104 protein-coding genes (2 of these 104 only partly in view) are annotated in these 113,329 nt (G+C 63.3%); 65 read left to right on the top strand and 39 right to left on the bottom strand.

The genetic code is table 11. The features are described 5' to 3' along the window. From B0919_RS13145 to B0919_RS13125, 5 genes are all read right to left on the bottom strand, one after another. Positions 1 to 944, bottom strand: partial view of a hypothetical protein gene (locus B0919_RS13145; protein ID WP_254846572.1) — the 5' portion only. 208 nt of this gene lie to the left of the window's left edge; only the first 944 of its 1,152 coding nucleotides appear in the window; it begins with the start codon at positions 942 to 944; the stop codon falls past the left edge of the window. Positions 945 to 1,110: 166 nt separating this feature from the next. Next, positions 1,111 to 2,391: an aspartyl protease family protein gene (locus B0919_RS13140; protein WP_078012719.1), complete on the bottom strand. Its 1,281-nt coding sequence runs from the start codon at positions 2,389 to 2,391 to the stop codon at positions 1,111 to 1,113. Positions 2,392 to 2,460: 69 nt separating this feature from the next. Next, positions 2,461 to 3,531 carry an o-succinylbenzoate synthase gene (locus B0919_RS13135; RefSeq protein ID WP_078012718.1) on the bottom strand — a complete coding sequence of 357 codons (1,071 nt, stop codon included), beginning with the start codon at positions 3,529 to 3,531 and terminating at the stop codon, positions 2,461 to 2,463. 93 nt (positions 3,532 to 3,624) lie between these two features. Beyond that, a complete protein-coding gene (locus B0919_RS13130; protein ID WP_078012717.1) occupies positions 3,625 to 3,885 on the bottom strand; it encodes a hypothetical protein in 261 nt (86 codons plus the stop codon). 138 nt (positions 3,886 to 4,023) lie between these two features. Then, positions 4,024 to 4,401: a hypothetical protein gene (locus B0919_RS13125; RefSeq protein ID WP_078012716.1), complete on the bottom strand. Its 378-nt coding sequence runs from the start codon at positions 4,399 to 4,401 to the stop codon at positions 4,024 to 4,026. A 267-nt stretch (positions 4,402 to 4,668) separates the two neighbouring features. Between B0919_RS13125 and egtB the strand changes: the two genes are divergently transcribed. The 5 genes from egtB to B0919_RS13100 all read left to right on the top strand — a co-directional run bounded on the left by egtB (position 4,669) and on the right by B0919_RS13100 (position 9,812). Beyond that, positions 4,669 to 5,997 carry an ergothioneine biosynthesis protein EgtB gene (gene egtB / locus B0919_RS13120; protein ID WP_078012715.1) on the top strand — a complete coding sequence of 443 codons (1,329 nt, stop codon included), beginning with the start codon at positions 4,669 to 4,671 and terminating at the stop codon, positions 5,995 to 5,997. An 87-nt stretch (positions 5,998 to 6,084) separates the two neighbouring features. Next, positions 6,085 to 7,086 carry an L-histidine N(alpha)-methyltransferase gene (gene egtD / locus B0919_RS13115; protein ID WP_078012714.1) on the top strand — a complete coding sequence of 334 codons (1,002 nt, stop codon included), beginning with the start codon at positions 6,085 to 6,087 and terminating at the stop codon, positions 7,084 to 7,086. A 208-nt stretch (positions 7,087 to 7,294) separates the two neighbouring features. Beyond that, positions 7,295 to 8,674, top strand: coding sequence for an MATE family efflux transporter (locus B0919_RS13110; RefSeq protein WP_078012713.1), 1,380 nt, complete (start codon positions 7,295 to 7,297; stop codon positions 8,672 to 8,674). A gap of 72 nt (positions 8,675 to 8,746) precedes the next feature. After that, positions 8,747 to 9,352: a DUF922 domain-containing protein gene (locus tag B0919_RS13105; protein WP_176133033.1), complete on the top strand. Its 606-nt coding sequence runs from the start codon at positions 8,747 to 8,749 to the stop codon at positions 9,350 to 9,352. Between the two features lie 106 nt (positions 9,353 to 9,458). Beyond that, the gene (locus tag B0919_RS13100; protein WP_078012711.1) at positions 9,459 to 9,812 is read left to right on the top strand and encodes a tRNA-binding protein; all 354 of its coding nucleotides are present in this window, start codon (positions 9,459 to 9,461) and stop codon (positions 9,810 to 9,812) included. Between the two features lie 9 nt (positions 9,813 to 9,821). On the opposite strand, the gene B0919_RS13095 is transcribed toward B0919_RS13100, so the two are convergent. After that, positions 9,822 to 10,181 carry a DUF4296 domain-containing protein gene (locus B0919_RS13095; protein ID WP_078012710.1) on the bottom strand — a complete coding sequence of 120 codons (360 nt, stop codon included), beginning with the start codon at positions 10,179 to 10,181 and terminating at the stop codon, positions 9,822 to 9,824. 50 nt (positions 10,182 to 10,231) lie between these two features. Between B0919_RS13095 and B0919_RS13090 the strand changes: the two genes are divergently transcribed. The 5 genes from B0919_RS13090 (at position 10,232) to B0919_RS13070 (ending at position 14,544) form a co-directional block, all read left to right on the top strand. Further along, positions 10,232 to 11,152 (top strand): DUF58 domain-containing protein, encoded by a 921-nt coding sequence (locus B0919_RS13090; protein ID WP_078012709.1) that lies wholly within the window; start codon positions 10,232 to 10,234, stop codon positions 11,150 to 11,152. Continuing rightward, positions 11,149 to 12,111, top strand: coding sequence for a hypothetical protein (locus tag B0919_RS13085; RefSeq protein ID WP_078012708.1), 963 nt, complete (start codon positions 11,149 to 11,151; stop codon positions 12,109 to 12,111). Before B0919_RS13090 ends, B0919_RS13085 begins: the two co-directional genes overlap by 4 nt. Before the next feature lie 54 nt (positions 12,112 to 12,165). Beyond that, entirely contained in the window at positions 12,166 to 13,215 is a 1,050-nt protein-coding gene (locus B0919_RS13080; protein ID WP_078012707.1) for a VWA domain-containing protein, read from the top strand. Between the two features lie 167 nt (positions 13,216 to 13,382). Then, positions 13,383 to 14,078, top strand: a complete 696-nt coding sequence (locus B0919_RS13075) for a YggS family pyridoxal phosphate-dependent enzyme (RefSeq protein WP_078012706.1) — start codon at positions 13,383 to 13,385, stop codon at positions 14,076 to 14,078. Between the two features lie 85 nt (positions 14,079 to 14,163). Continuing rightward, positions 14,164 to 14,544: a DUF423 domain-containing protein gene (locus tag B0919_RS13070; RefSeq protein WP_078012705.1), complete on the top strand. Its 381-nt coding sequence runs from the start codon at positions 14,164 to 14,166 to the stop codon at positions 14,542 to 14,544. A 77-nt stretch (positions 14,545 to 14,621) separates the two neighbouring features. Here B0919_RS13070 and B0919_RS13065 read toward each other — a convergent pair whose 3' ends face one another. The 4 genes from B0919_RS13065 to B0919_RS13050 all read right to left on the bottom strand — a co-directional run bounded on the left by B0919_RS13065 (position 14,622) and on the right by B0919_RS13050 (position 17,616). Continuing rightward, complete coding sequence (locus B0919_RS13065; protein ID WP_078012704.1) at positions 14,622 to 15,137, bottom strand: DUF1573 domain-containing protein; 516 nt, start codon at positions 15,135 to 15,137, stop codon at positions 14,622 to 14,624. A gap of 101 nt (positions 15,138 to 15,238) precedes the next feature. Further along, a complete protein-coding gene (locus B0919_RS13060) occupies positions 15,239 to 15,427 on the bottom strand; it encodes a hypothetical protein (RefSeq protein ID WP_139362100.1) in 189 nt (62 codons plus the stop codon). A gap of 244 nt (positions 15,428 to 15,671) precedes the next feature. Next, the gene (locus B0919_RS13055; protein ID WP_078012702.1) at positions 15,672 to 17,117 is read right to left on the bottom strand and encodes an ATP-dependent RecD-like DNA helicase; all 1,446 of its coding nucleotides are present in this window, start codon (positions 17,115 to 17,117) and stop codon (positions 15,672 to 15,674) included. A gap of 34 nt (positions 17,118 to 17,151) precedes the next feature. Then, on the bottom strand, positions 17,152 to 17,616 hold the full coding sequence (locus tag B0919_RS13050) for a hypothetical protein (RefSeq protein ID WP_078012701.1): 465 nt from the start codon (positions 17,614 to 17,616) through the stop codon (positions 17,152 to 17,154). Between the two features lie 231 nt (positions 17,617 to 17,847). On the opposite strand from B0919_RS13050, the gene galB reads away from it, so the two are divergent. Next, the gene (galB, locus tag B0919_RS13045) at positions 17,848 to 20,325 is read left to right on the top strand and encodes a beta-galactosidase GalB (protein ID WP_078012700.1); all 2,478 of its coding nucleotides are present in this window, start codon (positions 17,848 to 17,850) and stop codon (positions 20,323 to 20,325) included. Positions 20,326 to 20,407: 82 nt separating this feature from the next. Here the strand turns inward: galB and B0919_RS13040 are convergent, their stop codons facing one another. After that, on the bottom strand, positions 20,408 to 20,881 hold the full coding sequence (locus B0919_RS13040; RefSeq protein WP_078012699.1) for a PaaI family thioesterase: 474 nt from the start codon (positions 20,879 to 20,881) through the stop codon (positions 20,408 to 20,410). Positions 20,882 to 20,967: 86 nt separating this feature from the next. On the opposite strand from B0919_RS13040, the gene B0919_RS13035 reads away from it, so the two are divergent. The 4 genes from B0919_RS13035 to coaD all read left to right on the top strand — a co-directional run bounded on the left by B0919_RS13035 (position 20,968) and on the right by coaD (position 23,644). Next, positions 20,968 to 21,585 (top strand): DUF4126 domain-containing protein, encoded by a 618-nt coding sequence (locus B0919_RS13035; protein ID WP_078012698.1) that lies wholly within the window; start codon positions 20,968 to 20,970, stop codon positions 21,583 to 21,585. Positions 21,586 to 21,640: 55 nt separating this feature from the next. After that, positions 21,641 to 22,129 (top strand): NUDIX domain-containing protein, encoded by a 489-nt coding sequence (locus B0919_RS13030; protein WP_176133032.1) that lies wholly within the window; start codon positions 21,641 to 21,643, stop codon positions 22,127 to 22,129. 63 nt (positions 22,130 to 22,192) lie between these two features. Next, entirely contained in the window at positions 22,193 to 23,086 is an 894-nt protein-coding gene (locus B0919_RS13025) for a DUF3822 family protein (protein WP_176133031.1), read from the top strand. Positions 23,087 to 23,176: 90 nt separating this feature from the next. Then, positions 23,177 to 23,644 carry a pantetheine-phosphate adenylyltransferase gene (gene coaD, locus B0919_RS13020; RefSeq protein ID WP_078012695.1) on the top strand — a complete coding sequence of 156 codons (468 nt, stop codon included), beginning with the start codon at positions 23,177 to 23,179 and terminating at the stop codon, positions 23,642 to 23,644. A gap of 80 nt (positions 23,645 to 23,724) precedes the next feature. Here coaD and B0919_RS13015 read toward each other — a convergent pair whose 3' ends face one another. Both B0919_RS13015 and B0919_RS13010 read right to left on the bottom strand, forming a co-directional pair. After that, entirely contained in the window at positions 23,725 to 24,195 is a 471-nt protein-coding gene (locus B0919_RS13015; RefSeq protein WP_078012694.1) for a hypothetical protein, read from the bottom strand. Positions 24,196 to 24,248: 53 nt separating this feature from the next. Beyond that, entirely contained in the window at positions 24,249 to 24,944 is a 696-nt protein-coding gene (locus B0919_RS13010) for an NUDIX hydrolase (protein ID WP_078012693.1), read from the bottom strand. A gap of 247 nt (positions 24,945 to 25,191) precedes the next feature. Here B0919_RS13010 and B0919_RS13005 point away from each other — a divergent pair, with 247 nt between their 5' ends. Next, positions 25,192 to 25,686, top strand: coding sequence for a metallophosphoesterase family protein (locus B0919_RS13005; protein ID WP_078012692.1), 495 nt, complete (start codon positions 25,192 to 25,194; stop codon positions 25,684 to 25,686). A 263-nt stretch (positions 25,687 to 25,949) separates the two neighbouring features. Here the strand turns inward: B0919_RS13005 and B0919_RS25260 are convergent, their stop codons facing one another. Beyond that, positions 25,950 to 26,108: a hypothetical protein gene (locus B0919_RS25260; protein ID WP_176133030.1), complete on the bottom strand. Its 159-nt coding sequence runs from the start codon at positions 26,106 to 26,108 to the stop codon at positions 25,950 to 25,952. Between the two features lie 192 nt (positions 26,109 to 26,300). Between B0919_RS25260 and B0919_RS13000 the strand changes: the two genes are divergently transcribed. From B0919_RS13000 to B0919_RS12980, 5 genes are all read left to right on the top strand, one after another. Beyond that, a complete protein-coding gene (locus B0919_RS13000; RefSeq protein ID WP_078012691.1) occupies positions 26,301 to 27,320 on the top strand; it encodes a threonine aldolase family protein in 1,020 nt (339 codons plus the stop codon). Between the two features lie 231 nt (positions 27,321 to 27,551). Further along, positions 27,552 to 28,013 (top strand): GNAT family N-acetyltransferase, encoded by a 462-nt coding sequence (locus B0919_RS12995; protein ID WP_176133029.1) that lies wholly within the window; start codon positions 27,552 to 27,554, stop codon positions 28,011 to 28,013. 51 nt (positions 28,014 to 28,064) lie between these two features. Further along, positions 28,065 to 29,333 carry a serine hydrolase domain-containing protein gene (locus B0919_RS12990; protein WP_078012689.1) on the top strand — a complete coding sequence of 423 codons (1,269 nt, stop codon included), beginning with the start codon at positions 28,065 to 28,067 and terminating at the stop codon, positions 29,331 to 29,333. Between the two features lie 37 nt (positions 29,334 to 29,370). Beyond that, positions 29,371 to 30,033 carry a leucine-rich repeat domain-containing protein gene (locus B0919_RS12985; RefSeq protein ID WP_078012688.1) on the top strand — a complete coding sequence of 221 codons (663 nt, stop codon included), beginning with the start codon at positions 29,371 to 29,373 and terminating at the stop codon, positions 30,031 to 30,033. 9 nt (positions 30,034 to 30,042) lie between these two features. Continuing rightward, complete coding sequence (locus B0919_RS12980) at positions 30,043 to 30,687, top strand: DNA-3-methyladenine glycosylase family protein (RefSeq protein ID WP_078012687.1); 645 nt, start codon at positions 30,043 to 30,045, stop codon at positions 30,685 to 30,687. Positions 30,688 to 30,935: 248 nt separating this feature from the next. On the opposite strand, the gene B0919_RS12970 is transcribed toward B0919_RS12980, so the two are convergent. Next, positions 30,936 to 31,133 carry a hypothetical protein gene (locus tag B0919_RS12970; RefSeq protein ID WP_078012685.1) on the bottom strand — a complete coding sequence of 66 codons (198 nt, stop codon included), beginning with the start codon at positions 31,131 to 31,133 and terminating at the stop codon, positions 30,936 to 30,938. Positions 31,134 to 31,155: 22 nt separating this feature from the next. After that, positions 31,156 to 32,079: a DUF58 domain-containing protein gene (locus B0919_RS12965; RefSeq protein ID WP_078012684.1), complete on the bottom strand. Its 924-nt coding sequence runs from the start codon at positions 32,077 to 32,079 to the stop codon at positions 31,156 to 31,158. Between the two features lie 257 nt (positions 32,080 to 32,336). Between B0919_RS12965 and B0919_RS12960 the strand changes: the two genes are divergently transcribed. The 4 genes from B0919_RS12960 to B0919_RS12945 all read left to right on the top strand — a co-directional run bounded on the left by B0919_RS12960 (position 32,337) and on the right by B0919_RS12945 (position 35,949). After that, on the top strand, positions 32,337 to 32,684 hold the full coding sequence (locus B0919_RS12960; protein WP_078012683.1) for a DUF3276 family protein: 348 nt from the start codon (positions 32,337 to 32,339) through the stop codon (positions 32,682 to 32,684). A gap of 85 nt (positions 32,685 to 32,769) precedes the next feature. After that, complete coding sequence (locus B0919_RS12955; RefSeq protein WP_078012682.1) at positions 32,770 to 33,327, top strand: YdcF family protein; 558 nt, start codon at positions 32,770 to 32,772, stop codon at positions 33,325 to 33,327. Between the two features lie 159 nt (positions 33,328 to 33,486). Then, positions 33,487 to 34,587: a redox-regulated ATPase YchF gene (ychF, locus tag B0919_RS12950; protein ID WP_078012681.1), complete on the top strand. Its 1,101-nt coding sequence runs from the start codon at positions 33,487 to 33,489 to the stop codon at positions 34,585 to 34,587. Between the two features lie 228 nt (positions 34,588 to 34,815). Next, positions 34,816 to 35,949, top strand: coding sequence for a hypothetical protein (locus tag B0919_RS12945; protein ID WP_078012680.1), 1,134 nt, complete (start codon positions 34,816 to 34,818; stop codon positions 35,947 to 35,949). A 90-nt stretch (positions 35,950 to 36,039) separates the two neighbouring features. Here the strand turns inward: B0919_RS12945 and B0919_RS12940 are convergent, their stop codons facing one another. Beyond that, positions 36,040 to 37,473, bottom strand: coding sequence for a M48 family metalloprotease (locus tag B0919_RS12940; protein ID WP_078012679.1), 1,434 nt, complete (start codon positions 37,471 to 37,473; stop codon positions 36,040 to 36,042). Positions 37,474 to 37,678: 205 nt separating this feature from the next. On the opposite strand from B0919_RS12940, the gene B0919_RS12935 reads away from it, so the two are divergent. Next, on the top strand, positions 37,679 to 38,527 hold the full coding sequence (locus B0919_RS12935) for a hypothetical protein (RefSeq protein WP_078012678.1): 849 nt from the start codon (positions 37,679 to 37,681) through the stop codon (positions 38,525 to 38,527). A 122-nt stretch (positions 38,528 to 38,649) separates the two neighbouring features. On the opposite strand, the gene B0919_RS12930 is transcribed toward B0919_RS12935, so the two are convergent. The 3 genes from B0919_RS12930 to B0919_RS12920 all read right to left on the bottom strand — a co-directional run bounded on the left by B0919_RS12930 (position 38,650) and on the right by B0919_RS12920 (position 43,831). Beyond that, a complete protein-coding gene (locus B0919_RS12930) occupies positions 38,650 to 40,023 on the bottom strand; it encodes a DUF5103 domain-containing protein (protein ID WP_078012677.1) in 1,374 nt (457 codons plus the stop codon). Between the two features lie 90 nt (positions 40,024 to 40,113). Then, positions 40,114 to 41,538 (bottom strand): MBL fold metallo-hydrolase, encoded by a 1,425-nt coding sequence (locus tag B0919_RS12925; protein WP_078012676.1) that lies wholly within the window; start codon positions 41,536 to 41,538, stop codon positions 40,114 to 40,116. Between the two features lie 112 nt (positions 41,539 to 41,650). Further along, on the bottom strand, positions 41,651 to 43,831 hold the full coding sequence (locus B0919_RS12920) for a hypothetical protein (protein ID WP_078012675.1): 2,181 nt from the start codon (positions 43,829 to 43,831) through the stop codon (positions 41,651 to 41,653). A 799-nt stretch (positions 43,832 to 44,630) separates the two neighbouring features. Here B0919_RS12920 and B0919_RS12915 point away from each other — a divergent pair. Beyond that, positions 44,631 to 45,722: a M12 family metallopeptidase gene (locus tag B0919_RS12915; RefSeq protein WP_078012674.1), complete on the top strand. Its 1,092-nt coding sequence runs from the start codon at positions 44,631 to 44,633 to the stop codon at positions 45,720 to 45,722. A gap of 248 nt (positions 45,723 to 45,970) precedes the next feature. Here the strand turns inward: B0919_RS12915 and B0919_RS12910 are convergent, their stop codons facing one another. Beyond that, positions 45,971 to 47,908, bottom strand: a complete 1,938-nt coding sequence (locus B0919_RS12910) for an ABC-F family ATP-binding cassette domain-containing protein (RefSeq protein WP_078012673.1) — start codon at positions 47,906 to 47,908, stop codon at positions 45,971 to 45,973. A 99-nt stretch (positions 47,909 to 48,007) separates the two neighbouring features. Here B0919_RS12910 and B0919_RS12905 point away from each other — a divergent pair, with 99 nt between their 5' ends. Both B0919_RS12905 and B0919_RS24760 read left to right on the top strand, forming a co-directional pair. Beyond that, entirely contained in the window at positions 48,008 to 48,274 is a 267-nt protein-coding gene (locus B0919_RS12905) for a hypothetical protein (protein ID WP_078012672.1), read from the top strand. Between the two features lie 29 nt (positions 48,275 to 48,303). Next, positions 48,304 to 48,987: a hypothetical protein gene (locus tag B0919_RS24760; RefSeq protein WP_139362098.1), complete on the top strand. Its 684-nt coding sequence runs from the start codon at positions 48,304 to 48,306 to the stop codon at positions 48,985 to 48,987. 232 nt (positions 48,988 to 49,219) lie between these two features. Here the strand turns inward: B0919_RS24760 and B0919_RS12895 are convergent, their stop codons facing one another. Next, the gene (locus tag B0919_RS12895; protein ID WP_139362097.1) at positions 49,220 to 49,447 is read right to left on the bottom strand and encodes a hypothetical protein; all 228 of its coding nucleotides are present in this window, start codon (positions 49,445 to 49,447) and stop codon (positions 49,220 to 49,222) included. A 257-nt stretch (positions 49,448 to 49,704) separates the two neighbouring features. Between B0919_RS12895 and B0919_RS12890 the strand changes: the two genes are divergently transcribed. The 8 genes from B0919_RS12890 (at position 49,705) to B0919_RS12855 (ending at position 67,011) form a co-directional block, all read left to right on the top strand. Further along, positions 49,705 to 50,283 carry an RNA polymerase sigma factor gene (locus B0919_RS12890; protein WP_078012669.1) on the top strand — a complete coding sequence of 193 codons (579 nt, stop codon included), beginning with the start codon at positions 49,705 to 49,707 and terminating at the stop codon, positions 50,281 to 50,283. 478 nt (positions 50,284 to 50,761) lie between these two features. Beyond that, positions 50,762 to 51,796, top strand: coding sequence for a FecR family protein (locus tag B0919_RS12885; RefSeq protein ID WP_078012668.1), 1,035 nt, complete (start codon positions 50,762 to 50,764; stop codon positions 51,794 to 51,796). A 124-nt stretch (positions 51,797 to 51,920) separates the two neighbouring features. Then, positions 51,921 to 55,367, top strand: a complete 3,447-nt coding sequence (locus tag B0919_RS12880; RefSeq protein ID WP_078012667.1) for a TonB-dependent receptor — start codon at positions 51,921 to 51,923, stop codon at positions 55,365 to 55,367. Positions 55,368 to 55,463: 96 nt separating this feature from the next. Next, positions 55,464 to 56,984 (top strand): RagB/SusD family nutrient uptake outer membrane protein, encoded by a 1,521-nt coding sequence (locus tag B0919_RS12875; RefSeq protein ID WP_078012666.1) that lies wholly within the window; start codon positions 55,464 to 55,466, stop codon positions 56,982 to 56,984. 179 nt (positions 56,985 to 57,163) lie between these two features. After that, complete coding sequence (locus tag B0919_RS12870; RefSeq protein ID WP_078012665.1) at positions 57,164 to 59,032, top strand: glycoside hydrolase family 2 protein; 1,869 nt, start codon at positions 57,164 to 57,166, stop codon at positions 59,030 to 59,032. Between the two features lie 131 nt (positions 59,033 to 59,163). Continuing rightward, positions 59,164 to 60,618 (top strand): agarase, encoded by a 1,455-nt coding sequence (locus B0919_RS12865; protein WP_139362096.1) that lies wholly within the window; start codon positions 59,164 to 59,166, stop codon positions 60,616 to 60,618. A gap of 157 nt (positions 60,619 to 60,775) precedes the next feature. Further along, positions 60,776 to 61,816 carry an endo-1,4-beta-xylanase gene (locus tag B0919_RS12860; protein WP_078012664.1) on the top strand — a complete coding sequence of 347 codons (1,041 nt, stop codon included), beginning with the start codon at positions 60,776 to 60,778 and terminating at the stop codon, positions 61,814 to 61,816. Positions 61,817 to 62,130: 314 nt separating this feature from the next. After that, positions 62,131 to 67,011 (top strand): carbohydrate-binding protein, encoded by a 4,881-nt coding sequence (locus tag B0919_RS12855; protein ID WP_078012663.1) that lies wholly within the window; start codon positions 62,131 to 62,133, stop codon positions 67,009 to 67,011. 154 nt (positions 67,012 to 67,165) lie between these two features. Here B0919_RS12855 and B0919_RS12850 read toward each other — a convergent pair whose 3' ends face one another. Continuing rightward, positions 67,166 to 68,188, bottom strand: coding sequence for an LLM class flavin-dependent oxidoreductase (locus tag B0919_RS12850; protein WP_078012662.1), 1,023 nt, complete (start codon positions 68,186 to 68,188; stop codon positions 67,166 to 67,168). A gap of 228 nt (positions 68,189 to 68,416) precedes the next feature. Between B0919_RS12850 and B0919_RS12845 the strand changes: the two genes are divergently transcribed. Further along, positions 68,417 to 69,046, top strand: a complete 630-nt coding sequence (locus B0919_RS12845; RefSeq protein WP_078012661.1) for a hypothetical protein — start codon at positions 68,417 to 68,419, stop codon at positions 69,044 to 69,046. A 49-nt stretch (positions 69,047 to 69,095) separates the two neighbouring features. Here the strand turns inward: B0919_RS12845 and B0919_RS12840 are convergent, their stop codons facing one another. Then, positions 69,096 to 70,121 carry an aldo/keto reductase gene (locus B0919_RS12840; RefSeq protein ID WP_078012660.1) on the bottom strand — a complete coding sequence of 342 codons (1,026 nt, stop codon included), beginning with the start codon at positions 70,119 to 70,121 and terminating at the stop codon, positions 69,096 to 69,098. Positions 70,122 to 70,372: 251 nt separating this feature from the next. Between B0919_RS12840 and B0919_RS12835 the strand changes: the two genes are divergently transcribed. Together B0919_RS12835 and B0919_RS12830 are read left to right on the top strand one after the other, a co-directional pair. After that, entirely contained in the window at positions 70,373 to 71,569 is a 1,197-nt protein-coding gene (locus tag B0919_RS12835; protein WP_078012659.1) for a serine hydrolase domain-containing protein, read from the top strand. 179 nt (positions 71,570 to 71,748) lie between these two features. Next, positions 71,749 to 72,867, top strand: a complete 1,119-nt coding sequence (locus tag B0919_RS12830) for an ATP-binding protein (protein WP_078012658.1) — start codon at positions 71,749 to 71,751, stop codon at positions 72,865 to 72,867. Between the two features lie 347 nt (positions 72,868 to 73,214). On the opposite strand, the gene B0919_RS12825 is transcribed toward B0919_RS12830, so the two are convergent. Further along, positions 73,215 to 75,410 carry a hypothetical protein gene (locus B0919_RS12825; protein WP_078012657.1) on the bottom strand — a complete coding sequence of 732 codons (2,196 nt, stop codon included), beginning with the start codon at positions 75,408 to 75,410 and terminating at the stop codon, positions 73,215 to 73,217. A 118-nt stretch (positions 75,411 to 75,528) separates the two neighbouring features. On the opposite strand from B0919_RS12825, the gene B0919_RS12820 reads away from it, so the two are divergent. The 3 genes from B0919_RS12820 to B0919_RS12810 all read left to right on the top strand — a co-directional run bounded on the left by B0919_RS12820 (position 75,529) and on the right by B0919_RS12810 (position 77,794). Next, positions 75,529 to 76,095, top strand: coding sequence for a DUF1572 family protein (locus tag B0919_RS12820; RefSeq protein ID WP_078012656.1), 567 nt, complete (start codon positions 75,529 to 75,531; stop codon positions 76,093 to 76,095). Between the two features lie 135 nt (positions 76,096 to 76,230). Beyond that, positions 76,231 to 76,776 carry a 2'-5' RNA ligase family protein gene (locus tag B0919_RS12815; protein WP_078012655.1) on the top strand — a complete coding sequence of 182 codons (546 nt, stop codon included), beginning with the start codon at positions 76,231 to 76,233 and terminating at the stop codon, positions 76,774 to 76,776. Between the two features lie 244 nt (positions 76,777 to 77,020). Then, complete coding sequence (locus B0919_RS12810) at positions 77,021 to 77,794, top strand: hypothetical protein (RefSeq protein WP_078012654.1); 774 nt, start codon at positions 77,021 to 77,023, stop codon at positions 77,792 to 77,794. A 14-nt stretch (positions 77,795 to 77,808) separates the two neighbouring features. On the opposite strand, the gene B0919_RS26065 is transcribed toward B0919_RS12810, so the two are convergent. Continuing rightward, positions 77,809 to 77,958: a transposase DNA-binding-containing protein gene (locus B0919_RS26065; RefSeq protein WP_078012653.1), complete on the bottom strand. Its 150-nt coding sequence runs from the start codon at positions 77,956 to 77,958 to the stop codon at positions 77,809 to 77,811. Positions 77,959 to 78,130: 172 nt separating this feature from the next. On the opposite strand from B0919_RS26065, the gene B0919_RS12800 reads away from it, so the two are divergent. Continuing rightward, complete coding sequence (locus B0919_RS12800) at positions 78,131 to 78,592, top strand: hypothetical protein (RefSeq protein WP_078012789.1); 462 nt, start codon at positions 78,131 to 78,133, stop codon at positions 78,590 to 78,592. A 179-nt stretch (positions 78,593 to 78,771) separates the two neighbouring features. Next, entirely contained in the window at positions 78,772 to 79,674 is a 903-nt protein-coding gene (locus B0919_RS12795) for a DUF3667 domain-containing protein (RefSeq protein ID WP_176133027.1), read from the top strand. 81 nt (positions 79,675 to 79,755) lie between these two features. On the opposite strand, the gene B0919_RS12790 is transcribed toward B0919_RS12795, so the two are convergent. Both B0919_RS12790 and B0919_RS12785 read right to left on the bottom strand, forming a co-directional pair. Next, positions 79,756 to 80,520: an SDR family NAD(P)-dependent oxidoreductase gene (locus B0919_RS12790; RefSeq protein ID WP_078012651.1), complete on the bottom strand. Its 765-nt coding sequence runs from the start codon at positions 80,518 to 80,520 to the stop codon at positions 79,756 to 79,758. Positions 80,521 to 80,595: 75 nt separating this feature from the next. Continuing rightward, on the bottom strand, positions 80,596 to 81,009 hold the full coding sequence (locus B0919_RS12785) for a helix-turn-helix domain-containing protein (RefSeq protein ID WP_078012650.1): 414 nt from the start codon (positions 81,007 to 81,009) through the stop codon (positions 80,596 to 80,598). Positions 81,010 to 81,227: 218 nt separating this feature from the next. Here B0919_RS12785 and B0919_RS12780 point away from each other — a divergent pair, with 218 nt between their 5' ends. The 3 genes from B0919_RS12780 (at position 81,228) to B0919_RS12770 (ending at position 83,949) form a co-directional block, all read left to right on the top strand. Continuing rightward, positions 81,228 to 82,130: a helix-turn-helix domain-containing protein gene (locus tag B0919_RS12780; RefSeq protein WP_078012649.1), complete on the top strand. Its 903-nt coding sequence runs from the start codon at positions 81,228 to 81,230 to the stop codon at positions 82,128 to 82,130. Positions 82,131 to 82,213: 83 nt separating this feature from the next. Beyond that, positions 82,214 to 83,053, top strand: coding sequence for an oxidoreductase (locus B0919_RS12775; RefSeq protein ID WP_078012648.1), 840 nt, complete (start codon positions 82,214 to 82,216; stop codon positions 83,051 to 83,053). A gap of 44 nt (positions 83,054 to 83,097) precedes the next feature. Then, complete coding sequence (locus B0919_RS12770) at positions 83,098 to 83,949, top strand: SDR family NAD(P)-dependent oxidoreductase (RefSeq protein WP_078012647.1); 852 nt, start codon at positions 83,098 to 83,100, stop codon at positions 83,947 to 83,949. A gap of 101 nt (positions 83,950 to 84,050) precedes the next feature. Here the strand turns inward: B0919_RS12770 and B0919_RS12765 are convergent, their stop codons facing one another. The 8 genes from B0919_RS12765 to B0919_RS12730 form a co-directional block, all read right to left on the bottom strand. After that, the gene (locus B0919_RS12765) at positions 84,051 to 85,022 is read right to left on the bottom strand and encodes a deoxyhypusine synthase family protein (RefSeq protein ID WP_078012646.1); all 972 of its coding nucleotides are present in this window, start codon (positions 85,020 to 85,022) and stop codon (positions 84,051 to 84,053) included. Between the two features lie 142 nt (positions 85,023 to 85,164). Next, positions 85,165 to 85,659, bottom strand: a complete 495-nt coding sequence (locus B0919_RS12760; RefSeq protein WP_078012645.1) for a hypothetical protein — start codon at positions 85,657 to 85,659, stop codon at positions 85,165 to 85,167. A gap of 21 nt (positions 85,660 to 85,680) precedes the next feature. Then, positions 85,681 to 86,661, bottom strand: a complete 981-nt coding sequence (locus B0919_RS12755; protein WP_139362095.1) for an alpha/beta hydrolase — start codon at positions 86,659 to 86,661, stop codon at positions 85,681 to 85,683. Continuing rightward, positions 86,658 to 87,215, bottom strand: a complete 558-nt coding sequence (locus B0919_RS12750; protein WP_078012643.1) for an STM3941 family protein — start codon at positions 87,213 to 87,215, stop codon at positions 86,658 to 86,660. Before B0919_RS12750 ends, B0919_RS12755 begins: the two co-directional genes overlap by 4 nt. Before the next feature lie 29 nt (positions 87,216 to 87,244). Next, positions 87,245 to 87,781, bottom strand: a complete 537-nt coding sequence (gene hslV / locus B0919_RS12745) for an ATP-dependent protease subunit HslV (protein WP_078012642.1) — start codon at positions 87,779 to 87,781, stop codon at positions 87,245 to 87,247. 184 nt (positions 87,782 to 87,965) lie between these two features. Next, complete coding sequence (locus B0919_RS12740) at positions 87,966 to 90,293, bottom strand: S9 family peptidase (protein WP_078012641.1); 2,328 nt, start codon at positions 90,291 to 90,293, stop codon at positions 87,966 to 87,968. Between the two features lie 204 nt (positions 90,294 to 90,497). Beyond that, on the bottom strand, positions 90,498 to 92,222 hold the full coding sequence (locus tag B0919_RS12735) for a pyruvate dehydrogenase complex dihydrolipoamide acetyltransferase (RefSeq protein ID WP_078012640.1): 1,725 nt from the start codon (positions 92,220 to 92,222) through the stop codon (positions 90,498 to 90,500). A gap of 233 nt (positions 92,223 to 92,455) precedes the next feature. Beyond that, positions 92,456 to 93,070: a histidine phosphatase family protein gene (locus tag B0919_RS12730; protein ID WP_078012639.1), complete on the bottom strand. Its 615-nt coding sequence runs from the start codon at positions 93,068 to 93,070 to the stop codon at positions 92,456 to 92,458. A 97-nt stretch (positions 93,071 to 93,167) separates the two neighbouring features. On the opposite strand from B0919_RS12730, the gene B0919_RS12725 reads away from it, so the two are divergent. The 8 genes from B0919_RS12725 to B0919_RS24755 all read left to right on the top strand — a co-directional run bounded on the left by B0919_RS12725 (position 93,168) and on the right by B0919_RS24755 (position 100,763). Then, positions 93,168 to 93,617 carry a hotdog fold thioesterase gene (locus tag B0919_RS12725; protein WP_078012638.1) on the top strand — a complete coding sequence of 150 codons (450 nt, stop codon included), beginning with the start codon at positions 93,168 to 93,170 and terminating at the stop codon, positions 93,615 to 93,617. Beyond that, the gene (locus B0919_RS12720; RefSeq protein WP_078012637.1) at positions 93,614 to 94,822 is read left to right on the top strand and encodes a chorismate-binding protein; all 1,209 of its coding nucleotides are present in this window, start codon (positions 93,614 to 93,616) and stop codon (positions 94,820 to 94,822) included. The genes B0919_RS12725 and B0919_RS12720 overlap by 4 nt, the downstream gene beginning before the upstream one ends. 104 nt (positions 94,823 to 94,926) lie before the next feature. Further along, the gene (gene menD, locus B0919_RS12715; RefSeq protein WP_078012788.1) at positions 94,927 to 96,804 is read left to right on the top strand and encodes a 2-succinyl-5-enolpyruvyl-6-hydroxy-3-cyclohexene-1-carboxylic-acid synthase; all 1,878 of its coding nucleotides are present in this window, start codon (positions 94,927 to 94,929) and stop codon (positions 96,802 to 96,804) included. 139 nt (positions 96,805 to 96,943) lie between these two features. Beyond that, positions 96,944 to 97,768, top strand: a complete 825-nt coding sequence (menB, locus tag B0919_RS12710; RefSeq protein WP_078012636.1) for a 1,4-dihydroxy-2-naphthoyl-CoA synthase — start codon at positions 96,944 to 96,946, stop codon at positions 97,766 to 97,768. A gap of 249 nt (positions 97,769 to 98,017) precedes the next feature. Continuing rightward, complete coding sequence (locus tag B0919_RS12705) at positions 98,018 to 98,584, top strand: DUF4256 domain-containing protein (RefSeq protein ID WP_078012635.1); 567 nt, start codon at positions 98,018 to 98,020, stop codon at positions 98,582 to 98,584. A gap of 166 nt (positions 98,585 to 98,750) precedes the next feature. Then, positions 98,751 to 100,157: an RtcB family protein gene (locus tag B0919_RS12700; protein ID WP_078012634.1), complete on the top strand. Its 1,407-nt coding sequence runs from the start codon at positions 98,751 to 98,753 to the stop codon at positions 100,155 to 100,157. A gap of 3 nt (positions 100,158 to 100,160) precedes the next feature. Beyond that, positions 100,161 to 100,508: a hypothetical protein gene (locus B0919_RS12695; RefSeq protein ID WP_078012633.1), complete on the top strand. Its 348-nt coding sequence runs from the start codon at positions 100,161 to 100,163 to the stop codon at positions 100,506 to 100,508. A gap of 18 nt (positions 100,509 to 100,526) precedes the next feature. Then, the gene (locus B0919_RS24755; RefSeq protein WP_139362094.1) at positions 100,527 to 100,763 is read left to right on the top strand and encodes a hypothetical protein; all 237 of its coding nucleotides are present in this window, start codon (positions 100,527 to 100,529) and stop codon (positions 100,761 to 100,763) included. A gap of 65 nt (positions 100,764 to 100,828) precedes the next feature. Here B0919_RS24755 and B0919_RS12690 read toward each other — a convergent pair whose 3' ends face one another. Then, on the bottom strand, positions 100,829 to 101,404 hold the full coding sequence (locus B0919_RS12690; protein WP_078012632.1) for a hypothetical protein: 576 nt from the start codon (positions 101,402 to 101,404) through the stop codon (positions 100,829 to 100,831). Positions 101,405 to 101,863: 459 nt separating this feature from the next. Between B0919_RS12690 and B0919_RS12685 the strand changes: the two genes are divergently transcribed. Together B0919_RS12685 and B0919_RS12680 are read left to right on the top strand one after the other, a co-directional pair. Continuing rightward, positions 101,864 to 104,122 (top strand): N-acetylmuramoyl-L-alanine amidase, encoded by a 2,259-nt coding sequence (locus tag B0919_RS12685; protein WP_078012631.1) that lies wholly within the window; start codon positions 101,864 to 101,866, stop codon positions 104,120 to 104,122. Between the two features lie 208 nt (positions 104,123 to 104,330). Then, positions 104,331 to 104,783 (top strand): hypothetical protein, encoded by a 453-nt coding sequence (locus B0919_RS12680; RefSeq protein WP_139362093.1) that lies wholly within the window; start codon positions 104,331 to 104,333, stop codon positions 104,781 to 104,783. On the opposite strand, the gene B0919_RS12675 is transcribed toward B0919_RS12680, so the two are convergent. Then, a complete protein-coding gene (locus tag B0919_RS12675; protein WP_078012629.1) occupies positions 104,773 to 104,991 on the bottom strand; it encodes a hypothetical protein in 219 nt (72 codons plus the stop codon). The genes B0919_RS12680 and B0919_RS12675 overlap by 11 nt on opposite strands. Before the next feature lie 204 nt (positions 104,992 to 105,195). Here B0919_RS12675 and B0919_RS12670 point away from each other — a divergent pair, with 204 nt between their 5' ends. From B0919_RS12670 to B0919_RS12655, 4 genes are all read left to right on the top strand, one after another. Continuing rightward, positions 105,196 to 106,341 (top strand): AMP-binding protein, encoded by a 1,146-nt coding sequence (locus B0919_RS12670; RefSeq protein ID WP_078012628.1) that lies wholly within the window; start codon positions 105,196 to 105,198, stop codon positions 106,339 to 106,341. A 371-nt stretch (positions 106,342 to 106,712) separates the two neighbouring features. Continuing rightward, the gene (locus tag B0919_RS12665; RefSeq protein WP_078012627.1) at positions 106,713 to 108,260 is read left to right on the top strand and encodes a S1C family serine protease; all 1,548 of its coding nucleotides are present in this window, start codon (positions 106,713 to 106,715) and stop codon (positions 108,258 to 108,260) included. 264 nt (positions 108,261 to 108,524) lie between these two features. Continuing rightward, positions 108,525 to 108,935 carry a hypothetical protein gene (locus B0919_RS12660; RefSeq protein ID WP_078012626.1) on the top strand — a complete coding sequence of 137 codons (411 nt, stop codon included), beginning with the start codon at positions 108,525 to 108,527 and terminating at the stop codon, positions 108,933 to 108,935. 231 nt (positions 108,936 to 109,166) lie between these two features. Beyond that, entirely contained in the window at positions 109,167 to 110,771 is a 1,605-nt protein-coding gene (locus B0919_RS12655; protein ID WP_078012625.1) for a S1C family serine protease, read from the top strand. Positions 110,772 to 110,902: 131 nt separating this feature from the next. Here the strand turns inward: B0919_RS12655 and B0919_RS12650 are convergent, their stop codons facing one another. After that, positions 110,903 to 111,601 (bottom strand): hypothetical protein, encoded by a 699-nt coding sequence (locus B0919_RS12650; protein WP_078012624.1) that lies wholly within the window; start codon positions 111,599 to 111,601, stop codon positions 110,903 to 110,905. 169 nt (positions 111,602 to 111,770) lie between these two features. Here B0919_RS12650 and B0919_RS12645 point away from each other — a divergent pair, with 169 nt between their 5' ends. The 3 genes from B0919_RS12645 to B0919_RS12635 all read left to right on the top strand — a co-directional run. Further along, complete coding sequence (locus tag B0919_RS12645) at positions 111,771 to 112,226, top strand: ABA4-like family protein (protein WP_078012623.1); 456 nt, start codon at positions 111,771 to 111,773, stop codon at positions 112,224 to 112,226. 45 nt (positions 112,227 to 112,271) lie between these two features. Beyond that, the gene (locus tag B0919_RS12640) at positions 112,272 to 113,120 is read left to right on the top strand and encodes a hypothetical protein (protein WP_078012622.1); all 849 of its coding nucleotides are present in this window, start codon (positions 112,272 to 112,274) and stop codon (positions 113,118 to 113,120) included. Between the two features lie 190 nt (positions 113,121 to 113,310). Continuing rightward, positions 113,311 to 113,329, top strand: the 5' end (the start) of a protein-coding gene (locus B0919_RS12635) for a sensor histidine kinase (RefSeq protein WP_078012621.1). Its footprint extends 1,016 nt past the window's final position; the window shows 19 of its 1,035 coding nt (coding positions 1–19); it begins with the start codon at positions 113,311 to 113,313; the stop codon falls past the right edge of the window.

Genomic DNA, 113,329 nt, shown 5'->3' with positions numbered 1-113,329 from the left:
GGCCAGAACGGGGGTAAAAAGAAGGGGAAGAAGTGCCAGTTTTCCTTCATGCGCTGCCACAGCTCGCCCCAGCGGTAGGGCTTCTGGCCGTGCTTGGCTACAGCGTCGTTCAGCTCCTGCTGCATCTGTCCCTGCACGCGCTCGGTCAGGGCCACGAAGTCTTCGCGCGTCAGCTCCTCAAAGGGGCGGTCCGTCCAGTCGGCGGGGCGCAGGCGGCTGCCGAGTACGAAGGTGAGCTTGGCCGGAAACGCCATGTAGAACACCCAGGGCTGCAGGATGATACCGATCAGCAGCCAGGTGACGGGCAGAAACGGAATGCCGATTTTGCGCACCCATTTGTTGATCCACTCGAAGCTATAGGCGCCTGGGTTAAGGTACTCGCCGTTGACGGTGGAGAAGAGCACCAGGTCGGTTTTGTGCTGAATGCTGAGCCGGACGATGCTGCTGGCCAGGCGCTGCAGCTGGTACTTACGGTTGAACCCCTTCCCGATGCCCGGCACCCCCTCGGGGTAGAGCATCAGGTTGTAGTCGTTGTAGTACATCATCGTCTCGAAGTTCAGCGTGGTGGCGTCCACGCAGCCGGCGCGCTTCCAGAAGTTGGGTAGCAGGAAGGGGTTCATCAGCACCGACTGCGAGAGCAGCGGCGCCGAGAGCGGCCGCAGCATGTCGTTGGGCCGGGGCACGGTACGGTACAGGTGCGCCAGGGCCACGATGGCGTCCCAGGGGAAAGCCATGCCCGAGTGGTTCGAGCAAAAAATCAGCGGCCGGTCGGGGTTGTTGCGCTGCGGGTAGTTCTCCAGAAAGCCCACCAGCTCAGAGCGAAACCACACCCGATCGAGCAACTGCAGCACGTTCTCGTCGATGGCCCGCACGAACTCTTCGTCGTAGTAATCCGAGTAGATGTGCTGGTTGGCAACGATGGCCGCCGGGGGCGACTGAGGCAATGAAGCGGCAGAGACGGGAGCCGGGGGCATGAGCGGGAAAACGGCGGGTAGGCGGAGGAGTTTCCCAAGATAGCGGTTTTGCGCGGCTGCGCGCCCGTACTCAACGCTCACACCCAGCCGCCGCAACGCCCTCGTTAGGCATACTCCGCCGGCTTGGCGGGCCCGGCTAGATCTGCCGCTTCAGCTTGACGTAGGCCACGAACAGGTCGCCGTCGGGGCGGCGCACGAAGAGCATCAGCTGGCGGCCGTCGGCGGAGTGCAGCAGGCGGCTGATCTGCGTCAGGGTCATGGAGGACGCTGGGGCTAGGTTGATGGAAATGATTTCGTCCTGCGGGCGCAGCTGGGCCTGGTCGGCGGGCGAGCCGGGCTCCACGCGCTGAATGACGTAGCGGTGGTAATCAGGCCCGTTGGCCAGCAGCTCGATGCCGCACATGTCGTGCTCAAACGGGTCGCGAAACAACGCGTTGGGGCGCAGCCACAGCCGGTTGTGCGGGTAATCGATGACCACGTCGAAGCGCTTCAGCAGCTCAAAGCCCAGGTTGCCGTTGCGGGGCACTTCTACCCGCGCCCGCACCGACTCCTCATCGGGAAAGGATGTGACGAGTGATTGTAGCCGGTACTGTCCCAGCCGCAGCCCGCGCACGCGGCCCAGGTAGCCGTGCACGTCGCCGCTCAGGCCCCGGCCCAGGGGCGTGCGCAGGCGCTGCGGCGGCAGCGTCAGGCGCCGGTCCGAGCCGGTTTCGATGGACAGCGCGTGGCCCGCGCCGGTATCCAGAATCAGCTTAAGCGGCAGCTGCACCGAATCGTTGAGGGCTACTTTGGTGTTGATGTAGGATTTGTCGCCTTCTATCTCCAGCGGCAGCTTGGCCCAGCGCCGGCCGCGCGGTGCCTGAAAACGCTCCGGGGAGTGTAGCGTCAGCATTTGCCGCTCGGCGTTGATGCCCACTACGAAGCTGCGAAAAACATCGGCCCCCAGGATGCCGTGGATGGGCCGCCCGACGTAGCTCGACAGGTCGAAGATGTCGTCGGAGAGCAATAGCAGCGACACGCACGCGGCCGAGGCCTGCGTACCGAGCTGCACGCGGATGCTGTCGGTCTGAAATGCGACGAGCGGGGCTTCCTCCCCCACCCCGGCCACGAGAAACTTCTGACCCAGCCGCAGGTTCAGCGAATCGCGCAGGCGCGGGTCGGTGATGAGCGAGGTGCCCACCCCGGTATCGAGCATGAAGTGGTAAGGACCGCGCCCGTTGAGGTATACCGGCACCACGATGAGGTTGCGCTGCAGCTCAAACGAGAGCTGGGCGTACCGGGCTTTGGCGCGGCGCAGGGTAAAAAGGCCGGTTTGGGCCTGAGCGCTCAGGCCGGGCAGCACCAGCAGCAGGCACACCCACCCCGCCCACCGCAGGCGGCTACGCAGGTACTGACTAAACTGAGCAGGCGCGGCCATGGCGGCGGGAAGGCGTAAAGAGTAGAAGCGGAATAAGATACAAAATCTTTCCGCCCTATGCCAACGCTTTTACCCCGGCATTTCCCAATGCCCTTGCGAGTTATAGTGCAATTTTCCGCCGCGCACCTCCAGTGGGGCCGTTAAGTTGTTGTGGTACAGCTGCCCGGTGCCGAGCCCCTGCGCCATGTCGCCCGTTGCAAACTCGGCCGTGTACTGGCTGATGGCGTTCAGCCCCACGTTGGACTCCAGCGCGGAGGTCATCCACCAGCCGATGCCGCGGGCGGTAGCCTGCTCGATCCAGCGGCCGGCCGCGGCTAGCCCACCCACCAGCGTGGGCTTCAGCACGATGTAGGCCGGCTGCACGGTATCCAGCAAGTCGGCCTGCCGGGCGGCATCGGTCACGCCGATCAGCTCCTCGTCCAAGGCAATGGGCACAGGCGAAGTGCGGCACAGCTCGGCCAGCAAGGGCCATTGCCCGGCCCGCACGGGCTGCTCGATGGAATGCAGCTCGAATTCGGCCAGCTGCGCGAGCTTCGCCCGGGCATCGGCAGGTGCAAAAGCGCCGTTGGCATCCACGCGCAGCACCAGCTCAGCGGGCGACGCCACTTCGCGGATGCTGCGCAGCAAGCTCAATTCGGTGTCGAAATCGATGCCGCCGATTTTCATTTTCAGGCAGCTAAAGCCTTCGATGAGCTTCTTGCGGATTTGGGTACGCATGAAGTCCACGTCGCCCATCCATACTAGCCCGTTGATAGGCAGGCCGGCCTCGCCACGGCTGAAGAAGTTATCGAAGAGCACGCGCCGGCCGCCCAGCTGCCAATCCAGCATAGCAGTTTCGAGCCCAAAGCGCAGGCTGGGCCACTCGGGCTCCAGCAGTTCGGCCGCGGAAGCGGGCGGGACGGCGTACTGCCGGGCATTAAACGCGGTGCAAAGCTGCTGCAGACGCGCTTCTACGTCGGGCCGGTCGTCGGGGCTGAGGCCCGCCAGCGGAGCGGCCTCGCCGAGGCCAACTAGCTCGGGCCGCTCGGAATCAGCCAGGTGCAGGTACCAGGCGACGTGCTCGGTGAGGGCGCCGCGCGAGGTGCGGGCCGGAAAGTTGAAGCGCAGCGCGCGGCGGGTGTAGTGCAGGCGCAGGGGCATGGGCAGAAAAGCAACAGTGGACTCAAAAGTAAGCGCCCCGCCCGGGCGGCCAAAGCCAACCGGCGCGGGGCGCGCTGGATCAAACGCGGAAAGCTAATCGACCACCGGACCGGTGGTAGCTTCGGGGTTGCGGCCTAGGGGAGAGTCGCCGGCCTGTTCGGCCTGGCCGCCGAAGGCCTCGGGCGTTACGTCGAGCGGCTCGCCGCGGCGCTGCTTGTCACGCTCGTGGGCTTCCACTAGGGCGTCGTCAAGCTGATTGCTCATGCCGCTGCTGCTCTGGCTGCCGGGTTCGTTGCTTTTATTGAGTTCGGCGTCGGGCCGGGGTTGGTCGGCGGTGTTCTGGGGCTCGGTCATGGCTGTGGGAATAATAGGGTGAGACGGGTGGCTTCTGGCACCTGATACGCCAAAGCTGAACCGCGGGGTTGTGCCACCGCCCCGGCCCACTACGCGAGCAGGCCGGGGCGGCGCATCAATGGGGCCTGACGGCCGGCATTAGTTGTTGCGGCGGCTGCCGGTGCTGGCGTCGCGGTCCTGCTCGGTGCCCATGCCCGTACCGTTGTCCACGCGGCTCTGGCCGTGCTTATCGGTGCGGGCAGTGCCGTGGTTCGAGCCGCCTTGGTTTTCGCCCGGGCGGTTCTGGCCCATGCCGCTGCTCATGGTGGTGTTTACCTGGTCTTCGAGGTCGTCGGCGCGGTCGGCCCCGGCGTGCATCTGGCTGGGGATGCCCGGCAGGCCGCTCTGCACCGAGCGGTCTTCGTCGATGGAGCCCATATGCTGCGCCTGCTCCGACGATTGGTTGCTTTGCTGGTTTCCTTGGTTCTGGGCGGCGTTCGGGTCGTTCTGGCTACGTTGGCCTTGCTGATTTGCCATGATTGAAAACAGTTTTTAGGTGGTTGGGAATGAGGCGCCTCCGGATGCTGAAACGCCGTATCCGGGCGTGGAGGGGTCGGCCGGATCGGTAAACTACCTGTACGCCCCCCGACCCGACGGGTTCAGGCCCGGCGGCATTTTTTCACCCCCTCGGCCTGCGGCGCCACATATGAATTAACAAATATTTATTGCGTCTTTTACCCGTTTCTCCAGCCAAACAAGCCCTTCCGCGGTTTATTGTCGTAGCTACCGCAGTTGCCCATTCCTATGTCACTTTCCCTTGCTTCCGCCCCGGCTGCGCCGGCCCTGGTCTCCGCTTCCTTTGCCGAACGCTTTGCGGCCGTGCGCGCCCAGACCGAGGCGCTGTGCCGCCCGCTGCTGCCCGAAGACACCGTGGTGCAGCCCGTCATCGACGTGAGCCCGCCTAAGTGGCACTTGGCCCACACCACGTGGTTTTTCGAGACGTTTCTGCTCAAGGAGCACTTGCCCGGCTACGAAGTGTTTCACCCGCAGTACGCTTACCTCTTCAACTCTTATTATAATTCGCTTGGCTCGCGCGTGAACCGCGCCGACCGCGGCACCCTCTCACGCCCGCCCCTGGCCGATGTGTACGCCTACCGCGCCCACGTCGATAGGCACATGCAGCAGCTGCTCGCTTCCTACACCGATGACGCCGCGCCCTTTGCCGAAGTCATGGAGCTGGGCCTGCAGCACGAGCAGCAGCACCAGGAGCTGCTCGTCACCGATATCAAGTACATCCTGAGTACCAACCCGCTGGCCCCCAGCTACTGGCCCGCCGAACAGCCCGCGCCGGCTGCATCGGCCGCGCTGCCGCCAGCCAGCTGGCTGGCCGTGCCCGGGGGCCTGGGCCGCATCGGCTACCAGCCCGAAGCCGGTGACGCCGCGGGCTTCTGCTTCGACAACGAGCAAGGCGTGCACACGGTGTACGTAGAGCCCTTCGAGGTGCAAAACCGCCTGGTAACCAACGCCGAGTACCTGGCCTTCGTGGAAGCGGGCGGCTACCAGGATTTCCGCTACTGGCTGGGCGAGGGCTGGGACCTAGTGCAGGCGGAAGGCTGGCAGGCCCCGCTGTACTGGGTGCGCCCCGAGGCCGCGGACGGCCCGTGGCAGCGCTTCACCCACCACGGCCTACAGCCGCTCGACCCGGCGGCGCCCGTCACGCACATCAGCTTCTACGAGGCCGATGCCTACGCCCACTGGGCCGGTGCGCGCCTGCTCACGGAGGCAGAATGGGAGCTGGCCGCCCGGCATTTTGCGCCCGACGCAGCCGCAGGTAACTTCCTGGAAAGCCAGCGCTACGACCCCGCGCCCCTGCCCGCCGATGCGGCCCCGGACCAGTGCCACCAGCTGCTCGGCGACTGTTGGGAATGGACCTATTCGGCCTACCACCCCTACCCCGGCTACCAGAAAGCACCCGGCGCGCTGGGCGAGTACAACGGCAAGTTTATGATCAACCAGCTGGTGCTGCGCGGGGGCTCCTGCGCCACGCCTGCCAGCCATATCCGCCTGAGCTACCGCAACTTCTTCCACGCCGACAAGCGCTGGCAGTTCACCGGCATCCGCCTGGCCCGCTGACATTCCGGGCCTTCATCTGTTACACCTGAGCGGCTGCCCCTCCCTACTACGGCCACGTCATTCTCGCTTTTTGCCGCATCCTTCCTTATGCCTGCGCCCCAACCAACCCTCTTAGCTACCGCCCCCGACGCCTCGCCGGCCTCCTCCCCGCTCGCCCAGCACGTGCTGCAGGGCCTGAGCCGCCAGCCGCGAGCCTTGTCGTCGATGTACTTCTACGACGAGGTCGGCAGCCAACTGTTCCAGCAAATCATGGCGCTGCCGGAGTACTACCCCACGCGCACCGAGTTCGGCCTGCTCACCCAGCACCGCCAGGCCATCAGCCAGGCCCTCACGCCCGCCGACGGCCAGCCCTTCCACCTGCTGGAGCTGGGCGCCGGCGACGGGCTCAAAACCAAGATTCTGCTGCGCGAGCTGCTCGACCGGAACACGCGCTTCACGTACGCTCCGGTCGATATTTCGCCCTCGGCGGTGGAAGGCCTGGCCACTAGCCTGCGCACCGAGCTGCCGACGCTGCAGGTGCAGCCCCTGGTGGCCGAGTATACCACTGCCCTGGCCGAGCTGCACGGGCAGCCCGGCCGTAAGGCGGTGCTGTTCCTGGGCTCCACCATCGGCAACTTCCCCCCGGCCGAGCGGCAGCAGTTCCTCGGAGCGCTGGCCGCCCAGCTCGGCCCCGACGACCGGCTGCTCATCGGCTTCGACCTGCGCAAAGGCCCGCGCCAGATCCGGGCCGCTTACGACGACGCGCAGGGCGTTACGGCCGCCTTCAACCTGAACCTGCTCACCCGCATCAACCGCGAGCTGGGCGCCGACTTCGACCTGGCCGCCTGGGAGCATTTCGCCGATTACGACCCACAAACGGGGGCCATGCGCTCCTTCCTGGTCAGCAACCGGGCCCAGACGGTGCACATTGCCGCCCTGGAACGCACGTTCGCCTTCGAAGCCTGGGAAGCCATTCACACCGAGAATTCCTTCAAGTTTACCCCGCCGCAGATTGAAGCCTTGGCCGCGGCGGCCGGCCTGCGCGTGCAGCAGGTATTCAGCGACGAGCAGCAGTGGTTTGCCGATGTGCTGCTGGCGCCGCTGAGCTAAAGTCCGCGGCCTTCTTTGCTTCTGAACTCATGGGGTCGGCTGATATAGCTGGCCCCATTTTTTTCGCACTGAGAAATGTCCGTGCGCCCCGGCGCTAAAACCAGCTGATTCACTTCGGTTCTACTACGTCGGCACCGCCGCAGAGAGACTCAACCACGGGCTGCCGGCGCCGGAAGCCGTACCTTTGCGGCCCTTTTCCACCTTGCTTATGGCCCTGGCTGATCTACGCTCCCATTTTCGTCCGACCGCGCTGCTGGCCTACCCCGTGGTGCTGAGTCAACTCGGCCACGTGCTGGTCAACGTGGTCGACAGCGTGGCGGTGGGTCACACGGGCACGGTGCCGCTGGCAGCCGTATCGTTGGGCGTGAGCGTGGTAACGGTGCTCATGGTGCTGGGCCTGGGCATTTCCATGGGCATTACGCCCCTGGTAGCGGCCGCCGACGGCCAACGCGACGTGCCCCAGATCAGCCGCCTGCTCACCGGCGGGGTAGTGCTCTGCACGGTAACGGGCGTGGTGCTGGCCGGCCTCGGCTGGGCCCTCACGCCCCTGCTGCCCTACCTGCACCAGCCCCCAGCCGTGGTGGCGCTGGCCGCGCCCTGGATTCGCGTCATGCTGCTGTCCTTGATTCCGCTGATGGTGTTTCAGGGCTTCCGTCAGTTTGCCGAAGGCCTCGGGCTGACGCGCCAGGCCATGCAGCTCTCCATTCTGGCCAACGTGGTCAACGGGGTGCTGTGCTACGCGCTGGTGTTTGGCAAGCTCGGAGCGCCGGCCATGGGCATGATGGGCGCGGCCGTGGCTACGGTGCTGGCCCGCACCCTCATGGCGGGCCTGATGGCCGCTTACGTGCTGCGGGCCCGCCGCCTGCAGCCCTACCGCGACGTTATTCAGAGCTGGGCGCTGGACCGGGACACCCAGGGCCGCCTGCTGGGCCTGGGCCTGCCCATCGGCGCGCAAATGGTGTTCGAAGTGGGCGCCTTCAGTGTGTCGGCCATCATGGCGGGCTGGCTAGGGGCCACCATTCAGGCCGCGCACCAGATTGCCATCAACGTGGCTTCGGTAACGTACATGGCGGCCAGCGGTATTGCCACCGCCGCCACCATCCGGGTGGGCAACCTACGCGGGCTGGGCCAGGCGCTGGAAGCGCGCCGGGCCGGTTTTGCCGCTTACCTGCTCACGCTGGCATTTATGGGCAGCATGGGGCTGCTGCTGGTGGCACTGCGCCACTTCATCCCCACACTCTACAACTCCGACCCGGCCGTGGTAAATCAGGCGGCTTCCCTGCTGCTGATTGCCGCTCTGTTTCAGATTTCCGACGGCATACAGGTGGTTGGCCTCGGCGCCCTGCGGGGGCTCGAAGACGTGAAGATTCCTTCCGTAGTGGCCTTACTGTCCTACTGGGTGGTAGCGCTGCCGCTGAGCTATTTGCTGGGCTTTGTGCTCCACTGGGGCGCGCCGGGCGTATGGACGGGCCTGCTGGCGGGCTTGTCGCTGGTAGCGGGGGTGCTGCTGTGGCGGTTTCAGCGCGAAACGCAGGACGCCGGAATAGCCGGCCCGGCAGTGAACGAATCCGCGACACTGCGGCGTTGAAGCAGCAGACTACGTAGCTTTGCTTCACCAGGTTGCGCCGATATGCTCAATTTCTTCTTGCTTCCGCTGCTCATGCGCGTCATGCTCCCGTTTGCGGCCCCGGCTGCGTCGGCAGCTCCATCCGTAGCCCCTCAGGGTCCCGCGCCTAAGCAGGCGCCGGCGCAGGCCAAGCCCGAAATGCTGGCCTGGTCAGCGTCGCGGCCGCTTACCTGGGCCGACTTCAAAGGGCGCCCCAACACCGCTGACCCGTTGCACGCCCTGACCACGGCCAACATCGGTGCCCAGATCGGCTGCCAGGACTACGTATTCTCGGCCAACGTGCAGGCTACGTTCACGCCTGCGGAGTCGTGGGTGAAGGCGCCGCACACCGAATCGGTAGCGCTGCTGCACCACGAGCAAGTGCACTTCGACCTGACGGAGGTGCACGCCCGGCAGTTGCGCCAGAAGCTGGCGACGCTCAAGTTCGACTGCGAGCATCTACAGCCGGCTTTCAACAACGTGATGAAAGTGGCCATTGCCAACTGGCAGCGCGAGCAGCAGCGCTACGACGTGGACACCAACCACGGCCTGAACGTGGTGAAGCAGAAAGCCTGGGACGAGCAGGTGCTGCGCCGCCTCAATGACTTGCAGGCCTTTACCGCCCCGGCCGCTACCGGCACGGCATCGGCTGGCCGCTAGACCGCAACAGCCGCCGGCCCCTGCACGCAGTCTTATGTAGCTGCGTGCAGGGGCCGGCGGCTTTATTTTTGGCCGCAAAAAGCCCCTGCCGGCTTACCTTGCGGCTATGTCTACTCCTGATTCTGATTTTATTTCCTGGGCCGATTTTGAGCGCGTCGACCTGCGCGTGGGCACCATCTTGGAGGTTCACCCCTTCCCCGAAGCGCGCAAACCCGCTTTTCGCCTGCTCATTGACCTGGGCCCGGAAATCGGCCTGAAGAAATCCAGCGCCCAGATTACGGCCCTCTACACGCCCGAAACGCTGGTGGGCCGGCAGGTGCTGTGCGTGGTCAACTTTCCGCCCAAGCAGGTCGGAAAATTCCGCTCCGAAGTACTCGTAACCGGCGCCGCCGATACCGAAGGCCGCATTGTGCTGGCCTCGTTTGCGGGGCCGCTGCCCAACGGCAGCCGGCTGATTTAGGCGCCAGCCTTACTGCTTGGGCAGCTTCAGTTCCCGCACGCCCAGGCTGTCGACGACGGCGCCGTAGATTTCCTCCAGGTCCTTGCCGTGCACGCCGTAGTACTGCAGGCTTTGCTTGAACGTGGCCTCGTCGGTGCTGTGGCGCCAGAATATTTCACGTGCCTGCTGCCGGTACAGCACGTGCGCCGAATCGGGCGGCAGGCGGGAGGCTTCCACGCGGGCTTCCGTCAGGTGCATATCCACCAGCAGTTCCACCATCTGCCCCCGGGGCAGCAGTTTGGCGGGCGGCGTGGGGTCTTCGGGCCGGTCGCACTGGCTAAACAGCAGCGTGGCAAGGCTTAGAACGAGTACTAACCAGGAATTCTTCACGCCACAAAAATAGCACTTGGGCACCGTACCGTTATTTTAGCCGCCCGGCCATGACTCCATCCGCCCCCGATACGTCTTTGCAGGCCATTCTGCGCCGCCTGCGCCAGCTCGAAATCCGCATCCGCAAGGTGGTGGATGCCCAGTTGCAGGGCGACTTCCACTCCGTGTTCAAGGGCACCGGGCTGGAATTCGACGATGTGCGTCAGTACCAGTACGGCGACGAGGTGCGGGCCATCGACTGGGCCGTGTCGGCCAAGGGCCACGGCACCTTCGTGAAGACCTACAAGGAGGAACGGGAGCAGTCGGTGCTGCTGCTGCTCGACGTGAGCCGCTCGCAGCAGGTGGGCGCCGAAGGCCGGCGCAAGCTGGACGTGGCCCGCGAAATCTGCGGCATTCTAGCGCTGTCGGCGGCCCGGCAGGACGCGCAGCTGGGCGTGCTGGCCTTTTCCGACCAGAAGGAGCTGTACCGGCCGCCGGGCAAGGGCCTGCGCCACACGTATGCGCTTATCAAGTCGTTGTTTGACCTGCAGCCCGAGCACGCGGGCACCGACGTGGCCGCCGGCATCCGGCAGGCCCTGAGCCTGCTCAAGCGCCGCAGCCTGGTGCTGCTGCTCTCCGACTTCATCGACGCGGACTACGAGCGGGAGCTGACCATGCTGGCCCGCAAGCACGACCTCATCGTGGTGCAGCTGCTCGATCCGCGCGAACAGGAATTTCCGCCGCTGGGCATCGTGCCGCTGCGCGACCAGGAAACCGGGCGCACGGTGTGGGTCAATACGTCGTCGAAAGCCTGGCGGGCGCGCTACCGGGCCACCACCGAGCAGAACCGGGAGCAAATCGGGCAGATCTGCCGGCGGCACCGCACCTCGTTTTTGAGCATCACCACCAACGTAGATTACGTGCCCCAGCTCGTGAACCTGTTCCGCCTGCGCAACCAGCGCGGAGCCCAACCACCGGGCAGCGCCTCGTGAGGCGGCGTGGCTACATAGCGGCCGGCCTGCTGCTCGGCCTGCTCCTGCCCGCGGCTGCGCAAGCCGGCCGCTCGCAGGGCACCACCACGGCCGCCCCCGACTCGGTGCCGGTGGCCCGCTTTGTACGCTCCACCACGCAGGTGGGTGCCCTCATCGACTACGAGTTGACGTTTCGCCATTCACCGTCGCTGAACGTCATTTTCCCCGATTCTACGGCCGAGTTCAAGCCCTTTGAGTACGTGCGGCGCCGCTACTGGCCCACCCAGACGCGCCAGGGGCTCAGCCTCGATCGTTGCCGCTACACGCTGCGCACGTTTTCGCTGGACTCGGTGCAGACGCTGCGCCTGCCCGTGACGCTGCTGCGCGGCCGCGACACCGTGCTGCTCTATGCCCAACCCACTGGCGTGCGGCTGGTGCGCACCGCCCCGGTGCTGCCGCCTACGGATGAGCTGCCCCCGCTGCGCCAGAATACCGCGCTGCTGCCCATGCCCGAGCGGTTCAACTACCCCTACCTCGCGGCGGCGCTGGCCGCCGTGCTGGTGACGGCGGGCGTGGTGTGGTGGACGTTTGGGCGCAACCTGCGCCGCCGCTACCGGCTCTACCGCATGGCCCGCAACCACGTGTACTTTCTGGCCCAGTACACGCGCCACCTGGAGCGGTTCCAGCTCAGCCGCTCCCTGGCCAACATGGAGCGCGCCATTACGCTCTGGAAGAACTACCTGGCGCGCCTGGAGGGCAACTCGCTGAATACCCTGACGACCCGCGAAATCGTGGCGCTCTACCAGGGCGACGCCGACGTAGCCACTGCCCTGCGCCTCTCCGACCGCATCATTTACGGCAACCAGCAGCCCGACGAAGCCGCGGAGCAAACCGACCACGCCCTCGACTCGTTGCGCCACTTCGCCGACCGCCGCTTCGCCCTGGTACGGGCCGCCCGGCAGCGCCGCCCGATGGCTTAATTGCCCTGCGCGGGGCTGTTTCCGGCGCGGTTTCGTGCGTACCTTTCGGCTCGCATGGATCAATTCTGGCAGCACTTTCTGGCGCCGTTGTTCGATGGGCTGCGCTACAGCACGCTCACCAGCTACACCTGGGCGCACCCGCGCGCACTGCTGCTGCTGCCGGCCGTGGTGCTACTGTTCCTGCTGCGCGAAGGGCTGGCCCAGCACCGCCGCCAGCAGCTGGGCGTGGCTTTCGTGCGGGGACAGGCGCGCGGCCATTGGAGCGCCCTGCTGCGCTTCATCCCCGATATCGTACTCGGGCTGAGCCTGATGGCCGGCGTGCTGGCCCTGGCCCGCCCCCAGCGCCCCGACGAGCGGGTGGAGCAATCCGGCCGCGGCATTGATATTGTGCTGGTGGTGGACGTGTCGGCTTCCATGGAACTGCAGGACCTGCGCCCCAACCGCCTCGAAGCCGCCAAGCGCGTGGCGCAGGCCTTCGTGCAGGGCCGCCGCGGTGACCGAATCGGCCTGGTTGCCTTTGCCGGCGACGCGTACTCCGTGCTGCCGCTCACCACCGATTACGAGCTGCTGCAGGAAGAGCTGCAGGGCCTGCGCCTGGGCCTGATTCCGACCGACGGCACGGCCATCGGGACGGCGCTGGGCGTGGCCACCAACCGCCTGCGCGCCGCGCCGGGCCACGCCCGCGTCTGCATTTTGCTGTCGGATGGCGAAAACACCGCCGGTGCCCTCGATCCGCTCACGGCCGCCCAGCTGGCCCACACCTTTGGGCTGCGCATTTACACCATCGGGCTGGGCAAGGACGGGCGCGTGCCCTACGGCAAAGACGAGTTGGGCCGCCCGCGCTACGTGGAGACGCGCCTCGACGAGACGACCATGCGCCAGATTGCCAGCGTGGGCGAAGGCCAGTTCTTCCGTGCTACCGACAACACGGCCCTACAGCGCATCTTCACCCGTATCAATGGCCTGGAGCAATCCGAAATCAAGCTCACCCGCTACCGCAACACCCACGACTATTACCGGTATTACCTGTACTGGTGCCTCGGGCTGTGGCTGCTGTGGCTGGCGCTGAAAAACACTTTCCTCACCAACGCCATGGAAGACTAAATCACGGATTGGGGCTGGTTTGACGGATTAACCGGATTTCGTGAATAGCTGTTAGTCGTTCCGGAAGCCGTAAGTCTGCAGCTGCGCAGCCCCGTTCTGTTAAAGAAAGTACTTCCAGGAGCGGCCATTGCGGCTTTCTCTTTCCGCCTCAATCGTCTACAACATCCGTGAAATCCGAACAATCCGTAGAATCCGTGATTCGCCATTTTCAGCAGGAGCTGAGCGGCACCGGCGCTCGGCTGGTGGCCGTGTCCAAAACCCATCCCGTCGAGCTGATCCGCCAGGCTTACGACGCGGGCCAGCGCCTGTTCGGCGAAAACCGCGTGCAGGAGCTCACGGCTAAGCAACCCGAGCTGCCCGCCGACATCGAGTGGCACCTCATCGGCCACCTGCAGACCAACAAGGTCAAGTACATTGCGCCCTTCGTGCACACCATTCAGAGCATCGACAGCCTGAAGCTGCTGCAGGAAATCGAGCGGCAGGCGGCCAAGGCCGGACGCGTGATTCAGGGCCTGCTGCAGTTTCACATTGCGGCCGAAGAAACCAAGTTTGGCCTCTCCTGGGCCGAGGCCGAGGAGCTGCTGCAAAGCGAAACCGTGCGCGCGCTTCAGCACGTGCGCCTGGCCGGCGTCATGGGCATTGCCACCAACACCGAGGACGAAGCTCAGCTGCGGCGCGAATTCGGCACCCTGCGCGGTTATTTCCAGCAGATCAAGGCGGCGTACTTCCCCACTGACGATGTCTTCCGCGAAATATCCATGGGCATGAGCGGTGACTACCGCCTGGCCATCGAGGAAGGCAGCACGCTCATCCGGGTGGGCAGCGCCATCTTCGGCAACCGGACTTATCCGGCGGCCCAGTAGCCCCAGCTTTTCTAATCCGCAGCGGCTTGTGCTACTAGGCCGCTGAGCTGCTTCACTCGTTCACCATCTACCTCATCCACCGCACATGACTCCTCGCCTCATCCTGCTGCTGGCCGCCGTGCTCGGCGCCCTCGGCGTGGCCCTCGGGGCCTTTGGCGCCCATGCCTTCAAGGCGCACCTCGAGGCCACCCAGCGCCTCGACACCTTCGAAACGGCCGTGCGCTACCAGTTTTACCACACGCTGGCCCTGCTGGCCGTGGGCATCTTGCGCCTGGTGCGCCCCGAGCTGACGAACCTGGGCACCGTGGCTTGGCTGTTCGTGGGCGGCATCGTCATCTTCAGCGGCTCGCTGTACCTGCTGTGCCTGACGGGCATTACCAAACTCGGCGCCATCACGCCCATCGGCGGGGTACTGCTTATTGCCGGCTGGGTGCTGCTGGCCGTAGCTGCGCTGAAGCTGGCGTAAAGCCCAATCCGCACTTAACGCAACGGCCCGGCTAGCAGTGCTAGCCGGGCCGTTGTGCTTCAAGGGTCGCCGTCGAATTACGACTTCTTGCCTTTGGCCTTCAGTTTGGTGTCGCCATCTTTGGCTTTCACCTTGGCATCAGCCTCTTTAGTGGCTTCGGCGGTGGGAGCAGCGGCCGGGTCCAGCACTTCGCCGATCAGCGACACCATGGCGTTGCCCGCGGCGGCGTTCGACTCGATGGTCAGCACCTTGTTCTGCATGCCGATTTTGCCGGCCGAGTTGAACTTAGCCGTGATGGTGCCCGATTTGCCGGGGGCAATGGGGTCCTTGGTCCAGTCCGGCGTGGTGCAGCCGCAGCTCGTACCGATGTTGGAGATGACCAGCGGCGCGGTGCCGGTGTTCTTGAACTTGAACACGTGCTCCACTACGTCGCCCTGCTTGATTTTGCCGAAGTCATACTTCATTTCGGCGAAGGTGATGGCCGGGCCGTTCACCTTTTCTTTGGCGTTGGCGGGCTGTACAGCCGCGGTTTGGGCCTGGGCAGCAAAGCCGGCCAGCGTGAGCGACAGCGCCAGTACGAGTGCTTTTTTCATGGTGCGGGTAAACTGTGAAGAGGAGGTGGTGAACAAATTTAGGGGTTTCGCGCGGCCAGCCAAGAATCAGGCCAAGTACGTGAAGGCGAGGTGAAGTGCGCCTACCAGATGCGCACCAACCGGCCGGGCCGGTGCTTGCGGGCGTAGCGCTGCGGATCGGGGCAGTTTTCGTAAGCCTGCCGGTCTTGCCGCGACATCGGCGGCGGGGCTGGTGCGGCCGTAGCGGCACCCGGCGCATTGCGCCACGCCGAGGGCTGAGCGGTGCGCGAGGGGGCGGCAGGTACGCCCATGCGGTGCGGACGGCTGGGCAAAGTAGGCGCCGTCTGGGCTTGTACCGCTAGGCTCAGCAGTATCATCAGTACCGCGCTTGCTAGAAAACGCACAGGCATTAGTAGCTGGTTATCAATCTGACCGTCAAACAATAGCTGCGGGCCAAATCATTCCGCGGCCAGGGATAAACGTAAGGATTTCGCGGCAAAAGGGCACACTACCGGAGCGGTAGCTGATGCCCGGCAGTCGGCCGAGCCGGGCTAGCTAGCCCGGCTCGCCGTCGACCAGCTTGGCGTTGAAATTCAGCAGGAACAGCTTGTCGGAAGCCCGCGTGACGGCCGTGTACAGCCAGCGGGTAAACTCGGCGTTGATCATGTCCTCCTTCAGAAAGCCGTGGTCGACGAACACCGCCGGCCACTGGCCGCCCTGGGCCTTGTGGCAGGTCAGGGCGTAGGCGAACTTCACCTGCAAGGCGTTCAGGTACGGGTCGGCGCGTAGGGCGGCGGCCTGCTCCTTCTTGGTAGTGAGGTGGGCGTAATCGGCCTTCACGGCCTCGTAAAGGGCCTTGTTGCGGTCGGCGGGGAAGGCCGGGCTTTCGGTGTGCAGGGTATCGAGCAGCAGGCGGGCCTCCAGCTCGGGCTCGTCGGGGTAATCCACGAGGCGCAGGCGGGCATCGGCGAAGCGGCAGCCGAACTCCTCGATGCGGCGCACGATTTTGGTGACTTCCACGAAGTCGCCGTTGGCCAGGAAGCCCGCTTCCGACTCGGCCGGCAGCCAGGTGTAGTTGTTGCGCACCACCATGAGGTAGTCGCCCGCCTCGATTTCCTCCTCCGCGTCGAACAGAGTGCGCCGGATCAGTTGGTTGTACTGGTTGGCGTTCTTGTTGGAGCGGCAGATGATGGTGGTGTTTTCGTGGCCGAAATGGCGGTAGGCCCAGCGCAGGCCATCCTCGAGCTTGTCGCCGCCCATCTTGTAGAGGTCGGGGTAGCCCTTGGTGACGAAGTTGATGCGCGGCGCGGCGTCGGGGGTGCCAGGCGTGGCCTCCTGGGCGTGGCGCAGCTCCTCGCGCAGCACGGTGGCGTTCATCAGAATGCCCGACGACTCGGCCTGGCGCATCACCTGGCGCAGCTCGGCGTCTTCCACCCGGCAGCGGTACGAGGAGGCAAGCACGCCCGCGTCCAGGGCTGGGCTCAGGGCCTGCCCTACTGGCGGCAGCTGGGCTGTGTCGCCGATGAGCAGCAGGCGGTTGGTGGTTTTTTCGAACACGTAGCCGAGCAAATCGTCCAGCAGGGCGCTTTCCCCGAACGACTTCTCGTTGGAAATCATCGAGGCCTCGTCGACGATGAAGAGCGTTTCGCCGTTGCGGTTGGGCTGGCGGGTGAAAGCCATGCTGTCGGAGCCGCCCGACTTGCGGTAAATGCGCTTGTGAATGGTGCTGGCCGGCACACCCGCGTACTGGCTCATCACCTTGGCGGCGCGGCCGGTGGGGGCCATCAGCACATACTTGCGGCCCATTTTGTCGAGCCATTTCACCAGGGCACTGACCACGGTGGTTTTGCCAGTGCCGGCGTAGCCGCGCAGCAGAAATACCTTGCGGCCGGGAAGCTGGTCTTTCAAAAAGCCGTCGAGCTGCCCGAACAAGTCGGCCTGGTCGGCCGTGGGTTCGTAGGGGAAGTAGTTGCGAACGGAGGGTATTCTCGTTGTAATCATTCGGGAGGCTGAACTCAGCTCTTAGAACAGCAAATTAGGCAGCGGCATTCGATACCGGGTAAACATATTTCTGCCAGAGCCGGAACCCTTGCCGCAACACCCGGTGCAGGGTGCGGCGTTCTTCCTGGCGCCAATGCCGCGCTTGCCGCGCTTGCCGCGCTTCGGTGGGTGAGATTTGCCAAAGACCAGAGCCGTCATACAGCTTGTCATAGACCCGGTTTCGGACCGGACCACGGCGGCGGCCAATGAAGGCGGCGCCAGCGCCGCTAGCTAGGTCATCGAACAGATTCCAGGCATCCAGACAGGCTTTGACCGGCACTTGTTTGGCCGGGTTGGCCAGCCACGTCAGCACTAGGTCAAAGTTCGTCAGCTCGGGCGGTTGCGGCTCCAGCCGTACGCCGATGGCCTCGGTTAGCTTAATCAGCTGCTCCAGGTTATCGAAGCTCGGTACGCGCCCGGTGGCATCAGGCCACAAAGCCTCGCTTTCGGCGCGTTCCATCCAAAGCAAATAGGCATCATGCTGCCGCAGTCGTACCCAAGCTAGGTAATATTTCCACTCCGATGCCACTAAAGGATGCATTGATTATAGCTTCTGTGAAATAGACCTGCAAGTAACCACTAAACCGCAACAGCTTCTCCGCAGCTTCCTAGCTTTGTCCAAAGAGCTTGGAACATGCCTAGCGCCTTGCGGTTATTTCGCCAGTAGGATTTCCTACGTTTTTTTCTTCCCATGACCGACTTCATCACCCGCAACGCCCTGCGCGGCGCCGTGGCCGGCCTGCTGCTGGTGCCCGCCTGGGCGGCCCAGGCCCAGCAGACGCGCCAGGAATACCTGCTGACCACCGACTGGAAATTCACGAAAGGCGACGTGCCCGACGCGGCCCGACCTGATTTCAAGGACGCGAAATGGCAGACGGTGCAGGTGCCCCACGACTGGGCCATCTACGGCCCGTTCAGCCCGCAAAATGACCTCCAGACCGTCAAAATCGAGCAGAACAACGAGAAGGAGGCTACCACCAAGCCCGGGCGCACCGGCGGGCTGCTCTTCGTCGGCACGGGCTGGTACCGGCGCAGGTTGCCGGTGCCAGGCTTCGGGGCCGGGCAGCGGGCGGTGCTGCTCTTTGATGGGGCCATGAGCGACGCGCACGTTTTCGTGAACGGCAAAGAGGTAGGCGCCTGGCCCTACGGCTACAACTCCTTCGCCGTCGACATCACCGACGCGGTGAAGCCCGGCGCCGACAACGTGCTGGCCGTGCGGCTGCAGAATCTGCCCGAAGCCTCGCGCTGGTACCCCGGCGCCGGGCTCTACCGCAACGTACACCTCATCGTGACCAGCGACGTGCACATCCCGGTGTGGGGCACCTACCTGACCACGCCCACCATCACGGCCGAGTACGCCCGGGTGAAGCTGCGCACGAAGGTGCAGACGCCCGGCAATGCCTTCCAGCCGCTGCGCCTGGAAACCGAGCTGCGCGACGCGCAGGGCACCGTAGTGGCCCGGACCAGCACCCAGCTCACGGCCACCGATGGGCAGGAATTCGAGCAGAACCTGGTGGTGCCCCGGCCGCGGCTCTGGTCGCCCGAGACGCCCACGCTCTACGCGGCTACCTCGAAGCTGTACGCCGGCGACGTGCTCAAGGACGAGTACCGCACCAGCTTCGGCATCCGCTCGTTCAGCTTCGAGGCGGGCCGGGGCTTCGTGCTGAACGGGCAGCCGCGCAAGTTCCGGGGCGTGTGCAACCACCACGACCTGGGCCCGCTGGGCGCGGCCGTGAACGTGGCCGCCCTGCGCCGGCAGCTCACCTTGCTCAAGGACCTGGGCTGCGACGCCATCCGGACCACCCACAACATGCCCGCCCCGGAGCTGGTGCAGCTCTGCGACGAAATGGGCTTTATGCTCATCGTCGAGTCGTTTGACGAGTGGAAGACGCCCAAGGTGAAGAACGGCTACAGCCGCCTCTTCGATGAATGGGCCGAAAAGGACCTGGTGAGCATGGTACACCGCGACCGGAACCACCCCTCAGTCATCATGTGGAGCATCGGCAACGAGGTGCCCGACCAGTGGGCGCCGGGCGGCAACAAGCTGGCCCGGCGGCTGCAGGACGTGGTGCACCGCGAGGACCCTACCCGCCCGGTGTCGGCCGGCATGGACCAGTTCGACGCCGTGGTGAACAACGGTTTCGCGGCCGTGCTCGACGTGCCGGGCTTCAACTACAAGCCCCACCGCTACCCCGAAGCCCAGCAGAAGCTGCCGCAGGGCATGATTCTGGGCTCCGAAACCGCCTCCACCGTGAGCAGCCGCGGGGTGTACAAGTTTCCGGTGGAAAAAGCCAAGGACAAGCGCTACCCCGATAATCAGTCGTCGTCGTACGATGTGGAGGCCAGCAACTGGTCGCAGACGCCGGACGAGGAATTTGCCGCGCAGGACGATCTGCCCTACACCCTGGGCGAGTTCGTGTGGACGGGCTTCGACTACCTCGGGGAGCCGTGGCCCTACGAGGGCTACTGGCCCTCGCACAGCTCCTACTTCGGCATCATCGACCTGGCCGGCATTCCGAAGGACCGGTTTTACCTCTACCGCTCGCGCTGGAACCCCAGCCAGCCCACGCTGCACCTGCTGCCGCACTGGACCTGGCCCGGCCGTGAGGGCCAGTCCACGCCGGTATTCTGCTACACGAATTATCCTTCGGCCGAGCTGTTTGTGAACGGCGTGAGCCAGGGCCGCCAGACCAAAGGCGCCTCCGATCAGCCCCAGACGCGCTACCGCCTGATGTGGAACGACGTGAAATACCAGCCCGGCGCCCTGAAAGTGGTGGCCTACGACGCGCAGGGCAAGGCCGTGGCCGAGCAGGAAGTACGCACCGCCGGCCAGCCCCACCACCTGCGGCTGGTGGCCGACCGCCCCACCCTCGCGGCCGATGGGCAGGACCTGGCCTACGTGACCGTGCGCGTGGAGGACGCGCAGGGCAACCTCTGCCCCAGTGCCACCCACGAATTGCAGTTCAAGGTGCAGGGCGCGGGCCGCTTCCGCGCCGTGGCCAACGGCGACCCGACGAACCTGGAGCCGTTTCATCAGCCGCGGATGCACGCCTTTGGCGGGATGCTGGTGGCTACTGTGCAGGCCTCGGACAAGACCGGCGCCGTGCAGCTGCAAGTGAGCGGCAAAGGGCTGAAACCCGCTACGCTCCAGCTGGAAACGCGGAAATAGCGGCTAAGGCCGATGCGCCAAACACGCGGGGAGGACGGCCAGTGGGCCGTCCTCCCCGCTCATTTTCGGGCCTGGGAAGCCGCTAGCCCGCAGCCTGGGCCACAAGCGGCTCGACCACGGCCATGGTGGCCGAGGCTTTGGCAATAACCAGTCCTTCGGCTGGGTTCTTGCCGCCAAAGGCCCGTACCTCCGCCTCGCAGAAGTGCAGGCGTCGGCCGGCTTTCAGCACCCAACCAGTGGCCACCAGCTTGTCGCCAAGGCCGGGGTGCAGGTAGCTCACACGCAAATCAGCCGTGACGAGGCCGTATTCATCGGGAATCAGGGTGACGCCGGCAAAACCAGCTACCAGATCGGCCAGGGTAGCCACCAGGCCGCCGTGGGCGAAGCCACGTTGCTGCTGGTGCTGCAGTTCCAGTTTCAGCTCGGCCTGCACGCGGCCGGGCTCGATGGTGGTGAGGTCGGCACCGATGAGGTGCATGAACTGCTGGCGCTGCAGCTTGCGGCGGATGCGGGCCTCCAGTTCGGCGTTGGATTCGGAAACGGACAAAGAAGACATTGCGGCAAAGGTACCCGCTGCACCGCCGCTGAGCCAAGCCCTGCCTCACCGTATATTTTGAGCGCGGTTCACTCAGCAGTCTTGTCATGAATCCCTCCGACTACCTCCTTTCCGGCGCCCTAGGCCTGGCCCTGGCCGCGTGCTGCGGCTTTCGCGTGTTTGTGCCGCTGCTGGCCGCCAGCATAGCCTACCGCACGGGGTACCTCGCGCCCTCGGCCGGCTTTGCCTGGCTGGGCACCTGGCTGGCGGTGGGCGTGCTGGCCACCGCCACTGTCGCCGAAATGCTCGGCTACTACTTTCCCGTGGTCGATAACTTCCTCGACACGCTCACCACGCCCGCGTCGTTCGTGGCTGGCACGGTGCTGATGACGGCGGCGCTGCCCGAGCTGAACCCGATGTTGCGCTGGGGCCTCGGGGTGCTCGTCGGCGGCGGGGCAGCCGGCGTCATCCAGTCGGGGACGGCGCTGCTGCGGGCCGGCTCCACGGCGGCCACCGGGGGCCTGGGCAACCCGCTGTTTGCCACCCTGGAAAACGTGCTGGCCGTGGTCGGGGCGGTGCTGGGCCTGCTGCTGCCGTTGCTAATGGCAGGGCTGGCCGTTGGCTTTATCATCTTGGTGATAAGCCGCTTCCGGCGCTGGCGGGCCCAACGCCGCCAACAAAATGCGCAAATTTTGTCGGGCTCCGGCTCGACCGATCAGCCCTAGGCTCGTACACTTGCACCCCTGACCGCTCCCTTTTGCCCTAATCCCTGCCACACCATTGCCTGACGATTCTTTGCTCGAAGCCTACGTCGACCGCGCCCGCGTGCGCGTCTGCGGGCTGCTGGTCCACCAAGGTGCTTTTCTGCTCACGGCCCACCGCGGCCTGCTGCCCGAGGCGCAGCCGTTCTGGTCGCCGCCCGGCGGCGGCTGGCACTTCGGCGAAACGCTGCGCGAAGGCGTGGCCCGCGAATTCTGTGAAGAAACCGGCCTGACGGTGCGCGTCGGGCGCTTCCTGCATCTGCACGAGTATCACGGCGACCGGCTGCAGGCCATTGAGCTGTTCTTCGAAGTGCTGGCCACCGATGCCGCCGAACTGCCGCGCCTGGGCCACGACCCCGAGCACGCCCCCGACCGGCAGCTGCTCACCGAGCTGGCCTGGCGCACGCCGCGCGAACTGGTACGCCTGCCCCCGCAGCAGGTGCACCCCATTCTGCGCGACCTGATCAGCACCGACGACGCCTACATTCCGCAACTGCGCCTGCGCTGATGACGGCCCACAACGCTGGCCTGCGTACCTTTAGGCTCTTCATTCGCTCCTGAACGCCCGCCCGTGTCCCCGCTCGTTGCTCCCGCCGATTTCATTGCCGATCCGCCCGCGGCCTTGCACCGCCTCCGCGACGAAACCCTCGATCCGGACAACCTGGCGGGCTACAACCTCTACCTGACCGCCGGCCACACCGGCCTGCGGGTGGGCGTAGCCGACGTGCGCCGCAACAAATTTGTGGTGCTGGAAGACTACGCCCCGCAGCCCGCTACCTCGCTGGCCGGGCAGGTGCAGGCCCTGGCCGCCCAGCACGACTTGCTGGGCCAGCCCGGCTGGAACCGCGTGCGGCTGGCCGTGCAGCACCGGCACTTCACGCTGCTGCCCGCCCCCCTCTTCCGCGACGGCGACGAGGCTGCCTACCTGCGCCTGCACCACACCGTGGATCCGCAGCACGAGGTGGTGCGCCACTACCGCCACCCCGGGCAGGAAGTAGTCAGCATTTTCGCCGCTGAAAAGGCCTTGACCGAGTGGTTTGAGCGCATTTACCCCCAGCAAAAACTCCTGCACCAAACCAGCGCCTTCATGGCAGGAGTGGTGCACCAGAGCGAGCGGCAGGCCCCGCCCCGCCTGTTTCTGAGCGTGGCGCCCACGGAAATGACCGTGGTAGTGGTGCGCGACAAGCGCCCGGAGTTCTGCAACGTCTTCACCTTCAGCACGGCCGAGGACTTTATCTACTACGTCATCCTGGTGATGCAGGAGCTGAGCCTCAACCCCGACGAGGACCCGGTGGTGGTGTATGGCGACCTGATGCACGACTCGGAGCTGTTCAGCATCCTGCGCAAGTACATCCGCCACGTGCGCTTCGGCAACCGCCCCTACGACCTGGGCTATAGCTACCGCCTCAACGACGTCTTTGAGTACCGCTACTTCGAGTTGTACAGCCTGCACCTCTGCGAATAGGTGAACTGGCGAGGTCGTGAAATGGTGAGTGTCTGCGCTGTAGGCGCGGTTTCACGCCTCCCAAACATCAAACTCACCAGTTCACCACTCATGCGCATCGCCTTATTCCCCGGCTCGTTTGACCCGTTCACCAACGGCCACCTCGACGTGGTACGCCGCGGCACAGACCTGTTTGACCACATCATCATTGCCATCGGCAACAACAGCTCGAAGCAGCGCTACTTACCGGTGGAGCAGATGGTGGCCACCATTGAGGAAGTGTTCAAGGACGAGCCGCGGGTATCGGTGCAGGCGTACAAAGGACTCACGGCGGATTTTGCCCGTGAAACGGGAGCCCGCTACCTGCTGCGCGGTTTGCGCAACACCACCGATTTCGAGTACGAAAACACCATTGCGCAGGCCAACCGCCACGTCAACCCCGAGCTGGAAACGGTATTCCTGATTACGTCCCCGGCCCTGGCAGCCATCAGCAGCACCATCATCCGCGAGATTCACCGCTTCGGCGGCAATGTCGACGACTTCGTGCCGTTTCAGATGCCCCCGGCAACGCCGGCCTAAGTCCTCATCCGACCAACAAGCAAAATCCCGGGGCTGAATCGAGTGATTCGGCCCCGGGATTTTAGTTGCGTTGAAGGGGTTCAGCGGGCTACCACGCGCACGCCCAGCACCCGGGAGGGCGCGGCGGGGTCAGTAACGGGTAGCACTAGGTATTTATCGGCCACCAGGTCCAGGCCGGCGCGCCGCACCAGCTCGTCTTCGTTGCTGCCGGGCAGCATCAGGTCACGCACTTCCCGCGTACGGGCATCGAAGGTGACGACGATGGTCAGGCCGCTTTTCTCGAAGGTATTCACCCAGTCCTTGGCCTGCACCGTGCGCAGCTGTTCCGCCCCTGGCTCAGCGGCCGAGCTGTGGCTTTCCTTGGCCGGCCCCAGTTCGCGCCGCAGCTGATCGATATTGCGGCCCACCAAAGCCGCGATATTCAGCTGGTGGGCACGCGAGGGGCGCAGCGGGGGCGCATCGCGCTCCATTACGCCGGGGCTGCGGGTACACGCCGCGCCGCCACACAGCAGCACGGTCAGCAGCAGTAAGCAGGCACGATGAACGGGCATACAGGTAAGATGCGGCGGGACAGCTGCGGCACCTGCCCCGCCCGCATGGTGGGTTATTTACTGACGGGCTCGTTGGCTTTGCCGGCCACTTCGCTGAGGTAGTGGCGTACCACCAGGGCAATGGAGGCGTAGGACTCCTCCAAGGCCTTGAGGGCCTCCTGGGGCTGCATCCAGCGCACTTCCTCGATGTACTCCTCGGCCTGGGGCTTCATCAGCGAGTCGTCGAGGCACTGCATGATGTACCAGTTGGTCTTCTTCAGGATTTTGTTGCCGTTGTAGGCGTAGGAGTGCCAGGTGCTCGGGAGCTTGTCGCCCAGGGCGAGCTTGACGTTGGTTTCCTCCTCCACTTCACGCAGGGCGCCTTCCATGGGGTCTTCGTCCTTCTTCAGCTTGCCCTTCGGCAAATCCCACTTCCCCAGGCGGTAGATCATCAGGATCATGCCGTCTTTCACTACCAGGCCGCCCGCAGCCTTGGCAATGCGGAATTGGTCTTTGAGGTGCAGGATGAGGGACTTTTTCTTTTTGGCCATCAGCGTGAGTGAGGTCAGCTTCTTGAGCTTCTTCACTTCCATCAGGCGCAGCATGCGGTCGATGAACGAAGGCGTGGCATCGCGCACCAGCACGTCCCCTATCAGGTCCTTAGAGATGAATTCGTCTTCGGCCCCCAGAATGAGGTCGTAACGGTGTTTGTAGACCTTCTCGGAGGTCTTCTTAATGATAATCGGGATGTCGTTGATGAAAACGTTCATCGCGGCAAGTCAGAAGGGGAAAGGAGCAATTGAACGTCCGGCAAAGCTGCAAAACACAGCATTAATTTCGGAATACGAAATAATACCCCGCTCTGCTGCCTGAGCCAGACGGGCCAGGTGTGGCGGCCAGTCAGGCGACATACGGCTACCGGCGAGAAAGGTAACACGTCGCCGGAAATTAGCCCAACCCCGGCGCGGCATCTGCGCCGGGGACGTACCTTGCCGGCCCTTTTTTCCCGCTTTTGCCATGCTCATCGGCCTGCTTTCCGACACCCACAGCTACTTCGACGACCGAATCCGGCACCACCTGACGGGCTGCGACGAAATCTGGCACGCCGGCGACGTGGGCGACGAAAAAGTGCTCGACGAGCTGCAGACCATTGCTCCGCTGCGGGCCGTGTTCGGCAACATCGACGACCGAAGCGTACGCACGCGCTGCCCCGAAACGCTCGTATTCGACGCCAACGGCCTGAAAGTGCTCATCACGCATATCGGCGGCTACCCCGGCCGCTACGCCCCTGCGGCCCGGCCGCTACTGCAGCGCGAACGGCCGGGTTTGTTTATCTGCGGCCACTCCCACATTTTGCGGGTGATGCCCGACCGTCAGCTCGGTCTGCTGCACCTGAACCCCGGCGCGGCCGGCCGCCACGGTTTCCACAAAGTGCGCACCCTGCTCAAATTTCGGGTAGAAGATGGCCGCGTGCAGGACCTGCAGGCCGTGGAACTGGGGCCGCGGGTGTAGCCTAGTGGCCCGGGCCCCGGGCACCTCGCTGCGCTTGTCATCCTGAGCGGAATGCGAAGGACCTTACCACGACAGAATGAGCCGTTGATACGACTATCGCTCACGCGTGAGAAGATTCTTCGCTCTACTCAGGATGACAGCCGAAAACTCAAGAAAGACAAATAAAAAACGCCTGGTCGTGGCCACGACCAGGCGTTTTTAGTATTACCAGCCGACCGGCCGGAGTGCCGCGTCAGCTTTCCGCAGAAAGCCGCGGCGAAAAACTAGGCAGCAGCCTCGTTCTTCTTGAAGCTGGCTTTCAGCTCCTCGATGTCCACGTTCTTCAGAACGGGGGTGCGGAGCAGGTCCTTTATTTCCTGCACCTTGTTGTTGGCGCGGGCGATGTTTTTGCGGTGCTTACGCTTGAGACGAGTAGTAGTCATGACGCGGTCGGTTTGAGTCTATTCTGCAGAATGAGGGGGCAAAGGTAAGCAAAAGTTTGCCAGGTTGGGCTATACCGGCCAGGAGAGTTGCACAAACGTGCGGCTATAGCTCCCCCGAGCACCTATTTTTGTGCTTACCAGTGCAGCCTTGCAGGCGCGACTGGCTCTTTGTTGCTCTTTTCCGGCTTATCCATGATTGACCTCCGTTCCGATACCGTGACCCGGCCCACCGCGGCCATGCTCGACGCCATGTTCCGCGCCCCGGTGGGCGACGACGTATACGAAGAAGACCCCACCGTGCGCGACCTGGAGCACGAAGCAGCCCGACGCTTCGGGCTGGAAGCGGGCCTGTTTTGCCCCTCCGGCACGATGACCAACCAGATTGCCATTAAGGGCCACACCCAGCCGATGTCGGAAGTGGTGTGCGAGCAGACTTCCCACATCTACCTCTGGGAGGTGGGCGGTATTGCCTTTCACTCGGGCGCCTCGGTGGCCCTGCTGGCCGGCGACCGGGGCCGGCTCACGGCGGGGCAGGTGGCCTCGGCCATCCGCTCCGAAAACGTGCACTACCCCAATACCAGCCTCATCAGCCTGGAAAACACCCACAACCGCGGCGGCGGCAGCTGCTACGAGTGGGCGGCGCTGGAGGATATTGCCGAGCTGGCCAAGCGCCAGCGCATTCCCCTGCACCTCGACGGGGCCCGCATCTACAATGCCTTGGTGGCCACCGGCCAGCAAAGCCAGGAGTACGGCCGCCTGTTCGATTCCATTTCCATTTGCCTGAGCAAGGGCCTGGGCACACCGGTGGGCTCGGTGCTGGTGGGCAGCCGCGAGTTTATCCAGAAGTGCAAGCGCATCCGCAAGGTGATGGGCGGCGGCTGGCGCCAGGCCGGCTACCTAGCCGCGGCGGGCCTCTACGCCCTCGACAACCACGTGGAGCGCCTGGCCGATGACCACTGCCGCGCCCGGCAGCTGGCCGAAGCCCTCGAAGCTGCCCCGTATGTGGAGTACGTGCTGCCGGCCCAGACCAACCTGGTCATTTTCCGGCTCCGCGAAGGCCTGACCGAGGATCAATTCCTGGCGCATCTGGCCGACAACGGCATCAAAGCGTCGGCGTTTGGTCCGCAGATGGTCCGCTTCGTGACTCACCTAGACGTAGACGACGCAGCCATCGACAAGGTGCTGGCCGCCCTGCAAACGGTGCCGCAGTAGTAGCGGCGTCACTATACGCTGCTTCTCAGCGCCCCACCCGCGCCGCCCTACCTCGCTGCAACCAGCCAGGCGGGGCGGCGCGGTCATTTTCGCGGCCGCAGACCGGGCTAAAGCGGATGGCCTGAGTTGGGGCCCAGCACTTGATCTGGAGTAGAACCTTTACAGCACACAATGCGCCTGGACGGCAACTTTCAGCCTGCCCAAAGGGTAAGCCCCGAAAAGCCTTGTCCTATGTCGCTGCGCATCCGGGCCTACGCGCCCACCGACGAAGACGCCGTGCTGCAGCTGTTTCGCAGCAACCTGGAGCCCTATTTCGTGCCGGAAGAGGAGGAAGAGCTACGCCACTTTCTGCGCCAGCAAGTGGAAGTGGAAGGCCTGCCCTACTTCGTGGCCGAGCAAGACGGCTGGTCCGGGCCGGTGGCGGCCGGCGGCTACGCCCTAAACAACCCGCACGCGGTGCTCACCTGGGGCATGGTGGAGCGCAGCCTGCACCGCCGGGGCATCGGCAAGGAATTCACGCGGCACCGCATCCGGGAATGCCGACGCGCTTACCCGGACCGGGGCATCGAAGTCAAGACCTCTCAGCTTACGGAGGACTTTTACGCCGGGCTGGGCTTTCGGACCCTGAGCGTGGAGCCGGATAAGTTTGGGCCCGGCCTGCACCAGGTGCACATGCTGCTGGAAGAAGCCTGAGCCGGCGCCGGGCTTGTGCTTTTCGCCCCGTTCTGTAGTAGGTTTGCCGGCATGCGTCGCCGTGCCTCCTCCCCTACTATTTTGCTTCTGCTGGCGCTGCTGTGCCTGCTCCAACTACCAGCCGCTCAGGCCCAAAAGAAAAGCATCGGACCTAAGAAGGGCACCGCCTATTTTCCGCCGCCCGGCAGCTGGGAAACGCGTCAGCCCGAAGCGGTAGGCCTGAACCCGGCGCGGCTGCAGGAAGCCGTGCAATACGCGCAGGCCAACGAGAGCAAGGCCCCGCGCGACCTGCGGGCCGCTCACTACGAAAGCGCCTTCGGCCGGGAGCCGTTCGGCTACCCCGTGGGGCCGATGAAGGAGCGCGGTCCGCAGACCGGACTTATCATCCGAAAGGGCTACCTGGTGGCGCAGTGGGGCGAGCCGCAGCGCGTGGACCTCACCTTCAGCGTGGCCAAAAGCTTCCTGTCGACGGTGGTGGGCCTGGCTTATCAGGATGGCCTGATCAAAAGCCTCGACGATAAAGTGGGGCCGTACATGGCGCCTATCATTCCGTTTCAGCCCTGGAATACGGTCGCCAACAAAGCCGACGAGCTGGGTCAGCAGGACCTCATCGAACTATTCAACACCGAGCACAACCGCAAAATCAGCTGGGACCATCTGCTGCGCCAGACCTCCGATTGGGAAGGCACGCTCTGGGGCAAGCCCGACTGGGCCGACCGCCCGCAGGGCCCGGCCGCGGAGTGGCAGACGCGCCCGCGCCACGCGCCCGGCACGGTGTACAAGTACAACGACACGCGTGTAAATGTACTGGCCCTGGCCGCGCTGAACCTGTGGCGCCGTCCGCTGCCGCAGGTGCTCAAGGAACGTATCATGGACCCCATCGGCGCCTCCCCCACCTGGCGCTGGACCGGCTACGAAAACTCCTGGGTGGTCCTGGACGGTGTGCCGGTGCAGTCGGTGAGCGGCGGTTCGCACTGGGGCGGCGGCTTGTTCATCTCGGCGCTGGATCAGGCCCGCTTCGGGCTGCTGACGCTGCGCGGCGGGCGCTGGAACGGCCGGCAGCTCATCAGCGCAGACTGGCTGCAACGGGCCCGCACGCCCACGCCGGTGCAGCCCACCTACGGCTTCATGAACTACTTCCTGAACACCGACAAGAAGCTTTACCCGAGCGCCCCGGCCTCGGCCTTTGCCCACCTCGGCGCCGGTGCCAATATCATCTACGTTGATGCGGAGCACGACCTGGTTATCGTCACGCGCTGGATGGACGATAAGGCCATGGACGGGCTGATTCAGCGGGTGCTGCAGAGCATGGAAAAGTGAGGAGCACGCGTTAAAGCAGCGTAGTCCGCCAAACCGCATGAGCTTTCAGGACCCTTATTTTCACTACCAGAGGTGGCTGCCGTTTCGCCACTGGTTTGGCCCCAAACAATGGACTTCGCTTCCACAAGCCCTCAAATATGCCGGCCGCGTGCGGAAGCTGGCGCTGGCCCTTACGGATGACCTGGCGCCGCACGCGGCTGATTTTGCCCGCCTGACCCGCCTGCGCTATCTGGACCTGCAAGGCTGGAGTGGGCCGCCGCTTACGGGCCAGCCGTCGTTTGCGCTGCCCGATACCATGGGGAACCTGACGGAATTGCGGGAACTGCTGATGCTCAATCTGGCCCTGAGCGAAGTCCCGCCCTGGCTGCCGAACCTCACCCAGCTGTGCTACCTCATGATTCGAGGCACCGACATCACGGAGCTACCCACCGACTTCGGCCGCCTGCAGCGGCTGGAGCTTCTGCGCATCGAAAACTGCGTATTCCCGCTGCGCACCCTGCCCAGCTCCTTCCGGGAACTGACGACGCTGCGGCGCCTGAGCTTCGCCGATACCTACGTCCGCCACCTGCCCATCGACCATTTGCCGCCCGGCCTGACGCACCTGCAGCTCAGCTGGTCTTCGCAGCTGGCAGGCGTGGATTTTGACGCCCTACACCAACGTTTTCCACGGCTGCAGCTGCAAATCAACGGCGTCAAATAAGTTTGTGCCATGACCCCACCCGCCGACTATACCTACGACCACGACGAAGCCCGCCGTCACCTCAGCCACGCCGACCCGGTGCTGGCCGACATCATTGCCCGGGGCCGGCCCGTGCGCGCTTCCTCCCACGAAGACCTGTACCTGGCCCTGCTCAAAGCCGTAGTCAGCCAGCAGATTTCGACCAAGGCCGCCGCGGCCATCTGGCGCAAGCTGGAAGGCCTCTTCAAGCCCGATGGCTACCCCGAACCCAATGTGCTGGTGCAGCTCTCGGACGAGGACCTGCGCGGCGCCGGCATATCGAAGCAGAAAGCCGGCTACCTGCGGGCCATTGCCGAGTTCAACCTGGCCGGCCAGCTGGACCACGCGCACCTTTCGCAGCTCCACGAGGACGCCTTCACCCAACACCTGACGCAGATTAAGGGCGTAGGCCGCTGGACGGCCCAGATGCTGCAGATGTTTGCCCTCGACCAGCCCGACGTGTTTGCCGAAGGCGACCTGGGCATTCAGAACGCCATGCGCCGGCATTACGGCCTGACGGAAACCGGGCGGGCGTTACTCAAGCGCATGACGGAGCTGGCCGAGCCCTGGCGCCCCTACCGCTCTCTGGCTTGCAAGTACCTCTGGCAGTCTTTGGATAACACGCCGGAGTCTTAACGGTAGCTAATGGGCACTTGCCCTAACTGAGAGCTGACGTCCCAATTATTGGGGCGGCGCTTTGGGTCAAACCATTTGCTCCCCGCGCTAAGCCACTGCTGCCGGTAGTTTCTGGTAGAAGATATCGTATGATCCTCGTACCCAAATTCTATCCCGCAGCACTCACAGATGCTGTGGTCAGGAGTGCGCTCATCCCCTCCCCAAGGTGAGTAATCATACTCTAGCCCGCACACCCGGCAGTACCACATCTAGCCCTTTTGCTGTTTCTCCTCGGCTTTATGCTCGCGGTACACCATGATCATGGCAATGAAGATGCTCACGTAGGGCAGCACCATGCCGATGATAAACCAGCGCCAGAACGGCTTGCCCTGGGCAATGTACGTGGTAACCAACGCGCTCAGTACCGTCAGCACAAAGCAGGCAATGAATAAAGCTATGTGCTCCATCAGGGGAAGAAAATTGGGGTAGTTAGCGGACTTTACCGCGCTTCACCAGGTAAGCGTGCAGGACTTTGTCGAACGGCTCCTGGATGTCGACGGGCACGAAATCAATCTTGTACTGCCCACAGCGCAGGGCCAGCTCCTGGGTGTACTGCTGCATGGCGGCGCGGTACTGCTCGCGCACCTGGGCGGGGCTGAGCTTCACGCGCTGCCCCGTTTCCACGTCCTCGAACACGTAAGGGCGCTCAGCAAAGTCGAACTCGGCCTCGGTGGCGCGGTCCATCACGTGGAAGAGCAGCACCTCGTGGTGCTGGTGCTTCAGGTGCTGCAGGGCCGCCAGGGTGTCGGTCTGATCCTGCTGGCTGCGGCCCAGCATGTCAGAGAAGATGACCACCAGGGAGCGTTTGGGAATCTGCTGGGCAATCTGGTGGATGACGCCCGCCACGTCGGTGCCGCCGCGCTGCGTGGGCGCGGGGCGCTCCATGAGCTGCTGCAGTTGCAAGAGCAAGGTGTGGCGGTGGGTGCTGGTGGAGCGCACCGGCGTCTGCAGCTCGATTTTGTCGGCGAAGGTCACCAACCCGATGGCGTCGCGCTGCTTCTGCAGCAGCGTGGCCAGGGCCGCCGTGCAGAGCACCGCAAAGTGCAGCTTGTCGTGGCTGGGGCGCGGGTAGTACATGCTGGGGCTCACATCGAGCAGCACGTGGCAGCGCAGGTTGGTTTCCTCCTCGTAGCGCTTCACGAAGAGCTTATCGGTGCGGGCCAGCACTTTCCAGTCGAGGTGGCGGGTGCTTTCGCCGGGGTTGTAGAGGCGGTGCTCCGAAAACTCTACCGAGAAGCCATGATAAGGCGACTGGTGCAGGCCGGTGATGAAGCCGTCGACGAGCTGCCGGGCCAGAAATTCCAGGTTTTCGAAGGAGCGGACGGCGGCCAGATCGAGCGGCTGAGGAGGCATAGGCGGCGGAAAGAAACCAGTGCGGAAGGACTGCGAAGGTAACATGCAGGTTGCGCCCGCAGTGCCCGCACGGGCCTATAAACTCAGGGCAGGCCCCTACTCGCCCGCAGCCCATGGCATCCAACTTGGCGATACTCAATTTGTTGCCGGCAGATTTTTATATCCGCCGGCAATAGGCTAGTTTTAGCCGGGGATTTTTGCAACAATCCCAAAATCTTTCAACCTCCCTCCCTTTCTTCATCTTTTAGCTGGACCCCGTGGAAGACCGCTACGAACAGGACGAGATTTATTCCCAGCGCATTAAAGCCGGCAAACGCACGTATTTCTTCGACGTGAAAGCCACGCGCGGGCAGGATTACTACCTGACCATCACCGAAAGCAAGCGCCGCCTGCGCGACGACGACACCTTCTCCTACGAGAAACACAAGATTTTCCTTTACAAGGAGGACTTCCTGAAGTTTGCCGACGCCTTGCAGGACGCCATCGACTACGTACGGCAGGAGCTGCTCTCGCCCGAAGAAGTGGCCGAGCTGGACCGTCCGCGCCCCGAGTTCAACGACCCCAACCGCTACGAAGGCCCCGAGTATACGGCGGAAAACTACTAAGCTCCTTCTCTTTAGGCATTGATTACGCGCTACCGCAGCGGCTCTTACCAGGCTGCCGCGGTAGCGCGTTGCTGCATCTACCCGCATGAAAAAGCTGTGGACCGGGCTCTGGAGCGTGCTGATTTTCTGGCTAACGGTGCACTGCGGCTGGACGGTAGTAGAAGGCCTGCACGATACGGCGCACGCAGCCGACTGCCTGCTGGTGCCGGGCAACACCGTCAACCCCGACGGCACGCTTTCGGAGCGCTTGCGCGGCCGGCTCGACAAGGCCCTGCAGCTCTATCAGGCCCACCTGGCCCCGAAGATTATGGTGAGCGGGGGCCTGGGCCGCGAAGGCCACTACGAAGGCTTCGTGATGGGCCAGTACCTGCGGGCGCAGGGCGTACCGGCCGATGCCATTATCGTGGATGACCTGGGCACTACCACCGGGGCTACAGCCGACAATTTCGTCGCCGTGGCCGCGCAGCGCCAGTTCCGGTCGGTGCTGGTGGTGTCGCAGTTTTACCACCTGCCGCGGTGCCGCTACCTGCTGCAGCAGCGCGGCTTCCGGGTGTACACCACTCACGCCGATTACTACGAGCTGCGCGACGCGTACAGCCTGCTCCGCGAGGTGCCGGCTTACTACGCGGCAATGCTGAAATAATTCGGGGGCAGTTATCCTTCATCTGGCGTGCGCAGAGCGAAGGATGACAGACGGTTACTGCATAACCGTGTTTTCCGCCCCCGGGCTTCGTACCTTTGCGCCCGGATCGGGCCGGCTGGCCTGTTTCCCTCATTCACTACGTCACTCATTCCCTGACCTATGGGTCTTCGCTGCGGTATCGTCGGGCTGCCTAACGTGGGCAAGTCCACCCTGTTCAACGCGTTGTCGAACGCCAAGGCCGAATCGGCCAACTACCCTTTCTGCACCATCGAGCCGAACGTGGGCGTGGTCACCGTGCCCGACCCGCGCCTGCAGGTGCTGGAGGAAATCGTGAAGCCCCAGCGCGTAGTGCCCACCATCGTGGAGTTCGTGGACATTGCCGGGCTGGTGAAGGGTGCCTCGAAGGGTGAAGGCCTGGGCAACAAGTTCCTGGCCAACATCCGCGAGGTGGACGCCATCATCCACGTGGTACGCTGCTTCGACGACCCCAACATCGTGCACGTAGCCGGCGGCGTCGACCCCGTGTTCGACAAGGAGGTAATCGACACGGAGCTGCAGCTCAAGGACCTGGAAAGCATCGACAAGAAGCTGCAGAAGTCGGAGCGCTCGGCCAAGAGCGGCGACGCGGTGGCCAAGAAGGAAGTGGCCGCGCTGACGCGCTTCAAGGCCCACCTGGAAGCCGGCCACAACGCCCGCTCGCTCGACGCTTCGGAAGAAGAGCTGGCCGCCGTGGAGGATTTGCAGCTGCTTACCATCAAGCCCGTCATCTACGCAGCCAACGTGGATGAGGCCAGCATTCCGCAAGGCGGCAACGCCTTCGTGGAAGCCCTGCGCCAGCACGTGGCCGGCGAAAACGCCCAGATTGTAGTCATCTCGGCCGCCATCGAGTCGCAGATTGCGGAGATGGAAGACCCGGAGGAAAAGGAAATGTTCCTCGGCGAATACGGCCTCACCGAGTCGGGCCTGGACAAGCTCATCCGCGCCAGCTACGACATCCTGAATCTGATTACCTACTTCACCGCCGGCGTACAGGAAGTACGCGCCTGGACCGTGCACCGCGGCGACAAAGCCCCGGCGGCGGCTGGTGTTATCCACTCGGATTTTGAGAAGGGCTTCATCCGCGCCGAAGTAATCAAGCTGGACGACTACGTGCAGTACCGCTCCGAGGCCAAAATCAAGGAGGCCGGTAAGATGGCCGTGGAAGGCAAGGAATACGTGGTGCAGGACGGCGACATTATGCACTTCCGCTTCAATGTGTAAATCCGGCCGGGGCTTACACGCGGCTTAATCCAACGCCAGCTTCACTCAGTGAGGCTGGCGTTGTCATGTCAGGGCAAGGACATCTTCTCACTATTGATATTATCTAATGATACCCTAGGCGATTTTCGTGCACATTCAACTTATAAAGAGCCAGTTTCGTATTAATATAAGTAAATTAAATATGATATTTATACCAATATTTCAATTCATCTCATACCCATCACGCTTATGAAAAAGTCGCAGGTAATGTACATCGTCGGCCTAGCGCTGGTAGCGGGCACTCCCCTAGCTCAGGCCCAGGACAATCACAGCCAGATTGCCCAAATCGGTAATGAAAACAGCGCTGATGTTTCCCAGGCAGGCTGGCAAAATGCGTCCACCATTGCGCAGACCGGGGAGCTTAACAGCGTCGCCGTGCAGCAAGCGGGAAGAGACCTTCAGGCTGTAGCTACTCAGCTCGGCAGCAACAATGTGATTACGCAAACTCAGTCGAGTATTGGCAACCAAGCTACTGCTACCCAAACTGGTAACCGCAACAATGCCAGCCAAATGCAGCAGACAACCGGATTAAGCGCCGGCAGCGTGGCCACATCGGAACAAACCGGCAACGATAACAATACCGTTCAGGAGCAGACGGGGGCCGCTTTCGTCGCAACCTTGGTGCAGACGGGCAACCGGAATGACAGCCGCCAGCAGCAGACCGGGTTTCTTACCAGTGGCTCCGTGGTGCAAACGGGCGATGATAACCACGCCATTCAGCTTCAGGCGGGGCGGAACATTTACAGCAGAATTCTGCAAGTTGGTACCCGCAACTTCGGCCTGCAGCATCTGGCAGGGGGATTAGATGTAATAGCCGACATTACCAGCCTGGGGGTTGGCAACTACGCTAGCCAAAGGCTTGATGGCTCCCAACTTCGGGCGACGGCCATGCAGCAGGGCAATGAGAACTTCATCAACCAGCAGAGCGAGCGGTATAACAATGGTACGGCAGCCACCCAAACCGGCAACCGCAACTACGCCGAACAGCTGCAGCAAGGCGCAAACCTGCTGGCCACCATCACGCAGCGCGGCAACGGCAACTTCGGCCGCCAAACCCAAACCACCCCTTTCAACTACAACGGCTTCAACAACCAAGCCACCATTGAGCAGGATGGCAACAACAACACGGCGCTGCAAGCACAGTCCGAGGGTGTGTCGAACCGCGCGAATACTTATCAACAGATGAATCTTAACACCAGCACCACTACCCAGGCCGGCTTTTTCAACTCGGCCACTACTTACCAGGGCACGAATTCTAACAACGCCGACATCACACAGACGGGCGACTTTAACGGTGCGACCATCGACCAAGGCCGGCCGTAGCCTGGCTACCTGCTTACCCAATGCCAAACGGCCCCGTTTCCGGGTGGGAAACGGGGCCATTGTGGTAAATGCTGGTGCCGCTTACCGGAGTTATTTGCCCACGACTTTAAACAACTGACCGGCCGCCAGCTTGTCGGTGGTTTTCATGCCATTGAGAATGGCCAACTCCTCGTGCCGCTTGCTGGCAATGCCGTTGGCAGCCAGGGCCTGGCTGAGCGTTTGGCCGGCTTTGGCAGTTTTGATACGCACGCGCTCGGGTTGGCGGTTGAGCTTATCGGCGGCGGTAAGGCGCTGAAAGCCCTGCGCCGTGCGCTGGAACTGCGGCGCATAGGTCTGGAATGCCGAGGGCGAAGTCAGGCCCACCAGCGCGTAGAGGCTTTGCCCGTCCTGGATGATGTAGCTGAGCGTGCGGGCCGTGATGCCCTGCTGGCCGGTCTGCTGGTCCTGCCCTACCTGGTCGCCCTGAATGGCCACGGCCGGGAAACCGTTGATGGTGGTTTTTTGGGCCTGGGCATTCTGTAGTTTCAGCTGCTGAGCCAGCGCCTGGGCCGTTTCATCCAGGGCCTTGTTGCCGGCCGGCAAGAGCACGATGACGGCTTTGCCGTTGGGCTCGGCCATCTGAAACTGGCTGGGCGAGTTCTGGCTTTGCCAGCCCGAAGGAATCGGGAACTGGAACTTCAGATCCGGGTGGTAGAACACGCTGTTTTCCACGAATCCTTCGCGCGGGTTGTCGCCGTAGGCCAGCCCGTCTATAAGGCGCAGGTACTGGTCGCGGTTGACGGCCAGCTGCCGGCCGGCCTGCTGCTCAGCCGTCACGGCCAGTTTCTTCACGCGCTGGTAGCGGTCGGCGGAGTTGGGGTGGGTGCTCAGGAAGGTCGGCACGCCGGCCGCGCCGCTTTGCTGCTCGGTGCGCTGCAGCGTGAGGAAGAAGTCGGCCATGGAAGCCGGGTCGTAGCCGATTTTGCTGGAGTACTTCACGCCCAACTGATCCGACTCGTTTTCGGCGTCGCGGCCGTACTTGAGCAGGCCCAGGCCTACCACCTGCGAGGCCGGCTCCGCAATGGAGGCCACGCGCTTGGAGAGGATGGAGCCGAGAATCAGGGCGCCGTTGGCAATGGTGGAGCGCGTCTGCTGCTTCTGGCTGTGGCGGGCGGTGATGTGGCCGATTTCGTGGCCGAGCACGCCGCTGAACTGCGCTTCGTTGTTGAAGTGCGCCAGAATGCCGCGGGTGAAGTACACGTGGCCGTCGGGCGTGGCGAAGGCGTTGATGATGGGCGAATCGACCACCGTGAAGCCTTTTACATCGGCAGGGCGGTCGGAAACACGCCCCATCTGCATGCCTTTCTGGTCGATGTAGCTCTGCAGCTTGGCGTTGTCGAGCAGGCCGAACTGGGCAATGACGGCCGGATCGGGCTGGGCACCCTGTACGGGCGCAGCGGGCCGTGCGGCCGATGAAACAGGAGCCGTGGGGGCGCTGCCCAGCGGGAGCAGCGCCATGAGGGCGGTAGCAAGGGATGAAAGCATGGGGAAGCGAGGTTGGAGGGGAACGGTTGGGGTTCGGCATTTGCAACGAACGTACCAACATAGGGTTGCAGGCGGCAGCTAACAGGCTACTTACGGGCGCTTATCAGCCGATGCGGACGCGAAACCAGCCTGAACAGCTACCTTGAGCGTATGGTCAGACACCTAACCAGCGCCGCGAAAAAGTAGGTACCAACTTACTCTCCGCATGAAGCGACCCAAGAAACGCTGGGCCTGGAAAGCCCGGCACAAGCGCCCTAACTTCACCAACTGGTGGCAACGGGGCGAAGACGTTGGCTGGGTGCACGGGGTGCGCGAAAACCACCACTGCACCCTCACGCGCAAAGCGCTGCACCGCATCCGGCAGAGCGAGGACGAAGGCCACGTGGCCTTTCCCTACTATCACCGCCACTCCCTTATCTGGTGGTGGATTTTCATAAAAAGCCCCGGTGCAGACCGAGGCTTTTTTGTTGCTAGCGCCGCTTTGCGGACCTTCGTACCACGCATGGACATTCAGCACCTACTCGACCACTTCAACCAGCTCAACGCCGAAGAGCAAACCAAGGAAGTGTACGCCCATTTCGGCCTGGCGGTGTACTTCGGGCAGGCCCTGGAGCAGCAGCTCAGCAACATGCTCATCTTCGACCAGCTGTTTCAGGTGAAGCCTGCTACGCCGGCCGAATACACCGCGCTGTTTGAGGAATATGCCGCGGCCGCCAAGCCCGCCGATCTGCTGGTGGTAGCCGCCCAACTAGCGTATCAGCTCAGCGACCCGGACCGCGACGAGCTGCTGCGCCTGCTCGTGTCGCGCCGCTTCCTGGCCGATACCTACTTCAAAGTACACGCCCAGCGCCTGCTGCAACCGGAAGCCAAAACCCAGCTGGTGGCCGACTTTGCCGGCTTCCAGAACCGTTGCCGCCAGCTGCATACCCGCTTGCAGCAATACCAGCAGCAGTACATCGACAAAACCGGTGTGGAGCCGGAGCTGATGCAGCAAACCTGGCTGACGGTGGTGCGCGACGCACAACGCGTCCTCGGCGGACAAGCGGCGTCATAAACTAAGCCTGCCGCTTCACAAAAACCGCTACCCCCGAAGCCCGTGGCGCTAACCACGGGCTTCGGGGGGCAAACCTATACGGTTGGGGTGGTAGCAACGCCAGTCGCCGCTGCCCAGGTGTATCAGCGAAACAGGCCGGGCTGGCTGGTACGTACCTGCGCCCCGTTGACCACGAGCGGCCGGTAGCCGATCAGCAAATCGGCCCGGGTGCCAGGCGGGCGGTAGTACACCAGGATATCATACTGGTTTTCGGTGAGTTGGTAACTGCCCTCGAAGTAGCCCGCGTCGGGCGCCGTGCCGGGCTGCCCCACCACGTAGTAATAGTTGTAGTAGCCCTGTTTCAGCAGGGCGCGGCCGGTGTAGAGCTGCTGCTCGGCGTTGTAGGTCAGCTTGAAGTCGTCCTTCAGCTTCCAGTCGCTCAGGGCACCAAACACGTACACGGGGCCCGGCGCGGGGCTTTCGGCACGCAGCTGGAAGGTCGTCCAGATGTAGTCGGCGTTGGTGGTGCCGTTGCCGTACTCGCGGTTCTCAAACACGCGCTGCCCGTCGGCGTCTTCGTACTGGGTGTAGGTGCGGCCGCCGCGCGTGGTTTCGGGCAGTAGGAGCACTTCGCGCGGCGAGGCCTGCATGTCGAGGCGGGCCACGCCTACGCCCACGGTGCGCAAGGAGCGCAGGTCGGCGTAGCGAAACTCGTTGAGGGCCGGAAAGGCGTTTTCGAAGTTGAAGTACTGGTAGTCCAACTGCTGCTCGGCGTCGCGCACGAAGGTGGGGCGCAGGCCGTACTTGGCGTTGTCCCAGCGGAAGTTCTGGCGCAGCACCACCTTGGTTTCCACCGCCGGGTTCACCAGCGGGTAGGCCCCGTAGCGGATCAGGAAGTCGATTTGCTGCATGGTGTAGCGCGCCGAGCCGCCGGGGGCCAGCCCCAGCTGCGCTTGTACCTCCACCTGATTTTCGTACACCAGCAGGCGGCGCGACAACAGCGGCGTGCGGGTATTGGCGTCCTGCACCACCAGCAGGAAATTGCCGGAGAGTTTCACGCCTGGCACCTGAAACCGGTAGTGGTAATACGGCACCTGCGTGGCCACCGAGGTGCGGTAGTCGGTGAGGTTGAATTCGTTGATGTCGTTGAGAAACTGCAGGTCGGTGAGCGTGGAGGGTGTCCAGTCAGCGTTGCAGTGCACCAAGCGGGCCGTCAGGCGCCGGCTCTGGCTGCCCAGAAAGTCAAACTCCAGGACGATGCCGCCGGCCTGCGCGAGCGACACCACCGGCGCATTGAAGATTTCGGTGGGCTGCCCGGAGCTGGCGTAGCACTGCACGCTCTGGATGTCCGGGTCGTAGGTCGCGTCCTCGAAGCGCAGCTGCGCATTGGCCCGCGGCGCCTGCACCGGGCTGCTCTGGCCGGGCTTGCCGGCGTTGGGGTCGGTGATGGGCGTGCCCAGCGGCACGCAGGCGGCAGCAGCTGCTAGCAGCGGGAATAGGTAGGCAGAACGACGCATACAAGCAAGTACGATTCTGCCAAAACTAGAGCTAAATGCCCGAAGGGGAAAAGATTTGCTACTCCTGCGCAGAAAGGGCGCGCACAGAGCTTAAAGCACTACCGAATACTGCTTGTAGAGCGTCCGCTTATCTGAATCGGTTTTTACGCAGTAGCGGTCCGGCATGCTCTGGGCCAATGCGTCGGAGGAGGGCGAGAGAAGAGCCGCATCTTCCATGACAAAGCACCGCCCTTGACTGCGGCGCATCAGCTCGGCCAACAATTCTTTGTTGGGCATGGTGCTCTTCCAGCGTTCCGCGATGCGGTTGAGGTCCAGGCTGGCCATCACGGCCAGCTCCGGACTGGTCATCATTTGTACGCCCTTGGCCAGCGGGGTGCCGTTGTAGCTCAGGTGGTGCGCGACTTTGTAGAATACGGTGCGGTTGAGCAGGTCCTCGACCAGGTGCTTGCCGCCGGCACCCAGGCCCTCCCACTGCTCTATCATGTGCCAGCTTTCCCAGCTACCGAATTCTGCGTCGCCCGGGAGCAGCAGCACGGGGCCACCCGCACCGAGCTCGACGCCCAAGGCCAAACTTGTATTGTTGATGTGGGAGTTGAGGCGAATGGCCAAGCTGCCCGCCGCGAAAAGCCACTCGTCCTCAATGGAGCGCCACGCGCAACGGGGATGGTGGTAACGGTCGACCAGGGCCTTGGCCTGACGCAGGTAACGCTGCCAGTCCGCCGGAGCGTGCCGGATGCCGGTGTCGTCCAGGTCAAACTCATTCAGGACGAACTCTGGATTAAACGGCAGGTCTGCGTCGCGCAGCTCGTGGTTGAGCTCCAGCAGGCTGTCTAAAGCCATGAGACTATCCCCGATGGAGAAGTGACGCTTGTATACATCTCGGCCTTCCTTGCCGTTTTTATAGATGTACTTTTTATCGAGGGGTGGCCCGAGCACGTGAAAATTGACGCCCGGCAGCTCGGGTAGGGCCACCGAATGCCCCGGGTGCAGGTAGCGGGTTTCAACACCACGACGGCGGAGCAAGTCTTTGATGACCTTCATGCCCATCAGCTCCTGGTCCGATTTTTTTTTGGTGCTCAGGTTGTTGCCCTCGTCAAGGTTGACGAAGCTCAATGTATCAAGGCCCGACATGAAAGCATCGAGCGGTCGGCCACGGCCGGGTGGGTTTTGCCTAATGTTCTTACGGACCTGCTTGAGCGCTTTGCGCAGGCCCACGCGCATCTTTTGCCGTTTATTCAGCAGCTCCTGCGCCTGCCCGGTAGGGTCGTTGGGATTTTCCGTCCACGCAAACCATGCCTGCTTGATAGTCAGGCCCTCAAAGACATTGTGGCACCGATCGAAGCCGTTGACGTGGTCGTTGTGCTCGTGCGTGACGATGAGCAGGTCGATTTGCCCCCCGACGTACTCACGCAGGTCGTTCAGGTACGGGCGCAGCTTCTCTCCATCACGGACGCAGCTACCGCAATCAACTAGGATGGTGAACTGCTCGGCGTCGCCGGCATAAAACTTAAGCACAAAACAGTCTCCAGTACCAAGGCAGTACATGCGCACGTCTACCCGGGTAGTAGCGGTGCGTGCAGCCAAGCTCGTGGCTGTTCCATTTACCGAATTCATGATAGCCTAATGGTTAGTGTTGGTGCAGAAAAGAAAAGGGTTCCTGCAGCTGATGACGCTGCTGCCCGAAATACTGAGCGAAAGGGTTATGGTCGTCGCCAGCACCGAACTGATACTGAAACTGCCGCTCGGCCCGCCGCTGGTCGCTACGTCTCTTGTGCCCGTCGGACTTGAGCCAAGCCCGCATGTCGAGCAGGGGCTTCGTGATGGCGTACTTGAGCACGCGTGTGTCGAGGTCGAAAATCAGGGTGCAGCCACCGCGGAATTTCAGGCAGGCTGTACCGTTGGTGGAGCCCTCGGCAGCGAGTCCAGGATTTACTGGGTCGTGAGTGCCTTTCCACTTGAATTTTTGTCCCTTTTTCTGGTGCCGTTTCAGGCTGCAGCGCTGTACCAGCGAGAAGACCACTTGGTTGATCTGGTTCCCATTGGGCCCAATGCGGTCAACCAGCCTTAGGTTCTGAATCTGAAAGGACGCCTCCTGTGACTCGCCCTGGTCCTTGGGGCGCATCTTGACGCCGAGCTTTTTCGCCTCCGGTCCGAATACCAAACCGGTGATATCCATAAACCTGCGCGGGCCCGCTTGGTGGCTGTTGATGCGCTTGTGTAACCCGCCTTCCTGCCCACCTTCAATGTACCCCTTGGTAATACGGTAGATTTCCCGGCGGTCATTGACGTACTTGATTTCGTCAGCGTAACCGCGCAGAAATTCGCTGAGGTCGGTAAACCACGAATCGGTGACGTTTATGCTTTCCGTCGCCGTGGGGCGCTCAGCTCGCGGCGACGGAGCCTGTTTGCCCCTCAAGTGCTGCGGCTGGCAGTCGTCCTTGTCTTCCTCGGCCCACAGGTCGGCAATGCTGTCGCCCCCTGGCCCAAGAGCAGGAGCTGTTTTACCGATGTTCCAGATCTTGTGCTGCAGGCTTTCCACGCTCAGGGTCTTGATGCCGGAGGGGTAGATGCCACGGCGTCGGAACGCGTCGATGAAGGCCAAACGATAATCCAAGACGTCATCGGTTACCAGGTCCATATCGGCCGTAATGATGGCGCGCAGGTACTCACCGAAGGTAATGTCGACAGGCGGACAGTAATCCAGGGCGCGAATGCACATGCTCAGCACGTGGTTGGCCGCTTTGGCCGCTTCGTGGGCCAGCCGGTCGACGAGGTCCGGATGCAGGTCGCCTTGGGGTAAGATACCGGTGCCGTTGGAGGCGATGCGCAGCAGCGAGGCAATGCGCGACTTATAAATCGACAGAAAAGCTTCGAAAACGGCTGCGACTAAGATACTGCCTCGGGGGTGCGGCTCGTACACTTCGCGGTATTCGTCACCACTGGGCTCCTTCGCCTGCCAGCGGCCGTGCTCGTCGTAGAAACCGATGGCATCGCGCAGGCTGCCGTAGCCGCCAATGGCCGAGCCAAACTGCTGTGCCAGCTCACCCAGCAAGTTCTGCGAAGCCAAATTGCCGCGGGTTTTGCCGATCTGGTGCTTGAGCACCTCCGGAAAGGTAAAATGCTGAAATAGCGCCACGATATCGGCGAAGGCCTCGTGGAAAGCCAGCACATCGGGGTTGGTAGCTTCGTTATAGTAATAGTGCATGCCATCAAGGATGGCATGCGTTACTTCGTGGGCAACGATGTCGTGACTCAGGCAGGTAAATACCAGCGAGTCGGGCATCAGCGTGGTTTCGTCCGCTGGAGCAGAGGCGAAATAACCGAAGAGCAGCGCCTTCTTCGGTGGACTGTAGTAGGCATTGGCGTCGCGCAGGGCGTGGGGGTAGATGCGCAGCCGCTGCACGAAGCTAAAGGTACCGCCGCGGGTCCCGTTGGGCTGGTAATCGGAAGCCCACAGCACTTTACGCCCGAGCGCCCGCTCAAAGTTCTTGATGGTCGTCATCACCACCGCGTACACCATCTGCTGGTGGTACTGCGGGTTGCTCTCGCTCGGGTCCAAGCCGTCTTGAGCCATGATGTAACGGCTGTCCAGGTCCACAGGCTTGTAGAAGCGCCGCACAGTCGGGTCGTAATCGATGATTTCGACGTACTCACCCACAGGGCCCGGCACCAATTCCTCCCATTCGACTTTGTAGGTGAGGTTGTTGATGTCGACCGTATCCATACGCAGCGATAAGGAGGGGTCGAAGCTGTAGGCGCGGAGCTTGCGGAAGGCCGGCCGTCGGTGCAGATTGGTAAAGGTATTCATACATACAAGCAGTTAATCGGAGCGAACAACTACTAGCAGCCAAAGCCGCTTCCATAGTAGGCAACCGGTACCGGCTCACTGTCATAGCTGGCGTGCAGCCAATAAGCCAGTGCGGCAGAGGTAGAAAGCAGGTAATGTATGTTGCAGGAACGCCGCCGAATAAGTAGTGCGACTGAACCTGTGGATGGAAGCTGGAGGCGGTGCACCTCTAGCGCCGGTTGTCGGCAGAGCGTGATACGGGTAGCAAAAGCGAAATGGCTACCAAGGACAAAATACTATTTTTTAGCAGTATTTCATAAAAAATAACCCATTCTACTCACCACTTCAGGCATCCATATATCACGCAGCAAATTCTTGCCTGATTAAGGCATCCCTAAAAGCTTTCCCTACGTCCTAACAAAATGTATAATTTTTTATTTGCATTATACAAAATATCTGTTTATCGTTGTCTTCCGGCCCGGCTACTTCTACGTCAGCCTTCCTCCTGCGGAAGGCCTTCCGATTTCCCTGCATTTATGGAACCTTGGCTGCTTTGCCGGGGATGACGCCACAGCTGTAATACCATAGCCTCTAAGCCTCTGCGGGCAGCCCGATTCATTAATCTGCCGATCCCCAGCGCCCCTTACTCCGGTTTTAGGCTGCCGAAGCTAACCCACACGGCACACCTTCCTGCTGCTCCTTTGCTTGCACGCTCCCGCGACGACCAGTTGGCCCTGGCAGTCGCGCAAATTATCTGTGCCCGACCGTGTCGGGCAGGCATAGGCTAGTCACCGAGTTTCGCCTTAATCCTCCAGCCAACATGAAAAAGAACAAAAAGCAACTTCGTGCCACGCTGAGTCACATTCGCCAATTGGTTGACGATGTACTTCACAGCTTGGAGCACGACTCCGAGAACAATGACTTTCCCAATCCGGAGCCCGCTGACGAAGACGATTCAAACCAAGATGGTCCGCAGTCCCAGTTCATTGGTTGCTCCATTCGGCAGCTGCCGCAGCGGCTACAGCAACGCGCGGCAGACACGGCCATTGAGGTCTACACCAAAAATGATCCACGGAAGCGGTTGAACATGCTGGGATTAGCCCAGTTGGGCCTAACCGACCGGCTTAGCCTGACCTTGTTGACGAGCAAGTACTGGGGCAAGAAGACCCGCCAGCTAACCGTGAGCTTTATGGCGCCTGCATCGCAGCGGCTACGCCGGATGATTCTGGAGCATATGAATGCCTGGAGCAGGACGACCTGCATCAGCTTTGCCGAAACCAAAGACGTCGGAACGGTCCGTATTGCCTTCGACAACACGGGCTACTGGTCGTACTTAGGCACAGACATTCTCCTGATTCCCAAAAATCAGCCGACCATGAACCTGCAGGGCTTCACGGAGAGTACCCCGCTATCGGAGTTTAAGCGGGTGGTATGCCACGAAACTGGTCATACCCTGGGCTTTCCACACGAACACATGCGCGAGGAACTGGTCAACCGCATCGACCCAAGAAAAGCTTACGCTTACTTCTTACGGACACAAGGCTGGAACGAGGACATGGTAAACCGCCAGGTGCTCACACCGCTGAGCCGCAACAGCATTATGGGCACGCCGCCTGATCAAACATCTATTATGTGCTATCAGCTGCCCGGTGACATTACCAAGGATGGACAGCCGATTCGGGGCGGCCTTGTGATTAACAGCACCGATTTTGCTTTTGCGGGCCAGCTATACCCTAAACGGGAACTGAGCAACCTACAGCTGCAGCGGAAGAGCAGACGATCTGTGGAATCTGACTGGGACGCGAGCGACGACCCCGACGATGAAACAATCAATACAGCTGTCCAAAACTCTATGCTCGCCGAGGACAGCACAGGGTTCAGTCCCGATTCCAACGGCAAGCCGTCCCGTTAATAAATCAGGGGGGTCTGGAATGGATGCCGGCTCTACACCCAAGCCTTTATGCGCTCCGCTCAAAGAATGCTACGCGCTGCAAGTCCAATACGGGTGGCCATTCAACACCGGCCCCATTAGTTTACTGCCGCCCTCTCCTGCTCCACTGGATCTTGCTGCGGCAGGCACGTAAGCCCTGAACAATCCTAAAGCATGTATAAGCACAAAGCAGCGCGAATTCGCTATTCGCACTGCTTTGTGCTTAGATCTTACAACTTCCCCTCCAGCGCTTCCACCTTTTCGGCCAGCTCGCTCCACTGGTCGTTGGCCTTGCTCAGCTCCTTCTTCACCTGCTCAAACTTCACCGTGGCGTCCTTCAGCTGGGCGGCGTTGTTGTAGATATTCGGGTCGCCGAGCTGCTTTTCGTAGCCGGCCAGCTCCTGCTCCAGCTTAGCCACGCGGGCTTCCACTTCCTGCAGCTGCTTGCTGGTCTGCTTCAGCTCGCGCTGGGTGGTTTCGCGCTCCTGCTGGCTCAGCTCCTTTTTCACCTCCACCGGCTTGGGCTTCGGGGCGGCCGGGGCCGCGAGGCCGAGCTTCTTAGCTTCCTTGGCGCGCTCGTCCTGCCACTGCTCGTACTCGTGGTAGGTGCCGGGGTACTCCTTCAGCTGGAAGTTCTCGATGTACCAGATCTTGGTGGCCACGTTTTCCACGAAGTAACGGTCGTGGCTGATGACCAGGAACGTGCCCTCGAACTGCTCCAGCGCCTGAATCAGGATGTTCACCGACTGCATGTCCAAGTGGTTGGTCGGTTCGTCGAGCAGCAGGAAGTTGGCCTCCGAAATCAGCGTTTTGGCCAGGGCCACGCGGCTTTTCTCGCCCCCGCTGAGCACCTTGATTTTCTTGAACACCGAGTCGCCGGTGAAGAGGAAGGAGCCGAGTACCGTGCGCAATTCCATTTCGGTGCGCTTCGAGCCGGCCTGTACCATCTCCTGCAGCACCTCGTTGTCCACGTTCAGCGACTCCAACTGGTGCTGGGCGTAGAAGGCCATAATCACGTTGTGGCCCAGCTGGTGGGTGCCCGAAGTCGGCCCTTCCGAGCCCGACACCATGCGCATCAGCGTGGATTTACCCTTGCCGTTGGCCCCAATCAGGGCAATCTTGTCGCCGCGCTCGATGTGCACGTTGGTGTCGCGGAAAATGAGCTTTTCGCCGTACTTCTTGGTCACGTGCTCCATGCGCAGGATGTGGCGGCCGGGCTGCACCGAGAAGCGGAAGGAGAAGTTCACCTTGGCCGCCTCGGGGGCTACCGAGTCGATGCGGTCCATTTTGTCGAGCATCTTCTGGCGGCTCTGGGCCTGCTTGGCCTTCGAGGCCTTGGCCTTAAACCGCTCGATAAACCGCTCGGCCTGCCGGATGGCGGCCTGCTGGTTGTCGAAGGCGCCCTGCTGAATTTCGTCGCGCAGGGCCTTTTCCTCCATGTAGAAGGAGTAGTTGCCGGCGTAGGGCACCAGCTTGCCGCCGGTTACCTCCACCGTCATGTTGGTGGTGTTGTCGAGGAATTCCCGGTCGTGCGACACGATAATCACGGCGCCTTCGTAGCCGGCCAGGTAGTTTTCAATCCACTTAATCGACGGTAGGTCCAAGTGGTTGGTCGGTTCGTCGAGCAGCAGCAAGGAGGGTTCCTGCAGGAGGATTTTGGCCAGCATCACGCGCATGCGCCAGCCGCCCGAAAACAGCTTCAGCGGGCGCTGCAGCTCCTCGGTGGTAAAGCCCAGGCCTTCGAGAATTTCCTCGGTGCGGGCCTGCATGGTGTAGCCGCCCAGGGCCTCGAAGCGCTCCTGCAGCCCGGCCAGCTTGTCGACGAGGTCGTCGGTGTAGTTGTTCTCAAACTCCAGCAGCACCTCGTCAATCTTCTTTTGCAGGTCCAGCGCTTCGGCGAAGGCCTGCATGGCCACCACCAGGATGGGCTCGTGCGAGTCGTAGCTAAGCAAATCCTGGTTCAGGAAGCCCAGCGACACGTCCTTGCTCATGCTGATGGAGCCGCCGTCGGGGCGGTACTCGCCTACCAGCAGGCGCAGCAGCGTGGATTTGCCCTGGCCGTTCAGCCCGATGAGGCCAATCTTGTCTTTGGGCTTGATGTGCAGGTTGGCCCCGTCGTAAAGCGTACGGGCACCGAAGTGAAAGTCGAGGTCGGAGATGGAAATCATGTAGATACCTTGCAGCGCAGGAACTGCAAAGGTACGGCGTTGATTCCGCTTGGCCTTTCACAATTGCTACTGCCGGCTGCGTAACATAATTCTTCAGATATGCTTCATGCTTTTGACGCGCACGGCGCGGTGCTGACTGAGCTACGGGTGAACTGGGCCGCCGGCACCCGTCAGGTATCCCTGCGGCACCATACTGGCCTCAAAGTGCTGACGATACACAAGCTGCGGGCCCTCACGTTGAGCAGGGCTTTTCCCTGGGGTTTCAGCGAATCCATCCATGCGTTGAGCACCGGGGAAGATGCGCTAACTATTGAGATGCAAAGCGGAGACACCATTCGTATTGATGGCCAGTATCTGCCTACCTAATTTGAGTGGGTAGATTATCAGACCTTATCATGATCGAAATCCGCGGCTGGCTAACCCTGCGCTACAGCGACTATGATTCGGAAGACCGCCGCAGCGCGACTTTATTGCCCGCTTCCGCCGCTACCGGCAGCCGCATTGCCGTTGGGTGCAGGTCTAAATGCTGCAGCGCGGGTAGTTACTCAAAGCTCAAGACCCGTTCCTGCGCCCTACGAGCGGGCATACGACGAAAACGACCCGCCAAAGGATTAACTACCTGCTTTTTTACAGCAACCCTACCAATGAATGGACTGGAAAATCTACTGGAAGGCATCAGCTTGCTGCTGGAAACCAGCGAAACCGTCGGCCGCCGGTCCAGCGTACTGGGGCTGCTCAGTTTTCTTTCGCTACCGGGCACTGTGCCTTGGTGCATTATTGAGCTGGTTCGTTTATCGGATGCCGGTTACTCAGGCAGCTTTATGGCCCTGCTTGGCCTGGGGGCGCTGGTCGTAGGCATCGGCATTGCACTTCTGCTGTTCTGGCTGCGCTTAGTTCATTCGTACCGGCCCACAGGCTTCTTTATGGTTGTTGCGGCCTTGGCGGTGCTGCTCACGGCCAGCACCAGCTACGCGTTGAACCGCCGAGCCGTTGAACCTCATGCCTCGGCCGGTGAAGTTCATGTCACGGCCGCTAGGTGCCACGTCACCGCTGCTAAACCCCTACTGGCGCGAGTTTAGCGCAGCGTAACTCGTGCCCAGATTTGCCGGGAGGCTGCGCCTCCCCGTTAGAGCAATTAAGCCGCGCGGCGTACGCAATTAGCCCGTTACCACCTTGCCGCCGGGGCAGCGGTGGAGGTACAACCTCCACTTTATGTCTGACACGAGTTACGCTGCGCTAAACTCGCGCCAGATGAGAGGTGCAGCAGATGAAACCGGCGCGACGGTTGAAAGTACCGTGCAGTAGCCCCCGCTATTGCGCCCGGCTGATGCCGCCGCTTTCAAGCGCCATGACACCTCTACTCAATGGCATGTCGCCCGCATTGAACCTCATGTCAGCTTCGCCAAGGTTCATGTCACCTCCGTTGAAGTCCATGCCACGGCTTTCAAGGTCCATGTCACCTGCGTTGAACCTCATGTCAGGCTCGTTGAAGTCCATGTCACCACTGCCGAACCTCATGTCAGCTTCGCCGAAGCTCATGTCAAGCCCGCCAGATGCCATGTCAGCGCTGCCAAACGCGTTGCCAGCCCGCACAACCCTCATTTAGCGTGCGTTAGGCGCAACACAACATAGCCAGCCTGGCAGATGGCGCGCCCTGCCAGCAGCACAAACGCGGTTCCGAGTTCCCAGACGCTTTATTCCTGGATGGCTGCCTGACTTGCGGTTGCCAGCAATTTGCCGGCCCCGTACTTGACTACCCCAACAATCCCTTTAAATTTGGTAGCTTCTGCCTACCCATGCCGCTTCCCCTTACGCTGTATTCTGCCTGGACCGACGACGCGCTGGCGCAAGCGCTTGCGCAGGGGGATGAGCGCGCGTTTGCCGAGATTTACGAGCGGTACTGGTACCCGCTCTTCGAAGCGGCCCACCGCAAAACCCGCTCCCGCGAAGACGCCGAGGAAATCGTGCAGGAGCTGTTTACGGCCCTGTGGCTGAAGCGCGCCGACAGCCCCATCCAGTCGCTCAAAGCCTACCTGTATTCCGCCGTCAAGCACCGGGTCATCGATTTGATCCGCTCCCAGATGATGCACGCCGGGTACGTCGACTATACCCAGGTGCACGTATCAGCCCTCGATTTCAGCACCGAAAAAACCGTAGCGGCCGACGACCTGTCCCTGGCCCTGCTGACCAGCCTAAACACGCTGCCCGAGCACACGCGGGAAGTATTTCGCCTGAGCCGCTTCGAGAACCGCTCGGTACCGGAAATTGCCGAGCAGCTCAACATCTCCCCCAAAACGGTGGAGTATCACCTGACGCGGGCACTGAAGCAGTTGCGCCTCCGGCTGAAGGATTTCCTGGTGATGTGGCTGCTGTAGTCCAGCCGCGTCGCTGCCGGCCGCAAGCACAGGGCCACACCTTTACCGCTATAAGCCCGGCACACGTTCGGGCAATTGTCCCCTTTATAAGCCTGCTGCTTACTAGGGTGATTCAGGCCGATCCGAAAACCTTGAAACGTCATGCTCATCTGGCGTCCGCGAAGCCGAAGCATCTTTACCGCTTCGTTGAGTTGTTCGGTATAAGTGCTTGGGCTTCGCTCCGCATGGTGCTATGGAAGCTGGCGTCCGCTTTTCGGACATTGCTGAATTCACGTCGGCAAAAAAATATTTATCTGTTACGTAACCAAATATCAACCACCCATTCAGCTATACATCAATGCCATACATCCGACAACTAGACTAAAGCGTGCTCTATTTTACCTCGGGTGATTAGCCACTCACTCATTTTTTTCATTTGCGCACTAGGGTTACCAAGGAGTTGCTCGTCTTAGGAGAAGAAGCCTGCTGACGAGCCTACATGAAACAACCTTACTTACAGGATTTGCTACGGCGCTACCAGACCGGGGAGTGCACGCCCGCGGAAGAACAGGTCGTAGAGCAGTGGTACGAAAGCCTGGGCCAGCACCGCGAGGTGCAACAGCTTACCCCGGCCGAGCGACAGGAACTGGGCACGGCCCTGTGGCAGCGCATTATGCTGCAAACCGGTCTGTCGACGGCCGAAGAAGCGCCCGCGCCGCCCACGCGCTGGCAGATCTGGCGTGCGCAGCCCCTGCGCTGGGCCGCCGCGGCGGCCGTGCTGGTGGGCGTCGGGTTGGGAGCCGCACGACTGGCCTCGGGCCCGGCCACCGTGACCGACACCGCCGCCACGGCCACCTCCGACTGGACGGAATACACCAACCAAACCCCGCACGCCGTCACGCTCACGCTGCAGGACCAGAGCCGCGTGACGCTGGCGCCGGCCAGCAGCCTGAAGTATCCGCAGCACTTCACCGGCCCCGGCCGCGACGTGTATCTGGTCGGCAAGGGTTTCTTTAAGGTGTCGCACAACCCGGCGCGGCCCTTTCAGGTGCACACCCAGCAACTCGTGACCACGGTGCTGGGCACCACGTTTACCGTGGATGCTTTTGCCGGGCAAAAAGCCTCGGTGCAGGTGCGCACGGGCAAGGTGCGCGTGACGCCGCTGGCCACGGCGGCCGAAATCACGGCGGCCGCGCCGGCCAGCGTGGTGCTGCGCCCCAATCAGCAGGCCGTGTACACGCCCGACAAAGCCCAGCTAACCAAAGAGCTGGTAACTCAGCCGGCGGTGCTGGTGGAGCAGAACTTCGCCTTCGAAGACCGGCCGGTGGCGGACGTGCTGACGGCCCTGGAAACGGCCTACGGCGTGGACATCGTGTACGACAAAGACGCCTTCGCGCACTGCACCGTGACGCTCAAGCTCAGCAGCGAATCGTTGTACGAAAAGCTGGACGTGCTCTGCAAAACCCTAGGCGCTTCTTACCAGAAAGACGGCACCCGCATTCACATGCTCGGCCGCCCCTGCAAGCCCGAATAATCCCTAGTAACCAGCAGTTTACTACCCATAACAGCCAACCCGAGCTTCACAGCAATCTGTGAATGCCGGCCCGGCTCATGCCCTGCCAACCGCCTTCCCGCGACATCTCAACACACCCGCCCTTATGAGTCGTTTTTTACCTCTTCCCTCCCTTCCCTGGCACGTGAAGCGGCTGGCGCTGCTTCCGGCGCTGAGCGTGTCGTTGTGCACCAGCCTGGCGGCGCACCCGTCGGCCTTTTCCCAGAACCTGGCGCAGCCCGTCACGGTGCAGGCCCAGGAAATTACCATCAAGGCCCTGCTCGACCAGATCGAAGCGCAGACCAGCGTGCGGTTTCAGTACAGCGGCCAGCTGATTCGGGCGCAGCGCCGCGTGTCGGTCAACGCCGTCAACCAGCCGCTGGACTCGGTGCTGCACGACGTGCTGCGGCCCATGCAGATTGACTACGAAGTCAGCCAGGACCGCGTGATTCTCAAGCCCGTGGGCGCCGACATCACCATCAGCGGGCGGGTGCTCGACGAGAAGGGCCAGGGTATTCCGGGGGTGAACGTGGTGGTGAAGGGTGGCACCAACGGCACCACCACCGACCCCGACGGCCGCTACAAAATCACGGCGGCCTCGGAGGCCACGCTGGTGTTCAGCTTCATCGGCTACCTGGCGCAGGAAGTGCCCGTGCAGGGCCGCGACGCGGTGAGCATCACCCTGCAGCCCGACAACAAGACGCTGAGCGAAGTAGTGGTGGTGGGCTACGGCGTGCAGGAGAAAAAGCTGCTGGCCACGTCCATTGCCTCGATTCAGGCCAAGGACGTGGAGCTGCTGCCGGTGGCCTCGCCCTCCGAGGCGCTGGTGGGCCTGGTGGCCGGCGCCCAGATTACGGAGCCGTCCGGCGAGCCGGGCCAGGGCGCGGTGATTCGCATCCGCGGGCTGGGCTCGATTACGGCCGGCAACAACCCGCTGTACGTGGTGGACGGCTACCCGCTCAACAACCCCGACAGCTACTACCAGATTCCGCCCGGCGATATTCAGTCGGTGCAGATCCTGAAGGACGCGGCGGCGGCGGCCATCTACGGCTCGCGCGGCGGCAACGGCATCGTCATCGTGACGACCAAGCACGGGCGCACCGACGGCAAGACGCGCTTCAACTTCTCGGCCAACACCGGCATCGTGCAGGTGGCCAAGAAGGTGGACCTGCTGAACCGCGACGAGTTTGTGGAGTACCTGCGCGACTCGTACACCAACGGCGCCCGCACCTACCCCGTCGAGCTGACGAACTACCTGAACTCGCCCAACGGCCTGCCCGATACCGATTGGCAGAACGAGATTTTCCGCACCGGCACCCAGCAGCAGTACCAGCTGTCGGCCTCGGGCGGCACGGAAAAAGGCCGTTTCTACATTTCGGGCGGCTACTTCAAGCAAACGGGCACGCTGAAGGGCTCGGCCTTTGAGCGCTTCTCCCTACGCGCCAACTACGACGCGCAACTGAGCAAGAAGCTGAAGCTGGGCCTGAGCCTGGCCCCCAACTTCACCCGCACCGACGTGGTGCCCACCTCGGGCAGCTACAACGGCGGCAACATCTCGGGCGGCGGCCCGAGCGGCGAAACCGGCGCCATCACGGCCGCCCTGATCATGCCGCCCATCGTGCCCACGCGCCTGGCCAATGGTGACTACGCCGGCCTGCGCAACGGCACCAACAACGGCATCACCAACCCCGGCGACCTACTGAGCCCCCTGGCCGCGCTGGACCTGTACCAGGACCGCAACAACGTGGTGCGCGGCCTGGGTACTTCGTTCCTGGATTTCGAGGTCATCAAGGGCCTGAACCTGCGCACCACCTTCGGGGCGGAGCTGATCAACTCGCGCCGGGGCATTTACGTGCCGGCCACGCTGGGCACGGCCGGCAACCAGGCCGCCAACCTCTCCAACCCCATCCTGAACAACATCGACGCGCGCCGCATCAACGGCACGAACCTGAACTGGGTGTGGGAAAACACGGCCACCTACAACCGCACCTTCGGCACCGACCACAACCTGACGCTGCTGGCCGGCTACGCCTCGCAGTACAACAGCTTCGAGGGCAACACGGTGCTGGGCCAGACGGGCACCTTCACCAACACCAACATCGACTACCCGACGGCCGCCGGGCAGGTGTTCGGCCAGGGCCTGAGCAAAAACGAAAACGCGCTGACCTCGGTATTCGGCCGCCTCGACTACTCCTTCAAGGAGCGCTACATCCTGACGGCCGCCCTGCGCCGCGACGGTTCGTCGCGCTTCGGGCCTGATAACCGCTACGCCACCTTCCCCTCGCTGGCTTTGGCCTGGCGCGTGGCCGAGGAAGGCTTCATCAAGCAGTTCCCGACCATCTCGGAGCTGAAGCTGCGTGCCTCCTACGGCGTGACCGGCAACAACAACATCGGCGACTACAACTACCAGAGCTACCAGGACGCGGCCAACTACGTGCTGGGCACCGGCAACGGCACCCGCGTGTACGGCTTCTCGCCCAACGGCGTGGCCCTGCGCAACCTGGGCTGGGAAACCAACACGCAGTTCGACGCGGGCTTCGACCTGGGCTTGTGGCGCGACCGGGTGTACCTGACGGTGGCCGGCTACCAGCGCAACACCACTGACCTGCTGCTGAACCGCAACATCCCGGCCATCCTGGGCTTCGCGTCGCGGGCCCTGGCCAACGTGGGCGAGGTGCGCAACCGCGGCTTGGAGTTCCAGCTGAACACGGCCAACATCGTGGACGGCGACTTTACCTGGAGCTCTTCGGCCAACCTGACGCTGAACCGCAACGAGGTCATTTCGCTGGCCGGCGCCAACGAGCAAATTACCTTCGACGCGGTGTTTGGCTACACCAGCTCCATCCGGGTGGTGCCGGGCCAGCCGCTGGGCGTGTTCTACGGCTACCAGCAGGAGGGCATCTACCGCGACCAGGCCGACATCGACCGCAGCCCGAAGTGGACGGCCAGCAACACGGTCATCAAGCCCGGCGACTTCAAGTTCAAGGACGTGAACGGCGACGGGGTGATTAACACCCAGGACATTACCGTCATCGGCAACCCGTTCCCGAAGTTCACCTACGGCCTGCAGAACACCTTCGGCTACAAGGCCTTCTCGCTGGCCGTGACGCTGCAAGGCTCGCAGGGCAACGACGTGCTCTACGGCGGCGACCGGTACACCTTCAACGCGCCCGGCGGCACCAACGCCCGCGCCGAAATGACCAACCGCTGGCGCAGCCCCGACAACCCCGGCGACGGCAAAACCCCGCTGGCTACCACCGCCGCCTCGCTGCGCACGCAGTTCAACTCCTACTTCGTGCACGACGCCTCTTTCCTGCGGGTGCGCAACGTGACCCTGCGCTACAACGTGCCGGCCGACTGGGCCCGGAAGGTGAAGCTGGAAAGCGCCAGCATCTACACCAGCATCCAGAACCTGTACACCTTCACCAAGTACATCGGCTACAACCCGGAAGCCAACAACTACGGCAACACCACCAACCCCACCTACGGCGTCGATCAGGGCTCTTACCCCATGAACCGGACCCTTACGCTGGGCGTGCAGCTGGGCTTCTAAAATCAGTTGACGGTCATGCAGTTGCCAGTCCGTTCCGCTACGTCTGCCGGAACTCCGCTGACAACCAACCACTGACAGCTCCCTTCCCTTCCCATCATGACTTTCGACTACAAAAACATATTTGCCGGGGCCAGCGTGGCGGCGCTGCTGGGCCTGGCCACCTTGGGCACCACCTCGTGCAGCAAGGACTTTATCGACCTGAACGACCCCACGCGCCTGCCCACCACGGAGGGCTACACCGACTCGCTGAGCATCCTGAACGGGGTGACGGCGGCGTACTCCTCCTTGCAGGATTTGTACGGCAAGTCGTCCTCGAACAACCGCGGCATCTTCGTCTTCGGCGAAATCCCGTCGGACAACAGCTTCACGGTGGTATCGGGTGAGCGGCTCAACGAGTTCAACGACTTTACGGTGGTCAGCGACAACCCGCGCATCCAGAGCCAGTGGCTGATGACCTACCGCACCATTGCCCGCTGCAACATCGTGCTGGGCCGGGCCGCGGCCGTGAAGCTCACCGACGCCACGCGCAACCGCTACTACGCCGAGGTGCGCTTCATCCGGGCCCTGGCCTATTTCAACGCCGTGCGCATCTGGGGCGACGTGCCGCTGGTGACCCGCGAAATCGAGAGCATCCCCGAAGCCTACGAGTTTGGCCGCACGCCAGCCGCGCAGGTGTACGCCCTGATCGAGCAGGACCTGGCCTTCGCCGAAACCAACCTGCCCGCCACGCAAACCGGCGTGAACCTGGGCCGCGCCACCAAGGGCGCCGCCCAGGGCCTGCTGGGCAAGGTGCTGCTGACCCAGCGCAAGTACACCGACGCGGCCGCCAAGCTCAAGCAGGTTATCGACGCGAACAACTACTCGCTGCAGCCCACCTACGCCAACATCTTCGCCACCAACAACGAGATGAACAGCGAAATCCTGTTTGCGGTGCGCTACACCAAAGGCGCCCTGAACCTGGGCAGCGCGTTTACCACTTGGTTTATGCCCGCCTACACCACGGCCCAGACCACGGCCCTGATCGGCGCTTCGTTTACCGGTCAGCAGTTCAATACGGTGGATACGGACTTGGTCAACGCCTTCACGGCCAGCGGCACCACCGACGTGCGCGCCGCCACGTCCTACACGCTGCCTATCAATCCTTCGTCGACCACCACGTACTACACCAAGAAGTACATCGACACGCCCACCAGCTCGACGGACGCGGAAAATGACTGGATTGTGCTGCGCTACGCCGACGTGCTGCTGATGTACGCCGAAGCCGTGAACGAGGCCACCGGCCCGAACGCGCAGGCCCTGGACGCGGTGAACCGCGTTATCCGCCGCTCGCGCAACCTGCCCGTGGCCACGCCCAACGCCACCGTGGACCTGCCCGCCGGCACCGGCGCCCAGACCCTGCGCGACCGAATTGAGCTGGAGCGCCGCCTGGAGCTGAGCTTCGAGGGCCACCGCTGGTTCGACCTAGTGCGCACCGGCCGCGCCATCCCGGTGATGAACGCCTTCTTCACCCGCACGGGCGCCTCCACCCGCATCAACCAAGACGATTTGCTGTTCCCCATCCCGCTGCAGGAAATCCAGACGAACCCGATTCTGAACCAGAACCCGGGTTACAATTAAAGGCTACTAGCTAGCCCTCCTCCTCAGCTGAGGAGGGGCTGGGGGTGGTTGACCTTAACGTTTGGGCGTCATCTAGAACTAGCCTTTAGCTCTAGTCTTTCAACCACCCCTAGCCCCTCCTCAGCTGAGGAGGGGGGCTAGCACTAGGCCCTACTTTTCCCCTCACTACCACCCGCTTAATGACTTTCTGCACCTCGCTGAAGACGCTGGCCGTGGCGGCCCTGCTGCTGGCCGGCGCTTTCACCTCTTCGCCGCTGTTGGCTCAGTCGAGCCTGATTCAGAACGCGCCCGGCCGCCGGGTGCTGAGCCTGAATGGCCGCTGGAACTACATCATCGACCCGTACGAAAACGGCTTCTACGACTACCGCCGCGAGGCTTTCGATCAGTCGAAGAGCGGCAAGGGCGGCTACTACGACAACCAGAAACCCAGCTCTAAGCAAGAGACGGAGCTGATCGAGTACGACTTCGACCACGCCGACGCCCTGCAGGTGCCCGGCGACTGGAACTCGCAGCGGCCGGAGCTGCTCTACTACGAGGGCACCATCTGGTACAAGAAAAGCTTCGCGCTCCAGCCCCAGGCCGGCAAGCGGTATCACCTGTACTTCGGGGCCATCAACTACGAGGCGCACATCTACCTGAATGGCAAGAAGCTGGGCACCCACAAGGGCGGCTTCACCCCAATTCAATACGACATCACGGACCGGCTCGACCCCAGCGGGGACAACTTCGTGGTGGTGAAGGCCGATAATACCCGCCGCCCGGAGGAAGTGCCGACCATTAACACCGACTGGTGGAACTACGGCGGCATCACGCGCGACGTGTTCGTGGCCGAAACGCCGCAGACCTTCATCAGCGACTACAAGGTGCAGCTGGCCAAGGGCGACATGGGCAAGCTGGCCGGCTACGTGCAGCTGACGGGCGAGGCGCGGGCCAATCAAACGGTGACTTTGAGCATTCCGGAGGCCAAGCTCACGCAGCAGGTGAAAACCGACGCGGAGGGCCGCGCCAGCTTTTCGGTGCCCGCGAAGAAGCTCACGCTCTGGTCACCGCAGCAGCCCAAGCTGTACGCGGTGACCCTGAGCACCGGCGCCGATCAGGTGCAGGACCGCATCGGCTTCCGCACCATCGAAACCAGGGGCGCGGATATTCTGCTGAACGGCAAGTCGATTTTCATGCGCGGCATCAGCATGCACGACGAGAACCCGCTGATTCCGGGCCGGGCCCGGGGTGAGGGTGACCTGCGAATGCTGCTGACCTGGGCCAAGGAACTGGGCTGCAACTATGTGCGCCTGGCCCACTACCCGCACAACGAAACCATGCTCAAGCTGGCCGATGAAATGGGCCTGCTGGTGTGGGGTGAGGTGCCGGTGTACTGGACCATCGCGTGGCAGAACCCTGCTACTTACCAGAACGCCGAGCAGCAGCTCACCGACCTGATTTCGCTCGGGAAAAACCGCGCCAGCGTGGTAGTGTGGAGCATCGGCAACGAAACGCCGCTGAGCGAGCCGCGCCTGAAGTTCATGAGCAGCCTGGCCCTGAAAGCCCGCTCGCTGGACGACACGCGCCTGATTTCGGCCGCGCTGGAACTGCACCGCACTCCCGACAACGTCATCCACGTGGACGACCCGCTGGGCGAGTATCTCGACCTGACGAGCATCAACGAGTACGCCGGCTGGTACTGGGGCGGCAAGCCCGGCGAAATCACCAAGTACACCTTCGATATCAAGTACAACAAGCCGGTGACCATCAGCGAATTCGGGGGCGACGCGCTGGCCGGCTACCACGCCGACGCCGACACGCGCTGGAGCGAGGAATACCAGGAGGCGCTGTACGTGAACCAGCTCAAGATGCTGAGCACCATCAAGAACCTGCGCGGCATGACGCCCTGGATTCTGGCCGACTTCCGCGCCACCCGCCGCCAGCACCCGGTATACCAGCAGGGCTTCAACCGCAAGGGCTTGATTTCGAGCACCGGCACGAAGAAAAGGGCCTTCTACGTGCTGCAGGAGTACTACCGCCAGATGGCGCAGAAATACGACGGCAAATGAGCACTGCGCTGAGGTCCAATCAGAACGTCATGTCGAGCGAAGCCGAGACATCTCGCGTGCTGACGCCGGATAGTAAAATCATGTGCAACGAGAGGAATACTATCCGGCGAGATGTCTCGACTTCGCTCGACATGACGGCCTTTTTGGCCGGGCGACGAATCAGCCGTTACCTACTACTTGGTGGCCTGCTCCTGCTAGGCTTGCCCGCCGCCCAGGCCCAGCAACTCGACACCACCGAGTACACCCTGCGCGTCGACGCGAAGAAGACGCTCAACAACTCCAAAACCGACGGCACGGCCTCGTTTTCGCCCTACAAGAGCTACGCCACGCGCACCATGGCTCAGCTTAAAGGCTTCAAGCCCGGCAAAACCAAGCTGAGCAAGTACGGCGGGCGCCTCGACAAGCGCACCACGGCCACCGGCTTCTACTACGTGAAGAAGGTGGACGGGCGCTGGTGGGCCGTGGACCCGGAGGGCTACTATTTTCTGCACAACGCGCCCAACAACGTGCAGGCCGTGGGCTCGGAGCGGGCGCAGCAGGCGCTGAAGGAGCAGTTTGGCGACCGGGCCGGCTGGATGCGCAAGACGCGGCAGCTGCTGGTGGACAATGGCTTCAACGGCGCGGGCGCGTGGTCGGCCAACGAGGAAATACGGGCGGAAAACGCCAAGGCAGACCGGCCGCTGGCCTACACCGTGAACCTGGATTTCATGGCTAAGTACGGCGACAAGCGCGGCGGCACCTACGTGCAGCCCGGCCACAAAGGCTACCCCAACGACGTCATTTTCGCCTTCGACCCGGGCTTCGCGGAGTTCTGCGAGCAGTACGCCCAGCAGCTCACGAAGTACAAGGACGACCCGAACCTGTTCGGCTACTTCTCCGACAACGAGATGCCGCTGCTGCGCAAAAACCTCGACGGCTACCTCAAGCTGCCGCAGACCGAGCCGGGCTACCAGGCCGCCAGGCAGTGGGCCGATCAGCGCGGCATCACGCTACAAACCATCACCGACCAGCACCGCCAGGAGTTCCTGGCCTTCGTGGCCGACAAGTACTTCGGCACGGTGGCCCGGGCGCTGAAAAAGGTCGACCCCAACCACCTGTACCTGGGCTGCCGCTTCCACGGTGCCCAGCGCTACTACCCCGAGCTGATGCAGGTGACGGGCAAGTACGTGGACGTGGTCAGCATCAACTACTACAACCACTGGACGCCCGAGCCGAAGTGGGTAAGCGAGTGGGAAAAGCTGTCGGGCAAGCCTTTTATGGTGACCGAGTGGTACGTGAAGGGCGAAGACGCGCCGGGCCTGGCCAACACGGCCGGCGCCGGCTGGGTGGTGCGCACCCAGGCCGACCGCGGCAAGTTCTACCAGAACTTCACGCTGGGCCTGTTGGAATCGAAGAATTGCGTGGGCTGGCACTGGTTTAAGTACCAGGACAACGACCCCACCCTGAAAGGCGCCGAGCCCTCCAACACCGACGCCAACAAGGGCATCGTCAACTGGAGCTTCCAGCCCTACCAGCCGCTGCTGCTGCCCATGCGCGAGCTGAACCAGCAGATGTACCGCCTGGCCGACTACTTCGACAAACGATAGAGCTGGCAGGAGCGGGTTGTCACCTGACAGTTCGCGCTGCTAGCTGCCCTGATAACTGACCACCCCACATCCGCCCGCGTCAGGCTCCCCTCTCCTCGTTCAGCTCGCGCATCAAGCGAGGCAGGGAGCCGGGGTGAAGCGCCAACCAGAACCGCCTATGCCGCTCCGCTCCATTCTGCTTGCGACGCTGCTGCTCACCAGCTGCGGCAGCAAAGGTCCTCAGCCAGGGCCATCCGCCCCGGGCAGCCTGCGCGAGGCCGCGTTTCCCATCGGTGCCGCCGTGAACGTGAATCTGCTGCGCAGCAACGCCGCTTACCGCGAAGTAGTGACGCGGGAGTACCGCAGCGTGACGGCCGAAAACGCCATGAAGTTTCGCAGCCTGCACCCGGACGCGGCCACCTACACCTGGACCGACGCAGATTACCTGGTGCAGTTTGCCCGGCAGAACAACGCCCGCGTGCACGGCCACACGCTCGTCTGGCACAACTCGCTGCCGGCCTGGGTGACCAACTTTCAGGGTGACTCCGCCGCCTGGGAAAACCTGCTGAAAACGCACATCCAGACGGTGGTGGGGCACTTCCGCGGCCAGGTCTCTTCGTGGGATGTCGTCAACGAAGCCATTGCCGAGGACGGCACCCTGCGCCCCAGCGTGTGGCGCCAGCACCTCGGGCCCGACTACGTGGCCCGCGCCTTTCAGTACGCCCATCAGGCCGACCCCGACGCCAAGCTGTTCTACAACGACTACGGCCACGAGTTCGGGCCCACCAAGCGCACGGCCATTCTGAACCTGGTGGGCAGCCTCAAAAGCCGCGGCATCCCCATCCACGGCATCGGGCTGCAGCTGCACACCAACAGCAACCGCGCCGACGCGAACCTGGCGGCGGCCATTACCACGGCCGCCCAGAGCGGGCTGCTGGTGCACATTTCGGAGCTGGACGTGGCCATGAACCCCGGCAAAACGGCCGGGCTCACCTGGAGCAGCGCCCTGGCCGAGGCCCAGAAAGCCAAGTACCAGTTCATCGTGCAGACCTACAACGCCCTGCCGGCGGCCCAACGCTTCGGCCTGACCACCTGGAACGTAACCGATGCCGACACCTGGGTGCGCGGCGACTGCAGCTGCCCCGACTGGCCCCTGCCCTTCGACGACCACTACCAACGCAAGCCCGCCTACGACGGCATCGTGGCGGGCCTGAAATAAAAAGCAGGACGCAGAATGCCGCTGGGCTCCCGGCTGGTGCCTTGCTCCGTCCTCCTCGCTTTCAACCAGCTATTGTACTCACCTGGCGGCTGCCATCCGCATCGGGAACAAGGGAATACCGCTTTCCGGGCCCGCAGGGCACCAGCATTGAGTGAGTGCCGCCCCGCCACGGCCCGGCAAGCTGCGGCGGGCGGCCGCCAGCGAGTACAATCCTTCTTGCGGACAGGGTGCCTTGCACTGCCTGCATCTGCTTTCCTCCCGGCCGCCGCAGCCGGGCTGCTTCGCTCTTTCTCAACCTAACCTTTCCCACCCGTATGCGAAAACTGTTACCCTTCTTCGCGCTGGGCTGCCTGGCTGCCACCACGGCTGCCCAGGCGCAGCAGATTTCGCCGTACCTGGCCGGCCAGAACGCCTGGATGGCTTACAGCTACGGCGCCCGCGTGTACAACGGGCAGCTAGACCAGCTCTGGCCCACCGTGAAAAAGTCCAAGGTGCGCATGGTGCGCATCGGCGGCAACGGCGTGGAGTTCAACATGCCCACGCCGCAGCAGTACCTGAGCATGATTGACTCCATCCGCCGCATCGGGGCCGAGCCCATGGTGCAGGTATCGGAGGGCCGCGGCCGCTACACGGCCCAGCAAGCGGCGGCCGTGGTCGACTACGTCAACAACCAGATGCGCCGCGGCGTCAAGTACTGGATTATCGGCAACGAGCCCAACCTGACCGGCAACTTCGGCAAGGTGGGCGTGGAGGGCGTGGAAGCCTACATCAAGAGCTGGGCCACGGCCATGAAACAGGCCGACCCGACGATTCTGACGGTGGGCCCAGAAACCTCCTTCTACGACACGAGCTACTTGCGCCCGCTCATCGGCGGGGCCAACGACGTGACGGGCAAGGACGCCAACGGCCGCTACTACCTCGACGTGGTGACCTTCCACTCCTACCCCTTCAGCGGCACGCAGACGCGCGCCCAAGTGCTGACGGCTGCGGGTACGCTGGCCGGCAACGTGAATGGGCTGCTCACGATGATAGACGCGGCCAACGCCCTGCACAACCGCTCGGGCGCCGACGCGCTGAAGTGGGCCGTGACGGAGTTCAACATCGGCTACCAGAACCCCACGGCCAACGGCGTGGACGGGCTGGGCGTGCACGGCTTTCTGAACGGGCAGTATTGGGCCGAGGTGTTCGGCATCGGCATGCAGAAGCAGGCCGTGTCGATGATGCCGTGGTCGATTCACGAAAGCAACGGGAGCCGCGGCGAGGGCGACCTGGGCTACCTCGACGGCTCGGGCGCCAGCATCAAGCCCCGCTCGGCCTTCTACCACGAAATGCTGGTGGCCGAAAACCTGCGCGGCTCTTACCTGGCCGCTACCGACAATCAGGCCGACGTATCGGTCATCAGCAGCCGCCACGGCGACACCACGGCGGTGATGGTGCTCAACAAGAGTAACACGGCCGATTTCGACTTCACGGTGCAGTTGTCGGCAGCCGCAGTGCCGGGTACGGCCGCACTGAAAATCAACGTACCGGCCGGCCTCAATGCCGCCTACAACGACAAAATCTACGGGCAGTCGACCCAGGTACTGCTCTTTGATGGGCAAGGCCAGCTACTGCGCAAAATCGTGTACTCGCTGCAGCACGCGACCAACAACCTCGCGCCCACTTACCTGCGCCCCGGCCAGCAGGTGACGCTGGCCGACTTTCGGGCCGATAAAACCTTTACCTGCGTGGCACCGGAGCAGGTGAGCTTCGCGCCGGCCATTCTGGGCTCGTACGCCTCCTTGAGCTGGAATTTTGGGGCCGATGCCACGCCGGCTACCGGCACCGGGCCCGGGCCTTTTGCGGTGCGCTACGCCACGCCGGGCGCCAAGTCGGTGACCATGACCCTGCAGAACGCCGACACGACCATCGCGGTCAGCAAGGCCGGCTACGTGCAGGTCAGCGCCTGCGCGCGCACGCCTTATTCGGGCACGCCCATAGCGCTGCCGGGCGTCATCCGGGCCGTCGAATTCGACAACGGCGGGCAGAACGTGGCCTACTACGACTCGGACCCGACCAACCGCGGCGCGGCGCTGAACCCCAACGTGCCCCGCGCTTCGGAAGCGGTGGATACGGAGCTGGGCGACGGCGGCTACGGCAACATCGGCTACTCGGCCTCGGGCGAGTGGCTGAAGTACTCGGTGAACGTGCAGCGCACGGGCCTCTACAAGCTCACGGCGCGGGTATCGGCCAGCGCTACGGGCGGCTCCTTCCGCGTGTCGGTGGATGGCGTGGACAAAACCGGCGTTATCGGGGTGCCGGTGACAGGCGGCTTCGGGGTGTTTCAGGATGTGGTGGTGAGCAACGTGTACCTGGAGGCCAACGCCAACGCCACGCTGCAGTTAGAGCTGGTGAGCAGCTCGTTCAACTTCTCCAAACTGACGCTTGAGGAGCAGCCCCCAACGGGCATCGTGGTGAACCGCCTCTACAACGCCACCTCCACGCCCGACGGTATGTCGGACGCGGTGGAGCTGCTGGTGACCAAGGACCATGTCGACGTGCGCGGGCTCATCGTGAAAGACTTCGAGACCAACCTGACGTCGGACGCGGGCGGCAAGTACCAATTTAAGGACCAGGCTCTGTGGAAAGACCTGCGCATCGGCACGACCATCGTGCTGCGGCGGCTGGCCTCGGGCATCACCGGCTACGCGGAGGACCTCGACGCGGCTGATTTCAAGCTGGATCTGCTGATGGGAAACGGCGCTTACCTCACGAACCTGGCGCCCAACAACAGCTTCAACCTGACCAACACCGACATGGTGCTGCTCAAGACCGGCGCGGCCAGCGGCACGGCTGGGGCGGTGCACGCCTTTGCCACGGGCAGCTCAAACACGGCTATTTTCCAGGCGGTAACCTCGCCCAAGCTGGTGTCGGCCGCCATTACCAACACCGGGCAGTTTCAGTACCCGCTGAATCCTACGCAGTCGGTGGCCGACTACAACGGCACGGCCGCCGCCGCCTCCTTCGACGCCAACCGCAACTGGGGCAACGGCTACGGCGCCGCTAACGTGGCCTACATCCAGACGCTGCGCAACGCCGCCTTCACGCCCCCGCCCATCGTGGTTAACCGCGTGTACAACGGCTCGAACGACGCCAACGGCCAGACCGACGCCGTGGAGCTGCTGGTGGTACAGGACCACTTCGACGCCCGCAACCTCCTCGTGAAGGACTTCGAGACGAACAACACGGCCGACAACGGCGGCAAGTACCGCTTCAACAACGTGGCCTTCTGGCAGGACCTGCGCGCCGGCACCACCATCGTGCTGCGCCGCATCAGCGGCCCCGCGGGCTACGTGCAGGACCTCGACGCGTCGGATTTCACGCTGGATCTGCTGCTGGACAACACCGGCTATATGACCAACCTGGCCACCGGCAACTCATTCAACATCACGCAGTACGACATGGTGCTGCTCAAGACCGGTACCGCCGCGGGCGTGAGCGGGGCTCTGCACGCCTTTGCCACCAAGGGCGGCGGCGCCAATGGCGTGCCCTCGGCCCTGTTTCAGTCGGTAGCGGCGGCCAAGCTGACCTCGCCCGACGGCACCGACGCGGGCGGCGGCACCTTCCACTACCCGCTGAACCCCGAGCAGCAACCCACCGATTACCACGGCGCCAAAGCGGCCCTTTCCAAGAGCATGGCCTTCAACTGGGGTTACGGCTTCGGCGCGGGCAACGTGGCCTACATTCAGGCGCTACGCGACGCGGTGCTGGCCCCGCCCGCAGCGCTGACAGCCGCGGCCGCGGGCAACGCCGTGATGCTGCGCTGGACCGACAACACCGCCGACGAAACCGGCTTCGACATTTTCCGCTCGACCAACGGAATCAGCTACGCGCCCCTGACCACGGTGGGCCGCGACGCCAGCAGCTACACCGATAGCTGCCGCAACTACGGCACGCGCTACTACTACCAGGTGCGCACCCGCGGCGAAGGGCTCACGTCGGCCTTCGCCCCCGCCGCCAGTGCCCTGACGAGCAGCCGCCCGGCCATCGTGCTGCCGGCTCTGACGGGTGAATGCGCCGTAACGGCAACGGCACCGACCGCGCCCGACCTGTGCGGCACGGCTACCGTCACGGCCCTTACCACCGACCCGACCACGTACGCCGCACAGGGCGCCTATACCATTCGCTGGCGCTTCACTTACAGCGACGGCACGGCCGACACGGTAGCCCAGGCCGTGCAGGTGCAGGACCGCACCGCCCCCACGGTACTCACCCGCAACCTAACCGTAACGCTGGCAAACGGCACGGCCACCATCACGGCCGCCGACGTGGACCACGGCAGCTACGATACCTGCGGTATCCAAAGCCTGACGCTGGACAATACCACCTTCGATTGCAGCAACCTCGGGCCGAATACCGTGACGCTGACCGTGACGGACACGCACGGCAACGCGGCTTCAGCCCCGGCTACGGTCACCGTTATCGGCGCCGTGCCCACGCCGGCTATTGCCGTTGGTCGTACCGATAATACCTTCACCGGCCTGAGCGCCAACACCATTGCCCTGGGCTACGGCACCCAAAGCCTGACGCTGACGGCCACCGACGGCACCTCAAGCGCCACGACTTACGCCTGGGCGCCGGCTACTGGCCTGAGCAGTGCCACGGCCGCCAGCCCAGTCTTCACGCCCACGGCGGCCGGTACCTACACCTTCACCGTCACGGCCACCAACGAGTACGGCTGCACGGCAAGCAGCAGCGTTACCATCACGGTAATCGACGTGCGCTGCGGCAACAAAAACGACAAGGTGCAGCTCTGCCACAACGGCCACGAAATCTGCGTGGCCCCGGCAGCCGTGGCGGCCCACCTCGGCCAGCACGGCGACCAGCTCGGCAGCTGCCAGCCCACGGCCGCCCGCGCCACCGCGGCCGGCTCGCAGCCCGCAACGCTCCAGCAAGCTACTGTGCTCGAAGCTTACCCAAATCCGTTTGCGGGCCGCACTACCATCCGCTTCCAGCCGGCGACGTCTGGTCCGGCGCAGCTGCAGGTCTTCAACCACCTGGGCCAGCTCGTTGCCACGCTTTACCAGGCCGAGGCCCAGGCGGGCTACCGCTACGAGCTGCCGCTGCGCGCCGACGCCCTGCCTGCGGGCCTTTACACCTGCCGGCTGCTGAGTGCCGGCCAAGCCCAGAGCCTACGCCTGGTGCTGGTGAAATAACCCGCCGTTTGCTCACCCAAACGCAACCGACCCGAGTCCTGGCGCCAGGACTCGGGTCGGTTGCGTTTAGGGCCTGCTTACGATGCGCGCAGAGCTGCCGAAGCCACCTCAAAAGCGGCCTACGCCAAGCCCCCGTACCGGCGCTGACTTCAACTCAGCGCAGCAGCGGCGCCACCCGCGTGCCGAGCAGCTCGATGGCCTGCAGCAGCTGCGCGTGGGGCAGCGTGGCCACGTCCATCTGAAACGTGACCCGCGTAATGCCGCCCAGCGCTTCGGCATGGCGCCGAATCTTGGCGGCTACGTCCTCGGGGCTGCCCACGAGCAAGGCGCCGAGCGGCCCGGTTTGGGCATCGAAGGCGGCGCGGGTGATGGGCGGGCCTCCGCGCTCCTTGCTGCGGGCCGAAAAAGTGCGGGCGTAGCCGGGAAAAAAGCTTTCAATGGCCTCTTCGGTGGTTTCGGCTACGTAGCCCAGGGAGTGCAGGCCCACCTGCAGCTGCTCGGGCGCGTGGCCGGCGCGGCGCCCGGCTTCGCGGTACAGGTCTACCAGCGGCCGAAAGCGGTGCGTGTCGCCGCCGATGATGGCCACCATCAGCGGCAGGCCCAGCGCGCCGGCGCGCGCAAACGACTGCGGCGTGCCGCCCACGCCCAGCCAGATGGGCAAGGGCTGCTGCACCGGGCGCGGGTAAATGCCCTGCCCGGTGAGGGCCGGCCGAAACTTGCCCGACCAGTGCGGGCGTTCCTCGTTCCGGATTTTGAGCAGCAGCTCCAGCTTTTCGGCGAAGAGCTCGTCGTAGTCGTCGAGGTCGAAGCCAAAGAGCGGGAAAGCTTCAATGGACGAGCCGCGGCCCACCACCATTTCGGCCCGGCCCTGCGAAATGAGGTCGAGGGTGGCAAACTCCTGGAACACGCGCACCGGGTCGGCGGCCGAAAGCACCGTTACGGCACTGGTCAGGCGGATGCGCTTGGTGCGGGCGGCGGCCGCGGCCAGAATAACCGCCGTGGCCGAATCCAGGTACTCCGGGCGGTGATGCTCGCCGATGCCGAACACGTCGAGCCCGACCTCGTCGGCCCGCTCGATGCGCGCCAGCAGCTGGGCCATGGCCTGCTGGCCGGTGAGGGTGGTGCCGCTGCTGTTGCTCAGCAGGTGGGAGGCAAAGCTGTCGATTCCGAGTTGCATACAGTTGGCGTTAGGCCCCTACCCGCGCGGGGGTTCTGGACGGTAGGTAGTTGCATTAACCCGACAACCCGGTTGCGGTTTTAGCGTGCGGCTGGGTAAAGGGGCCGGCCCAGCCGGCCGACGCGGCTTTCTGGGAGCAACGGGGCGCCTGCGCCGGGCCTCTTCTCTTATCTTCGGCCGTTTGTCTTATCAGCCGCTATGCCCGCCCGAGCCTACGTTTACTACTGTTTGAGTGCCCTGCTCCTGGCCGGCTGTCAGGGCCAGACTTCCGAACCGGACGCCGGCGTACCAGCCGCGGCGCCGCCTCCGGCCGCCGCGCCGGCAGATACCGCCGTCGTCAACCGGACGGTGCGCAACTTCTACGCCTGGTACGGCAAGGCCATCAGCAGCGAGGGGCCGCAAACAGAATTTCAGCCCGACTTCGTGGCGGACGCCCAGGGGCGCCTCACGCTGGACTACCGCCGCTACTTCGCCAACCTGCGCCGCCTGCACTTTGCCGAAAGCCTCATCCGGCGGGAAATGGCCACTTACCAGCCGTGCATCGACACCCTGCGCGCCATTCCCTACGCCCAACGGGACAGCCTGCTGGACGACGTCGACGACTACGAACAGCGGGACTGCGCTTTCTTCGACTCTTACCGCTGGACCCGCAGCCAGGACAGGTTCACGGGCATCAGGCTCCAGCAAACCCGAATCATGGGTGACTCGGCCGCGGTGCAGGTGCAGCTGTTTGAGTATTATCCCGACAACGAAGCCGCCAGCCGGTACTACTTCTGGGAAACGCCCTACACCGTAAGGCTCACCCGCGCCGCTGGGGCGTGGCTGATCAGTGATATTGACTTCAGCGACAAGCGTTAAGCCCCGGCAGGCGGCTTCTGCCCCGACTAACTTGGATCGGGCCGCGGCCTTACATACCGGTGTGCCCCAGCATGGGAAAGCGCTGCTGGTGCCAATACGGGTAAATGGGCGTGGTAGCGCTGACGCCATCCAGCCGGGCCACCTGCTCGGCCGAGAGGTTCCAGCCGGCCGCACCGAGGTTCTGGCGCAGCTGTTCCTCGTTGCGGGCGCCGATGACGAGGTTGACCACCGTGGGGCGCTGCAGCAGCCAGTTCAGGGCCACCTGCGGCACGGTTTTGCCGGTTTCCGCCGCCACCTCATCGAGCACGTCCACAATGGCAAACAGCCGCTCGTCGGGCACTTGCGGGCCCTGGCCGCCGCCCTGGGCCAGGCGGCTGCTCTCGGGGATGGGCCGGCCGCGGCGGATTTTGCCGCTCAGCAGCCCCGCCGACAATGGGCTCCACACGATGGTACCTACACCCTGGTCCTGGGCCAGGGGCATCAGCTCCCACTCAAACTCGCGGTGGGCCAGCGAATAATACGCCTGGTGCCCCACGTAGCGCGCCCAACCGTAGCGCTCCGATACCGAGAGGCTTTTCATCAGGTGCCAGCCCGAGAAGTTGGAGCAGGCGATGTAGCGCACCTTGCCGCTTTGCACCAGCTGATCGAGCGTGCGCAGCGTCTCCTCCACCGGCGTGTGCGCGTCGAAGCCGTGCATGTGATAGATGTCGATGTAGTCGGTGCCAAGGCGGCGCAGCGAGTCCTCGCAAGCCCGGATCAGGTGCAGGCGCGAGGAGCCATAGTCGTTGGCGCCGGGGCCGGTGGGAAACGTGGCTTTGGTGGAAATCAGCACCTCCGGGCGGCGGCCCGCCAGCGCCCGGCCCAGGATTTCCTCGGCCTTGCCGTCGGAGTAGCCGTTAGCCGTGTCGAAGAGGTTGACGCCGGCCTCCAGGCAGATGTCGATGAGGTGGCGGGCTTCCTCGACCTGGGTGTCGCCCCAGGCCTTGAAGAATTCGTTGCCGCCGCCGAAGGTAGCGGTGCCGTAGCTCAGCACCGGAATGCGCAGGCCCGAAGCGCCTAGTTGGCGGTATTCCATAGCGTATAGTCAGAAAAAGCGGCGTGCCGCCGGTGAGAGGGTCGCGGCTTTCGCGGCACCGCGTAGTACCTGCTACAACCGACTGGCCCCGCCGATGTTCGGTCCTGCCCGCGTACGGGTAGCCATGCGCCGGTACCGGCAGACAAGGCAAGGTAGGGCAAGGTGCGGCCTTGGCTACGGAATTTGGCGGCCCCAGCGCCCTGATCCAGCGTCAGCGCTTACCTTACGCCGGACCATCCGGCTGCCTCACGATGAAGATGTTACCCGCCCTTGGCGCCGCTGCGGCTGCGCTGCTCCTGTCGGCTTGCGCCAGCGGACGCATCACCCGCCTCGACGGCAGCCATTTGCGGGAGCCGGAGCTTACGCGGCGCATTCAGCAGATAACCGACTCGGCGCACGTGCACGGGCTGGCGGTGGCCGTGTTCAACCGCCGCCGGGCCGTGTACCGCCACGCCTTTGGGGTGAAAAGCACGGCTACCAAGGAGCCGCTGCAGTTCGACACGGAGTTTTATGGGGCCTCGCTGAGCAAGGCCGTGTTTGCGGTGCTGGTGCTGAAGCTGGTGGAGGAAGGGCAGCTGACGCTGGACGAGCCGCTGCAGCGCTACCTGCCCCGGCCCATTTACGAGTACGCCCCCAAAACGCGCTGGCACGACGACTACTCCAGCCTGCGCGACGACACGCTCTACCGCCGTCTCACGGCCCGCATGTGCCTGAGCCACACCACCGGGCTGCCCAACTGGCGCTGGGACGAGCCCGCCCAGCGGCTGCATATCCACGGGCGGCCCGGCAGCCGCTACAGCTACTCCGGCGAGGGGCTGGTGTACCTGCAAGTGGTGCTGGAGCACAAGCTGGGCCGCTCGCTGGAGTCGCTGATGCAGGAAAAGGTATTTAGGCCACTGGGCATGAGCACCTCCAGCTACCAGTGGCAGCCGCGCTTCGAGGCCAACTACTGCTTCGGCCATGCCACCGACGGCAAGGTGCTGGAAAAGGACAAGGACAACGAGCCGCGCAGCGCCAGCACCCTGGAAACCACCCCGGCCGATTACACCCGCTTTCTGGAAGCCGTACTGCAGCAGCGGCTACTGCGGCCCGAGTCGTGGCAGGAGCTGTTTCGGCCCCAGATTACCATTCACTCCCGGGCGCAGTTCGGCCCGCTTTCCCGCCAGGATACCGACCGCTACGACCACTTGCGGCTGGCCTACGGCCTGGGCTGGGGCCTGCTGCAGTCGCCCTACGGCGTGGGCGCTTTCAAGGAAGGCCACGGCGACGGATTCCAGCACTATTCCATCCTGTTTCCGCAGCAGGGCATCGGCGTGCTGCTGATGAGCAACAGCGACAACGCCGAAAGCGCCTTTCAGAGTCTGCTGCGCGTGACCATCGGCGACAAGTTCACGCCCGTGGACTGGCAGAATTACATACCCTACACCCGGCCCCAGGCCGCACGATGACTGTTGCCCCACAGGTATGTGGCGCAAACCGGTAGCGGCTGGCCCCACGAGCAGCTGAGCGCCAAAACGGCGTTGCGGCCTGGTTACGAGCAGCCGCGAACCGGATATCATCAGCCCCGCAGCAACGAAATGCCGGGCTTGAAGGTACACACCCTGATGCCGCTACCACCCCATAGTCCATGACCGACTACGCCACTCTGTTCCGCTCGTTGGCCGCACACAGCCAGTGCGTATACTTTGCCTACGACCCGGTTTCTCGCCAAGTCACTTACGTCAGCCCGGCTTACGAGCACGTGCTGGGCGGCGACAGCAGCCGCGTCAACGCCGAGCTGGGCCGCTGGCAGCAGCTGCTCCACCCCGATGACTGGGACTACCTGCAGGAGCAAGTAGCCCTGGTACTGAGCGGACGGCCCGCCGTGGAAGACGTGGAGCTACGCCTGCGCCACCCCGATGGCCGCCGCCAGTGGCTGTGCCTCACGCTGTGCCGCCCCGCTGCCGAGGGCGAGGGCGAGCTGCTGACGGGCACCGTGCAGGACATTACCCGCGTAAAGGAGTATATGTCGAACGCCGACAAGTTCAACGCGAAAAAGAACGCCACGCTCGAAATCCTCTCCCACGACCTGTCGGGTCCGCTGCTGGTGGTGCAGCAGTTGGCCGAGCACGTGGCCGAGCAGGCCAAAAACTACAGCAACCCGGCCCTGGATGAGCTGGTGCGCCTGATGCGCACGACCTGCCAGGACAGCGTGGATTTGATCCGGGACTTCGTCAACCAGGAATTCCTCGAATCGGCCAACGTGGAGCTGAAGCTGGCGCGCCTGAACTTGGTGTCGCACCTGCGCGTGCTACTCAACAACTACCGCGACGCCCAGCACCTGCTCGACAAACGCATTGGCTTCACCACCAACGCGGAGGCCATCTACGTGTACATCGACGACAACAAGTTTCAGCAGGTCATCAACAACCTGATCAGCAACGCCCTCAAGTTCACGCCCGATGGGGGCCGCATCGAGGTGCATGTGGAAGAGCGGGCGGGCCGCGTGCGCGTCAGCGTGCAGGATACCGGCATTGGCATTCCGGCCAAGCTCCAGCCGGTGCTCTTCGATAAGTTTACCAAAGCCCGACGACCGGGCCTGCGCGGCGAGCGGACCATCGGTCTGGGCATGTCCGTCATCCGGACCCTGGTGCTGCTGCACGACGGCAACATTTCCTTTACCAGCGAGGAAGGCCGGGGCACCACCTTTATCATCGACCTGCCCACCGTGGCCGACGAACAGCTGGCCCACCGCGGCCCCCAGTAGTTCGGCTTCGGCAGCCTGGTTTAGAGCGTGTTGGAGATTTTCGTTCCAGGCAGTGTGGGCAGTAACTAACCAATGGTGTTTTGAGGCTTCCTAGGCCGTCATGCTTCGACAAGCTCAGCATGACGGCCTAGGAAGCCTCTTTCGTGTTTCGCTAGGCTCCCCCTCTCCTTTTCCGGAGAGGGGGCCGGGGGCGAGGCGCAACGTCAGCACGCGAGATGTCTCGACTTCGCTCGACATGACGACCTATGGGCATTTTTGGCAAAACCCAAATACGCTCGTGCCCCACCTGGCTCAGTAATGATAGTTCGCTGACGCCGTGCAACGATACTGGTCAGGCACCACCCAAGCTACAACTCGCTGAGCTCCTCGGCCATCTTGCCGGGCACACCCACACTGCGCAGCAGGCCGCTATTGACGCCCTGCAGCCAGATGGTAAACACGCTGTAGCGCAGGTCGCGGTCGGAGCGCACGGGCGCCACTTTCAGCGGCTCGCCCTTGCGGCGCGGGTTGTCGTCGCGGATAACGAGCACGTTGGCGGCCTTGGAAATCACCTTGGTGATAAACTTCTGCCGGTCGGGCCCGCCGCCGTTGGCGCTGAGGATATCCAGCTTCAGGTCGTTGTAGCGCGCCCACATGGTGCCCGTTACCTGCCGCTTGTCCACTTGCAGCTCCACCCGGATGTGGCGCACCTCGCCCCGCTCGAAGCGGGCAAAGCGCGTGGGCTCGGTGAGGGGATTCAGAATAGCAAACGGGGCCGGCCCGAAGGTAGCCACCACGCGGTGCCGCCCCTGCGCATCGAGCAGCGGCAGCCAGGCGGTAGCCTGCAGGCGGCAGCGGTCTTGCAGATACACCGTGGCGCGCAGCACCGCCGGGCGGGCCGCCGTCATGCGCTGCGGGTCGTTGGTGAGGTTGGTGCCGGTGCCGTTGAAGCGCGTGAGGGCGAAGTAGCCGGGGCGCCGGGCCATTTCGCCGGTAAACTTGAAGTACATGGCCAAGTCGCGCACCCGTAGCGTGCGCACATCGAGGCGGAAGGGCAGGCGGCGCATGTTTTCGGGCGTCACCAGAGCCAGCTTGTTGCCCAGTGGGTAGTGCGCGTTGCCAATGATGTGCAGCCGCGCGCCGCCCATATCCACTTCGCGGGCCAGCACGGCCTTGCGCCGAACCAGCGCCCCGAAATCGAAGCCGCTGACGCGCAGTTGCGGCGCGCGCAGCGTGAGGTGCGTGGCCTGGTGGCCCTTGCTGCGGGCCAGAGCATCGGGCGACATAGTGGGCCGAATCAGCCCGCCGGTGAGGCGCAGCGTGCGGGCGCGCGTTCCTACTTGCAGCCCCGCCCATTGCAGGCGGTAATACGGCGCATCGATGGTGAGCTGGCCGGGGCCGGTGCGGGCGCGCCAGTCGCGGGCGTAGAGCACGCGGCGCGGGTCGCGCGCGGCGGCGGCGTCCACCCGAATGTCGCGGCCGTCGATGGCCAGATCCGCCACTTGCGGTGCCAGCTCCAGCTGGGTAATGCGCAGCTGCCCGCCGGCAATGCCCAGGTGCCCCAGCTGCACCCGGCGCAGATAAGGGGCCAGCGCCACATGCAAGGGCGGCGGAGGCTGCGCTGGTGCCCCAAAAGTAAGGCGTGGCTGGTGCAGCTCCAGCGAATCGGCCTGCAGCATGCGGCGGCTCAGCAGCTCGGGCCGCAGCCCTTCCAGCGCCAGCCGCGGCAGCCACAGCGTCACGTGGGTGTCGCGGGCTTTCAGCTGCCCGTCGGCCACGGGCGTTACGCGCAGCGAATCCAGCTGCAGGCGGCGCCCACGGGAAGTAAACTGCACCGCCCCGAGGCTGACGTGGTGGCCCGGCACGTTGGCCTCCAGGCCGGTCACGTTCAACTCCACGGCCGCCGCGTAGCTCAGCCGCGCCGAGTCCCGCGCGCCGCTACGGCTCACCAGCACGTCGGTGGCGGCGAGGTTGCCGTGGCGCAATTGCGTGCGGGTGCGCCCGTGCTGGCCCGAGGCCACGCGCACATCCTGCACCAGCAGGTGAGCCAGCCGAATACCGGGAATGCGCTGCGGCAACTGCTCGTGCAGGGGTTTGTGCGCACTGTTTTGCTCGGGCGTGTTCAGCACCCGGGCCCGCAGCGTGTGCACCAGCAGCGTATCCACGCTCACCACCTCGCCCTGCAGCAGGGCCCCTACCCCGATGCCGGCTACGCGGAACTGATCCACGGTGAGCAGCAGCCACGCCGGTTCGCCCGGGGCTTTGGAGGGTTGCTTATTGGGCCAGCCGGTGGGCCGCAACCAGACGCGCCGCAGCGTGAGGGCGCGCCGGGCCCAGTTGGTGCGCAGCTCGCCGATGTGCAGCTCGTAGCGCCCCTGCGACTTGTCGTGCACCAGCTGCACCAGCTTGCGGCGCAGCCAGGGGTCGAACAGCCGGGCGCCCACCACGGCTAATACACCTAGCACCAACAGCACGCCCGCCAGCCACCAGAGCCAGCGAAAACGCGGCCGGGCAGCAGGAGCATCGGTGGAAGGCGGACTGAAAGAGGTAAGCTCGGCGGACACAGGACTTGACAGAGATGCTTCTAACGCAAAAGCAGCCCGCACGGCTGCAAACCCGTCGGGTAAGGCAGCCATTTAAGTTAGTCTGTTACCTTCACAGGGCTCTTTATTTCATCCTACTATGCCCGCATCCCATCCTACCGATCTGGCCGCGGCCCTGCTGGGCACGGTGAGCCACAGCTTCCGCAGCTACCAGGCGCTGGCCGATAAAGCCCTGGCCCGGCTCACGCCCGAGGAGTGGCTTTGGCGGCCGGGACCCGAGTCCAACAGCGCGGCCGTCATCGTGCAGCATTTGGTGGGCAACCTCCGCTCCCGCTTCACGGATTTCTGGACGGCCGACGGCGAGAAGCCCGACCGCCACCGCGACCAGGAGTTTGAGGAGCCTACCACGGCGGCCGGCATCGAGGCGCTACGCGCGCAGTGGGTGGCGGCCTGGCCGGTGCTCTGGGCCGTGCTCGACCACCTGGAGCAGCACCCCGAAGACTGGCTGCGCACCGTCACCATCCGGCAGGAGCCCCACACGGCGCTGGCGGCCCTGCAGCGGCAAGTCACCCACTACGCCTACCACACCGGCCAGCTGGTGCAGCTGGCCAAGCACCTGCGGGGCGCGGAGTGGGAGTCGCTGAGCATTCCGCGCGGGCAGAGCGAGCAGTTTAACGCCCGCATGCGCGACCAACCGGCGCGCTAGCACGTACAAGCCGCGGTCTGGCTGACCGTCCGCCGGGGCGGCCACCGGTCGGTCCACCGTTTACACCGTACTTTCGCGGCCTGATTTGCCCGCCCGGCCTATTGCCGGGTTCCAGCGCTGCCCCACCTCACCTATATGCTTGCCATTACGTCGCTGCTCAACCCGCAGAACGCCCAACGCATCAACGGCATCATCCAAAGCCTGGAGGATGAATTCGGGCTCGACGACGTGCAGGCCACGCCCGACCCGCACATCACCTACCTGCTGGCCGGCGTGAGCAAGCACGAGCCGCTCAAGCAGGTGCTGGAAGACATTGCCACCACCACCGTGCCCTTCGAGGCGCACACCACCGGCCTGGGCCTGTTTCCGGGGCCGAACCCGGTCATCTACATCCCCGTGCTCCGCTCCGACGAGCTGAACCGCCTGCACCGCCGCCTGCTCCACGCCACCGAGCCCCTGTGCCTGCGCACCGACCGCTTCAGCCAGCCCGAGCTGTGGCTGCCGCACATTTCGCTGGCCCTGCACGATACCACGCCCGAGCTGCTGGGCCCGGTGCTGCAGTACCTCAACGAGCAAACCTTCAATCTGCAGCTGCGCATCAGCAACCTCGCCATCCTGCGCCAGGAAGGCGAGCAGTTCATCCCCGAGGAAGTGTACCCGCTCGAAGGCGAGGACGAGTAGAACAATGAAATTGGTTTTGCCCCTCTATTAATCTTGTCCTCACCCAAATCTAAGAGCCTCCTAAGTTTGAGCAGTCGCTTAAACTTAGGAGGCTTTTACTTAGACCGACCGTATGTGTCTGGATCTACACCAGATAAGGTTGTGAAGGCGATTAGGGGGTTTCGAAGTGTACACTTTTCATGTTGTCGTCAGCAAATGCAACTTGCGTAGGTAAGCGACGAAGTTGCGGCACTAGCTTGGGAATATGGAAAAATGGAATCTGAACGGTGTATTGAATATTTACGCTGACCTCAGCCAAGAGGACTGCACAACCATTGCGCGAGCTGTTGACGCCAGCCCGTATGGATTACGACAGATCCAGTTTGCTCGCCGCTTCCCCGTAAGCCGGTACACGCTGGAGCATGTCAATAACGTCTTGTTAAGAAAGAGTCCATTAACGCCTCTTAAGGAGACTATCAATGGCTTCGGCGCTTTTGATGATTTGACTTTCCTGCAATGGCTCCCGGATTTGAGGAAGTTAGTGGTGGACCTGTTACAACCCGCTAGCCTTCGGCCGATAGTCGATTATACCAACCTAGAAGATCTGTTTTTAGACGGCCATTCGGTTTCCCTGAGTTCCTTAGCAGGCGCACATACATTAACCCACTTTAAGGGTAATGATAAGCTGCGGGACGTTGGGGCCATTGGCACATTTTCCAACCTCGCTTCGCTGGCACTATCCAAACAACGCCTCGCCAACTTCGACTTTTTGTTGCCTGTGTCGGAGCTGAAAACGCTGACGCTTTGGCAAGGGAAGATCCAAGACTTAACCGCTCTTCCCGGTGTTGGCAAGCTTGAGCAGGTAAAGTTCGTGAACGTCGCTAATCTATCACCTGAGCAGCTCTTACCTCTAAACGATATGCCCTTTTTGCAGCACGTTAGTTTCTATGACCAACATCTTATCAAGAACAGCAACTGGTTGACAAACCCTGCTGTAACCGTTGAGATAAATGGGGTCATGCAGCCCCTAGCTAAATAACCCCAATAGGGTGGTCAGCAGCTGGCGTAGGCCTGTCCGCCGCTCAAGCGGGGAATACTCGTGCCTGGCTCCCGCGCCCAGCCGGCGGCTAAGCGGCAGATGCGGCGCCTACGACGTACGTCTCCCAACTGCACGGTGCCGAAATGCCGCCCAGTCGACGGCATCCCCAAAATAAGTCGATACCCTCATCCCCATAACCTACGAAAAAGCCGCCCCGGTCACTTGAGCGGGGCGGCTTTGAGTTTTGGGTAAGGATAAGCTATTAATCGGGCCAGCCCCAATCCCTCGTTCTTAACTACTCATTGACTTACTTTGCCCCGCACCAACCCGCTGTTTATGTACCCCACCTTACTGCTGCTGCACTCCTGGACGCGCTGGTTCGTCCTCATCTTCGGCATCATTGCTTTCTTGCGCGCCCTTTCCGGCTGGCTGGGCCGCAAGCCCTACACCGGGGCCGATAACGGCATGGGCGCCGCCTTCGTGGGCTCCATGCACCTGCAGCTGCTGCTCGGCCTGATTCTGTACTTCGGCGCCAGCCCCTTCGCCGCCCGCGCCATGGAAAACATGGGCGCCGCCATGAAGGACGCCGAGCTGCGCTTCTGGGGCGTGGAGCACATCGTCACGATGGTGCTGGCCGTGGTAGCCGCCCAGATTGGCCGCTCTACCTCCAAAAAGGCTGCCGACGCCGTGCTCAAGCACAAGCGCGCCGCCATCTGGTTCGGCATTGCCATTCTGCTGGTGCTGCTGATGATTCCGTGGGGCATCTGGAACCCGGCCCGCCCGCTGTTCCGCTTCTAAGCCCGGAGCACCGGCAAGCGTCCGACTCTTTCCGCTTCACACCGCCCGGTCAGCCCAGCTGGCCGGGCGGTTTTGTTTTGGCGGTGCGCCGTTGTGGTGGTTTGTTTTGGCCCGACTAGCGGAGCGAACATAGCAATTACCTATCTTCCGATACCGCTATACTTCAGTCGCTCACCGCTTTGGAAACACTTACTCATCCGTTGCCCACCGCGGCGGCCGCTCCGCCGCCGGTGCACCACGCGCACGCCTGCCTGAACTGCGGCGCCCACGTCGCGGACCGCTACTGCGGCCACTGCGGGCAGGACGGCCACACCCACCGCTTCACCCTGGGCCACCTGCTGCTCCACGATTTGCCGCACTCGGTCTGGCACGTCGACAAGGGCCTGCCGCGCACGCTGTGGCAGCTGGTGAAACGCCCCGGCAGCGCCATTACCGAGTACCTGGCCGGGCGCCGGGCCAGCTATTTTTCGCCGCTTTCCTACCTGCTGCTGCTCGCGGGTTTGTCGGCGCTGCTGATGTCGGCCATCCACCTCAATCCCTACGCCGCCGCGCCCGATACGCCCCGGCTGCTGGTGCTCACTATGGAGCGCTACCTGAGCACGGTCTTCAAATACCCCTCGGCCACGTACGTGCTGCTGCTACCGCTGAACGCGCTGCTCTCGCGCTGGCTGCTGAAGCCGACGGGCTACAACTACGCCGAAATGCTCATCAGCCAGGCCTTTATTGCCGGCACGCTGTCGGTTCTCGCTATGCTGCTGATGGTGCCGCTCGTGCTGCTGTTCGTGCACTCGGCGCATTTTTCCATCATCAGCCAGCTACCGCTGCTGCTGAGCCTGGGTTACCCGGCTTGGGTGTACCGGCAGCTGCTGGAGCCCGCGGGCATTTCGGCGGCGGGCAAATGGACGCGGGCCGTGCTTACCTCGGCGCTGCAGCTGCTGGTTATGTTCGTGGCGGCCTTGGTGTTTATGGTTTATCTGGCCGTGACGCTGGCCCGCCAGGATCCGTCGCTGCTGACCGACTTTCAGGCCCGTATGGCCAAGCAGCAACCGGCCCGCCCTACGCCGCCGGTGCCCCGCCCCTAGCCTTTCGCTTTCACTAGATTCTAAAATCGAAAAAGCCCGCCGCAGAGCTGTCTGCGGCGGGCTCCTTTTTTGGTCCGCGAACTACAGGGAATAGCCGCCCGAGGCCTCGATGCGCTGGGCATTCACCCAGCGGGCCGCATCGGAGCAGAGGAAGGCCACCACGCCGCCCACGTCGTCGGGCTCCCCAATGCGGCCCAGGGCCGTCTGCGTCGACATATAGGCTTCCAGCTCGGGGTGCGCCTCGCGGGCGGCCTTGGTGAAGTCGGTTTTGATGATACCCGGCGCCACCACATTGGCCCGAATGCCGCGGCCGCCCAGCTCCTTGGCCAGGTACTTGGTCAGCGTCTCCACGGCGCCTTTCATGGCTGCGTAGGCCGAGTAGCCAGGCACGGTAAAGCGGGCTAGCCCAGTGGAAAAGTTGACAATGGCGCCGCCGTCGGCCAGCAGCGGCAGCAGCTTCTGCGTGAGAAAGTACACGCCCTTGAAGTGCACGTTCAGCAGGTCGTCGAAGGCCTCTTCGGTCATTTCCGCAAACATACCGCGCGAGTCGATGCCGGCGTTGTTGATGAGGAAGTCGAAAGTGTCGCGCTGCCAGTGGCGGCGCAGCTCGGTGGCCAGCGCCTCGGCAAAGGCGGCAAAGCTGGCCACCTGGCTGGTATCAAGCGGCAGGGCCACGGCCCGGCGGCCCAGGGCCTCTACTTCGGCCACGGCGGCCTGCGCCTCATCGGCGCGGGTGCGGTAGGTCAGCACGATGTCGTGGCCGCTGGCGGCCAGGTGCTGGGCAGTGTTACGGCCCAGGCCGCGGCTACCGCCGGTTATCAGGGCAATTTTGGGAGTGGTGCTCATCGGAATCAGAGACAGAAAAAACGATGGCCCAAAGGTGGCGGCCCGCTTGGCGGCGGGCATGGTGAGAGCTTCAGTTTAAATGGTGATAGTTTCCGATTCCTGCCGCTGCCGGGCCCATTCGGCTTCGCGGTACTGCTTGGGCGTGAGCCCCACGAAGCGCTTGAAAAACTTGGTGAAGTTAGAGGGGTCGTAGGTAAGGCGGGCCGCCACTTCGGCCGCCGACAAAGCCGGGTCGCGCAGCAGGCGCTGGGCCGTGTCCACGATGCGGCGCTCGAAGTAATAACAAGGCGAATTGCCCGTGGTGAGCTTGATGGTGTTGCTCAGGTGGGTGGGATGAATGTGCAGCAGATCAGCCAAGTCGCGGATTTCCAGCATTTCCGTCACGCGTCCGGCTTCGATGTCGGCCAGGTGCCGGTCGACGGCCCGCAGAAAATCGGCGGTAATCTCGTGCTGGCGGGCCATGATTTTCTTCGGGATGGGAGTAGCCATAAGACAGCAACACTTAGGGATAATAGGCGGGGGCTTGCTAAGCGACAGCGCCCGGGAGCAACAAGGTACAAAGGGCGTCATTTTTCCTTTGCCCCTCGGCAGCATAAACCACTTACCGCCAGCCACAGTTGTAGCCCCGAAGCCATTGGCCCGGCCCGCTACTTCGGCCCGTAGGTGTAAGGGCGACGGCTGCCGTTTGATTTTCGTAACTTCCGCCTATGACTTCCGCCGTTAGCCTTGCCGAGTTTTACCAGCAGAAAATTCACTGGTTGCCCGATAACCTCAAGCAGGACATCGGCCACTTCAACGTATTTCGGCTCGATGATTTTGTGGGGCCCAAGGCTTGTCACCTGCCCTACAGCCGCAAGGATTTCTACAAAATCACCCTGGTGCAGGGCCGCAGCAACTACCACTTTGCCGATAAGACCGTGGAAATCCGCGGCCACGCGCTGCTGTTTGCCAACCCCATGGTGCCCTACGACTGGGAAATGCTCGACGAGGAGCAGTCGGGCTACTTCTGCATCTTCACCGAAGCTTTCTTGCAGCGTTATCTGGCCGCGGCGGGCCTGGAGCTGCCCATGTTTCGGCCCGGCGGGCAGCCGCTGTACTCCCTGACGCCAGCGCAGTTTGTGGCCCTGGCGCAGTTGTTTGAGAAGATGTCTGCTGAACTTAGCTCCGATTACGCCTATAAGTATGACCTGCTGCGCAATTATGTCTTCGAGCTGGTACACAGCGCCCTGAAGCTGCAGCCGGCCGCCACCCTTTACCACGATGCTACGGCCACCACGCGCATTGCGTCGCTGTTTGCGGAGCTGCTGGAGCGGCAGTTTCCCATCGAGGCGCCGGGGCAGCGGGTGCGCCTGCGCAGCGCGCAGGCGTTTGCCGGGCAGCTGGCCGTGCATGTTAACCACCTAAATCGTGCCCTGAAGGCCGTCACCGGCAAAACCACCACCGAGCTGATTGCCGCCCGCTTGGTGCAGGAAGCCCAGGCCTTGCTGAAGCACACCAGCTGGCAGGTAGCCGAAATCAGCTACTGCCTGGGCTTCGAGGAACCCGCGCACTTCAGCAACTTTTTCAAGAAGCACACGGGCGTTGCGCCCTCGGTGCAGCGCGCTGTTTGATTTTCGCAAGCATCCGTTTGATCTAGGTAAGCCCCTCGCCTACGCGCTGCTCTAGTTTTGCTCTCCTCAATCACCGAGCAACTATGAGCACTTCCCAAACTTGGTTTATCACCGGGGCCTCGCAAGGCTTGGGCCTGGCCCTGGTGCAGCAATTGCGGCAGCAGGGGCACCGGGTAGCGGCCACGTCCCGCCGGCCCGCCGACCTTATCCGCGCCGTCGGACCAGCGTCCGCCGACTTCCTGCCCTTGCACGTCGACCTGGCCAGCGAAGCCAGCGTGCAGCAGGCCGTGGCGCAGGCCATCAGCGCCTTCGGCCGGCTGGATGTAGTCGTCAACAACGCGGGCTACGGCATTGGCGGCAGCATCGAAGAGCTGACCGACGCCGAAACCCGGCAGGCCTTCGACGTGAACGTGTTCGGCATGCTGCACGTCATCCGCCACGTAATGCCGCAGCTGCGGGCCCAGGGCGCGGGGCATATCATCAATGTATCGTCCATTGCCGGCCTGGCGCCCAATGCCGGCTGGAGCATCTACGCGGCTACCAAATTCGCCGTGGAAGGCCCCTCCGACGTGCTGGCCCAGGATGCAGCGCCCTTCGGCGTGAAGGTCACTATTGTGGAGCCGGGCGCGTTTCGCACCAACTTCCTCTCACCCGAGTCCCTGATCATGGCCGCGCAGCCCGTGCCGGCTTACGCGGCCGTGCGCGCCTCGCACGAGAAGTACCTCGCCATGAACGGCGCCCAGGCCGGCGACCCGGCCAAAGCCGCCGCGGCCATTATTCGGGTGGCTGGCGAAGCTCACCCGCCGCTGCGCCTGCTCCTGGGTCAGGATGCATATGACCGCGCCCAGCACAAACTCGATGCGCTGCGCGAGGAGTTTCAGGCCTGGCGCGCCCTAACCGTCTCCACCGGCATCAATCAATAATTGCCCCGCGGCTTGTGCTACCGCGGCCAACATTCACCTTTCCTATGAAAACCAATCAGATCTGGTTTGTTACCGGCGCCTCGCGGGGCCTCGGTCTGGCGCTGGTGCGCCAGTTGCTGGCCACTGGCTACTCCGTAGCCGCCACCTCCCGTAACCTGGCCGAACTCCGGGGCACCGTACCACCTGAGCAGGCCGGCTTTCTGGCCCTACACATGGACCTTGGCGACGAAGCCAGCGTGCAACAGGCCCTGACGGCCGCCGTGACGCACTTCGGCCGACTCGATGTAGTGGTCAACAACGCTGGCTTCGGCCAGCTTGGCGCCTTGGAGGAGCTGACCGATGCCGAAAGCCGCCGCAACTTCGACGTGAACGTGTTCGGCCTGCTGCACGTGCTGCGCCACGCCACGCCGCTGCTGCGCGCTCAAGGCCGCGGCCGCGTGTTCAACATTGCCTCCATCGGGGGCTTCACCGGCGCTTTCCCCGGCTGGGGCGTTTACTGCGCCACTAAGTTTGCCGTGGCAGGCCTCACGGCTTCCTACGCGGCCGAGGTACGGGAATTCGGCGTGCAAGCCAGCGTGGTGTACCCCGGTTATTTCCGCACCGATTTCCTCACCGCCAGTTCGCTGGGCACGCCCGCGCAGCCTATGGCGGCCTACCAGGCCGTCCGCGAATCGCAACAGGCCCACGAGCAAAGCATCAACGGCAACCAACCCGGCGACCCGGAAAAAGCCGCGCAGGTGCTCATCGAGGTCAGCCACGCCGAGCAGCAGCCCTTGCACCTCTTCCTGGGCGCCGATGCTTATCAACTAGCCGATCAGCAACTCCAGGCAGTGCAGCAGGACATGCAGCAGTGGCAGGCAGTAGCCACCGCTACCGATCTGGCCGTAAATGCCTAAGCACGGAGCATAACCTCGGTGCTCAGCTGAAACGGCCAAAAACGAAACCGCCCGCCGCTGAAGCTCAGCGGCGGGCGGTTCAACTTTGTACCGGGCGGCAATTACTGGCCCAGCACCATCGCGAAAATCAGCGGCGCCACGATGGTCGCGTCCGATTCGATGATGTACTTGGGCGTGTCCTGGCCCAGCTTGCCCCAGGTGATTTTCTCGTTGGGCACGGCGCCGGAGTACGAGCCGTACGAGGTGGTGGAGTCCGAAATCTGGGCGAAGTAGCCCCACAGCGGCACCGAGGTGCGCTGCAGATCCTGGTGCAGCATGGGCACCACGCAGATCGGGAAGTCGCCGGCAATGCCGCCGCCAATCTGGAAGAAGCCCACTTTGCTTTCTTCCTTAGCGTTCTGGGTGTACCAGTCGGCCAGGTAGATCATGTACTCGATGCCGGTACGCACCGTGTGCACGTTCTGGATGTCGCCCGAAATGACGTGGCCGGCGAAGATGTTGCCGAGCGTGGAGTCTTCCCAGCCCGGGCAGATGATGGGCAGGTTTTTCTCGGCGGCGGCCAGCATCCAGCTGTCCTTGGGGTCGATCTGGTAGTACTGCTCCAGCTCGCCCGACTTGAGGATCTGGTAGAAGAACTCGTGGGGGAAGTACCGCTCGCCGGCTTTGTCGGCCTGCTCCCAGAACTTCAGCACCGAGTGCTCCAGGCGGCGCATGGCCTCCTCTTCCGGAATGCAGGTGTCGGTTACGCGGTTCATGTGGCGCTCCAGCAGGGCCTGCTCGTCGGCAGCCGTCAGGTCGCGGTAGTTGGGCACCCGCTCGTAGAAGTCGTGGGCCACGAGGTTGAAGATGTCCTCTTCCAGGTTGGCACCCGTGCAGCTGATGATTTGCACCTTGTCCTGGCGGATGAGCTCGGCCAGCTGGATGCCCATTTCGGCGGTGCTCATGGCACCGGCCAGGGTAATCATCATCTTGCCACCTTCGGCGAGGTGCTTGTTATAGCCTTCGGCCGCGTCGATGAGAGCAGCGGCGTTGAAGTGGCGGTAGTGGTGCTTGAGGAAGTTGGTTACGTTCATCGAAAGATGGTCAGAAGAAGTGGGTGTGCGGTTTACAATCAAACTACAGCCGGGAATCGTTCAACGGTGAGGCGCTATATCGAAAGTTCTGAATAGCGTACCATTCCGGCTGGGTTGCTCACCAAAAAGCCAGGATTAGGGCCTATTGGCGGAAATGCTTTTTCAAAAGAGCCGGCGGAATGGTGTCCTTCCAGGCGTCGTATTCTTCATCCATGCCCTCGGCAAAGTAGATGAAATCGGGCGTGCGGGGCAGCTTGGCGAAGTCCAACTGCTGCATCACCTGGCTGATCATCTGCTTGAACTGTTCCGGCAGGTGGGCGGTGTCCGTGTCCTCGTCGTAGCACAGCTCCGAGTAGGCTTCAAACAGCGCCAAGGTGGGTTCCGACAACGAAGCCTGCACATGGTCGTCGTAATAGAACCAGGACGCGGTATCACTGATGGAGGCGCCTACCTCCTTGCTGGTTGCCCGCTGCGGCAGCATCATGCCCGTCGCGTCCAGGGTTGATTCGAAGTACAAGCAAAACGCCAGGATGGGCCCGTCCTCGGGGTATTTGGCCGCGTACGTGTCGATAAACTCCTGCGTATCGGCCCGCAACGACTCGCCCAGGGTCTGGAAATCGAATTGGCTTTGCTTCATGCCTTGGCGTCGAAACAGCGGTTAGGAAGTGCGAATGAAGCCCCTCGCCTGCAGAAAGCCGGTGATGCGCGCTACGTACAGGTCGCCAAAGGTAGCATAAGCCAAGGGCTGCGGCGACAAGGCTTCGAAACCGCCTAGGTGTCCGCCCGCAAACTCTACCAACTCGCGTCGGCGGCCCTGCGCCACCAGTTGCCGGCTGTCGGCTAGTGGCGTAAAAGCGTCTTGGCTGCCGGCAAACACGAGCATCGGACACTTGATCTTGGGAAGCAGTGCGGGGTACTGCGCGGCCGTAGCTGGCAGCAACACGTCTTTGTTCTTCGCCTGTTTTACGCTGCGCACCATGGCCTGCGGATCGGCCACGAAGCCTTCCGCCACCAGAAAATCCACCTCACGCCCGGCCGCCACGGTAGCCGCCGGGATAGTACCCATCGAGAGGGCAAACACACCTAGCGGCTGCCGCGGCCAGAGCTGGCGCGCGGCGTGTACCACTGCCCGCAGGTCCTCGGCAAACTCGGGGTAGTAGAGCTGCGCGGGGTTAAGCGGGAAATCGGCACTTTGCCCAAAGCCGCGGTAGTCGAACGTGATGACGTGGTAACCGGCGCGGTGCAAGGCCTTTACCTGGTGCAGGTAATAGCCCATGTTGCCGAAGTCCTGATAAGCCAGCACCACCGTGGCGTGCCGAGCGGCGGCCGGAGCCGGTTCGAAACGCCAGGTTTTGAGCCGGTAGCCGTCGGCCGTTTGTACGTCGGCCGCGGTGTAAGCCAAGCCTACCGAATCGGGCAATTGGTGGTATACGCGGTCGGGCCTGAGCGCCCAAGCTTCGGCCGTGAGCAGCAACAGGCTCAGCACCAGAAAGGGTATTTGCAGCGTGCGAATCAGTTGAATTGCCTTGCTCATCAGGTAGTACGCCGGCAGCTTGGTGCAGGAAAGGGCAGCGAAGGCAGCGGATGGCTTGCGGTTGGCAGGCCATTCCTCCACCCTAGGCTGTCCTTGTTCGGTCACAGGCGGGTGGGGTATTTATCGGGCTGTGCGGCGGGGGTAGTGGCCTCCTCGGTCGGCGTCGGGGTAGGCCACTGCAGCGCCAGCTGTTGGTAGATGTAGTCGACCACAGATCTGGCCGGCGTGTCGGTGTTGGCCGTCACGAGCACAAAGGGTGCCCAGCCAGCGGCGACGTTCAGCTCCCCAAGCGTGCGAATTAGTACGGGTTGCTTGCGCTTGAACTGCTCAGGGTTGCGCACCTGCACCTGCACGTTTTTGTGCCACAGGTAGGGCAACTCGTAGGCGCGTATTACCTCACCCCACGGAATGATGCCGATTTTGAGCCGCCGGTCCTCAATGCCTTCGTCGGAGACGATGAGCACGGGTTTGTGCTGAATCACCTTCACCAGCGCAAACACCATCAGTCCCCCAAACAAGGCCAGGAAGCCCAAACCCATTACCTGCAGCGCCACGTCGTCCTCCGGTAGCAGCAGCAAGCCGAGCAGGGCAAACGGCAGCATCAGCAGGGCTAGCAGGATAAAGCGCCAGCGCGCGAGGCGAACGACCAGGGGTTCCATAGAGCGGCGTAAGCAGGTGAGCGTCTACCCTATACCGGCTCCTCGATGATGAGGTTATGGTTCGTGTAAATGCAGATATCGGCGGCGATGTGCAGGGCTTCCTCCACCATCTGCCGGGCCGTGAGCTGCGGGGCGTGCTTCTTCAGGGCCAGCGCGGCGGCCTGGGCGTACATGGCCCCCGAGCCGATGGCAGCCACGTCGGAATCGGGCTCCAGCACGTCGCCGGTGCCGGCAATGATGAGCAGCTCGTCCTTGTCGGCCACCACCATCATGGCTTCCAGCTTGCGCAGGTACTGGTCTTTGCGCCAGTCCTTGGCCAGCTCAATGGCGGCGCGCTTCAGGTTCTGGCCGAAAGCGCCCAGCTTTTCCTCGAAGCGTTCCAGCAGCGCGAAGGCGTCGGCGGTGGAGCCGGCAAAGCCCGTTACCACTTTGCCGCCGTGCAGCTGGCGAATCTTGCGCACGTTGTTTTTGGCCACGTGCTTGTCCATGGTGGCCTGGCCATCGGCACCCACGGCAATTTCGCCGTTGTGCCGGATGCCCAGCACCGTAGTAGAGCGGATTTTCATAGGAGCAGCAAAAGGAATGACCCGCTTTTTCGGCGGGAAGGCGCAAAGCTACGCGAATCCACCTGGAACGCCCAGCTTGCCCCAGGTCGCTCCTGAGAAGTGGGTCATGCTCATTGAATGAAAAAAGACCGTCATTCCTCGACGATGCTCGGAATGACGGTCTAGAGCTTTTAAGCCTACCAGCCTACTGCACCGCGTTGCGCGGGTCGGGCCGGGGCTTCATCTGGTAGTCGTGCGGGGGCTCGGCGCCAGCCAGGTGCTGCACGAAGTAGTCCCAGCGGCGACGCATCATGTAGGGCGAGTACTGGCCGTAGCCGTGGGCCGCGTTGGGGAATACCACGAGGTCGTAGCTCTTGTTGGCCTTGGTGAGGGCTTCTACCACCAACCACGTGTTGTAGGGCGGCACGTTGTCGTCCATCAAGCCATGGGCCAGCATCAGCTTGCCCTTGAGGTTTTTGGCATTAACGGCGTTGGCTTGGTTGTCGTAGTTGGTGGTGCCGTCGGCGTTGGTTTTGAGCAGGCCGATGTAGCGCTCGGCCCAGTCGTCCTCGTAGTTGCGGTTTTCGTGGTTGCCCGACTCGGAGATGCCCACCTTGAAGAAGTCGGGGTAGCGGAACAGGGCCGCGGCCGTAGCGTAGCCGCCGCCCGAGTGCCCCCAGATGCCAGCCCGCTCCAAATCGATGTAGGGGAAGCGTTGGGCCAGCTGGCGCATGCCGCTCACTTGGTCCGACAGCGTGTTTTCGGCCATGTTGCCGTAGCAGGCGTCGTGGTAGCTTTTGGAGCGCAGCGGGTTGCAGCTGCCCTCAATCACCACCACCACGAAGCCCAGCTCCGCCAGGGCTTGGTGGTCGTTGCGCGCCGCCGCAAACGACCAGCTGCCCACGCCCCCGCCCTGCGGCCCGGGGTAGATGTAGTCGATGATGGGGTACTTCCGGCCAGCCTCCAGCGTGCTGGGCGTAAACATCAGCCCGTAAAGGTCGGTCTGCCCGTCGGCGGCCTTCACCGTGATGGGCGTGGGCGCCTTCCAGCCAGTAGCGGTGAGGCGGGAAATATCGGTTTTCTCCAGGGTCGAAATCAGCTTGCCATCGGCCGAGCGCAGCACCGTGCTGCCGGGGCGGTCGGGCTGCGAGTACGTGTCGACGAAGTACTTACCCGAGGGCGCAAACGTCACCTGGTGGTTGCCGGCTTCCGGCGTGAGCAGGGTGAGGTTCTTGCCATCCAGCCCGATGCGGTAGAGGTGGGTGAAGTAGGGGTTGCCGGGCTCCCGGCCATCGGCCAGGAAGTACAGCTGCCGGTTTTTCTCGTCCACCCGCAGCAGCTGCGTCACCACCCAGTTGCCCTTGGTGATTTGCTTTTTGAGCTTGCCGCTGGTGGCGTCGTAGAGGTACAGGTGGCCCCAGTTCTCGCGCTCCGAGTACCAGATGATTTCCTTGGTTTTGGGCAGGTAGCGCCAGTTGATAGCGCCCTGGCCCGACTCGTACTGGGTGGCGACGGTTTCCGTAAACACGTCTCGCACAGCGCCGGTCGTGGCGTCGACAATGCGCACCTTTTCTTCCTTATGGTCGCGCGAAGTCGAGACGAAGGCCAGCTGGCTCGCGTCGGCGCTCCAGTCCACGTCGTCGAAGGTGCCGCTGCTGGAAATGTCGTCGGAGAGCGTGCCGCGGTGCGGGTCCGGGGCCATCTGGAAGCGTACCACTTTGGCCGGATTTACCTCGATGACTATCCGCTCGATCATGGCAATGTCCTTGTCGCCGGGCAGCGGGTATTTCCACGCTTCCAGCTTCGGATGGCCCACGTTGGTCGTCACCAGGTACATGTCGCCTACGTTGCGCTGGTCCTGGCGGAAGGTGGCAATCTTGCGCGAATCGGGCGACCAGCGCAGCACCGCCTTGTCGCTGTGGCTCCAGCCGGCGTTGTCGGTGGCGTAGCCGTAGTTCTGCACGCCGTCGGTGGTCAGCGGGGTACTTTGGTTGGTTTTCGTATCGCGCACCCACAGGTTGTAGTCCTTGATGTAGGCGGCCAGCTTGCCGTCGGGCGACAGAATTTCGTTGGCTTCGTTGCGGGCGGGGGCCACGGCCGTTCCCGGACTCAGCTGGCTGCTGGCCAGGTCGTACTGCCAGGTTTTGCCAGCGGCTGCGAACGAGATGCTCTTTTCATCGGGCACAAACCCGAAGCTGCGAAACGGCAGGCGGCCCGCCGCGTAGGTTTTGCCGCTGGCCGTCGACAGCGCAGCCGCCAGCTTGGCCTGATCGAAAGCTACCGTGCGGCTTTTGCGAGCCGGGTCGACGAGGACAAACTCGCTGCCCTGCGGCGTGAGCACGCGGTACCAGAACCGGTCGTTGGCCAGCCAGTTGGGCGCGCCTGCGCCGCCATCCACCAGGGCTTGGGTGTTGTAGCTCAGGAACCGTTCGGCCCGGGCGTAGTCCTGCTCCGTCAGCGCGGGGCGCTGCTGGGCCGGGGCCGTGGACATGAAAAGCGTAGCAGCCGCGAGGGCCAGTACATACTTGTGCATAGAGGTTGGCGAGGGGAATGAAAAGGACTGTGCGTAGCAGCAGGGGCGGAAGGTAGCACACAAATCTGGCGCAGCCCGCCCGCAAGGGGCCGGTAGCCGGTGCTGACCTAAATACATTCTGCCTTTGCCAGGCCAGCGAAAATAAAGCCGGCCAACCCCGAGGGCTGGCCGGCTTCGGCAATACAATTCAGGTGGTTAGGCAGCTCAGATGAGCATGCGCATCGGGTCTTCCAGCAGGCCTTTCAGCGTCTGCAGGAAGGCGGCGCCGGTAGCGCCGTCCACCACGCGGTGGTCGCAGGACAGCGTCACTTTCATCACGTTGCCGACCACGATCTGGCCGTCCTTCACCACGGGCGTCTGCTTGATGCCGCCCACGGCCAGGATGCAGGCATCCGGCGGGTTGATGATGGCAGTGAATTCCTCGATGCCGAACATGCCCAGGTTGGAGATGGTGAAGGTGCTGCCTTCCCACTCGGCCGGCTGCAGCTTCTTGCTCTTGGCCTTGCCAGCCAGCTCTTTTACCTCCGAGGCAATGGCCGAGAGGCCCTTCTGGTCGGCGTTGCGCACCACGGGCACCAGCAGGCCTTCGTCCACGGCCACGGCCACGCCGATGTTGTACACCTTGTTGACGCGGATTTTGTCGCCGAGCCACGAGGAGTTTACGGCCGGGTGCTGACGCAACGCCACGGCGGCAGCCTTGATGACCATGTCGTTGAACGACAGCTTCACCGGCGACAGCTCGTTGAGGCGGCCGCGGGCTTCGATGGCTTTGTCCATCGAAATTTCCATCGTGAGATAGAAGTGCGGGGCCGTAAACAGGCTCTCGGACAGACGGCGGGCAATGACCTTGCGCATCTGCGACACCGGCGTCTCGGTGTAAGTGCCTTCGGCGGCAGCCGGGGCGGCCGGGGCCGCTTGCGGTGCCGGAGCAGCCTGCTGAGCGGGTGCCGCGGCGGGTTGCGGCGCAGCCGTGGGCTGAGCGGCCGGAGCAGCCTGCGGCGCGGCGCCGGGCTGGGCATTTTCCAGGTCACGCGACACGATGCGGCCGTTTTCGCCCGAGCCCTTCACGGCGTTCAGGTCGATGCCTTTGTCCTGCGCAATGCGCTTGGCCAGCGGCGAAGCGAAGATGCGGCCACCGGCCGAAGCCGTAGCGGCAGCCTGCGGAGCTGCTTCAGCGGCGTTAGCGGCCGGCGCAGCAGCGGCCGCCGGAGCAGCTTCTGGCTGCGGCGCCGCGGCCGGCGCCGGCGAAGCACCACCCGACTGGCCACCAATCAGGGCCTGTACGTCGGCACCTTCTTCGCCGATAACGGCCAGCACGCCATCTACGGCCACGGACTCACCATCCTTGGCGCCGATGTAGAGCAGGGTGCCGTCCTCGTAGTTTTCCAGCTCCATCGTAGCCTTGTCGGTTTCTACCTCGGCCAGGATGTCGCCTGATTTCACTTTGTCGCCCACCTTCTTGAGCCAGGAGGCAATAACGCCTTCGGTCATGGTGTCGCTCATCTTGGGCATGCGCACCACGGTGGCTTTTTTGCCGTTGCCGGCCGGCGCCGCGGCTACAGGAGCCGGGGCAGGCGCAGCGGGAGCCGGCGCGGGGGCCGGTTGCTCGGCCTGGGGCTGCTCGGCGGCGGGTGCGGGCGCTGCGGCGCCGTTGCCGCCGGCTTGGTTCAGCAAGCCGGAAATGTCTTCACCTTCTTTGCCGATGATGGCCAATACCCCGTCCACCGGAACCGATTCTTTTTCTTTCGGCCCGATGTACAGCAAGGTTCCGTCTTCGTAGTTCTCCAGCTCCATGGTGGCCTTGTCGGTTTCCACTTCCGCCAGGATGTCACCCGACTTTACCTTGTCGCCCACTTTTTTGAGCCACGCGGCGATGACACCTTCCGTCATCGTGTCGCTCATCTTGGGCATTTTTATGATTTGGGCCATTGCTAGTCGTCAGTTGTGTTCAGGGGGTCAAAAATAGACCGGATTTTTTCCGGCCGCAAACCCGAATTTGCGCAAACGTTCCCGGCTTCGAAAGCCTTAGGGTATTCAGCGAAACGGCGCTGACTGAGTAACCCAGGCGACGACAAACAGTTCAGGGCAGCTTCACCGGGCCCAGCCCATGGATTTGCGCGCCCTTGGCTACTGCTTTTGGGCAGTGGTTTTCGGCGTGGACCTTACATCAGATGCGCGGTATCCATGTAGCTGCGGATGCTGAACAACGAGCCGGTGTAGTGCACGCGGTACAGGCACAGGTTGCGGTGCTCGAAGTGGTCCATGCGGCTGAGCGGGTAGTTCAGCAGCTGGCACAGCAGCACGCGCATGGCGCGGCCGTGCATGCACACCAGCACGGTTTCTTCCTCGGGCCGGCCGCGCAGCACCTCCTCGATGAAGGGCCGCTGCCGGGCCGCTACCTGCTCCGGGCTTTCGCCGCCGGGCAGAGCCAGCTGGGTTTCGCCGCGCTGCCAGGCACGCAGCAGGCCGTGGTACTCGATGTCTTCTTCGGGGGTGATGCGCGTACCCTCGCGGTGGCCCCAGCTGATTTCGTCGAGGGCGCGGTGCCGCTCGTGGGGCAGGCCCATGTCGAGGAAGGGCTGCACCGACTGCTGGGTACGCATCAGGGTGGAAATGTGCACCCGGTCGAAGGGCACGTGCTGGTAGGCGGCGTGAAACTGCCGGGCCTGCTGCTGGCCCACGTCGTTGAGGGGCGCGTCGACGCCGCTGCCTTGCACAATGCCGCGCACATTGAAGTACGTCTGGCCGTGGCGAATGAGGTAGATTTTCTTGACCACGCGGTTTTGGGGCGTAGTTTTGCTGAGATGGGGGCCAAAAGTAGCACTTTAGCGGCCCCGAACGTTTCGGGAACCTACTTAGCGCCACTCCACTTTTATGCTGCCTGCTTCCGCTTCTCTGCCCTCGGTGGCCGAACTCAACGCTTGGTCCCGCAACACCATGGGCGAGCATCTCGGCATTGAAATCACCGCCGTGGGCGAGCAATTCATCGAGGGCCGGATGCCCGTCGACCACCGCACGCACCAGCCCATGGGCCTGTTGCACGGCGGTGCTTCGGTAGTGCTGGCCGAAACACTGGGCAGCATCGGCGCAGTGCTGCAAGTAGACCGTACGCGCTACGCCTGCGTGGGGTTAGAAATCAACGCCAACCACATCAAGAGCGTGCGCTCGGGCTACGTACTGGGCCGGGCCGAGGCCCTGCACCTGGGCCGCACCACCCAGATCTGGGAAATCAAGATCCGGCACGAGGAAACCAACGCCCTGATCTGCGTGAGCCGCATTACGATGGCGGTGATTGAGTTGCCGGCCAAAAAGATTCAGCAGTGACGCAAAAACAAGTAGCCGACACGGCCGCCTCCGCCACGGTGCGCCGGCTGGTAGCCCTGGCGCTGCGGCACGAGGGCTCGGTGGCCCTGTGGCGCCTGCCGCACGCGGCCGCGCCAGTACTGCTGCTGAGCTTGCGGCCGCTGCACCTGTCGGGTTTACCGCCGTCGCTGGAGCCCACGGCCCCGGCCGGCTTTGCCTTTTACCCCTTCCAGGACGGCGACACGGCCGAGGCCATGCTGCTGCCCGCCGACGTGGTGCTGGATTTCTCGGCTGGCCAGCAGCTGAGTCTCTCGCACGCGCTGCCGGTGGAAGCAGTAGCGGCCGTGCAGCGCGTCATCCACGAAACCACGGAGCCCGAACAACTGGCATGGCACGTGAGCCCGCAACCGCTGCCGGCTACCACCGACCGCGGCGGCTACGAAACGCTGGTGGCCCAGGCCGTGGGCGCCATCCGGGCCGGGCAGATGACCAAAGTAGTATCGAGCCGGGCCGCGCTGCGTCCGTTGCCGGCAGGCTTCGATACCCTGAAAGCTTTCGACGAGCTGTGCCGACAGCATCCGCGCGCGTTTGTGAGCCTGGTCAGTGCGCCGCAGGCCGGTACGTGGTTGGGCGCCACGCCCGAAGTGCTGGTGGAAACCGATGGGGCGGAGTTTCGGACCATGGCCCTGGCTGGCACGCAGCCGCTCACGCCGGATATCACCGCCAACTCGGCGATGTGGCGGCAGAAAGACATCGAGGAACAGGCCATGGTGGGACGCTACGTGGTGGGTTGCTTCAAGCAGCTGCGCATCCGCGACTACGACGAAACCGGGCCCAAAACCGTGCAGGCGGGCAACCTGCTGCACCTGCGCACGGAGTTTCGGGTGGATCTGAAGCGCGTCACCTCCCCTACTTTCGCCACCGACATGCTGCGGCTGCTGCACCCGACCTCGGCCGTGGGCGGCATGCCCCGCGAGGCAGCCCTGGGCTTCCTGCAGCGCCACGAAGGCTACGACCGAACTTACTACAGCGGCTTCCTGGGGCCCGTGAACCTGCCCGCGCCCGGCACCTCGCGCCTGTTCGTGAACCTGCGCTGCATGCAGCTGCGCCCCACTGAAGCTATTCTGTACGCCGGCACCGGCCTCACTACGGAATCGGACCCGGCGAAGGAGTGGCAGGAAACGGAAATGAAGCTGCGCACGGTGGGCTCGGTGCTGGACGAGTAGCGGCTACGCTTATACAGCTGTCCGCTTTCGTTGGATTCCGCGTAAGCAGCGGAATCAGTTGGCTGCGCGGTTTACCTTTGCCGCGCCTTACCTCGCTCCTGCCCTTGGCCACGCTTCAGCCCATCCACAACATTCCCGAAATCTGCGCCCAGCACGGCATCACCGATGTGGTTTTGTCGCCCGGGTCGCGGTCGGCGCCGCTTACCATTGCCTTTGCCCGCCACCCCGAGCTGCGCGTGCGCGTAGTGCCCGATGAGCGCGCCGCGGCCTTTATTGGCTTGGGCCTGGCGCAGGCGCAGCGGCGGCCTGTAGCGCTGGTATGCACCTCCGGCACGGCGGGGGTGAACTACGCTCCTGCGGTGGCGGAGGCGTTTTTCCAGCAGATTCCGCTGGTGGTATTCACCGCCGACCGCCCGCCGGAGTGGATTGACCAGCTCGACGGCCAGACCATCCGCCAGACCAATCTGTACGGGCGCCACGCCAAGGCGGCCTTCGAGCTGCCGGTAGACTTTACGCACGCCGACGCCCGATGGCAGGCCACGCGCCTGGTCAATGAGGCCATCAACATCGCGCAGGAGTTTCCGGCCGGACCAGTGCAGGTAAATGTGCCCCTGCGGGAGCCGTTTTACCCCAAAGCCGGCGAGGAAATTCAATACGAGTCGGTCAAGATCAGCCGCGAGGTGGCCGGCGTGCCGCAGCTGCCCGCGGGCGAGCTGAACGTGCTGCGCCGACAGCTGGGGCAGACCAAGCGCGTGCTCATCGTGGCCGGGCAGCACCCCACCGACGAGCCGCTGCTGCTGGCCCTGCGCCGGCTGGCCACGGCGTACCAGATTCCGGTGGTCGGCGACCTGATTGCCAACGTGCACCAGCCCGTCGGGCCTGACTTCGACGTGCGCACTGCGCCGCTGGGCAAGCAGGACGTGTTCATGGCAGTGCCCGAGCAGGGTCTGCGGGAAGCCTTGCGGCCGGAGCTGCTCATCACCTACGGCCAGTCGTTGATATCGAAGGCACTGAAAAATTACCTCCGCGACTTCGCGCCGCAGCAGCACTGGCACGTGCAGCCCGCCGGCCCGGTGGCCGATACGTTCCGCTCGCTCACGCGCATCATTCGCATGGAGCCGGCGGCATTTTTCGAGAGTATACTAGTCCCCGAAGCTCTTGATCCAGGTTCGATTCCTGGCGCGACTACAGCTGCTCAAGCCCCCGGCTCAAATCCTCCTCCCGGCACAACGCCAGCAGCCAACACCCGCCTGACCTGGCAAGGTCCCGGCTCAGCCCGCGGCGAGGCGGCGGCTCCCAAAGACGCTTACACCACGCCCTGGCAGCGGGCCAACGGCTGGGCCACGGATTTCCTGCGCGAGTTCATTACGCAGCCCAACCAGCCGTTCAACGAGTTTACGGCCATTTACCGCGCCCTGCAGCTGGTGCCCAACGGCGCCGCGCTGCACCTGGCCAACAGCATGGCCGTGCGCTACGCCAACATCCTGGGCCTACCGGCTGGCAGCACCGTCGAGGTCTTCGCCAACCGCGGCACCAGTGGCATCGATGGCTGCAACTCTACCGCAGTAGGCGCGGCACTGGCCCAGCCCGAGCGCCCCGTGGTGCTGCTCACCGGCGACGTGGCCTTCTTCTATGACCGCAACGGTTTTTGGCACAACTACCCCACGCCCAACCTGCGCGTTATTCTCATCAACAACCACGCGGGCGGCATCTTCCGGCTGATCGACGGGCCGCGGCAGCAGCCCGAACTGGAGGAGTTCTTTGAGACGCGGCAGGCCCTGACGGCCGAAAACACGGCGCGGGATTTTGGCTTGCGCTACTTCATTGCCACCTCGTTTGCCGAACTAGATAAGGTGCTGCCGGTTTTCTTTGCACCGAGCAGCAAGGGCAACGCCGCCGTGCTGGAAATCACCACCGACTCGGCCAGCAACGCCGCCTTCTTCGAACAATACCGCGCCGCCGTGCGCACGTCTTTTTTCTAATCGTTCAACCCATTGCCCGTCATGCAGAGGCGCAGCCGAAGCATCTCGCCGGATAGTAATTCTTGTCTTGAGTTTACTACCTGACATCAGCCCGCGAGATTCCTCGCCAAGCTCGGAATGACGGCCTTTTCCCACTCCCATGTCCCAGCAAGTCAACTGGACGCCCATCAAGGAATTCAAGGAAATTCTGTTTTCCTTCCACGAGGGCATTGCCAAAATCTCCATCAACCGCCCGCAGGTCCACAACGCCTTCACCCCCCTCACGGTGCAGGAAATGATTGAGGCCATGCACATCTGCCGCGACCGGACCGATATCGGCGTGGTGATTCTGACCGGCGAGGGCGGGCGCGCCTTCTGCTCGGGCGGCGACCAGAGCGTGCGCGGCCACGGCGGCTACGTGGGCGACGACACGGTGCCGCGCCTGAACGTGCTCGACCTGCAAAAGCTCATCCGTTCCATCCCCAAGCCCGTCATTGCCATGGTGGCCGGCTGGGCCATCGGGGGCGGCCACGTGCTGCACGTGGTGTGCGACCTGACCATTGCGGCTGAAAATGCCCGTTTCGGCCAGACCGGCCCGAAAGTGGGTTCGTTCGACGGCGGCTTCGGCGCTTCGTACCTGGCGCGCATCGTGGGCCAAAAGAAAGCCCGCGAAATCTGGTACCTCTGCGACCAGTACGACGCCCAGGAAGCCCTCGACATGGGCCTGGTCAACAAAGTGGTGCCGCTGGAGCAGCTGGAAGAAACCACCTTGCAGTGGTGCCACAAGATCCTGGAGAAAAGCCCGTTGGCCCTGCGCATGCTCAAGTCGTCCTTCAACGCCGAACTAGACGGCCAAGCTGGTATTCAGGAGCTGGCCGGCAACGCCACCCTGCTCTACTACCTCTCCGAAGAAGCCAAAGAGGGCAAAAACGCCTTCATCGAGAAGCGCAAGCCGGATTTCGACAAGTTCCCGAAGTTTCCGTAGCGGCTCCGGCCGCTTGGCGACTCTGGTAACCCCAGCGCGTCCTGCAGGGCTGTTTTGGCAGCCTTGCAGGACGTTTTTTTATGTACCGCTGTAAGCTGACGGCTGTGTTGGGTTACCTGTGCCTGACGCTGCACTCTTGCATACCCAAAGCGGATTGCCGTTGTTAGCTCCCGGCTGAGGCGAGGCAGGCTGTCGGCTGCGCCAAGTACCTGCTTTTCTCCAGCTGATTCCTACTACCCGCTTTCCCATATGAGCACAGCAAACCAGGCGTTATCGTCGGAGCAACGCGAAGAACTACTCCGCACTTTGCAAGCCCGCTTTGAGCACCATCCGAGCCGCCACCCAGGGCTTGCGTGGGCACCCATTCAAGGCAAGCTGGAGCGCAATCTGGAAAAGCTGGCGGCGCTCCACGCCATGGAGCAGACCGGCGGCGAACCGGATGTGGTGGGCTACGACGATAAGACGGACGCGTATCAGTTTGTGGATTGCGCGGCGGAAAGCCCCACCGGCCGCCGGAGCACGTGCTACGACCGCGCAGCGCAGGAATCCAGGAAAGAGCACAAACCCGCCGCCAACGCGCTCGACATGGCCGCCGCCATGGGCATCGAATTGCTGACGGAAGAGCAATACCGGCAGCTGCAAAAGCTGGGGCGGTTCGACCAAAAAACGTCGAGCTGGCTGAGCACGCCTGCTGATATCCGCCAGCTCGGCGGGGCGCTTTACGCGGACTTGCGCTACGGGCGGGTCTTCGTTTATCACAACGGGGCCGCTTCTTATTACGCTGCCCGAGGATTTCGGGGCATGCTCTGGGTCTAATCAGCACCTTTCGCCTCGCCGCCTATTCGCCCCTAGCAGCACCTACCCGAGTGTGCTGAAAACCGCGGGACGTCAGGTAGCCACAGCTTCGCGCCAGCGGCGTTTACGGCGCCCACGGTCTGCTCAGTTTGCCGTAGCTTCGGGCTCTTCCCATCGACTTTTTGCTATGATTACCGGTCAGGATTTTATTAACCTGGGCTACCGTCCCTCCAAGTGGTTTAAGGAAGCCCTGGAGCACGCCAACCGCTACGAACTCAGCGGCCCCGCTCTGGCAGAATACCTGCAAACCGTCAGCCCGCGCGTGGTGTACCCGCACGAGGCGCCCCTCCCCTTTCACCAGAACATTCAGGCCGATACGCCGGCGGAAGCGGCCAACGTGGAACAGGTGCTGCTGACCATGCAGGAGCTGATGAAGACGCCGACGCTGGTGGGCGGCACCATCATGCCAGATGCCTGCCCCACCGGCGCCATCGGGCAGATTCCGGTGGGTGGCGTGGCCGTGGCCCGCAACGCCATCCACCCGGCCATGCACAGCGCGGATATCTGCTGCTCGGTGATGATGACCAACTTCGGCCACCTCGACCCGAAAAAGGTGCTCGACACGGCCCATGCCGTCACGCACTTTGGCGGGGGCGGCCGACCGGAGTTTTCGGACCTGCCGCGGGAGTTGGAAGAGCAGCTGCGCCAGAACCGCTTCCTCAACGACGAGCGCAGCCGCAACTTCGCCCGGTTCCACCTTGCCACCCAGGGCGACGGCAACCACTTCCTGTACGTAGGCCGCTCGCGCAACACCGGCGAAACCATCATGGTGACGCACCACGGCAGCCGCGGCCTGGGCGCCCACCTATACTCGCAGGGCATGAAGGTAGCCGAAGCCTTCCGCAAGGATATTGCCCCCACTACCCTGGCCAAAAACGCCTGGATTCCCTACGACACCGACGAGGGCCGCGCTTACTGGGAGGCCTTGCAGATCGTGCGCACGTGGACCAAGCTCAACCACAGCACCCTGCACGACGCAACGGCAGCCGGGCTGCGGGCTGAGGTGCTGAACCGCTTCTGGAACGAGCACAACTTCGTCTTCAAGGACCAGGACCTGTTTTATCACGCCAAAGGCGCCACGCCGCTCGACGATAAATTTGTGCCCGATAGCCAAGATGGTCTGCGGCTGATTCCCCTGAACATGCGCGAGCCGGTGCTTGTGGTGCGCGGCCAGACCACGGAAACCAACCTGGGATTTGCCCCGCACGGGGCAGGCCGCAACATCAGCCGCTCGGCCCACAAGCGCCTGCAGGCCCACAAAACCATCGAGCAGCTGTTCGCCGAAGAAACGGCCGGCCTTGATGTGCGCTTCTTCTCCAACCACATCGATATTTCCGAGCTGCCGAGCGCCTACAAGGATGCCCGCGCGGTGAAGGCGCAAATGCAGCACTTCGGCCTCGGCGAAGTCGTTGACGAAATCCTGCCCTACGGCTGCATTATGGCCGGCGACTGGGAAATCGACGCGCCGTGGCGGCAGAAACGCCTGCAGCGGCAGGCCGCACGCACGGCGGCCGACGATGCGCCTACGGCTTAACCGATGGCGTTACTCAGCGAAGAGCAGCTGATTTGGTCGCCGGTGGTAGCCAACTCGGCCATGAACCGCCTGCGCGGCGCCAACCGCTACGCACAAGCCCTGAAGCTGGCCCCGGAAAGTTACCTCGGCGCGCTGCTCCGGCAGTTCGGCCAGGCGGCCTGGCTGGATCTGTGCTGCGGCGCGGGCAACGCCCTGCGGCAAACGGCCGAGCACTTCCAGCGCCTCGGTGCGCCCGGGTCGTTCATCCTGCACGGCGTGGATTTAGTCGATGCGTTTGCGCCTGTTCCGCCGGTGGTGAGCGGCCTCACCTTCGAAGTGGCCTCCGTGGTCGACTGGACCGCGCCCCGGTAATTCGACCTGATAACCTGTTTGCACGGCCTGCATTACCTCGGCGACAAGCTGCGGGTAATCGAAATGGCATCGGCCAGCCTGACGGCACACGGTGTATTCGTTGCCAACCTCGATCTGGCCAACATCCTCATCGGGCAGGCCGACGCGCGGCGGGTGCTCGGGCGGCTGCTTCGGGCCAATGGCCTGCAATCTATTCTGGTCAGGCGGCCGTCGCCTCGCACTACGCGCTGCTCTAATGCGCGGTGTCGGCGCTGAGTATCTGCATGAAAAAAGCTCCTGCAACGGGGCTTTTTTCATGTACTGTGCAGAGCAAACTTAGCTTAACGGTTGGCAGCTGTTTGCTCGATGACGCCGCTCACGTCCTGCTGCCGGCGAATGGTCAGCGGCAAAGAGGTAAGGGTAACGACGGCGTTGTTGCTGGTGGAGCTTTCTTCGTAGCGTAGTAGGGTCCGCTCGCCGCGCCAGGTAAACCGCTGCTGCGTGCCTTTCTGCTCGCCCGGGCCGTAGAGGTCCTGCAGGCGGGCCAGCACGGCGTGGCTGTTGGCGGCGCCCTTGGTGGTAAAGGACAGGCTCAGCAGCTTACCGCGGTAAAACGCGTAGCTCGGGCCGGATACAGCCGCCTTGGCCCACGTCAGGCTATCGGTGTCGCGATGGTAATAAAACAAGTCGTTGTCGCGGCGCTCAAAGGCCAGAGCGCTCAGGCTGGTGCTGTCGGCCTCCAGCTTCACCCCGCGGAAGCCGTACTGCTGATCCAGCACCTGCGGCGAGTGCGCCACCGGCGCTGGTACCGTTACCGGCTTGGCAGCCGGCACTGCTTTGGTTTTTGGACTTCCGCCGTGCTGGGCCGCAACAGGCAGTGCTAGCAACAAGGGCAGGGCAAGAATAAAAAGGCGCATATCAGGAACTATGGGAAAAGTAGGAGCTAAGCGGCCCTTAAGCTGAGCAAAAAAGTAGGTAACAACAAGCTGGTAAGCCTAAAATCAGTGGTTTATCTTTTAAGGAAGTGTTTATTCCTGACGAATTATAAACGCTTCATTATTGCATCCAACTAATCAGACAATCAGCCAGTCAACTCAATAAATCAGGGACTTCGCAAGCGCAGTAATATTTGCACTTAATCAATATTAAATTCACCCATGATCATACACATTGTTAAGCCCCCTTACACGTTCCGCGCAGGGGTATGGATGACCTGAAGGTTTGTCCCCCTACCCTATCATAGGATCGATCTTTACAGCTAACGCCCAACTCCGAAAGGCTTTAAAAATTTTACAAAATATAACCGAATATGTTATTGACAATACCAGAATAACATTACTTTACCGATACCAAAGCACCTAACCACCGTTCGTTTTATGAAAACAACTTTACTGCTCTGGGCAGGCCTGCTGGGCCTGCCCATGGCCGCGCACGCCCAAACTGCGCCCTACCAAACCCTTGAGGCGGAAGTGCCCTACGCTGCCGACTTTGCCGCGGCGTACCGGCAGTACCCAATCATTCCGCGGGGCATGCTGGAGGCTGTGGCCTACACCCAAACCCACATCCGCCACATTGGTCCGGCAGAGCCGACGAGCTGCACTGGTATGCCGCTGCCAGTGGGGGTGATGGGCCTGTTCGCCGATGGCAAAGATTATTTCCGCGAGAACCTGAAAGTAGTGGCGCAGCTTTCGGGCATCAGCGTCACGCGCATTCAGCAGGAGCCCGGCGCTAATATTCTGGCCTATGCCGCTGCCTATGCCAAGCTGGCCGAGCAACAACAGCTCACGGCTGATAACCCTGGCAAGCACCTGCCGGTGCTCATCGCGCTGAGCGAGCTGCCCCTGGAAAAGGACGCGGTGAACAGCTACGCCCTGGACTCGCATTTGTACAGCGTGCTCACCTTCCTGACCAAGGCGGAAAACCAGCAGCGTTACCGCTTCCCGGATTACCACCTCTATTTGCCGGCCATCTTCAGCGCCAACTACCGCATTTTGAGCGCCAGCACCACGCAGGTATCCGATAGAAGCGTGGAAGCCGACGGCCAGCGCTACGACCCGGCTAGCTCCACAGCCGCACGCACGGCCTCGACGGACTACGGCCCGGCCAATACTGACCTGACCACCTGCAACTACAGCTCGCGCAGCGGCACGGCCGTAACCCACTACGCCGTTCACACCACGCAGGGCTCCTACGCGGGCACGCTTTCGTGGTTCAAGAACTGCTCGGCGCAGGTATCGGCCCACTACGTCATCCGCTCCAGCGACGGGCAGGTGACACAGATGGTCAGCGAAGCCAACAAAGCCTGGCACATCGGCTCGGAAAACCCCTACACCATCGGCACGGAGCACGAGGGCTACGTGGACGACGCCTCGTGGTACACCACGGCCATGTACACAAGCTCGGCGGCGCTGGCACGCGATATTGTGGGCAGTGGCTACGGCATCAATGGGTTGCGCACGTTCTACGGCGCAGCTACCACCGGCACCTACAGCACTGGCGCCTGCGTCAAGATCAAAGGCCACCAACACTACCCCAACCAGACGCATACCGACCCGGGCGTGAACTGGAACTGGGAGTACTTCTACACCTTGGTGAACAACAACCCGACGGTGAGCACGCTGACGGCGGCTTCGGGCAACGTGTACGACCCGGGCGGCAGCGCCGCCAACTACGCGGACGACGCGCGCCAGTGCCAGCTTATAGCCCCCACGGGCGCGACCAGCGTGACGCTGAGCTTCAGCAGCTTCGACGTAGAGAGTGGCTACGACCACCTGCTGGTGTTCAACGGCGCGAACAACCGCGCCCCGCTGCTCGGCAAGTTTTCCGGCACCTCGCTGCCGGCCACGCTCACGGCTTCGTCGGGCAAGATGTTTCTGGAGTTCCGCAGCGACTGCGCTACCACGCGCCCGGGCTTTACGGCCCGCTGGACCTCCACCGGTGGCAGCACCACCGCCTGCCCCACCGACAGCTACGAAGCCAACGAAACCCTGGCCGCCGCGCCGGCCATCGGCGTGAACGTGAACAACACCGCCTACGTGTGCCCCGCCGGCGACGTGGACTGGTACAAGTTCACGAGCTCCACGACCAACAACAACCTGAAGGTGACGCTGACCAACGTGCCCGTCGACTACGACCTGGAGCTGTATAATGCCAGCGGCACGCTGCTCTACTCCTCGACGCAGCCGGGCACCACGGCCGAAACCGTCGTGTACAACGGCGCGCCGGCGGCCACTTACTACGTGAAAGTGTACGGCTACAACGGCAACACCAGTGCCTCGGCCTACACCCTGCGCGTCTCGACCCAGTCTACCACGTGGTCTGCTCCTGCCGTGGCCCGCACTACTGACCTGAGCAGTTCCGATAAAAAATCCTTGGCAGAGCAGCCGGTGGTCAAAATCACCAACCCGGTGGAGGCTGGGCAGCAGGCCCAGCTCACGGTAACGGGCTACGAAGGTCCGGCCGAGCTGCAGCTGCGCGACGCCCAGGGCCAGCCCATCGGCAGCAGCCTGCCCGTGGAATTTGTGGCCAACCGCCCGCTGGCCTACCCCCTGCCCGGCAATTTGCGGCGCGGCGTGTACGTGCTGACGGTGCAGTTGCGCACCCATGTGCAGAAGCTCAAGCTGCTGGTGCAGTAGCCTCCGAAGGCGCATAAAAACGGCCCGGTTCGCCTCGTGCGTACCGGGCCGTTTTTATGCGCCTTGATGCCGGGCAGCTACCCTGCGCCGGAGCTATAGGTAGCGTTTAATCACTTATAGCATTGTCCGTTCCAGTTGCCGTAGGGCTTGACCTTTGCCTGGGCATTTCGTATCTCACAAGTCCCAACCTAGCTCCATCCGTGCTCCTATGGCGCCTATTCGCCTGACGCAGTTTTTCCACGCGGTGCACTATACCGTACAGGGGACACTTATGGCGGCACTCGTGCTCTGGACGGGCCGTGGGCTGCGGGCGGTGCCCGGCCCGGGAGGGGCCGCGCCGGCGCTGGGGCCGTATATATTGCTGGCTTTCCTGCTGGTTTTGATGGTGGGCAGCAGCCTTTACACTCTTTCACGGTACATGCGGCCCGATCTGCGCCGGCCCATCCGCGAAAACCGCCGGGTATACCGCAGCCGCCAGCTGCTGTACAACAGCCTGCTGGGCTTGCTGGGCTTGCCGCCGCTGCTGTTTTACCAAACCACCGGCGACCCTATTCATTTGTGCTATTACGTGCTGCTGCTGCTTGGCCTGACGACGCTCAGCTGGCCCACCCAGCACCGGTACCAGCGCTGGCTGCTCTCGCAGCACTGGGCTAGAAAATAGAGCCGAAGCCCTCGCAGCCGGAGCACCAGGCGTAAAAATCACGCTTGGTTTGAGCGTCCTTTTCGTCTTCCTCGTCGGGCAGAGGCCGCGCGGGCTGCGGTGCGGGCGTGGCAGCCGCATACGGGTATTCCGGCAGCTGAGCCGAAGTAGTAGCTGCCTGCGGCTGGGTCTGGACCGAGGTCTTGGCGGGGCGGACGAACGTGTTCATGGCAGTAAGAAAGTTGGTACAGCTATCCGTAAGATACGGAATTTACCGGTAAGCGTCCACTCACTCACAATACAAACCAATACAACAACATCGCCAAGCCACCACTTTCTAGTGGGCGGGCCATGGCTCTGGCTTTACGCGCTGCATCCTTTCTTTGCCCCGACCGGTATCAGCATACGACTTTCCTCCGGTCTACTCCTGCTCATGCCCGCTACCACCGCCCCCGATTCCTTGCTGCTCAACGGCCGCCGCTACCGCTACGCCGACATTCAGGAGTACCCCGGTCATGCCGGCGCCGACATCAACGGCTACGAGGCCCGCATCCTGGATTTTTGCCGGCAATGGCTCAACGGCGTGCAGGAGTTTGTGCTTACCACCTCCGGCTCCACGGGCACACCGCAGCCCATTACCCTGCGCCGCAGCCAGCTCGTAGCCAGTGCCCAGCGGACCATGAGCCACCTGGGCCTGGGGCTGGGCCAGCGCATGCTCGTGTGCCTGAACTGCGAGTTTATCGGCGGGCTGATGATGCTGGTGCGCGCCTTTGAACACGGCCTTCACCTGACCATTACCGAGCCCGTGGCCGATCCGTTTGCCTGGGTGCCGGAGGATGCGGAGTTCGACTTCGGCTCCTTCGTGCCGCTGCAGCTGCGCACGGTGCTGGAGCATGGCCACGCTCCCCAGCTGGAACGCATGCAGGCCATTCTCATCGGGGGGGCGGCCGTGGATTATTCGCTCACGCAGCTGGCCCAAGGCCTGCGGGTGCCGCTCTACCACACCTACGGCATGACGGAAACCTGCTCCCACATTGCCCTGCGCCGCCTCAACGGCCCCGACGCCTCCGCCTACTACCGCGTGCTGCCCGGCCTGCACGTGGAGCAGGACGCGCGCGGCTGCCTCGCCATCCGCGGCGACGTGACCAGCCAGGAGCTGATCCAGACCAACGACCTGGTGCGCTTCGCCGAGCACGACCACCACCTGTTCGAATGGCTGGGCCGCGCCGATTTCGTCATCAACTCGGGCGGGGTGAAAGTGCCGGCCGAGAAAGTAGAGCAGGTACTGGAAGTGACGCTGGCCGAATTGGGTCACCTGGGCCGCCGCGCCTTCGTCACGGGCCTGCCCGACGAGCGGCTGGGCCAGCAGGTAACGGCCGTAGTCGAAGGCGAACCGCTGCCGGAAGCAGCCGAAGCGGAGGTCCTGGCGCTGCTGCGCGAACGGCTGGGCCGCTACGAAGTGCCGCGCGCGGTGCACTACGCGGCGCAATTTGCCCAAACGGCCAGCGGCAAGCTGGACCGCCGCCGCACGCTGCACGCCGCCGGGCTGGCCGCAGCTGATGAGGCCAATCAAGGGTAACGCGCTTACCCAACAGAAGCCCAATTTCGCTTATCGTTAGCCGCCATCGTTTGGGCCTCAGCCTGTGCGCTGGCGGCTACCGTCAATTCATTGGCCTTGTCGAACCGCCACGCACCTTACTGCTAATCAGTCAGTAGCCAAGCCGCGGACTGGCTTCGATTCTGGCCGCGTTGCCGAACTGTGCGGATGCAGAAACGACTTTAGCCCGCCGACCAGAGCGGACAAACACGTTATTTAATTTTATCTAGCAGTATAGAATTATTCAAGAATTTAGCGGTTACTTTACCCTGATTACACCAGTCCGTTCGGGGCTCATTTTTATTCATTTTGACTTCTGTCGGCTGCTTCTTTTACCACCCTTTCCAGTCTGCATGAAAAAACTTTTTACCCCAGCGGTGGGCAGCCTGCTGATCAGCTCGATGCTGCTGCAAAGCTGCGCCACCATCATTTCCACACCCAAGCAAACGGTGCACATCACGGGCGCGCCGGCGGGCACAGTAGTCTACGTCAACAGCACGCCGGCCAAGAACAGCAACACCACGCCGCCGAGGGTGCGCCTGTCGCGCAAGAAGACCTCGGAAATCACGCTGAAGGCCGAGGGCTACAAGGACCACACGGAAATTCTGTACCCGGATAAGACCAACCCGTTGGCCATCCTCGACCTAATTGCCAGCATTCCGACCCTGCTGATTCCGTACCTGGTGGACATGGGCACCGGCGCGGTGTACCGCCTCAACAAGAGCGAGGTCAACGCCCCGATGATCAAGCTGCCGAACAAGATTGACGGCAGCCTGCCCGTGGCATGCAGCGGCGTGACGGTGCGCTTCAAGGGCGGCGACAAACTGGGCAACTTCTACGTCAAGAACAGCCCGGAGGAAATCCTGTACTACGGCAAGTCGCTGGACACCGACGCCAACCACCTGAAGGAAAACGTGAACAGCGCCCTGAAGGAAGCTGGCTTCTCGGTGCCCGATACGGAAGCCAAGAGCCTATTTTCGGCCGGCACCTCGGCGAAGTACACCGTGGTGGGCGAGCTGCAGAACATCCGCTACGACGTGGTGGCCACGCACCGCTACGAGGCGTACGCCAAGTACTTTACCCGCTGCGAAACCACCGTCAACTGGAAGCTGCTCAACCGCAAAAAGGAGGTCGTATTCGAGCAAAAGACCACGGGCAACGCCGACAAGTTTGAGAAGGGCGGCTCGGCGGCTTTCGAAGACTCCTTTGAAAACGCGTTCTACGCCTTCCTCTACAACAAGAAGCCCTACGAGCTGCTGAGCAAATCGGCCCCGAAAACGACGGTGGACACGGAGGAGGAAAAGGAAATCAGCCTGGCCCGCCCCGTGACGAGCACGCAGGAAAGCAACGACATCAGCCGCGCGGCCAAGGGCGTGGTGACGGTGGAAACCACCGATGGGCACGGCAGCGGCTGCATCCTCTCGGCCGACGGCTACATCGTGACCAACTTCCACGTGGTGGACGGGGCCAACGAAGTGCGCGTGGTGCTGCAGAGCGGTGACAGCCTCAAGGCCGACATCGTACGCGTAAACGAAACCATGGACCTGGCCCTGCTGAAGGTGAAGGCCGGCAAGCCGCTGCAGCCGCTGCGCCTGGTGGAAGAAGGCGGCGTGGACCTGGGCACCGACGTGTTTGCCATCGGCACGCCCGCCGACCGCGACCTGGGCCAGACCGTGACCAAGGGCATCATCAGCGCCCAGCGCAAGGTGGAAGGCCGCAGCTTTATCCAGACCGACGTGAGCATCAACCCTGGCAACTCGGGCGGGGCCCTGGTGAACCGCACCGGCAACCTGCTGGGCGTCATCAACGCCAAGCTGATGGGCCGCGGCATTGAAGGCCTGGGCTTTGCTATTCCGGCCCCGCAGGTGCTGCAGGCGCTGCACCTGAAGTACATCAACTAACTCCGTGTGGCGGGCCCCGGTGGTCTGCCTGCCCAAGCCGGCTGCGCCTCGCGCAGCCGGCTTGTGTGTTTTTGGACGCGGTGCGGTACGGCTGCGACTGACGAGCTAAAGCCCTGTGCCACATCATACTTGTAACTGAGTCGCTGTGCCAGTCGCCCGACAAGCCACTGCCCAGACCTCGTCTTTCCGGCCTACAGATAGCGTATAGCGGGCTTTTGCGTTTATTCGCTACGTTTCACGTTCCCCCTTTTCTTCTCCATCCCCATGACCCGCACGCTACAAACCTGGCTATTCGCATTCCTCTTTCTGCTAACTGCAGCGGCCGGTGCGCAGGCCCAGAACAACCGGTCCCAGCCCCAGTCCACTCCCGAGGCCAGCCGCTATGAGTACTGCGAAGTGCACGTGACCGGCAGCAGCAACGTGTACGCCGACTTTGGCTACGGCCGCGAGAAGCTGGGCGGCCCCGAGCTATCGAAACTGGAAGTGGGTAAGCTCCAGGTATTTGCCACGCCCATCAGTGCCCTCAACTACCTGGGCTCCCTGGGCTGGGAACTGGTGCAGGTGTACCAGCCCGACCGCCCCACCCCAACCAAAACCACCGCGCACGACACCGACCGCTACTACGTGATGCGCCGGCTGCGCTCCTCGACGGGCGTCACCGTTACCAAGCCGTAAGGTCCTCTTTACCGCGCCCCGCAGGCGCATCCCGGACCGCCCCGGGCGGAGGCCATTGGTTCGCCAGGAACCGGTGACTCCGCCCGGGGCGATGTTTTTGCTGGCCCCAAAAAAATCCTTCTCCCGGCCTGCTTTCAGTACCACGGCCCTGCGAATTGTGCTTACCTTGGACGGGTTTTGCCTACGGGCTTAATCCCGACAATTCAGTCCTTCTCCTCCTGTGTTTACCCTATGACAAAACGCTCTACCCTAGTTATCAGCGGCCTGCTCATCAGCTCCACGTTGCTGCCCAGCTGCGCCACCATTCTCTCCACGCCGTGGCAAACGGTGAAGGTGGTGGGCCAGCCGGCGGGCAGCACCATTTTAGTGAACGACAAGGAGGTGAAGACCCGCCCCATTGCCGGCAACCCCGGCGAGGTGAAGATCCGGCTGCGACGCAACAAGAACTCGGAGGTGCGCGTGAAGCACGAGGGCTACAAGGACCACGTGGAAATGCTCTACCCCGACAAGTGGAACTCCACGGTGTACCTCAGCCTGGGCGCCCTGGCCGCCCCCCTCTACACCCAGGCCAACGACATCGACCTGCACGGCACGGGGCTGGTTCTGGGGTTTGCGCCCTATCTGATCGATCTGGCCACCGGCTCGCACAAGCGCCTGAACAAGAAGACCATCGGGGCGCAGCTGGTGCGCAAGCCTACCCAGGTAGCCGGGAGCCAGACGGTGCAGTGCACGGTGCTGAACGTGCACCTCAAGGGCGGCGACAAAATGGGCACCGCCTCCGTTCACAAGGGCGAGACCGAAACGCTGTACTTCGGCAAGTCGCTGGACGTGGACTCGGACCACCTGAAGCAAACCGTGAACAGCTCGCTTAAGGACCTGGGCTACGCCGTGCCGGCCACGGAAGCCAAGAGCCTGTTTTCGACCGGGGCCAACACGCGCTACACCCTGCAGGGCGAGATGCGCACCGTGCACCTCGATGTCCGCGCCTCCAGCCCCTACGAGGCCCTGGCCCGCTACGAAACGCGCTGCTCGGTGGAAGTGACCTGGAAGCTGCTGAACCGCAACCGCCAAACCGTCTTCGAGCAGAAGACCACCGGCGACGCGCTCAAGTTTGAGAAGGGCGGCTCGGCAGCCTTCGAAGACGCCTTCGAAAACGCGCTATATGCCTTCGTGGGTAGCAAGCAGGTAACCACGGCCCTGGCCAAACCGGCCGGCGACGCCCCCGAGGAAAAGCAGGCGCCCATCGTGCTGCACCGCACCGCGCTGAAGCCAGCCGCCAACGGCAACGAAATCGGGGCGGCCGCGCGCCGCGTGGTGACGGTGGAAACCGCCGGCGGCCACGGCAGCGGCTGCATCATCTCCGCTGACGGCTACATCGTGACCAACTTCCACGTGGTGGGCGAGCAGGAGGAAGTGAAAGTAAACCTGCCCGACGGGCTGGAGGCCAAAGCTAAAGTGGTGCGCACCAACCCCGAAATGGACCTGGCGCTGCTGAAAGTGGACGTGGACGGCCTCACGCCCTTCCTGCTGCCCACGGCCGGCGCCGCCGACCTGGGCACCGACGTGTTTGCCATCGGCACGCCCGCCGACAAGGAGCTGGGCCAGACCATCACCAAGGGCATCATCAGCGGCCGCCGCAAGGTGGAGGGCCACACCATCCTGCAAACCGATGTGAGCATCAACCCCGGCAACTCCGGCGGCGCCCTGGTGGCCCGCTCCGGCGAACTGGTAGGCATCGTCAACGCCAAGCTGGTGGGGCGCGGCATCGAGGGCATCGGCTTTGCCATTCCGGCCGAGCAGGTGGGCGAGGCGCTGCAGCTGCAGTACGCCGATTAAGGTACCCGGGCACCGATCAAAAACGGCCGCTCCTGACGTCAGGAGCGGCCGTTTTTTGCTTTCTATGAATTCACCGTCAACTGGGTCGTAGCCAACATTTGCGCATTTCGGACCGGCGTACGGCCCGCAGGCTACCGGGCCGGCCAGTCGCGGCGGTGCAGGCCCCGCTGCGAAAACAGCCGCTCGCGACCCCGCACTACTTTGTACAGGTCGCCGAGGAAGAGCTTGACGCGGCCGTAGAAAATCACGCCGCTGATGTCGTCTTCGAGCTTATCGGCGGTGAGCAGGGCCTGGCGGTACCCTACCCCGCCCCCGATGCCCACCCAGCGAAACACGCGCATGTGCCCGCCCACCGTGGGCTCGATCAGCCAGATGGTGCGGCGGGGCGAGTGGTACACCGTGCCGTCGGGGTACTGGTAACGGGTGTAGTAGCGCCCCACCCCGGCCTGCACGGGCGTGCTCAGCTCCCAGCGCGGGTTGCCGATGAGCACGTACTCGCCGTAGAGCGCCGCGTAGCGGAAGCGCACCTTGTCCTCGGCGCCGGGCGGCACGAAGACGGGCGGCGTTTCGCGGGTGGGCACGGCGCTGCTGAGAAAGTACAAGCCCACACCCGTGCGCAAGCGGCCGCGCCACTCCACGCCCAGCTTCACGCCGTTGATGCCCACCAGTGCGCCCTGCAGCAGGGAGTACCGCTGGTCGAACTGAAACACGACGCGCCGGTGCGTCTGCCGCACGAGGCTGGAATCGGGAGGTGGCAGGGCGGCTGCGGCCACGGGCAGCAGCGCAGCGGCCGCCACGCAGACGGAGGCTTTCCGGACGAAGCAGTTCACGCCGCAAAGCTACGCGGTGCCGGGCAGGAAGTTGTAGCGCCTCGGTCAGCCAGCGGTTCACCCGGTCCGCCTCCCGGTTCACCCGCCCCTGCCGGCGGTTCACCCGGCTTGGGCTACGGCTGCCCCGCCCCGCCGCGTAGTTTTGAGCCGAACCTTACTTCTACCCCCGATGCTCACGCCCGAACTCGTGTTTTCGCTGGCCAACACGGCCGTGCTGCCCGCCTGGCTGCTGCTGGCCGTGGCCCCGCGCTGGGGGCTGACGCGCCGCCTCATCCGCAGCGGTGCCTGGCCCCTGCTGCTCGCCGCCACCTACGCCGCTCTGCTGGTGGTGCACTACCTCAGTCCCCACGCCACCGAAGGCAGCTTCAGCTCCCTGGCCGAGGTGGCCGCGCTGTTTCGTGACCCGTGGGCTCTCACGGCCGGCTGGGCCCACTACCTCTGCTTCGATCTGTGCGTGGGCATCTGGGAAGTGCGCGACGCCGAACGCCGCGGCCTGCCGCACATTCTGCTGCTGCCCGCGCTGGTGCTCACGTTCTTGGTTGGGCCCATTGGGCTGCTGCTGTACGCTGCCCTGCGCCAGCTGCGGCCGACGCCCGCGCCCGGCGCGCCGGCAATCCCGGCTTAAGTACCTGCTCCTACTTCGGAATCTATTCTTCTACCCTTGCCGACTATGAAAACTGCTGCTCTTACCCTTACCCTGCCTTCTCGTCCTCAGGCCCTGGCTAGCTGGCGCCCGGCCTGGCTGCGCATCATTCACGGCTGCCAGCCCGCGCTGGCCTGGACCGGTTGGCTGCACGTGGCGTTGCTGGTGCTGGCCCTGGCCCTGTGGCTGGTAGATGACCGCGTGGTAACGGGCCTGAACGTGTGGATCAAGCCCGCGAAGTTCAGTGCCTCGGGGCTGATTTACCTCTGGACGCTGGCCTGGCTGCTGGCCGACGTGCCTGCCCAGGACCAGCGCAGCGCCCGCCGTATTGGCCGGCTGGTGGCGCTGTCGCTGGTAGTCGAAATGGCCTGCATCGTGCTGCAGGCAGCCCGGGGCACTACCTCGCACTTCAACATCGATTCGGTCTTCGACGCTGTGCTGTTTCAGATCATGGGCGTGTTCATCATGCTCAATTCGGCCGCCATCGTGTGGGCCATTGTGCTGGTGTTTCGCCGGCGGCCTTTTGGCTCGGCGGCCTGGGTATGGGGCATCCGGCTGGGCCTGATTCTGTTTCTGGTGGGCAGCGCCGTGGGCGGCGTGATGGCCGGGCGCATGGCCCACACCGTGGGCGCCGCCGACGGGGGTGCAGGCCTGCCCGTGCTGGGCTGGAGCACCCGCCACGGCGACCTGCGCGCCGCGCACTTCCTGGGTCTGCACGCCTTGCAGGCGCTGCCGCTGGTCGGCTGGCTGCTGGAGCGCTACGTCACGCGCCGGGCCGCCGTGCAGACATTGGGCGTGGTCCTGTTCGCGGCGCTGTACGTAGCCGCTGTGGCCTGGCTGTACTGGCACGCCATGCAGGGCCTGCCGCTGCTGTAGGTTCGGGGCCTGGTTGCTGGCGGGGCACCTTATTGTCCGGCCGCTATGCTCCTACCTTCCGCTGCGGGCCGCAGCCTATATTACTCTGGCGTGGACGTATTTTGCGCTGCTTCGGCCCGGCAGCTGACTTCTGTCAGCCACACTCCCCGGCGCAGGCGCCCTACGTCAGCCTCAGTACTTCTCATTTGCCATGGACGACCGTCGCCTAC

This window comes from Hymenobacter sp. CRA2 (assembly GCF_002007105.1).
Taxonomy (GTDB): domain Bacteria; phylum Bacteroidota; class Bacteroidia; order Cytophagales; family Hymenobacteraceae; genus Solirubrum.
This window is presented reverse-complemented; position numbering and strand designations above follow the sequence as displayed.

What these genes read in the sequence shown, in the direction of transcription:
- B0919_RS12685 (WP_078012631.1), top strand. Translation starts at nt 101,864, where the DNA reads ATGAAAACAACTTTACTGCTCTGGGCAGGCCTGCTGGGCCTGCCCATG.
- B0919_RS13055 (WP_078012702.1), bottom strand. Translation starts at nt 17,117, where the DNA reads ATGATTACAACGAGAATACCCTCCGTTCGCAACTACTTCCCCTACGAA.
- B0919_RS12980 (WP_078012687.1), top strand. Translation starts at nt 30,043, where the DNA reads ATGACCCCACCCGCCGACTATACCTACGACCACGACGAAGCCCGCCGT.
- B0919_RS12840 (WP_078012660.1), bottom strand. Translation starts at nt 70,121, where the DNA reads ATGGAATACCGCCAACTAGGCGCTTCGGGCCTGCGCATTCCGGTGCTG.
- B0919_RS12895 (WP_139362097.1), bottom strand. Translation starts at nt 49,447, where the DNA reads ATGAGCTTCGGCGAAGCTGACATGAGGTTCGGCAGTGGTGACATGGAC.
- B0919_RS12760 (WP_078012645.1), bottom strand. Translation starts at nt 85,659, where the DNA reads ATGAAGCAAAGCCAATTCGATTTCCAGACCCTGGGCGAGTCGTTGCGG.
- galB (WP_078012700.1), top strand. Translation starts at nt 17,848, where the DNA reads ATGACCGACTTCATCACCCGCAACGCCCTGCGCGGCGCCGTGGCCGGC.
- B0919_RS25260 (WP_176133030.1), bottom strand. Translation starts at nt 26,108, where the DNA reads ATGACTACTACTCGTCTCAAGCGTAAGCACCGCAAAAACATCGCCCGC.
- B0919_RS12790 (WP_078012651.1), bottom strand. Translation starts at nt 80,520, where the DNA reads ATGAGCACCACTCCCAAAATTGCCCTGATAACCGGCGGTAGCCGCGGC.
- B0919_RS12885 (WP_078012668.1), top strand. Translation starts at nt 50,762, where the DNA reads ATGAAACAACCTTACTTACAGGATTTGCTACGGCGCTACCAGACCGGG.
- B0919_RS12735 (WP_078012640.1), bottom strand. Translation starts at nt 92,222, where the DNA reads ATGGCCCAAATCATAAAAATGCCCAAGATGAGCGACACGATGACGGAA.
- B0919_RS13015 (WP_078012694.1), bottom strand. Translation starts at nt 24,195, where the DNA reads ATGCCCGTTCATCGTGCCTGCTTACTGCTGCTGACCGTGCTGCTGTGT.
- B0919_RS12835 (WP_078012659.1), top strand. Translation starts at nt 70,373, where the DNA reads ATGAAGATGTTACCCGCCCTTGGCGCCGCTGCGGCTGCGCTGCTCCTG.
- B0919_RS13135 (WP_078012718.1), bottom strand. Translation starts at nt 3,531, where the DNA reads ATGCCCCTGCGCCTGCACTACACCCGCCGCGCGCTGCGCTTCAACTTT.
- B0919_RS12665 (WP_078012627.1), top strand. Translation starts at nt 106,713, where the DNA reads ATGAAAAAACTTTTTACCCCAGCGGTGGGCAGCCTGCTGATCAGCTCG.
- B0919_RS26065 (WP_078012653.1), bottom strand. Translation starts at nt 77,958, where the DNA reads ATGCCGTCGACTGGGCGGCATTTCGGCACCGTGCAGTTGGGAGACGTA.
- B0919_RS12865 (WP_139362096.1), top strand. Translation starts at nt 59,164, where the DNA reads ATGACGGCCTTTTTGGCCGGGCGACGAATCAGCCGTTACCTACTACTT.
- B0919_RS12660 (WP_078012626.1), top strand. Translation starts at nt 108,525, where the DNA reads ATGACCCGCACGCTACAAACCTGGCTATTCGCATTCCTCTTTCTGCTA.
- B0919_RS12815 (WP_078012655.1), top strand. Translation starts at nt 76,231, where the DNA reads ATGCTTGCCATTACGTCGCTGCTCAACCCGCAGAACGCCCAACGCATC.
- B0919_RS12700 (WP_078012634.1), top strand. Translation starts at nt 98,751, where the DNA reads ATGATTACCGGTCAGGATTTTATTAACCTGGGCTACCGTCCCTCCAAG.
- ychF (WP_078012681.1), top strand. Translation starts at nt 33,487, where the DNA reads ATGGGTCTTCGCTGCGGTATCGTCGGGCTGCCTAACGTGGGCAAGTCC.
- B0919_RS12750 (WP_078012643.1), bottom strand. Translation starts at nt 87,215, where the DNA reads ATGGAACCCCTGGTCGTTCGCCTCGCGCGCTGGCGCTTTATCCTGCTA.
- B0919_RS12965 (WP_078012684.1), bottom strand. Translation starts at nt 32,079, where the DNA reads ATGCCTCCTCAGCCGCTCGATCTGGCCGCCGTCCGCTCCTTCGAAAAC.
- B0919_RS12930 (WP_078012677.1), bottom strand. Translation starts at nt 40,023, where the DNA reads ATGCGTCGTTCTGCCTACCTATTCCCGCTGCTAGCAGCTGCTGCCGCC.
- hslV (WP_078012642.1), bottom strand. Translation starts at nt 87,781, where the DNA reads ATGAAAATCCGCTCTACTACGGTGCTGGGCATCCGGCACAACGGCGAA.
- menB (WP_078012636.1), top strand. Translation starts at nt 96,944, where the DNA reads ATGTCCCAGCAAGTCAACTGGACGCCCATCAAGGAATTCAAGGAAATT.
- B0919_RS12850 (WP_078012662.1), bottom strand. Translation starts at nt 68,188, where the DNA reads ATGCAACTCGGAATCGACAGCTTTGCCTCCCACCTGCTGAGCAACAGC.
- egtD (WP_078012714.1), top strand. Translation starts at nt 6,085, where the DNA reads ATGCCTGCGCCCCAACCAACCCTCTTAGCTACCGCCCCCGACGCCTCG.
- B0919_RS13070 (WP_078012705.1), top strand. Translation starts at nt 14,164, where the DNA reads ATGACTCCTCGCCTCATCCTGCTGCTGGCCGCCGTGCTCGGCGCCCTC.
- B0919_RS12920 (WP_078012675.1), bottom strand. Translation starts at nt 43,831, where the DNA reads ATGAATACCTTTACCAATCTGCACCGACGGCCGGCCTTCCGCAAGCTC.
- egtB (WP_078012715.1), top strand. Translation starts at nt 4,669, where the DNA reads ATGTCACTTTCCCTTGCTTCCGCCCCGGCTGCGCCGGCCCTGGTCTCC.
- B0919_RS12680 (WP_139362093.1), top strand. Translation starts at nt 104,331, where the DNA reads ATGGCGCCTATTCGCCTGACGCAGTTTTTCCACGCGGTGCACTATACC.
- B0919_RS13140 (WP_078012719.1), bottom strand. Translation starts at nt 2,391, where the DNA reads ATGGCCGCGCCTGCTCAGTTTAGTCAGTACCTGCGTAGCCGCCTGCGG.
- B0919_RS12955 (WP_078012682.1), top strand. Translation starts at nt 32,770, where the DNA reads ATGAAAAAGCTGTGGACCGGGCTCTGGAGCGTGCTGATTTTCTGGCTA.
- B0919_RS12855 (WP_078012663.1), top strand. Translation starts at nt 62,131, where the DNA reads ATGCGAAAACTGTTACCCTTCTTCGCGCTGGGCTGCCTGGCTGCCACC.
- B0919_RS12880 (WP_078012667.1), top strand. Translation starts at nt 51,921, where the DNA reads ATGAGTCGTTTTTTACCTCTTCCCTCCCTTCCCTGGCACGTGAAGCGG.
- B0919_RS13090 (WP_078012709.1), top strand. Translation starts at nt 10,232, where the DNA reads ATGACTCCATCCGCCCCCGATACGTCTTTGCAGGCCATTCTGCGCCGC.
- B0919_RS12670 (WP_078012628.1), top strand. Translation starts at nt 105,196, where the DNA reads ATGCCCGCTACCACCGCCCCCGATTCCTTGCTGCTCAACGGCCGCCGC.
- B0919_RS12675 (WP_078012629.1), bottom strand. Translation starts at nt 104,991, where the DNA reads ATGAACACGTTCGTCCGCCCCGCCAAGACCTCGGTCCAGACCCAGCCG.
- B0919_RS13050 (WP_078012701.1), bottom strand. Translation starts at nt 17,616, where the DNA reads ATGGAACGCGCCGAAAGCGAGGCTTTGTGGCCTGATGCCACCGGGCGC.
- B0919_RS13100 (WP_078012711.1), top strand. Translation starts at nt 9,459, where the DNA reads ATGTCTACTCCTGATTCTGATTTTATTTCCTGGGCCGATTTTGAGCGC.
- B0919_RS12695 (WP_078012633.1), top strand. Translation starts at nt 100,161, where the DNA reads ATGGCGTTACTCAGCGAAGAGCAGCTGATTTGGTCGCCGGTGGTAGCC.
- B0919_RS12770 (WP_078012647.1), top strand. Translation starts at nt 83,098, where the DNA reads ATGAAAACCAATCAGATCTGGTTTGTTACCGGCGCCTCGCGGGGCCTC.
- B0919_RS12740 (WP_078012641.1), bottom strand. Translation starts at nt 90,293, where the DNA reads ATGCACAAGTATGTACTGGCCCTCGCGGCTGCTACGCTTTTCATGTCC.
- B0919_RS13035 (WP_078012698.1), top strand. Translation starts at nt 20,968, where the DNA reads ATGAATCCCTCCGACTACCTCCTTTCCGGCGCCCTAGGCCTGGCCCTG.
- B0919_RS12860 (WP_078012664.1), top strand. Translation starts at nt 60,776, where the DNA reads ATGCCGCTCCGCTCCATTCTGCTTGCGACGCTGCTGCTCACCAGCTGC.
- B0919_RS13040 (WP_078012699.1), bottom strand. Translation starts at nt 20,881, where the DNA reads ATGTCTTCTTTGTCCGTTTCCGAATCCAACGCCGAACTGGAGGCCCGC.
- B0919_RS12905 (WP_078012672.1), top strand. Translation starts at nt 48,008, where the DNA reads ATGCTTCATGCTTTTGACGCGCACGGCGCGGTGCTGACTGAGCTACGG.
- B0919_RS12945 (WP_078012680.1), top strand. Translation starts at nt 34,816, where the DNA reads ATGAAAAAGTCGCAGGTAATGTACATCGTCGGCCTAGCGCTGGTAGCG.
- B0919_RS12785 (WP_078012650.1), bottom strand. Translation starts at nt 81,009, where the DNA reads ATGGCTACTCCCATCCCGAAGAAAATCATGGCCCGCCAGCACGAGATT.
- B0919_RS13060 (WP_139362100.1), bottom strand. Translation starts at nt 15,427, where the DNA reads ATGGGCGTACCTGCCGCCCCCTCGCGCACCGCTCAGCCCTCGGCGTGG.
- B0919_RS13065 (WP_078012704.1), bottom strand. Translation starts at nt 15,137, where the DNA reads ATGAAAAAAGCACTCGTACTGGCGCTGTCGCTCACGCTGGCCGGCTTT.
- B0919_RS12870 (WP_078012665.1), top strand. Translation starts at nt 57,164, where the DNA reads ATGACTTTCTGCACCTCGCTGAAGACGCTGGCCGTGGCGGCCCTGCTG.
- B0919_RS12990 (WP_078012689.1), top strand. Translation starts at nt 28,065, where the DNA reads ATGCGTCGCCGTGCCTCCTCCCCTACTATTTTGCTTCTGCTGGCGCTG.
- B0919_RS12655 (WP_078012625.1), top strand. Translation starts at nt 109,167, where the DNA reads ATGACAAAACGCTCTACCCTAGTTATCAGCGGCCTGCTCATCAGCTCC.
- B0919_RS12810 (WP_078012654.1), top strand. Translation starts at nt 77,021, where the DNA reads ATGGAAAAATGGAATCTGAACGGTGTATTGAATATTTACGCTGACCTC.
- B0919_RS13080 (WP_078012707.1), top strand. Translation starts at nt 12,166, where the DNA reads ATGGATCAATTCTGGCAGCACTTTCTGGCGCCGTTGTTCGATGGGCTG.
- coaD (WP_078012695.1), top strand. Translation starts at nt 23,177, where the DNA reads ATGCGCATCGCCTTATTCCCCGGCTCGTTTGACCCGTTCACCAACGGC.
- B0919_RS13110 (WP_078012713.1), top strand. Translation starts at nt 7,295, where the DNA reads ATGGCCCTGGCTGATCTACGCTCCCATTTTCGTCCGACCGCGCTGCTG.
- B0919_RS12765 (WP_078012646.1), bottom strand. Translation starts at nt 85,022, where the DNA reads ATGAACGTAACCAACTTCCTCAAGCACCACTACCGCCACTTCAACGCC.
- B0919_RS12645 (WP_078012623.1), top strand. Translation starts at nt 111,771, where the DNA reads ATGCTCACGCCCGAACTCGTGTTTTCGCTGGCCAACACGGCCGTGCTG.
- B0919_RS13000 (WP_078012691.1), top strand. Translation starts at nt 26,301, where the DNA reads ATGATTGACCTCCGTTCCGATACCGTGACCCGGCCCACCGCGGCCATG.
- B0919_RS13105 (WP_176133033.1), top strand. Translation starts at nt 8,747, where the DNA reads ATGCGCGTCATGCTCCCGTTTGCGGCCCCGGCTGCGTCGGCAGCTCCA.
- B0919_RS13130 (WP_078012717.1), bottom strand. Translation starts at nt 3,885, where the DNA reads ATGACCGAGCCCCAGAACACCGCCGACCAACCCCGGCCCGACGCCGAA.
- B0919_RS12915 (WP_078012674.1), top strand. Translation starts at nt 44,631, where the DNA reads ATGAAAAAGAACAAAAAGCAACTTCGTGCCACGCTGAGTCACATTCGC.
- B0919_RS12800 (WP_078012789.1), top strand. Translation starts at nt 78,131, where the DNA reads ATGTACCCCACCTTACTGCTGCTGCACTCCTGGACGCGCTGGTTCGTC.
- B0919_RS12690 (WP_078012632.1), bottom strand. Translation starts at nt 101,404, where the DNA reads ATGCGCCTTTTTATTCTTGCCCTGCCCTTGTTGCTAGCACTGCCTGTT.
- B0919_RS12780 (WP_078012649.1), top strand. Translation starts at nt 81,228, where the DNA reads ATGACTTCCGCCGTTAGCCTTGCCGAGTTTTACCAGCAGAAAATTCAC.
- B0919_RS13125 (WP_078012716.1), bottom strand. Translation starts at nt 4,401, where the DNA reads ATGGCAAATCAGCAAGGCCAACGTAGCCAGAACGACCCGAACGCCGCC.
- B0919_RS12775 (WP_078012648.1), top strand. Translation starts at nt 82,214, where the DNA reads ATGAGCACTTCCCAAACTTGGTTTATCACCGGGGCCTCGCAAGGCTTG.
- B0919_RS12985 (WP_078012688.1), top strand. Translation starts at nt 29,371, where the DNA reads ATGAGCTTTCAGGACCCTTATTTTCACTACCAGAGGTGGCTGCCGTTT.
- B0919_RS12940 (WP_078012679.1), bottom strand. Translation starts at nt 37,473, where the DNA reads ATGCTTTCATCCCTTGCTACCGCCCTCATGGCGCTGCTCCCGCTGGGC.
- B0919_RS13005 (WP_078012692.1), top strand. Translation starts at nt 25,192, where the DNA reads ATGCTCATCGGCCTGCTTTCCGACACCCACAGCTACTTCGACGACCGA.
- B0919_RS12890 (WP_078012669.1), top strand. Translation starts at nt 49,705, where the DNA reads ATGCCGCTTCCCCTTACGCTGTATTCTGCCTGGACCGACGACGCGCTG.
- B0919_RS24760 (WP_139362098.1), top strand. Translation starts at nt 48,304, where the DNA reads ATGATCGAAATCCGCGGCTGGCTAACCCTGCGCTACAGCGACTATGAT.
- B0919_RS12830 (WP_078012658.1), top strand. Translation starts at nt 71,749, where the DNA reads ATGACCGACTACGCCACTCTGTTCCGCTCGTTGGCCGCACACAGCCAG.
- B0919_RS12640 (WP_078012622.1), top strand. Translation starts at nt 112,272, where the DNA reads ATGAAAACTGCTGCTCTTACCCTTACCCTGCCTTCTCGTCCTCAGGCC.
- B0919_RS12725 (WP_078012638.1), top strand. Translation starts at nt 93,168, where the DNA reads ATGCTGCCTGCTTCCGCTTCTCTGCCCTCGGTGGCCGAACTCAACGCT.
- B0919_RS12875 (WP_078012666.1), top strand. Translation starts at nt 55,464, where the DNA reads ATGACTTTCGACTACAAAAACATATTTGCCGGGGCCAGCGTGGCGGCG.
- B0919_RS12705 (WP_078012635.1), top strand. Translation starts at nt 98,018, where the DNA reads ATGAGCACAGCAAACCAGGCGTTATCGTCGGAGCAACGCGAAGAACTA.
- B0919_RS12820 (WP_078012656.1), top strand. Translation starts at nt 75,529, where the DNA reads ATGCCCGCATCCCATCCTACCGATCTGGCCGCGGCCCTGCTGGGCACG.
- B0919_RS12935 (WP_078012678.1), top strand. Translation starts at nt 37,679, where the DNA reads ATGAAGCGACCCAAGAAACGCTGGGCCTGGAAAGCCCGGCACAAGCGC.
- B0919_RS13010 (WP_078012693.1), bottom strand. Translation starts at nt 24,944, where the DNA reads ATGAACGTTTTCATCAACGACATCCCGATTATCATTAAGAAGACCTCC.
- B0919_RS12970 (WP_078012685.1), bottom strand. Translation starts at nt 31,133, where the DNA reads ATGGAGCACATAGCTTTATTCATTGCCTGCTTTGTGCTGACGGTACTG.
- B0919_RS12995 (WP_176133029.1), top strand. Translation starts at nt 27,552, where the DNA reads ATGTCGCTGCGCATCCGGGCCTACGCGCCCACCGACGAAGACGCCGTG.
- B0919_RS12910 (WP_078012673.1), bottom strand. Translation starts at nt 47,908, where the DNA reads ATGATTTCCATCTCCGACCTCGACTTTCACTTCGGTGCCCGTACGCTT.